Source organism: Micromonospora palomenae (assembly GCF_007829925.1).
In the GTDB taxonomy this organism is placed as follows: domain Bacteria; phylum Actinomycetota; class Actinomycetes; order Mycobacteriales; family Micromonosporaceae; genus Micromonospora; species Micromonospora purpureochromogenes.
The window spans coordinates 1,714,836-1,826,367 of record NZ_VIXA01000001.1 but is presented as its reverse complement, the minus strand read 5'-3'; the positions used below and the strand labels follow the sequence as shown (position 1 = coordinate 1,826,367).

The following is a 111,532-nucleotide window of genomic DNA, read 5'->3' as shown; positions in this document are numbered from 1 at the left end:
CGATGGTCTGCGTCGGCATCTTCTGGCTGGCCATGGCGATGACCACCGCACAGTCGATCTACGCGACCATCGTGCAGGTCAAGGTGCCGCAGCGCTTCCACGGCCGGGTGTTCAGCCTCAACCAGACCATCTCCTGGTCGACGCTGCCGATCGGTTTCGCGCTGCTCGCCCCGGCGGCGACCAGCCTCTTCGAGCCGATGCTCGCCCCGGGCGGGTCGCTGGCCGAATCGGTGGGCGCGGTGATCGGCACGGGGCCGGGCCGGGGGATCGGTTTCGCGTACGTCTGCTTCGGGCTGGTCCTGGTCCTGATCACGCTGGGCGGGTTCGCGATCCGGATGCTGCGCCGCTTCGACGTCGAGGTGCCGGACTCGCTGCCCGACGACCTGATCGGCGCGCAGGAGCGGCAGCGGCGGCTCGCGGAGCGGGCGGCGGCGCAGGAACGGGAGCCGGTCGCGGCGTGACCCGGCGTGGGGCCCTCCCCCGAGGAGGGCTCCACGCCGGGGCGTGCCCGTCCCGGCCGGATCAGAACTCCTCGGGCGGGTCCGCCAGGTCCGTCGCCGCCGGCTCCTCCGGCTCGGCCACCCAGGCGGAGAAGACCGGCACCCCGTGCCACGGCCCGCCATCGCGGTCGGTGGCCACCGCGACGACCGCGTACGGGTGGCCGAAGCGCAGCTCCGCGGTGCGGGCGACGCCCTCCGGGGCGAGGCTGGCCAGGGCGAAGGCGGCGGTCACGGCGGCCGCCTCGAAGCCGTACCGGCCGTAGCGGGCCATCGCCGCCTGCCGCGCCTCCAGCCGTGGGGCGGGCTCGCCGAGCAGCCCACCCAGCGTGCGGACCACCGCGGGGAAGCCCAGCGCCGGGGCGGTCAGGTCGTGCTCGTCCCGCGCCGACCAGCAGGGCAGCACCGCCGTGTGCCGCTCCTCCCGACCGTCCGGGGCGCGGGTGTGCACCCGCTTCTCCCGTACCGTCCACGCCGGACCGTCGCCAAGCGGCAGCGCGAACAGCGAGCGGCGGCCGGCCGGCGCCGCCTCGTCGACCGCCGTGGCGGCCACCTCGTACGCGGCGGCGAGCACGTCGGCCGCGGGGGTCGAGGGGTCGGCGGCGACCGAGACCACCAGCAGGCCCGCCCCGTCGCGCTCGACGGCGGGCGCGGCGTGCACGGCGACGTCGCCGGCCGGTCCGGTCGCGGCGATCCAGGCCCGGTGGCCGCGCGCGGGAGTGCGCAGCACCCGGTCGAGCCGCCCCGCCCAGGCGCTGGCCCGGCCGAGTTGCCCGGCCGGGGCGAGGTCGAACGGGTCGGCCCAGGAGATCCGGGTGGCCAGGGCGCTGGCCAGCGCCAGCAGCACGTCCGGCGACCGGGTCAGCGGGAACCGGTCGATCAGCCCCAGGGTGTGCTCGCGTGCCCAGGCGTCCAGCCCCGGCTGGTCGGGCAGTGGCCCGGTCGCGGTGGTGCGCGGCAGGGTGGCCCGCCACTCGGCCAGCCGCGCGGTGTCGTGGCCGGCCTGCTGCCAGACGGCGGTGGCGGACGGCACCAGCGGGTGTGGCCGGTCCACCAGGGCCCCGGCCAGCTCCGCTGCGGCGGGGGCGCTCACGCCCAGGACGTCCTCCAGCTCGTCCCGGTCGGCGCCGGTCGCGGCCGGCGCGGCCAGCGCCAGCAGCAGCCAGGCGCCGAGCGGTGAGGCGACGTGGTGCCGGTCGCCGGCGCCGGCGTGCAGCCGGGCGGCGTAGCGGGCCAGCGGGGTGTGCAGGGTCGTCGTCATGCCCCTACTGTGCCCATCCCCGGCCCGGTCGGCACCCCCGCTCAGGACCACAGCTCGAACGGCTCGTCGATCTCCTCGCCGGCGAGGAACCGGGGGAGCAGCGCGGGCAGCCGCCCCGGGTAGAAGCGTTCCGCGCTGCCGACCACCTCGTCGACCGTCCACCAGCGGAACCCGAAGTAGTCCTCCACCTCGTAGTCCAGCCGCTCGGCGCCGTCGACGTCCGGTCCGGCGGCGTCGAGCCGTACCGTCATCACCACCTCGTCCTGCAGGTGGCGGCGCTGCCGGTGGATGAAGCTGGCCCGCCGCCGCCAGGCCGGCGGGCCGAGCCGGGCGGCGGTGACCACGAAGCCGGTCTCCTCCCGCAGTTCGCGCACCGCGGTCTCGGCGTACGTCTCGCCGGGATCCATCCCGCCGCCGGGCAGCTCCCACCAGGTGCCGAGGCGGGGATGGTCCGGGTCGCGGGTGTGGAAGAGCAGGACCCGGTCCTGCGCGTCGCGCACCACCAGCCGGACGGCGGTGCGTTCGATGACCGGCAGGTCTCCCGGCAGTTCGATCATGTCTCTCCTTCGGGCGGTTCGACCCGTGACAGGACGGCGGTCGTGGCGGAGGTCTTCGGCGAGGTGGCGGGCGACGACGACGCGCGGTTGGGTTACCGGCCCGCGCTCGCCGAGGCCATCCTCGCCTACCACGGGCGGGTGCCGCCCCGGCTGGTCGAGGCAGGCGCGGGCACCGGCCTGGCCACCGGGCTGCTGGCCCGGCCGGGCGCGCCGGTGACCTGCGTCGAGCCGGACCGGCGGAGGGCCGCGGTGCTGGCGGTCGCGCCGTGGACGGTCACCGCCCGACCCGGCTGCTCAGCTCGGCGTCGCGCCGATCGTGGCGGCGAGTCCGGCCGGCAGGGGATAGGGGCGCTCGTCGGGCAGCAGCGCCGCCGCGGCCCGGTCGTCGCCGGCGTCGAGCAGCGCCCGGATCTCCCGTGCCGTCGCGGTGACGTCGGTCAGCCCGACCACCCACTCGTCGACGTACCGGTCGGCGGTGGCGCGGGCGAGCCCGAGCTGGAGCGACCGGTGCGACAGCGGGGCCAGCCGCAGCGACCGCTCCGGATCCCACTGCACCCGCACGTCGCTGCTCTTCAGCTCGCGCGCCCAGGCGACCCGGTCGGCGTGCCGGTCCGGGTCGGGAGAGCTGGGGCAGGCCCGGCCGAGCGCCCACTCGAAGCCGGCGCGGGTCAGCTCGACCGCCAGCACCCGTTCCTGGCCCGGCTTGGTGGCCCAGCCGCAGCGGTACATCATCCACCGGAACGAGGGCTTGATCCAGGTCATCCGGCCGCGCCGGAACGGCGGGCAGAACCGGCCGGCGGCCAGCGCCGCCGCCGCGATCTCCGGCGGGTACGCCTGGTAGACGGTCAGCGTCGTGTCGGTGAAGCGGGCCCGGATCTGCCGCTGGGGAACCTGCACGCTCCGATCCTCGCCACCCGGCCCGCCACCGGTCGAGCGGATTACCCCGCCGGCGGGCCGGGCGCCCGGGCGGCGGTGGGGTTAGGCTGCCGCCCGTGGCAGGTCTGTTGAGGAACGTCGTCACCCGGCTCAATCGGGTGACCGGAGGTGCGGCCGCGCCGGCCGGAACCGCCGGCCGGATTCCGGCCCAGGTGGCCCGTCGCCGCCAGGTCGGCGCTCTGCAGCGCCGGGAGCTGACGTACGCCCCGGAGCTGGACGGCCGGGCCGACCCCGGTGAGATCGTCTGGACCTGGGTGCCGTACGAGGACGACCCCCGGCAGGGCAAGGACCGCCCGGTGCTGGTGGTCGGCCGGCACAGCCGCACGCTGTTCGGGTTGATGCTCTCCAGCCAGGGCGAGCGCGACGGTCAGCGGCACTGGCTGGCGCTCGGCCCGGGGGAGTGGGACCGTGACCAGCGCCCGAGCTGGGTCCGCCTGGACCGGGTGCTGACCATGCGCGAGGACAGCATCCGGCGCGAGGGCGCGGTGCTGGACCGGGGTCGCTTCGACCGGATCGGCCGGGCCCTGCGCGCCGGCTACGGCTGGCGCTGAGGAGGGCGCTCGGCCGAGCCGATTTTGCGTGTTCGTCCTTGACAGGGCACCCCCGACGAGTACATTCAACTTATCGGTTTATAACCCAGGTGGTTGATTACAGTGACCTCACCAGATCAGGTCGGCGCCGTCTTCGCCGCCCTCGCGGATCCGACCCGCCGGGCCATCCTGGCCCGCCTGGCCGCCGGCGAGGCGACGGTCAACGAGGTGGCCGCGCCGTTCCCGATCTCGATGCAGGCGATCTCCAAGCACCTGAACGTGCTGGAGGCGGCGGGGCTGATCGTGCGCACCCGCGAGGCGCAGTGGCGGCGGTGCCGGATCGAGCCGGCGGCGTTGCGGCTCCTCGCCGAGTGGGTCGACCAGTACCGCCGGCTCTGGGACGACCGGTACGACACGTTGGACGGTTACCTGCGAGAGCTGAAGGAGAACGACCATGAACCCGACCGGTGACCTGACCGTCGCGCTGCCCACCGACCGCGAGGTGGTGCTCACCCGGGTCCTCGACGCGCCCCGCGACATGGTCTGGGCGGCGCACACCGACCCCGCGCACCTGGCCCGGTGGTGGGGTCGGGGCAACCCGCTCGACGTCGAGATCGACTTCCGGGTGGGCGGCCGGTACCGGTTCGTCGAGCACGCCCCGGACGGCAACGCCTACGCCTTCCGCGGCGAGTTCCTCGAGATCGCGGCGCCCGAGCGGATCGTGCAGACCTTCGAGTTCGAGGGCGCGCCCGGGCACGTGGCCGTGGAGACGCTCGTCTTCACCGAGCAGGACGGCCGCACGATGGTCACCGGCACCACCCGATTCGACACCGCCGCCGAGCGGGACGCGATGGTGGGCTCGGGCATGGAGGAGGGCGCGCGGCAGTCGTACCGGGCGCTGGAGGAGTACCTCGTAACGCTGGTCTGAGCGGCCCCGACGACGCCCGGCCGGGTGCTCAGCACTCGGCCAGGCGCGGGGCGTCCAGGAGCTGTCGGGGGGACCGGCGGGCCGTCACGCCCTTCGCCCGGTACATCGCGGCGTCGGCGGCGCAGAGCGCCTCGGCGAGCTGGGTCGGGCCGCTGACCGGCGCCAGGCCGACCGAGGCGGTGACCCGTACGCTGCGCCCGCCCACCGGGATCGGCGCGGCCATCGCCTCGCAGAGTCGGCGGGTGGCGTGGTCGATCCAGCGCCGGTCGACCGACGGGCTGCTCAGCAGGCCGGCGAACTCGTCACCGCCGAGCCGGGCGACCAGGTTGTCCCCGGCGAAGGCGGTGAGCCGCTGCGCCACGCTGACCAACACCTGGTCCCCGGCGGCGTGCCCGTAGCGGTCGTTGACCTGCTTGAAGTCGTTGAGGTCGAGCACCACGGCGATCAGCGGCCGCCCGCCGGCGTCGGTGAGCAGGGCGGCGGCGATTTGGTAGAAGGCGCGCCGGTTGGGCAGACCGGTCAGCGGGTCGTGGCTGGCGGCGTGCCGCTCGGCGGCCAGCTCGGCCTGCAGGTATTCGATCTCCGCCTCCGCCCGCAGCGCCCGGCGGCGCAGTTGCCACACCGAGACGAGCGCACCCGCCGCGGAGATGCCGGACGCGACGCTCAGCGGATCCGGCACGAGACCTCCCTCGCGGCGTCGGCGGACGGCCCGGGGCGCCGGCCGGCGTGCGGTGCCCAGCCGTCGTTCTCCCAGGAGGCTGCCCGGGTTGGGGGTAACCGTAAGTGAACGGTCGGGTACCGCACACGTGGGTTATCATGCTCGCTGTCCAATGCAGATGCAATAGCAGATGCACGTGCAGCACGGCATGATCCGGCGTCGCCGTCCTCCCCGCCGCGACACCCTCCACTTGCGACACCGGACGGCCCATCACCGCACAGAAAGACCCCTCATGCAGCAGCCCGAGAACGGCGTACCCGTCACCCAGCTCCCCGAGCTGCGGTGGCAGAAGAGTCGGCGGAGCAACCCCAGCGGCAACTGCGTCGAGCTGGCCGAACTCCCCGGCAGGACGGGCATCGCGGTCCGCAACTCCCGCCATCCCGAGGGTCCCGCGCTGATCTACACAGTGGACGAGATCGCGGCGTTCGTCCTCGGCGCCCGGGACGGGGACTTCGACAACCTGATCGATCGATAGTCGGTCCCGCCGGCGGGACCATCTCGGCCGCGCGGAGGAGTTCGGATCACCCACCGTCCATGGCATGCTTACACGTCGGTCGGGGGTGGGGCGCCCGGCCGGCGCACGGCGAGCAGGTGGAGGGCGACGTGGCGATGGCGACCGCGGAGGGGGGTCCGGCGACCGGGCCCACCGTGCTGCGCATGCTGCTCGGTGCCCAGCTACGCCGCCTGCGCGAGGCCAGCGGCGTCACCCGCGAGGGCGCCGGGTGGGAGATCCGGGCCTCCGAATCCAAGATCAGCCGGATGGAGCTGGGCCGGGTCGGCTTCAAGGAACGCGACGTCGCCGACCTGCTCACCCTCTACGGGGTCAGCGCCGCCGACGAGCGGGAGGCGCTGCTCAAGCTCGCCCGTGACGCCAACAGCCCGGGCTGGTGGCATCGGTACGGCGACGTGCTGCCCAGCTGGTTCCAGGCGTACCTCGGTCTGGAGGCCGCCGCCTCGCTGATCCGCACCTACGAGGTGCAGTTCGTCCCCGGCCTGTTGCAGACCGCCGCGTACGCCCGCGCCGTCGTCCTGCTCGGCCACCGGCAGGCCCCGGCCGAGGAGGTCGACCGGCGGGTGGAGCTGCGGCTGCGCCGACAGGAGCTGCTGCGCCGCGCCGCCCCGCCACAGGTGTGGGCGGTGGTCGACGAGGCCGCCCTGCGCCGCCCGATCGGCGGGCCGGCGGTGATGCGCGGCCAACTGGACGCCCTGATCGAGGCCACCCGGTCGCCGCACGTGCGGCTGCAGGTCATCCCGTTCGCCGCGGGCGGGCACGCCGCCGCCGGCGGGGCGTTCACCATCCTGCGGTTCGGCGACGACGACCTGCCCGACATCGTCTACATCGAGCAGCTCACCAGCGCCATCTACCTCGACAAGCGTGACGACCTCGACTACTACGCGGTGGCCATGGAGCGGCTCTGCGTCGAGGCGACGCCGCCCGAGCGGACGCCGGAGATCCTGGGCCGGCTCCGCGACGAGCTCTACCCGGCGTGACCGTCGCCCGGGGCGACGCGGCGTCCGGGGCTGCCTCTAGCATGGTCCGCGACCGGCGACAGTGGACGGACGCCATCGCGCGCGATGGCACAGAGTCATGGAGGCGACTGTGACCACCGAGGCCCCGGGCACCACCACCGGCTCCGCCCACCCGAGCGACCGGATCGACACCTCGGTGGCGCACCCCGCCCGGCGCTACAACTACTGGCTCGGCGGCAAGGACAACTTCCAGGCCGACCGGGAGTCCGGTGACGCCATCTCGGCCCGCTTCCCGACCATCCGCACCAGCGCCCTGGAGAACCGACGCTTCCTCCAGCGGGCGGTGCGCCACCTCACCCGCGAGGCCGGGATCCGGCAGTTCCTCGACATCGGCACCGGCATCCCGACCGCCGACAACACCCACGAGGTCGCCCAGCGGGTCGCGCCGGAGTCCCGGGTGGTCTACGTCGACAACGACCCGATCGTGCTGGCCCACGCCCGGGCGCTGCTGACCAGCTCGCCCGAGGGCGCCACCGCCTACATCGACGCCGACCTGCGCGACCCGGAGAAGATCCTGCGCCACCCGGACCTGCTGCGCACCATCGACCTGTCCCAGCCGGTGGGGTTGATGCTGGTGGCGATCCTGCACTTCGTCCCGGACGCCGACGACCCGTACGCGGTGGTGCGCCGCCTGCTGGAGGCGCTGCCGCCCGGCAGCTACCTCGCCGCGTCGCACGCCACCCACGAATACCTCCCCCCGGCGGTCGCCGCGGAGGCCAGGGCGGCGGCCCGGGGCGGCGGCCCGCACGGGCTGATCAACCTGCGCACCCTCGACGAGTTCACCGGCTTCTTCGAGGGGCTGGAGCTGGTCGAGCCCGGCCTCTGCTCGGTGGCCGAGTGGCGGGCCGAGGCCGAGCCGCAGCCGCGCCCCTCGGTGGCGGAGGTCAGCATGTACGGCGGGGTCGCCCGCAAGCCCTGAGCCCGGTTTCCTGAGCAACGGCGTCGGCTGCGGCCGGCGCCGTTCGTCGTTGGGTGTCCGTTTCTCCTTGACCGTCCGGAGCCGGTCCGGCTAGTCTCTGAATCGATCCAGACTGAATCGATCCAGAAGGGGGCCCCGGGTGCGACCGACACTCCAGGACGTGGCCACGGCGGTCGGTGTGTCACGCAGCACCGTCTCCAACGCGTACTGCCGCCCCGACCAGCTCTCGGCGGCGCTGCGCACCCGGATCCTCGACACCGCACGGCAGCTCGGCTACCCGGGCCCGAACCCGACGGCGCGCTCGCTGCGGCGAGGCTTCGCCGGCGCGATCGGCGTCCTGTTCACCTCGCAGCTGTCGTACGCCTTCACCGACCCGTTCGCCGTCCGGTTCCTGGCCGGTGTCGCCGCCGCGGCCGAACGGCACGGCACCAGCCTGCTGCTCGTGCCGCTGCCCACCGGGGCGACGCAGGCCAGGGCGGCCGTGGAGAACGCGGCGGTCGACGGGTTCTGCGTCTACTGCGCCGCCGACGAGGACTGGGCCCTGGACGTGATCCGCGGTCGCGGGCTGCCCTTCGTCACCACCGCGCCCCCCGCCGACCGGTACGTCGGCATCGACGAGCGGGCCGCAGCCCGGTCCGTCGCCGACCACCTCGTCGGCCTGGGGCACCGCCGGGTGGCGCTGCTCGCCGACACCGTGCTGCCCGAGGCGCCACCGGGGCCGCTGCGGCTCGCCGGTGCCGACGCCGCACGGCACCCGACCACCCGGGGTCGCCTGGCCGGTTTCGCCGACGCCCTGGCCGCGGTCGGCGTCGACTGGCCCGACATCACGCTGCTCAACGCCACCGGCAACAGCCGCGCCGCCGGGGCCGGGGCGGTGGCCGGCCTCTTCGCCGGCGACGATCCGCCGACGGCCGTGCTGGCCGCCTCCGACGTGCTCGCGCTCGGCGCCCTGGACGCCCTCGGGGAGCGGGCCGCCACGGTCTCGGTCACCGGCTTCGACGACGTCGCCGAAGCGGCCGCGGCCGGCCTCACCACCGTCCGGCAACCGGCCGAGGAAAAGGGCCGGATCGCCGCCGAACTGCTGCTCGACCCACCGGCCGACGACGCCGCCGGGCAGATCCTGCTCCCGACCGAGCTGGTCGTCCGCACCTCCACCCGTCCCGTACCGAGGAGTTGACCATGGAACAGCCGACCGGCTTCACCCTCGCCATCGACGCGGTCACCCGCCACGTCAACTCGGCCCGCCCGGACGCGCCGGTGCGCCCCGAGCGGGCCCGCCGCCACCGCCTGGCGCCCGTCCGGCTTGCCGCCGCGCACGCACTGCGCCGGCTCGCCGACCTCACGGAGCCGGCGCCCGCGCCCGCCCCGACCTGCCGTCCCTGACCGCCGGGGTGGCCGAGGCCACCCGGTAAGCACCCGGTAGGGTGCTTTTCCGGCCAGACGACGCCCAACCGGGCACCACGGTTGGTGTCCGGCCGGGCGGGCCGGGCAGACTGGAGCATCATGTCGTCGCTCACGCCCGCCACGCGCCTGCACGATCGGTACGTCCTGCGCGCGCCCATCGGCCTCGGCGGAATGTCCGAGGTATGGCGCGCCGACGACGAGGTGCTGCACCGCCCCGTCGCGGTCAAGGCCCTCGCCGCGCAGCTCGCCGCCGACCCGCAGCTGCGGGCCACCATCCAGCGGGAGGCGCGGGCCGCCGCCCGGCTCACCCACCCGCACGTCACCCAGGTCTACGACTACGGCGAGGCGACCCTGCCCGGTGGCGTGGTCGTGCCGTACCTGGTGATGGAGCTGGTCGAGGGGCGCAGCCTCGCCGACCGGCTCACCGCCGGCCCGCTGGCCTGGCCGGACGCGGTCCGCGTCGCCGGTCAGGTGGCGGCCGCGCTGGCCGCCGCGCACCGGATCGGCGTGGTGCACCGCGACGTCAAGCCGGCCAACGTCATGCTCACCGAGACCGGCGCCAAGGTCCTCGACTTCGGCATCGCCGCCCTCGCCGGCCCCCGCCACCCGCTCGCCGGCCAGACCGGCGAGCTGATGATGGGCACGCCCGCCTACTTCGCGCCGGAACGGCTGACACCCGGCCCGCCGGACCCGGCCAGCGACGTGTACGCCCTCGGCGCGCTGCTCTACCGCACCCTCAGCGGCCGGGCGCCGCTGCCGGTGCAGACCTGGGAGGACGCCCTGGAGGTGCACGCGCGGCACACTCCGGTGCCGCCGCTGCGGATCCCCGGGCTGCCCGCCGACATCGCCGAGCTCACCATGGCCTGCCTGTCCGTCGACCCGGCCCGCCGGCCCACCGCCGCGCAGCTCGCCGCCCGGCTGGCGGCCGGCCGACCGGCCGAGCCGCCCACCGCGCTGCTCCCGACTGTGCCGACGCCCCCGCAACCCACCCTCGTCGACCGGGCCGTCGCGGCGCCCCGGCCGCCCGCCACCCGTCCCGCGCCTCCGGTCGCCGCTGCGCCGCGCCGCCCGAACCGGGCGCTGGGCGTGCTGGTCGCGGCCGGGGTCGTGCTGCTGCTCGGCCTGGTCGGCGTGCTCGTCCTCGACGACGGGCCCGACCACCGCACCCCGGCCGCGCCGATCACCGCCGTTGAGGACGAGCCCACCGTCGAGCCGACCCCGTCGGCGGAGCCGTCCACCGCCCCGCCGTCGCGGGACGAACGGCCCGTGCCACGCACGGCGGGGCAGCTCGCCGACGAGTTCGCGGCCCTGCTCGACCGGGCGGAGGCGGCCGGCGACATCGACCCGAGGACCGCCGACGAGCTGCGCGACAAGCTCACGGAGCTGGAGGAGGGCAAGCCCAAGGACCGGCTCAAGCGGCTGCGGGAGCTGGCCGGCCGGCTCGCCGAGGCGGTCGAGAAGGACCGCATCGACGACGGCACCGCGTCCGAGCTGCGCGACCTGCTGGCCGGCTGGCCGCGCTCGCGGAGCAACGACTGACCCGGCTCAGACCACCACGACCGGGTCGCCGACCTCGACCCGACCCGCCCGCACCACCACCGCGTACGCGCCGACGCACGGCTGCGGCCCGAGCGCCGGCAGCGGCACCACCCGGTTGAGTCGGGCGGCCGCCCGCAACGCCTCCGGGTCGGGCGGCAGCGGTCCGTGCGCCAGGGTGGGTACCGCGCAGCGCGGGGTGGGCGCCACCACCCGCAGCAGCAGCTCGGCGCCGACGCGCAGCTCCCGACCCACCCAGCCGTTCTCCACGAAGGCCGGGCCGGCGTCGACGACCAGGTTCGGCCGGTACCGCACCGGGTCGACCGACCCGAGCGCGGCCAGGGTGGCCGTGGCGACCAGGTGCACCGGCGCGAAGTCGACCAGACTGCCCGGTGGGGCCGCCCCGCCCAGCCGGCTCTGCGTCGTCGGCGTCACCGCCGTCACCCCGGCCGACAGCACCGCGTCCGGGTCGGCCCGGTCCAGCACGGCGTCGTCCGGCACCGCCGCGGTCAGCCGTACCGCCCGGCTGAGCAGCCCGGAGAGGACGTCGTCCGCCCGGTCGTCCGCCGTGGTCAGCACCGTGCCGTCGGGGAGGGTGAGGCGTACCGGATCGGGGGCGTCGCCGGCCGCGCGGACGGTGAGCAGGCCCCGCCACAGTCGCGGCTGCTTGCCGCTGGCCACCCGCCCGGTGGTCCGGTCCACGAGGGCGAGCCGGCGGTCCCCGGCCACGCCCCGCTCGTCGACCGTCGCGGCGGTCAGCTGCTCACCGAGCATCGACTTCACCGGGTAGCGCCAGAGCTGCCCGAGGCGGCCGGTCACCCGTGGGCCGTCCGCACCCGGGCCGCGGCCTGCGCGACCCGCCGCGGGTCGAGCAGTCCCGTCCGCGTGCGCAGGCTGACCGCCGGGTCCAGCAGCCGCACCGGCCCGGTCTCCGCCAGGAACGCCGCCAGCAGTTCGTCGGCCAGCGCGGCGAACGGCGAGGTGGGGTCGGTGGCCACCTCCGCGACGATCAGCGCGGTCATCGCCAGATCCAGCTCCGGTGCGCCCTCGCGGGCGCTGCCCCAGTCGATGACCACCGGCCCGTCGGCGGTGACCATGACGTTCTCCGGATGCAGATCCAGGTGCAGGATTCGGGCGGCCGGGTCGGGAGAGCGCCGCGCGCGCAGGGCGTGCAGCCGGTGGTGCAGGGTGGCCAGGATCCGGGCGCCGGACCGGATGTCGGCGACGCCGGTGACGAGCGCCTCGGCCAGCGTCGGCCCGGCCAGCCGGGTCATCTCCAGGTCGGGGCCGTCGGCCCGGAACACCTCGGGCACCGGGTAGCCCTGCCCGCGCAGGTACGCCATCAGCTCCGCCTCGGCGCGGACGTCGCCACCGTCGCGATTGCGGCGGATCACCCGGTCCGCCCCGAGGGCGTACACGTCGGCGTCCCGGCCGGAGGCGAGCGGCGTGGCGGCGAGCACCGGCCCACGGTAACCCGCGGCCCCCGCCCGCGTGTGCCCCCGCCCGCGCGGCCCCGCCGGTCCGGCCGGCCGCGAGGCCGACAGCCGACCGTGGTCAGTGGAGGGTGGCGCGGGCGACCTCGCCGGGCGCGGCGCCCGCGCGGACCACCGGCGTGCCGTCGGGCCGCCACACCCCCGAGCCGCCGGCGCTCCGCGGGTAGTGGCTGCCGGACGGCCCGGCGAAGCTGGCGGTGGCCACCCACACGCCGTGGTCGGCGGCGACCCGCCGGGCCCGCGCGTCCGGCACCGCCGCGTCCGCGGGCGCCTCCAGCACCCCGGCCAGGTACGCGTCGACGCCGAGCGCCACGGTCCGCGCCGCGTGCTCGACCACCCCGGTGTCCTTGCAGACGGCCAGGCCCAGCCGCCAGCCGTCCACCTCGACCACCGCCGGTTCCCGGCCCGCGACGAACCGCGCGGCCTCCGCCCCACCCAGGAACATCTTCCGGTACGCCACCCGCACGCCGCCCCCGTCCACGGCCAGCACACCGATGTACGCCGCACCGGCGTCGTCGGCGACCGCTGCCCCGGCCAGCGCCAGCGCGCCCGTCGCCAGGCACGCCGCGACCAGCGGCGCCAGCCGGGGGTCGGCCGGGTCGAGCGGGGGAGCGTCCAACTCGTACCCGATCAGGGAGAGCTCGGGGAACAGCACCACACGGGCGTCGGCGGCGCGGACCAGCGCGGCGTGCGCCGCCACGTTGGCGGCGATGTCGTACGGGACGCAGTGGGGCTGGGCCACCGCGAGGGTGAGCGGCGTACGCACGGGTCGGCTCCCTTGCTGGATCGGCTCGGCGCAGGCACCGGACGTGGTCGATGCGCGCCCCGGCTCGTAACTTTGGTCCATGATCCCTGGCTCCCTGGCGCTCCACCCCCGCGCGGTCGTGTCCACCTCCGAACCGTCCGCGGAAGGTCCGGTCGGCTACGTCACCGGACTGGTGGAGCGGCTCGGTGGCCCGGGCGCCGGGCTGGCCGTGGCGCTGGAGAACCTCTTCCCGCCGATCCCGAGCGAGGTCATCCTTCCGCTGGCCGGCTTCGCCGCCGCGCAGGGAAAGATGAGCCTCGTCGGGGCGATCCTGTGGACCACGCTCGGCTCGGTGGTCGGCGCGTACGTGCTGTACCTGATCGGCGCCGCCCTGGGCCGTGACCGGATGCGCGCCATCGCGGCCCGGCTGCCGCTGGTCAAGCTCAGCGACGTCGACCGGACCGAGGCGTGGTTCCTCAAGCACGGCGTCAAGGCGGTGTTCTTCGGGCGGATGATCCCCATCTTCCGCAGCCTCATCTCCGTGCCGGCCGGGGTGGAACGGATGCCGGTCCGCACCTTCCTGCTGTACACGACGCTGGGCAGTCTGATCTGGAACACCACCTTCGTGATGGCCGGCTACCTGCTGGGCGAGAACTGGCACGTGGTCGAGTCGTACGTGGGTTCGTTCCAGAAGCTGGTCATCGCCGCCTGCGTGGCCGCGGCGGCCTGGTTCGTCGTCACCCGCGTACGCCGTGCCCGCCAAGCCCGCGCCTCCGCCGTTTCGTCTCCCGACCCGTTCGACCCGGCACCGCCGGCCGGCCCGGTGCAGGTCGGCCAGGTGAGCGGTCACCGAGGCACCGTCTACCGCGCCTCCTCCTGGCGCCCCGACGCCTGACCCCAGCCGACGCCCCTTGCCCTGGACGGCGTTCCCGCGGCTCGCCAAGGCCCGCCCATCGCGCCCGGTCTGGACTGGTGCCTGCGGGTTCGAATCCCGACGCGCGGTTTGCGGCGTGTCGGGGGAACCCGCGCCCACGTCACCGCGACACGCCGCAAACCGTGCAGCCGATGACAGCAGCCCTCATCGCGGCGCCCGGCGAAGGCCGGGAGGGACGACAGGCGTCTGCACCACTCCAGGGGTCCATGCGCGGATTGTCCGATTACGTGCGACCGCGCCCGACCTGGCTGGCCGGCCAGGTGCTCATGCGCGATGTCCGGTTCGGGGCCCGGCTGGGTGCCGTCCGATGTCCGGGTCTGGGCCGGCGAGTGGCGGATCGTCCCGTGATCGGGGGCACCCTGGCGGTGGAATGGTGGCCGGGCCGGTGTCGTTACATCACCTGGACGATCGCAGCAGCACCCCCGCTGGCCTGGCCCCCATCACGTGGGCCGCCCGGGGTGCCCACGGCCCGGAATGATGACGGGCCCCCGGGTCGTTACATCACCTGGACGATCGCACCCTGCTGGCCTGGCCCGATCACATGGGCCGCCCGGGGGATGGGCCCCCGGAATGATGGTGGGCCGCCGGTCGTTACACATGGACCCGGCGCCGCGAGCCCCCGCTCGTGAAGCCTGCCGGGACGAAGACTTTCCCCTTGATCTTTTGAGCGCCGTCGTGGTGCTTGCGCCCGCTCGACCCCCATCGAGGCTGGGTGCCAACCCCCGAATGGAGCCACTCTGATGAACACCACCATTCTGCGGAAGAGCGTGCTGGGTATTGCTGGTCTGGCTTTCGCCGGTGGCGTCTTCGCCGGCCCGGTGACCGAGGCTCACGCCGCCCCGGCTGAGGCGAAGTCGGTTGCGGTGGTGCAGGCGGACAAGCCGGGTGTGGACAAGGGCAAGCTGATCCCGCACGGTGTGCAGGGCAAGCAGTCGCGCATCACCCTGGACAGCGAGCAGACCGCGAACGTGAAGGCGATCATCGCGGCGACGAAGAAGTCGGGCATGGACGAGCGGGCCGCCGTGGTGGCGATCGCGACCGCTCTGCAGGAGTCGAAGCTGGAGAACCTGGGTCACCTGGGTGCCCGTAACGACCACGACTCGCAGGGCCTGTTCCAGCAGCGTCCGTCCTCGGGTTGGGGCACCGTTGAGCAGATCACCGACCCGGAGTACTCGACGATGGCGTTCCTGAAGGGTCTGAAGCAGGTCGACGGTTGGAAGGACATGCCGCTGACCAAGGCCGCGCAGACCGTGCAGGTCTCGGCCTACCCGGACCACTACGCCCAGTGGGAGAAGCAGGCCGCCGACCTGGTCGCCAAGCACTGGAGCTGACCCACCTGAACGATCACGCTGGCCGGCACCCCGAACCCGGGGTGCCGGCCAGCGGCATGTCCAGACCCACCCGTCGTCCCACAACCCCGTTGACCATGGAGTTGGCAGCGGAGTTGATCTCCTTCAGCACTGCCAACCTCATGATCAACGCATCGGTCGGGGAAGCGCGGGGCGGTAGGCGGCGGGTGGTCGAGGGGTGTGCGGGTTCGGGGGCGGCGAGGGCCGCGCGGAGGTTGCCCGCGGCGGGGGTGTGGCCCGCCGTGCCCGGCGCAGGGATCAAGCCTGACCGCCCGGAGCCGGGCACGGCGGGCCACACCCCCACCCACCACCCACCGCAACCCACGGGGCAGCGACCGACACCAGCAACCGTCGCCTCCAAAAGCCAACCCCCAACCCGACGTACCCCACCCGAAGAACGAACGCCAAGCACCCGGCCAGCAGAAAGAGCAAGCTCCCACCCCCGCAGCGGTGATCCGTTCCGACCCCGGTTACGTACTGCCCGGCGGGGACCGTGAAAGGGGAGCACCATGGCGGAGCCGGACCGGCACGACCAGACAGAGGTCACGGGGGAGGACCGGGAGCCGGTCGTCGAGGTGACCGGTGAGCCGCCGCCGGACGGTCCGTCCTGGCCGCGCGGCGCCCGCCTGCTGACCGCCGCCGCGATCGTGGTGCTGGCGCTCGGCGCGCTCGCGGTGACCGTCACCCTGGCCAACCCGGACCGGCTCGGCGTGGCCTTCTCCGGTGGACGGGGTGCGCCGACGTCCACCGGCGAGCCGGGCGGCGCGGGGGCGGCCGAGGCCGAACAGGCGGCGGAGGAGGCGCAGGCGGCCGCCGAGGAGAGCCTGACCGCGCCGGTGGCCGGCCGCCGCCGGGCGACGTTCGAGCTGGTCGACGGGGTGAGCGCGTTCCGGTTGCGTACCGGGGAACTGGGCGACGAGCTCTACCGGATCACCAGCCCCGGTGACTCCGGGGTGGTGCCACGGCCCGAGGTGCTCGGGGACCGGGTCCGGTTGCACCTGGACGGCAGCGGTCGGTCCGGGGCGGGCTCGGTCGACGTGGTGCTCAACTCGCGGCTGGTGTGGCGGCTCCGCCTGGTGGGCGGGGTCAGCGCCCACCAGCTCGACCTGAGGCAGGCCCGGCTGGCCGGGGTGGACATGGTCGGCGGGGCGTCGCGCATCGACCTGAGCCTGCCGCCCACCGCCGGCACCCTGACGGTGCGGATGACCGGCGGCGTCAGCCAGTTCACCATCCGGGCGCCGGGCACCCCGCCGGTACGGGTCCGCGCCGCCTCCGGCGCCGGCGGCGTCACCGTGTACGACGATCGGCACGACGGCCTCGCCGTCGGGGAGACGGTCAGCTCGCCGAACTGGGACCGCGCGGTCGACCGGATCTACGTCGACCTGGTGGGTGGCGCCAACCGGGTCACGATCGGCGCCGAGTAGGGGCGCGGCAGCGGTGGAGTGGACCACTGGAACCGGGCCACCCTCGGTGCGCGAGCCCACCGTCGGCATAGAGTCGGGCGGTGGACCGTACCGAATCGTTGCCAGCACAGACCCGACCGCCCGGCGTGGCCCCGGTCGATCCGGGCAGCGTGCTGCTGCCCGGCCACGACGTGCCGCTGGGGCGTTACACGACCGTGCGGCGGCTGCTGCCGCAGCGTCAGCGCCGGATGGTCGGCGCGTGGTGCTTCGTCGACCACTTCGGCCCGGACGACGTCGCCGAGCGGCCCGGGATGGAGGTGCCGCCGCACCCGCACACCGGCCTGCAGACGGTCACCTGGCTGCTGGAGGGCGAGATCGTGCACCGGGACAGCCTCGGCAGCGTCCAGCCGATCCGCCCCGGCCAGCTCAACGTGATGACCTCGGGGCACGGCATCGCCCACTCCGAGCGGTCGCCCGCCACGCACCCGCCGGTGATGCACGGCGTGCAGCTCTGGGTGGCGCTGCCGGACCCGGCGCGGGCCGGCGCCGCCGACTTCGCCCACCACGCCGAGCTGCCCCGCTGGCGCGACGGCGAGCTCGATCTCACCCTGCTCGTCGGCGAGCTGCGCGGCGAACGGTCGCCGGCCGTGGTGCACACGCCGCTGCTCGGCGTCGAGGTCGAGGCCCGCGCCGCGGCGACGGCGACGCTGCCGCTGCGACCCGATTTCGAGTACGGCCTGTTGGCGATGTCCGGCGCGGCGCAGGTCGACGGTCTGGACCTGGCCCCCGGCGCGCTGCTCTACCTCGGTGCCGGTCGGGACCGGCTGGACCTGCGGGCCGACGCGGGCAGCCGGCTGATGCTGCTCGGCGGTGAGCCGTTCGACGAGCCCCTGGTCATGTGGTGGAACTTCGTCGGCCGGTCGCACGAGGAGGTGGCCGCCGCCCGGGAGGACTGGATGGCCGGCCGGCGGTTCGGGGTCGTCGCCGACGACGCCGCCCCGCCGCTGCCCGCCCCGGAGATGCCGACCACCCGGCTCAAGGCGCGCGACCGGCGTGGCGACGTACGGGGCTGACCGGCAGGCGTGTCTGCTGTCGGGGCGGGTAGTCGCGGGGCATGACCCGCAGTGTGATGACCGAGGACAGGAAGCGGCTGGTACGTCGGCTCGCCGGCGAGGGCCGTGGCTTCGCCGAGCAGTACGGCTTCCGGGTGACCAACAACCCGTCGAGCCTGTTCCAGCTGCTCTGCCTGGCAGTGCTGCTGGCCCGCCGGGGTGACTTCCGGCGTGCCGTGGACAGCGCCCACGCCCTGCCCGACAACGGCTGGGACAGCGCCGCCCGGCTGGCCCGCTCGCTGCACGCCGACCGGACCCGCGTGCTGCGCGAGGCCGGCCAGCGCGGCGACGTCGACGAGCTGGCCAATCTCCTGGGCGACCTGGCCCGTACCGTCGTCGAGCGGTACCGGGGCGACCTGCGCCGGTTGCGCGCGTCGGCCGGGCACGACCCGGGCCGGGAGCGGGCGCTGCTCACCGAACTGCCCGGAGTGGACGACACGGTCGTCGACCTGTTCCTGCGCGAGACGCAGGCGCTGTGGCGGGAGGTCGCGCCGGTGGCGGACAAGCGGGCGTTGACGGCCGCCCGCCGGCTGGGGCTCGGGCGCTCCGCCGACGACCTCGCCGAGCTGGCCGGCAGCGGCGAGTCGGAGCGGTTGGCGTGGCTGGTCGGCGCGCTGGCCCGGGTCGACCTGGAGCAGCGGTACGCCGAGGTGACCCGCTGAGCCACGGGTGCCGTGGCCCACAGTCTTGGCAAAATCAGCCGTACGGGTGATGTCATATCGTATGATGATCGTGGCAGCGATGCCCGCCCGGTTCGGGCGAACATCCACCGCTTGGCGGTACGCGACCCGGTTCGGGCGTGGACCCGCCAGGGACAGGTACGCGTGGCGCCCCAGGTCGCGGTTCGTGACCCGGGGCGCCCGCCTGTTTCCCCCGCCGAGCCTCCCGCACGTCACCGGGCCAACGTGGCCAGCAGGTTCACCGTCGCGGCGATGATGATCGCCCCGAACAGGTACGACAGCAGCGCGTGCCCCAGCACCGTGCGGCGCATCTCTTGGCTGGTCAGGTTGGTGTCGGAAACCTGGAACGTGGCCCCGATGGTGAACGCCAGGTAGGCGAAGTCCAGATAGCAGGGCTTGCCGGGCTGGTGGAACTCCACCCCACCGTCCGGGCCGGTGTAGTAGATCCGCGCGTACCGGGCGGTGTAGACGGTGTGCACCACGCACCAGGACAGCAGCACGCTGACCATGGCCAGCGCGCCCGAGGCGTCCCGGTGCTCGCCCGGCTGCGCGGTCCGCGCGCTGGTCAGCACCAGCGCGACCGCCAGCAGACTGGCCAGGCAGGCGATCAGCAGCAGGACGTCCCGGACGGCCCGGTTGGGGTCCTCGTACACGGCCAGCGCCGCGGTGCGCCCGGCGTCCAGCGGCCAGAGTGTCCGCCAGACCAGCAGCAGCCAGCACAACGCCGCGGCGTCCCAGCCGACCAGCGGGGCCAGGCCGGGGGAGGCCAGCGCGGCGAACAGCCCGCCGGCGCACAACCCGACCGCGCCCATCACGGTGAGCTGGAGGGCGGCCGGAGTGTGCCCGTGCGGCGTCCGACGGGTCACGGGCGGGACCTCGGCGACCCGGTGGCTGCCCGCACCGCGCGCCGGCGGTTCAGATGCGGCGCAGGTGCTGCGAGACCCGCGTGTGCGGCTCCCGGGCCTGCGCGGCCCGCTGCGACGGGCTCAGCTCCGGGGCGGCGTCGATGGCGGCGGAACGGGCCACCTCGTTGCCGTTGGCGTAGTCCACCGGCGGCAGCGCGCGCAACGCCTTGAGCACCTCCGGCGGGGCGCCCTCCCGTTCCGCCTCGCGCACCACGTCGTCCTTCTCCGCCGGGTAGTCCAGGCTGGACAGGTACTGCAGGACGTCGGTGTAACTCGCCATGGCGTGAGCTCCCTCGCCGCCTCGATCCGGTCACGACCGGCGGCGGTTACCCGTCCGGCCCCGGGTCACGCGCCGACCGGCCAGGAAATCGGTGCCGTTTCCGACGCCCCGGGCCGGGTACGCGACCCGTCCGACGTCGAAGGGAGCGCGCCCCGATGAACTACGACACCTTCGTCGACCAGGTCGCCCGGCGGACCCGGACCGACTCCGAGCAGGCCGTGCGGCTGACCCACGCGACGCTGGAAACGCTCGCCGAGCGGCTGACCGGCGGGGAGGTCCTCGACCTCGCCAGCCAGTTGCCCGCGCCGTTGCAGCTGGTCCTCAAGCCCGGCCCGAGCATCGAGGCGGCCCAGCGGTTCGGCGCCGCCGAGTTCGTCGCCCGGGTCGCGCAACGGGCCGAGATCGACGAGACCGCCGCCCGGGAAGCCGTCCGGGCGGTCTTCACCACCCTGCGGGAGGCGCTCACCGGCGGCGAGTTCGACGACGTGGTGACCCAGCTGCCGCGCGACTACCGGCAGATGGTGGAGCCGGCGCTCACCCCCGGCGGGAGCGTGCTGCGCCGCGCCTGAGCCGGGGGACGGGACGGCTCAGGCCACCGCGCCGGCGGCCCGCAGGGCGGCGATCCGCTCGGCGTCGAAGCCGGCCTCGGCCAGCAGCTCGTCGGTGTGCTCGCCGGGTCGGGGCGGGGGCCGGCGCACGGAGGTCGGGGTCGCGGAGAACCGGGGCGCCGGCGCCGGCTGAGTGACCCCGGCGTGTTCCACGAACGTGCCCCGCGCCCGCAGGTGCGGGTGCTCCGGCGCCTCGCGCCAGTCCAGCACCGGCGCCGCGCAGGCGTCCGAGTCGGCCAGCAGCTCGGCCCACTCGTCGCGGGTACGGGTGCGGAACAGCCGCGCCCACGCCTCGCGCAGCGCCGGCCAGTTGGCCGGGTCGTGCCGGTCGAGGGCCTCGTCGCCGGCGAGCGGGAAGCCGGTGAGCCGGACCAGTTCGTCGTAGAAGCGCGGCTCCAGGGCCCCGACGGCGAGGTGCCGCCCGTCGGCGCACTCGTACGTGTCGTAGAACGGCGCGCCGCCGTCGAGCAGGTTGACCCCGCGCGGGTCCTGCCACATGCCGAGCCGGCGCAGCGCGTGGACCTGGGTGCTGAGCACCGACACGCCGTCCACGATGGCGGCGTCGACCACCTGGCCGGGGGCGCCGGCGCGGACGGCGTAGAGGGCGGCGACGATGCCGAGGGCCAGCATCATCCCGCCGCCGCCGAAGTCGCCGAGCAGGTTCATCGGCGGCACCGGGCGCTCCCCGGCCCGGCCGATGCCGTGCAGGGCCCCGGTCAGCGCCAGGTAGTCGATGTCGTGGCCGGCGGTGTGCGCGTACGGGCCGTCCTGGCCCCAGCCGGTCATCCGCCCGTACACCAGGCGGGGGTTGACCGCCAGGCACTCCCGCGGGCCCAGGCCCAGGCGTTCGGTCACCCCGGGCCGGTACCCCTCGATCAGGGCGTCCGCGTCGCGCACCAGGGCCAGCACCACCTCGCGCCCGGCGTCGGACTTCAGGTCCACCGCGACCGAGCGGCGGTTGCGGTTGAGCAGGTCCTCCGGGGGGCTGAGCAGGTCGGCCGGGGTGGTGCGGTCGACCCGGACCACGTCGGCGCCGAGGTCGGCGAGCATCATCGCGGTGAACGGGCCGGGGCCGATGCCGGCCAGCTCGACCACGCGTACGCCGGTGAGGGGGCCGACCGGGGCGGTGGGGGCGTCGTCGGTCATCGCGTCACCATAGGCCCACCGGGCTCCCCACGTCCCACCCCCGACCCCGCCATCGCCCGGCATCCAGCGGTTGACCAGGGCAACCAGGGCCGGCCGGACTTGGCGTACGCAGTGAGCCCGCCTAACCTTGACGCACGAGGGGAGTACTTCCCACGAACCATTCCGGTCAGTACGGCGGGCCCGGGCTCGCCTCGGGTGGTTGCCCGCGAAAGCGCGGGTGAAGGAGACCTCGAACATGGCACCGTGTTCGAGGAGGCCCCATGACCGGATCGTCGTACCTGTCTGCCGCCGAGTTGTCGTCGGTGGGCTCGCCCACCCTCTGGGCGGTCACCATCGTCGGCGTGCTGGTCCTGCTGGTGCTGGACTTCCTGGTCACCCGGCGCCCGCACGAGGTGTCCATGCGGGAGGCGCTGGGCTGGTCGGCGTTCTACATCGCGCTGCCGTTGGCCTTCGGCGCCTGGATCTGGTCGCGGTTCGGCTCCCAGCAGGGCGTGGAGTACCTCACCGGTTACCTGGTCGAGAAGTCCCTCTCGGTCGACAACCTGTTCGTCTTCATGCTGCTGCTGGCCGCGTTCGCGGTGCCCGCGGCGCTGGCCCAGCGGGTGCTGCTCTACGGCATCGCCGGCGCGCTGGTGCTGCGCGCGGTCTTCATCGCCCTCGGCGCCGCCGCCCTGCAGACCCTCGACTTCGCCTTCCTGCTCTTCGGCCTCATCCTGATCGTCACCGCGATCAAGCTGCTGCGCGACGCCCTCTCCGGGCACGAGCAGGAGGTCGACATCAACAAGATGCGGTCGGTCCGGCTGCTGCGCAAGGTGATGCCGGTGGTCGACGACTACCACGGCACCCGGATGACCATTCAGCAGCAGGGCCGCCGGGCGCTCACCCCGTTCGCCCTGGTCGTGGTCGCGGTGCTGGCCACCGACATCGTCTTCGCCGTCGACTCGGTGCCGGCCGTCTACGGCATCACCGAGGACCCGTACCTGGTCTTCGCCACCAACGCCTTCGCCCTGCTCGGCCTGCGCGCGCTCTACTTCGTCCTGCACGCCGCGCTGAGCCGGCTGGTGCACCTCAGCTACGGCCTGGCGATCATCCTCGCCTTCATCGGCGTGAAGCTCGGTCTGCACTGGGCGCACGGCATCTGGTCCGGCGTACCGGAGATCCCGACGCTGGCCTCCCTCGGCGTCATCATCGGCGTGCTGATCGTCGTCACCGTCACCAGCCTGCGTGCCACCCGCGACCAGGTCCCCGGCGAGCCGGAGGTCGTCTCCGAGCGGCACTGACGCCGCCGGGCCTGGGCGGGGGTACGGCCGAACGCCCCCGCCGGGGGTGCCGCCGGTGGTACGACTGACGGGTGGGAATCGTGTCACCGGGCTTCCAGGGCCGGCGCCGCTCGAGCGGGCCGGCCCTGCCGCCCGGGCAGTACCTGACGGAGGACTTCCCGGTGCTGTCGGCGGGTCCGACGCCGCGGGTGCCGTTGGACACCTGGGAGTTCGTGCTCACCACCGAGACCGGCACCGAGTTCCGCTGGACCTGGGACGAGATGGCCGGGCTGCCGCAGGAGAGCCCGACCGTCGACATCCACTGCGTCACCCACTGGACCAAGCTCGGCACCAGCTGGCAGGGCGTCTCGCTGGACACCCTGCTCGAGGGCGTCGACACCACCGCCCGGTTCGCGCTGGCCCACTCCTACGGCGGCTACACCACCAACCTGCCCCTGGACGACCTGCGCGGCGGGCGGGCCTGGGTGGTGCACACGTACGAGGGCGGGCCGCTGCCGGCCGAGCACGGCGGCCCGGCCCGGCTGCTCGTGCCGCACCTCTATTTCTGGAAGTCGGCGAAGTGGGTGCGCGGCATCCGCCTGCTGGTCGACGACCACCCCGGCTTCTGGGAGACCGCCGGGTACCACGACTACGGCGACCCGTGGCGCGAGCAGCGCTACGCCGGCGATTGAGCGCCCCGCTGACCTGGCGGGTGGCCCGGCTGGTGGAGCGCCGGGTCGAGACGCCGTCCGCGCACACCCTGGTCCTGGAGGCGCCGGGCTGGCCCGCGCACGTCGCCGGGCAGCACGTCGACATCCGGCTGACCGCCGAGGACGGCTACCAGGCGGCCCGGTCGTACTCGCTGGCGGCGCCGGCCGACGGCGACCGGATCGCGCTGACCGTGCAGCGGGTGGAGGACGGCGAGGTGTCGCCGTACCTGCTGGACACCTACGCCGAGGGCGACCCGATCGAGGTGCGCGGCCCGCTCGGCGGGTACTTCGTCTGGCGCCCCGACGAGACCGCGCCGGTGCTGCTGGTCGGCGGGGGCTCCGGGGTGGTGCCGCTGATGGCCATGATCCGGGCCCGGCGCGCCGCCGGCAGCCGGACGCCGTTCCGGCTGATCTACTCCGTCCGCACCCCGGCCGACGTCCTGTACGCCGACGAGCTGCGCACCCGGGCCCGCGACGACCAGGGCCTGGACGTGGCGTACGTGTACACCCGGGAGGCGCCCGACGGGTGGCGGGGCGCGCCGCACCGGATCGGCCTGGTCGACGTGAACACCCACGGCTGGCCGCCCGACCTCGAACCGCTCTGCTACGTCTGCGGCTCCACCGGCTTCGTGGAGACCGTGGCGGACCTGCTGGTGGGGCTGGGTCACCAGAGCCGCCGGGTACGCACCGAACGGTTCGGCCCCACCGCGTGAACGCCCGAGGAGGCCCGATGACCGACATGTCCTACGTGGACGGCAACATGCTCGACGGTCCGCTGCGCGAGTTGTTCGCCGTCGACCTGAGCCCCGCGACCTCACGCTGCCAGTCGTGCGGGTCGCTCGGCCCGCTGGCCGGGCTGCACGTCTTCTCCCACGCCCCCGGGCTGGTCGGCCGCTGCCCGGTCTGCTCCGAGGTGATCCTGCGGCTGGTCCGGGCGCCCGACCGGGCCTGGCTGGACCTGCGGGGCGCCACCTTCCTCGAGGTGCCGATGCCGGCCGAGCCCACCTATTACCGCCCAGGCTGAGGCCGACGGCGACGTCATTCCGGTTGGACAAGACCCGCCGCCGGGACCAGAGTCGTCGTGCGTGAGATACCTGCGCAGCGCCGGCCCGGTCGGCATCCGACGCCCGCGTCCCGCCGACGAGGCCGAGTTCGTCGCCGCGGCCCGCCGCAGCCGCGACCTGCACCACCCCTGGCTGACCGCCCCCGACACCGCCGAGAAGTTCGCCGCCTACCTGGCCAAGGCGCGCCGCCGCGACCAGCAGAGCTTCCTCATCTGCGACCGGCCCGGCGGCGCGATCGCCGGCTACGTCAACATCAGCGGCATCATCATGGGTCCGCTGCGCGGCGGCTTCATGGGCTACGCCGCGTTCCTGCCCTACAGCGGGACCGGGCACGCCTCGGCCGGCATCGGGCTGGTGCTGGCGCACGCCTTCGACACGTTGGGCCTGCACCGGGTCGAGGCGAACATCCAGCCGGGCAACGAGCCGTCCAGGCGAGTGGCGCGCAAGCTGGGCTTCCGGCTGGAGGGCTTCTCGCCGGACTACCTCTTCATCGACGGGGCGTGGCGCGACCACGAGCGCTGGGCGGTCACCGCCCCGGCCTGACCGGTGCCCGCCCTGGGCGGGCGGGCACCGGTGCCGCGCTCAGATCCGCGAGGTGAAGGCGACCAGCACATCGTGCGGGGTGGGCACCCCGGCGTTGTCGAAGCAGATCACGTCGACCGGCGCGTCCGGCGCGTACGACCAGGGCTGGGTCAGGTGGCAGTAGTGCGAGCCGAAGCCCTGCGCGGTCACCTGCGCGTGCGTCTCCTTCTGCCCGAGCTGCTTGAAGGTGACCAGGTAGCGGCCCGCCGGCGCGAGCGGGGCGATGGTGTTGGCGCCCACGCCGAGGAGGGAGTTGTCGTTGGTCGGGCCGCCGGCGGCGCTGGCCAGGTGCCCGAAATACTTCGGCGGGGCGAGCGACCCGATCACCGACCGGCCCCGGTGGTACGACAGCGCGAAGTCGGTGTCGACCGGCGCGCCCGCCTGGTCGAAGCAGGACACGTACACGACCACGTCGGTGCCGGCCGGTGCCCACCGGTAGACCTTGCACCGGCGTGGGCCGGCGTTCGGCTGGATCGCGGTGACCTGCACGTTGCCGGCGAGCACCCCGGCCAGCCCGACGCCCGGCAGCTTCACCGACCACTGCCCGACCCCGAACGGGGCCAGCGACACCCCCGCGCCGGTGGAGTTGTACGACTGGACCACGCCGCTCACCCCGCCCTGCAGGTACGCGTGCGCGGTGCCGGCCGGCAGCACCCCGGAGCTGGTCGTCCAGAGCACGGTGAACGGGCTGTCGTCACGCGTGCCGCCCGGCTTGTGGCACTGCACGTCGACGATCTCGTCGGTGCCGGACTGGTACCAGCGCACCACCTCGCAGTAGTGCCCGGTCCGGTTCACCGGCGTCACGTGCGGCACGCCCCGGGAGCCGGCGCCGACCTGCGGGAAACGCACCAGGAAGCGGCCGGGTGCGAGCTTGGCGCCCTGCGCCCACGAGGCGGGGAAGGCGCTCTTCCAGCTGCCCCACTGGCGGGTGGTGTCCAGGGTGGTCCAGGCGGGCACGGTCGGGTCCCCGACGTACGCGAAGCCCCACCGGTCCGCGGTGGCCGCGGCGGCGGGCGCGGGCGGTGCGAGCCCCACGGCCGCCGACAGGGCGGCCAGCGCGACGGCGACGGCACGGCGAAATCTCATCTGCTCCTCCGATCGATGGTGGTCGAACGAGGACCAGGGTGGGCGGCGTGGTCGCGGGGCGCAGTCGGATCGTGAACGCCGCGTCACCGGTGTCGGGAGGTTGCCACCGCGGCGACCGCGACGCGCGCGGGGCCGGCGCGCCGGACGCCGGCCCCGCGAAGCGCCACCGAACCGGTCAGCTTCCCGGCCGGGGGAACGCCACCGGGCTGTGGTGGCCGTCCCGGTCGACGGCCCGCACGCCGAAGAAGACGTTGTCCTTGGACAGGTCCACGGTCACCTCGGTGACGTCGCCGACCGGGATCACCCGCTGCCACTCGGCGGCGGTGGTCTCCCGCCACACCACCTCGTACCCGGCCAGGTCCGGCTCGTCGCCGCGCTGCCAGCGCAGGGTGGTGTCGTTGGTGAGGTTGGTCGTCACGATGGTGGCGCCCTTCGGGGTGCCGGGCGCCTGGGCGAGCGACCAGAGCACCGCGCCGTTGACCAGGGCGACCCGGGTGATGTAGTCGAAGTCGCAGAACTCCGGCAGGTCCCCGTACTGGACGCCGTCGACCAGCCGGACGTCCTGGTGCTGGTGGGCGAAGTCCTCGTTGGGCTCGGTGAACCGGCCGGCCGGCCAACCCTCGCGCAGGAACGAGATGTGGTCGCTGCCGCGCAGGTAGCGGTCCCGCCGGTAGATCACCCGCACCCGCATCCCGGTGGCGCCGTTCTCGGCGACGTCGCTGACGAACCGGGCGAGCTGGCGCGACGGGGAGTCGTTCTCCCCGCCGACCGACTGCCGGGTGCTCGCCTCCGCCGGGGTCTCCGCGGTCGGCACCCCTTCGGCGAAGAGCCGGACGGCGCGCGGGTCGCGGGTGCCGTCGTCGGCCGTGCTCGACCCGATGATGTCGTTGCTGAACATCCCCTGCACGTCGACGCCGGCGGCCTTGAGCTGCTTCGCCAGGTACGCCGAGCCGTACAGGCCCTGCTCCTCGCCGGCGACGGCGGCCAGGACGATGGTCGCCTCGCTGTGCCGGGTGGCCAGCACCCGGGCCAGCTCCATCAGCACCGCCACGCCGGAGGCGTCGTCGTCCGCGCCCGGGGCGTCGCTGACCGCGTCCATGACGTCGGTCGCCCGCGAGTCGTAGTGACCGGTGACGACATAGACCCGGTTGGGGCTGACGTCGCCGCGCAGGGTGGCGACCACGTTGGTGATCCGGGTGGCGACCGGGATGCGCGGGGCCGGCTCCTGCACGTAGGACTGGAGTTCCACGGTCATCCGGCCGCCGGAGGCGGCGGCGTACCCGGAGAGCTGCTCGAAGATCCAGTCCCGGGCGGCCCCGATGCCCCGGACCGGGTCGTCCTGGCGGGAGAGGGTGTGCCGGGTGCCGAAGGCGGCGAGCCGGCGGACGATGGCTTCGATCCGGTCGCGGTCCACCTCCCGCAGCAGGGCGCGCAGCTCGCGGTCCGGGGTCTGAGGTCGGGCCGGGTCGCCGGGCCCGGCGGGCCGGGCGGCCTGCGCCGCGGTCCCGGTGGTCAGCGGTACGGCGACGGTGGCGGCGGTCGCGACGGCGGAGGCGGACAGGAAGGTGCGGCGGGTGGACCTCGTGGGCCGGTCGCCGGTGCTCTCATGTGCTCCCATGACGGCATCCTCGTCACCGGATGGGGAATCTGTCCATATCTACCGTCGTGGATAGTTTGGATTCACCCGGTGCGGGTGATGCCGGCCCACCTCGGCGTTCTTACGGTGGGTGACATGCCTGCCGTGCGACCCACCCCGGCCGACCCCACCCCCGGTGTGCGCACCGCGGCCCGGGAGGCCGGCAACCAGCGGGCCATGCCGCCGGAGCTCGGCCCCGGCTCGCTCGCGGTGCTCAGCGGGCCTACCTTCATGTACTCCGACCAGAGCGGCGACGTGCCGCCGGGCAGCATCGGCGGCCTGGTGCACCTGGACACCCGACTGCTCAGCGGATGGGTGCTCACCATCAACGGCGCCCGGCTGCTGGTGCTGCGCGCCGAGACCATCGACCACTACTCGGCGCAGTACGTGCTGACCAACCCCGAGCTGCCCGGCCTGCCCCCGGACAGCCTGGGCATCCGGCGGCTGCGCTACGTCGGCGACGGCTTCCACGAGCGGGTGGAGATGTTCTCCTTCCGGCCGGAACCGGTCCGGATGCAGCTGCGGCTGGCGGTCGCCGCGGACTTCGCCGACCTGTTCGAGGTGAAATCCGTGGTGCGGGACCGCTCCGCGCGCATCACCCGCGACCACCAGCCCGGCGAGCTGTGCTTCTCCTACGTCGGAGACGGGTTCGGCGCGGAGACCCGCGTCCGGTGCTCGGTGCCCGCCGACCGGCTCGACGGCGACGAGCTGGTGTGGGACTTCACGCTGCAGTCGCGCGAGAGCTGGAAGGTCGACCTGCACGTGCCCCTGCCGCCTGGGCTCGGCGTGGTGGAGCCGGTCCGGGGCGACATCGCCGACGTCATCCACCGGCGGGCGGACGACCCGCTGCGCCGGTGGACGGTCGAGCGGGCGGTGCTGACCAGCGACAACCCGGCATTGGAACGGATCGCCCGGCGCTCCCGGGACGACATGTCGGCGCTCCGACTCGACCTCGAGGTCAAGGGACAGCGGATCATGCTGCCCGGCGCCGGGCTGCCCTGGTTCCTCACCGTCTTCGGCCGGGACACCCTGATCACCGCGTACCAGACTCTGGTCGCCGGCCCGGCCCTGGCCAAGGGCGCGCTGCTCGGGCTGGCCCGGCTGCAGGGGACCCGGTGCGACGACTTCACCGACGAGGAACCCGGCAAGATCCTGCACGAGGTGCGCAGCGGCGAGCTGACCCGCACCGGCGCGAAGCCGTACGGGCCCTACTACGGCACGGCCGATGCCACCCAGCTCTGGCTGATCCTGCTCTCGGAGTACTGGCGGTGGTCGCGCGACGACGAGACCGTCCGGCTGCTGCGCGACAACGCACTGGCCGCGCTGCGCTGGATCGACGAGTACGGTGACCGGGACGGCGACGGCTACGTCGAGTACGCCACCCGCTCGCCGGAGGGGCTCGGCAACCAGTGCTGGCGGGACTCGCCGGACGGGGTCTGCTTCGCCGACGGGCGCATCCCCGTGCTGCCGGTGGCCACCTGCGACCTGCAAGGCTACACGTACGACGCCAAGATGCGGCTCGCCGAGCTGGCCGACTGGCCGTTGGCCGACCGGGGCCTGGCCCGTCGGCTGCGTGCCGACGCGGCGGACCTGTACGAGCGGTTCAACCGCGACTTCTGGATCCCGGAGCGGGGCGGCTACTACGCGGTCGGCCTGGACGGCGACAAGAACCGGATCGACTCCAAGACCTCGAACATGGGGCATCTGCTGTGGAGCGGCATCGTCCCGCCCGATCGCGCGGAGGCGGTGGTCCGCCAGCTGATGTCCGACGACATGTTTTCCGGCTGGGGCATCCGCACCCTGTCCCGCGAGGAGCGGCTCTACAACGCGCTCGGGTACCACCTCGGCACCGTCTGGCCGCACGACAACTCTCTGGCCGCCCTCGGCCTGGTCCGCTACGGCTACCGCGAGGAGGCCAACCGGATCTGTGTGGCCCTGATCGAGGCCGCCGAGCAGTTCGACTACCGGCTGCCGGAGGCGATGAGCGGGTTCGACCGCGAGCGCCTGCTCTTCGCCGTGCCTTACCCGACCGCGTGCAGCCCGCAGGCGTGGGCGGCCGGCACCCCGCTGGCGCTGGTCCGGGCGATGCTGGACCTCCAGCCCGTGGACGGGCGGCTGTCGATCAACCCGGACATCCCCGCGGAGATCGGACGGATCGCCAGCGAGCGGGTCCGCGCCTTCGGCCACTGCTGGGAGATCGAGGCGGTGGGGCGCAGCGGGTACGTCCGCCTCAGCGACGCCTGACCGACCCGCGCTGCCGCCGCGCCGGTCGCCCCGGCCGCACTGCCGCCGCTCAGGTCGCGGCCCCCGGCGCGCTGCCGCCGTGCCCCCGCGCAGGTCGGGGCCCCGGCGGGCACGTTTGTCGGGCGGGTCGACGGGAACGGGAGCGGGCATGACGAAACCTCGTGTGGTGATCGTGGGGGCCGGGTTCGCCGGTTACCACGCGGCGAAGACGCTGAGCCGGGTCGCGCGCGACCGGGCCGAGATCGTGCTGCTCAACTCCACCGACTACTTCCTCTACCTGCCGCTGCTGCCCGAGGTGGCGGCCGGGGTCGTGGAGCCGAGGCGGATCTCGGTGCCGCTCACCGGCACCCTCCGCGGCGTACGGGTCGTCGTCGGCGAGGCCGACCGGGTCGACCTGCAGAATCGCTGGGTCGGCTTCACCCAGCCCGAGGGCGACCAGGGCAAGATCGCGTACGACCGGCTGGTGCTCGCCGTGGGCAGCGTCAACAAGCTGCTGCCGATCCCCGGGGTGACCGAGTACGCGCACGGGTTCCGCGGCCTGCCCGAGGCCGTCTACCTGCACGACCACGTGATCCGCCAGATCGAGCTGGCCGAGCAGGCCGAGGACCCGGCCGAACAGCGGGCCCGGTCGACGTTCGTGGTGGTCGGTGCCGGCTACACCGGCACGGAGGTCGCCGCCCACGGGCAGCTCTTCACCGACGCGCTGCGCCGCCAGCGGCCCCGGCTCAACGTCCGGCCCCGCTGGATGCTGCTCGACGTGGCCCCCCGGGTGCTGCCCGAGCTGGACAGGCGGATGTCCGACACCGCCGACCGGGTGCTGCGCCGGCGCGGCGTCGACGTACGGATGGGCACCTCGGTCGCCGAGGCCACCGCCGACGGGGTGAAGCTCACCGACGGCGAGTACGTGCCGACCTGCACGCTCGTCTGGTGCGTCGGGGTACGCCCCGACCCGTTCGTCGCCGAGCTGGGGCTGCGCACCGAGCGGGGCCGGCTCGTGGTCGACGAGTACCTCAGCGTCCCCGGGTTCCCCGAGGTGTACGCCTGCGGCGACGCCGCCGCCGTGCCGGACCTGACCCGGCCGGGGCAGATCTGCGCGATGACCGCGCAGCACGCGCAGCGGCAGGGCAAGCTCGCCGCGCTGAACATCGCCGCCTCGTACGGTCACGGCAGGCGCAAGCCGTACAAGCACTACGACCTCGGCTGGGTGGTCGACCTGGGTGGCAAGGACGCCGCGGCGAACCCGCTGAAGGTGTCCCTGTCCGGGCTGCCGGCCAAGGCGGTCACCCGCGGCTACCACCTGCTGGCGATGCCCGGCAACCGGACGCGGGTCGGGGCGGACTGGGTGCTCGACGCCGCGCTGCCCCGCTCGGCCACCCAGCTCGGGCTGGTGCCGGCGCACGCCGTACCGCTGGAGAGCTCGTCGCCCGAGGTGCCGGTCCGCCGCTGACCCGCCCCCGCCCGGCCGACCTCAGCGGTCGGCCGGGCCGGCCCGCGGATCGGTCGGAGCCGGCAGCTCGCGGTCGCCGGTGGGGACGAACTCCCGCAGCAGGATCTGCCCGATCCCGGCCGCCGGGATCGCCAGCAGCGCACCGACCAGCCCGGCCAGCTCGGCGGCGAGCAGCACGCTGACCAGCACGGTCAGCGGATTGAGGTGGACCGCCCGGGCGAGGATGACCGGTTGCAGCAGGTGGTTCTCCACCTGCTGGTAGACGACGAAGAAGACCAGCACCACCACGCCCGCGGTGGGGGAGTGCAGGAACGCGGCCCCCGCCGCGACGATCGCGCCGAGGGTCGCCCCGACCAGCGGGATCAGGTCGGCGACCGCGACCAGCAGCGCGATCACCGCGGCGAACGGCACCCCGGTGAGGAGCAGCACGAGGTACGTCAGGACGCCGCAGATCAGGCTGATCAGCAGGTTCCCGCTGAGGTAGCCGGTGATGGTGCGGGAGCTCTCCCGGCCGATCCGACGCAGCCGCAGCGCCGGGCCGTCCCCGACGAGGCCGAGCACACTGCGGCTGATCCGCGGCGCCTCCAGGACCATCAGGTACGCCAGCACGATGATCGTCAGCAGGCCGGCGACGGTCTCCGCCACGCCCCGGACTAGCCCGACCGCCGGCTGGCGCAGCTGCCCGCCGTACTGCTGGATCTGGTCGGAGTGCTGCCGGGCGTACCCGAGCAGCCCGACGCGTTCCAGGAACCGGCCGAGGGGGCCGCGTCCGGCGCGGGCCTCGCGCAGCAGCTCCGGGGCCCGGTCGACGAAGCGGCCCAGCTCGTCCAGCAGCGGCACCAGGATCAGCGCGGCCACCCCGGCCAGCAGGACGAAGGCGGCGAGGAAGACCAGCAGCGTGGCCAGCGCCCGGCGCCGCACCAGCCGGCGTTGCAGCAGGTCGACCAGCGGGGCCAGCGCCACCGCGAAGAACGCGGCGATCAGGATCCAGACGAGGATCCGCCGGGTGGTCCACAGCAGCGCCAGGCCGAGCGCCGTGGCCAGCACCAGGCCGATGACGATCAGTGAGCTGCGGGCGGTGGACCGGTCGTGGGCGGTGCTCATCCGGCGCGGCTACCCGGGCCTGGGGCCGGGAAACCCGGCGGCTACCCGCCTCTGGGGCCGGGAAACCCGAGGGTGGCGTCGGTCGCCGGGCGGGCTCCGCCGACGAACGCGTCGAGGTCCGGCCCGTGCAGCACCCCGCCGGGCACCGGGTCGGCGGCCACCCGGGTGGCGAGCCGGCGCACCGGGAGCCGGCCGGGACGGTGTGCTGCGGCCAGCACCACGTTGCCGTACCGGCGGCCGCGCAGCATCCGCCGGTCGGCGACCAGGCAGACGTCGGCGAAGACCGCACGCAGGGTGGCCACCTGCACCCGGGTGAAGACCAGTGGCGGCAGATCGGTGACGTTGACCAGGTAGACGCCGTCGGGACGTAGCGTCCGGGCGACCTCGGCGACGAACTCGACGCCGGCCACGTGCCCCGGCATCCGCGCCGCCCGGTAGATGTCGGCCAGCACCAGGTCGTACCCGTCGACCGCCGACGCGGTGACCGCGTTCCGCGCGTCGGCGACCTCGACCACCACCTCCGGGACCGGCGGCAGCTCCTCGGCGACCAGCCGTACCACCGCGGCGTCGCGTTCGACGACCCGTTGCGCGGAGCCGGGGCGGGTGGCCGCCACGTACCGGGGCAGGGTCAGCGCGCCGCCGCCCAGGTGCAGGACGGCACGGGGCAGCCCCGGCGGCGCGGCCAGGTCGACCAGGGTCGCCATCCGCCGGACGTACTCGAAGTGCAGGTGGCGAGGGTCGGCGACGTCCACGTACGACTGGGCGACGCCGCCGGCGAGCAGCGTGCGTCCGGTCCGGCGGGCCGGGTCGACGACCAGCTCCAGCCGGTCGTCCGCCTCGCTGTCCATGCCGGCACGCTAGCCGTGGTGGTGGGGTGGTCCATGATCGGGTGAGGTTTTCCGTCACTCGCGACGGCGTGTCGTGTCGGTTGTCGCTACCCGATCATGGGCGACGCGCGCCCCCATGGCGGGCCGGCGGGCGCACCGCCCACCGGCCCGGCCTTCGGTCGGCTCAGCCACTCGCCATGCCCGCGCCGACCTCCTCGATCGCGTCGTCGACCTGATGGGCCAGGTCCACGTCGGCGGCGGTCACCGCGTCGGCGCTACGGCTGCGGACGGTCAGCACCGCGTTGTCCGGATCGGGGCGACCGATCTGCGGTCCGCGGCCGGTGTCCACCCGGAGCTGGTCGAGCCGGTCGAGCACCCGGTCCAGGTTGCCCGGGGGCAGCTCGATGGTCCGCACCAGCGACTGGCGGTCACTGGACCAGTAGGGCAGGTCCGCCAGGGCGGCCCGCAGCTCCGCCTCGGTCAGCGGTGCGGCGGCGCGGCGCGCGCCGACCAGGCCGCCGCCGGGTTCCGGCGGCGTGAGCAGGTCACGCAGCCCGTCCGGCACGTCCAGCGACTCAATCAGGTCGCCGTCGTGGTCGGCCAGCGCGGCCAGGGTCGCCTCCGCCTGGTAGCGGGCCTGCTCCGGGGTGAGCCGGCTGATCCGACCCACCTCCGCCAGGAAGCCCGGCAGGTCCTGGTGCCGTTCAATGCCGTCGACCGGCACCACGTCGTGCAACTTCACCGGGACGGCCTGGAGCAGCCGTTGCCGCTCGGCCTCGTCCAGCGCCCAGGCCAGCGTCAGCACCGTGGCCTCCGCGGCCACCTTCGCGGTGGCGAAGTCGACCCCGGCCCGCCGGCCGACGTCGTCGACCAGCTCGCGGTAGCCCATCGGCTGCACGCGGCTGTCCTGCCCCGCGTCGGGCAGGGGCCGGGTCGCGGTGGCCACCGCCGGCGGCGGCGGCGCCGGCCCGCCCCGGGTGGTGTCCGGCTTGTGCCGGCCGGCCGGCGGGGGACCGGACCGTCGACCCCGGTCCAGGCTGGTGAGCTGCTTCGACGCGCTCAGGCTGGTGCCGGTCTCGCTCGGCTGTCGACCCTGCCGGCGCGCGTCGCGGGCCAGGGCCCGGCGGCGCTGGTTGTCGCCCTCCATCTGCTTGCGCATGGTGGCACCTCGCTCCTGTCGGGGTTCGCCTCGTCCGCCGTCGCGTTCCCACCGCCCGGCGGAAGGTAACGGGCCGAACCCGGTCGGCGGGTTCACTCGCCGGGGGTGAGGGACGCTCACCCGCCCGGGCCGCACGATCGGGGCGGACCGGAGGTCTTCCGAGGAACGCGGAAGGGAAGGTCGTCATGAAGAGGATCGTCGAGATCGTCCCCGCCCGACCCGGCTGGTACTCCCGGTGGCAGGTCGGCCCGGAGGCCACCCGGTGCTACCCGGTGAGTCTGTGGGCACTGGTCGAGGAGACCGACGGTTCCGGCCGCGAGGTGGTGGGCATGGACTGCGCCGGCCAGTGGCCCGGATCGGACGTCAACGAGGTCGGTGGGAACTTCGTCCGGTACCTGTTCCAGACGCCCGATTCCGGTCGCCCGGAGGACGCCGAACCACCGTCACCGACCGACCTGCGCGAGCACGGGCCGCGCCTGCAACCGGCCGTGGCCACCTAGACCATCCTCCCGGCCCCCGACCCCTGGTCCCAGGGTCGGGGGCCACCCCGACCATGGAGCGGCTCCCTCAGCCCGCCTCGCGCGCCTCGTCGCCGACGGCGGGCGGGTGCTCCACCGCCAGCAGTTCGGCGAGCCCGGTGCGGTCCAGCAGGTGCTGAAGCTGCGGGTTGACGCCGGTCAGCCGGACCGGCCCGGCCCCGCCGCGGCCGATCACCACGAAGGCGCTGAGCCCGGAGGAGTCGCAGAGGGCGACGCCGGCGACGTCGATCAGCAGCTCCCGGTGGCCGTCGGCGCGGGCCTGGGCGGCCACGGCGATCAGCTCCGGCGCGCTGTCGAAGTCGAGGTCACCGGTCAGCCGTAGCCGGGCGCCCCCGGCGTCGAGCCGGGTCACCTCGATGGACAACAGCTGACTGGGCATGCACCCATGTTCCCAGCTTCGCGCGACCGGGAAACGCCCGGGGCTCAGGCGGAGGCGGTCCGGCCGGGCAGATCGGCCGCGGCGGCCTCGGTCCGGACGGTGGGCAGCGGCCGGGCCAGCAGACCGGTGACGCCGGTCATGTCGAGGATGGTGTCCAGGAAACGCGGGGTGGAGCGCAGCCGGATGGCCGTGCCGACCTGCTGCCCCTCGCGCCACGCGTGGACGATCACGGACAGCCCGGTGCTGTCGATGAAGAGCAGGTCGGCGAAGTCCAGCACGAGGACCGGGGGACGCTCGGCGAGGGCCCGGTCCACCTCGGCGCGCAACGGCCCCGACGTGGTGAAGGCGAGATCGCCGCCGACGGAGATGACGGGAGCCGCCGGGTCTGAGTGGTCGACGGCCAGGCTCAGCGGGGTGGCCTCGGGTTTCCTCCCGTGGGGCACTCGATCACGCCTTTCCGCAGGGCTGCCGGTCGGGCAGGTGCTTCTGCCGGATCGTAACAACACCCGCCCGGCTCCGCCCGCAGGCGCGGATCGGGGTCGCGCCCCGGCCGTGGGGTGGCGGTACCGGCGCACCGGCGTAGGGTGGGGCGCAGAGATTGGAACATACCCGCCGTTTCCGCTGGACCGTGGGCGTCGACACGAGGAGTGGGGCTCAGCTGGTGACTGCTGCCGACGTCAGGGGCTCGGACCCGGGCGACGGACGGATCCCCACGCCGAGTGCTGCCCGGGCTCCGGCGCGGTCGTCCGACGTCGCCGGCCGACCCGGGTCGGCGCTGCCGCCGCTCTCGCCCGACCGTGGCCACGCCGAGCCGGACTGGTCGGAGGTGATCGAGCACTTCCGCGAGGGTCTGATCGTCTGCGACGCCGATGGCGTGGTGCGGCATCTCAGTCCCGTCGCCGAGCGCCTGCTGCCCGAGGTGGTCCCCGGCCGGGCGCTGGCCGCCGCCGGCGTGGCCGCGCTCACCACCGGTGACGCCGGCGAGTTCGGCCACCGCGGACGCCGGCTCCGGGTCCGCCAGGTGCCGCTCTCCGGGGCCCGCAGCTGTCACTACGTCGAGGACGTGACCGACAGCGTCAGCCGTGCCGACGCGCTGCTCGCCGAGCGGGCCCGCTCCGCGTTTTTGGCGGTCGTCGGCGAGAAGCTCGGCAATCCGTTGCATCCCGACCGGGCCGCAGCCGCCGTGGTGCGGCTGACCGTGCCCACCCTGGCCGAGGTCGCCGTCCTGGTGCTCGCGCCCCGGGCCGGCCGGGCCCGCTGGTGGCGGGCGACGCGGGGCGAGGACGAGTCGGCGGCCGTGGACAGCGGCATGTTGTCCGCCACCGCCCTGCCGACGGCGATCGCCGAGGGGCTCTGCGGCGCCGAGCCGCACGCGGTCGACTGGTTGGTCGAGCAGGCGGTGGAGGCCGGCTGGCTGCCGGGGCTGGAGGCCCGCGAGGTCGCCGCCCGGGTGGTCCCGCTGCCCGGCCGGGACGCGCCGGCCGGCGTGCTGCTGGTCGCCCGCCACGCCACCCGCTGGTACGACGAGGACGACCTCGAGCTGCTCCGCGCCTTCGCCGCCCGGGCCGGTGCCGCGCTGACCACGGCGGTGCTCTACCGCGACCAGGCCGAGGTGGCCGACACGCTCCAGGCCAGCCTGTTGCCGGTCGAGCCGGTGACCGTCGCCGGGGTGCAGTGGGGCACGGCGTACCGGCCGGCGCAGGCGAGCCTGCGCATCGGCGGTGACTTCTACGGCTCGCACCGGCTCCCCGACGGCGGCTCGGTGTTCTTCCTCGGCGACGTCTCCGGCAAGGGCGTGGAGGCGGCCGTCTTCACCGGCCAACTCCGCCAGTGCCTGCAGGCGCTGCACCGGGTCGAGTCGCACCCCGGCCGGTTGCTGAAGCTGCTCAACGACGCGCTGCTGGAGACCACCCAGGCGCACGGCCAGGGTCGGTTCGCCACCATGGTGCTCGGCGTCGTCCGCCCGCACCGCGACGGCGGCCTCACCCTGACGATGGCCGGTGGCGGCCACCTGCCGCCGCTGGTGCTGCGCGCCTGCGGCGAGGTCGAGACGGTGCCGCTGAGCGGCATGCTCATCGGCGTGGTGCCGGACCCGCGCATCGGCGAGGTGACCGTCCGGCTCGCCCCGGGCGAGACCTGCCTGCTCTACAGCGACGGGGTGACCGAGGCGCGCGGCGGCCGGCGCGGCGACGAACAGTTCGGCCAGGACCGGCTGGTCACCGCGGTGACCGGCTGCCACCGGGTGCCGGCGCCGGCGCTGGCCGAGCGGGTCGAGCAGGTGACCTGCGACTGGCTGGCCCAGGGCGACCACGACGACATCGCCGTGCTGGCGCTGCGCGCCACCGGCCCCGGTGGGCGCCCGCCGCGGCACCTGCACGCCGTACCCGAGGTGGGCGGCCCCGGCGAGGAGAGGGAGACCCGTTCGTGACCGCCCCCACCACCCAGGCCGATCCGGCCCAGGCGTACCCCGAGTTCCTGGACGCGCTGGAGGAGGCCGACGAGTACGGCGCCATCGACGTGGCCGTCCGGCTGCTCGACGCCGGGGTGCCGGCCGAGCGGGTGCTGCTCGACCTGGTCGCGCCCGCGCAGTCCGAGGTGGGGGAGCGGTGGGCGCGCAACGAGTGGAGCGTCGCCCAGGAGCACGCGGCGACCCACATCAGCGAGCGGGTGGTGGCCGCCGTGGCGGCGCACGCCAACCCGCGCCCGACCCGGGGGCGGGTGGTGGTGGCCTGCATGGACGGCGAGTGGCATGCCCTGCCGCCCCGGCTGGTGGCGGAGGTGCTGCGGCTGCGCGGCTGGCAGGTGACCTTCCTGGGGGCGAGCGTGCCCGCCGCGCACCTGGTGTCGTACCTGCACCGGCACGACGCGCACGCGGTCGCCCTGGCCTGCGCGCTGCCGATGCGGCTGCCGTACGCGCACCGGATGATCGAGGCCTGCCGCCGCTCGGACGTACCGGTGGTGGTGGGCGGGCGCGGCTTCGGCGACGACGGGCGCTGGGCCCGCACCCTCGGTGTCGCCTGGGCGCCGGACGCGCCGAGCGCGGCCGACCTGGTCGCCGACGAGCGGGCGCTGCGCCGGGTCCGCCCGGCCGAGCTGCCGCACCTCGCCGACGACGAGTACGCCAGCCTGGTGAAGCGGCGCGGCGAGCTGATCGACTCCGCGTTGGCCGATCTGCGCGAGCGGGTGCCGTCGGTCCACGACTACACCCCTGCCCAGCTCGACTCCACCATCAGCGACCTCGGGTACATCGTCGATTTCCTGGCCGCGGCGCTGTACGTCGACGACAGCTCGCTCTTCACCGACTTCGTCGGCTGGCTGGTGGAGATCCTGACCAGCCGTGGGGTGCCGGCCGCCGCGGTCGGGCTGACCCTCGGCCACTACCATCGGCAGCTGCGCGACTTCCCCCGGGCGGCGCGGTTCCTGGCGCTGGGGGAGACGGTCCTCCCCGCGCCCGGCGGCCCCGCCCGGCGCTGATCGCGGCGGTGTCGGGCACCCTGCGTATACTTGCTCCACTGCAAAGGGTTGGCCTGCGGTGCGAGCGAGAGGGACGACGTTGACGTTCACCGTCACGCACAGCCCGCGGGCTGGTGGTGGTGTGTGCCTGCGGCTCGTCGGCGAGCTGGACATGAGCACCGTCGGTCAGCTCAACGACACGATCGACCGGCTGGCCGCCGACGGCGCCCGCCAACTGCTGCTCGACCTCGCGGAGCTGACCTTCTGCGACTCCACCGGCATCGCCGCGTTCGTCCGGGGGGATAATCGGGCCGCCGCCGACGGCGGGTGGCTGCGGCTGACCGGGGCCACCGGCCGGGTGGACCGGGTGCTCCAGGTCACCGGGCTCGCGGATGTGTTGGCGTACCAACCGGACACGGCGGACCCGGCGTCGCAGGACGCCCCCTGATCGGCTAGATTTCCCCGCCAGCGGGTGACCGTGCGGTCCCCATCGCCCGAGATGAGACAGGTACACCATGGGCCAAGGCGCCGCGAACCCCGTCCGCATCCTCGTCGTGGACGACGACCCGGGTGACGTGCTGATGATCGAGGAGGCCCTGGAGGACTCCGAGATCGAGAAGGTCATCGACGTGGTCAGCGACGGCCAGGAGGCGATGGAGTTCCTCCGCCGCGAGGGTCGGCACACCGAGGCCCGCCGCCCGGACGTGATCCTGCTCGACCTGAACATGCCCCGGATGGACGGCCGGCAGGTGCTCGGCGAGGTCAAGCAGGACGAGGACCTGCGGACCATTCCGATCGTGGTGCTCACCACCTCGAACGCGGACACCGACATCGTCGGCAGCTACACGCTGCAGGCCAACGCGTACGTGACCAAGCCGATCGACCTGGACGACTTCAACGACGTGGTCCGCCGCATCGACGAGTTCTTCGGTCGGGTGGTCGTGCTCCCCAAGCGTTCCTGACCTGCCCGGTGCCCCCGGCCCCGGGCCGGCGCTCAGTTGCTGAACATTTTTCCCGAACATCCTCGGCGCCGACCGGCAGCCGCGAGGATCGAACCTGGGGAAAGACGTACCAGCTGCCTGGGGGGCGACAGTATGAGGTTCTCCGTCGTTGAGACCGGCTACGACCAGCGGCAGGTCGATTCCTGCCTCGACGAGCTGGGAGTCCGGTTGACCCGGCTCGCGGCGCGGGCGGAAGTCGCCGCCGGCGCCGGTCGGGAGTGGGACCAGATCCGGCAGGAGGCGACCCTGCTGCGCGGCCTGGTCGACCGCCAGGGTTCGCCGACGGACGACGCCGCGGCGGCGGCCCGCCGCGCCGCCTCGGCGGTCGAGCGGGAGGCCGCCGAGATCCTGGCGCAGGCCCGCGGCGAGCTCGACGCCGCGCGCGAGGAGGCCCGGCAGCTCCGCGAGCGGGTGTACGCCGAGGCGGTGCAGGCCCGCCGCGAGTTCGAGGCGGCGCTGCACGAGCGGCGGCGTCGGGAGGCCCGGGTGGACCAGCTCCTCGCCGGGGTGGCCGCCGACGCGGTGCCGGCCGACACGCCCACCGCCGCCGCGTCCACGGGTGGTGTGCCCGCGACCCGGGCGGCCGCCGGCGCGCCCGAGGTGACGGCGCAGCGGCCGGAACCGGGCACCCGGGTGGCCTGAGCGCGCCGACGGGGGCTCAGGTCAGCGCCGCCACCACCGTGGTCGCCCGCTGCTCGTGCTGGGCGTACGCGTCGGGGAACGCCGAGACCTGCACGGCCTGGGCCGCGGCGGTCACGCTCATCTCCCGCCAGCCGGGCACCTCGGCCAGCGCCGTGTAGAACGCCCGGGCCGCGTACGCGGGACGCATCAGCTGGGCCACCGTGCCCCACCCGCTGCTCGGGCGCTGCTGGAACAGCCCGACCGAGTCGTGGTCGGAGCCGCTGCCCTGGTGCGGATAGTCGTACGACTCGGGCAGCACGTCGCTGGCCAGGTTGTAGAGGTTGCTCTCCTGCATCGCGGTGGCGATGGCGACGACCAGGCCGCGCCGGGGCACCTGTAGCTGCACCCCGACGTCCACGATCACCTTGGCGTTGTCCATCTGCGCCTGGGTGAGGCCGGCGACCGGCCGGGGCCGCCGGGGCTTGGCCGGCCTCTTCGGCTTCGGCGTGGCCTGCCGGGTGGCCGACGGGCTGGGGCTGGCCGTGGGGATCGGCGTGACCGGGACGGCGATGGGTGAGGCGCCCCGGTCCAGCGAGCGGGAGGCGCGGTCGGCGGCCTCGGCCCGGTCCGCCAGCACCTCGCTGACCGGGGTCCCGCGCGGGGCGGGGTCGTGCGCGCCGGCGAACGCCACCAGCCCGAGGCAGCAGGTCACGCCCCCGGCCAGGGCCACCCGGGCCGGGGTGGAGGCCAGTGCGGCTCGCGCTCCGCGTCGGGGTGGCTCCGGAGCGCGGTGTCGGCCGATCCGCCGTTCGCCCGATGCGGCATCGACCGTACGGGTATGCGGTCGGGTTTCGGGCGGCTGCTGCTGGGGGGAGTCGTCGGCAAGCACCCGCCGAGGCTAGAGAGCCCACCGCCGCTTGCCATCGGGGTCATTGGTGGCATGCGCCACAATTTGCGGTAATCCGACCGGGCATTACCGGCGGTCGGTCAGGAACCGCGCCGACCTCGCCAGTCCTACTTATCCTTGATGTCGGAAACAACCGGAGGAATCCGGCGCGAGTCGCCCGTCCGGGCCCGGGCGACGGCCCTCCTCCGTTCGGGCGACGGCTGCCGACCGTACCGCCGACCCGCCGGCCCACCGCGCGGCGGACGCCCAGGTCACCGGCGGTCGAGGTGTTGTCGCCGCCGCTCCGGCGGCGACTCGGTACGATTCGGACGGTGACCGACAGCATGATCGACGAGCCCGTCCGCGGTGCCGCGCACCGCCCCGGTGACCGGCGCGGACTCGTCCTGGTGCTGCTCGCCGTCCTGCTGGCGGCGGTGCTGGCCGGCCACCGCGCGGTGCCGAACGTGCGCGGCCTGGGCAGCCTGCTCGACAGCGCGACGCCGCTGCTCGGCCTCGGCGTACCGGTGCTGGCCCTGGCCGCGCTGCTGCGCCGCTCCCGGCGGGCGCTGGTGGCCGTCGCGCTCCCGGCGGCCGTCTGGGCGCTGATGTACGCCGGCGTCTGGCTGCCCCCTGCCGCCGGCAGCGGTCCGGCCGGCATCCGGGTGGCCAGCCAGAACCTGCGCGCCGGCAATCCCGACCCCGCCGGCACGGTCGCCCCGCTCGCCGAGGCCGGGGTCGACCTCCTCGCGCTCCAGGAGGTCGACGACGCCGGCCGGCTCGCCGCCGACCTGCGGCAGCGCTACCCGCACCGCGCGGCGGTCTCCACCGTCGCGCTGTGGAGCCGCTACCCCATCCGGGACTCCGCCGGAGTGGACACCGGGCTGGGCTGGACCCGTGCGCTGCGGGCGGTCGTCGCCACCCCGCGGGGCGACCTCACGGTCTACGTGGTGCACCTCGGATCGGCCCGGGCCGGCGACACCGCCACCCGGGACGAGACCGTCCGCGCCCTGGCCGGGGCGGTGCGCGCCGACCGCGCCGACCGGCTGCTGGTGCTCGGGGACCTGAACACCGCCACCACCGACCGGGTTTTCACCCCGCTGACCCGGCTGCTGGGCGACGCCCAGGCCGACGCCGGCCGGGGCTTCGGCTTCACCTGGCCGTCGTCGGTGCCGGTCACCCGGCCCGACCACGTGCTCTACCGCGGCCTCACGCCCACCACGGCCGACGTGCTGCGCACGCCGGACTCCGACCACCGGGCGGTGACCGCCGGCTTCCGCTGGTGACTCAGCGCCGCCCGTCGGCGGGCGTCACGGTCAGCCGGTGCCGGCTGGCGTCGCCGCTGGAGAAGGGCCAGATCCGGTCGGCGTACTCGACCAGGTCGGCCAGCTGCTCGCGGGTCAGGCCCACCGACGAGATGGAGGCGTGCACGTCCGCCCGGTAGCGGCCGTCGTCGTCGCGGCCCAGCTTCGCCTCGGCCGTCACCTGCACGGTGTGCGCCTCGTCGGTGATCTCGCCGGCCGCCTCCACCGCCGCGTGGTGCAGGCAGGACGCGAACGCGGCGGCCAGCAGCTGCTCGGGCGTCAGGCCCGTGCAGTGCGGCGCGAGCGGGGACGCCAGCGCCGTGGACCAGCCGCCGTCCTCGGTGCGTACGTGGCCGCCCGAGGCGGTCGCGGTGGCCTCGTTCAGCCAGGAACTGGGATCCGGCATCGCGTTCCTCCCGTCAGTCACCGGCCCGGGTTCCCGGACTCGATCGGGTGAAACGCCGGTCAGGCCGACCCGGTGCGGGACCAGTCGTCGAGGGCCACCGCCTCGGTCGCCTCCGTCGCGGCGCGCTCGGTCCACTCGGAGACCGGGGCGGGACGGGGCCGGGGCACCGACGCCAGCATCGGCACGTACACCCGGGCGTCCACCACCTCGGCCAGCAGCAGCGCGGCCATCAGGCTGGTCGGCCGGCGGGACGGGTCGTCGGCAAGGCACTGGCGGCACAGCTCGGCCACCTCCGGCGGCAGCCCCTCGATCGGCGGCAGCGGCTCCGCCGCCACCCGTCGCCGGGCACCGACCAGCTGGGTGGCGGTCGTCCCCGCCGCGTACGGCAGGCGGCCGGTGAGGCAGTAGTAGAGGAGCACGCCGAGGGCGTACATGTCGGCCGCCGGGGTCGCCGGCTTCCGGTCGAACTGCTCCGGGGCCAGGTACGCCGGGGTGCCCACCACCATGCCGTCCGGGCTGTGGTCGGGCGCGCCGGCCGGGGTGGCGATGCCGAAGTCGAGGACCTTCACCCCGGACGGGGTGAGCATGACGTTGGCCGGCTTCACGTCCCGGTGCACGATGCCGTGCGCGTGCGCGGCGGCCAGCGCGGCCGCCACCTCCGCGCAGACCCGGACCGCGATCCGCCAGTCCAGCGGCCCGGCGCGCAGGTGCGCGGCGAGCGTCTCGCCCTCGGCCAGTTCCATCACGATGTACGGCGCCTCGCGGCCGGGCAGCGTGGTCGAGGTGCCGAAGTCGTGCACGCTCGCCACGTTGGGATGCACCAGCCGGGCGGCATTGCGCGCCTCGGCGCGGATCCGCTCGACCGAGGTCTCTTCGCCCTGCTGCTCAGGGGACATCAGCTTCACCGCGACCGGCCGGTCCAGCACCAGGTCGTGCGCGCGCCACACCTCGGACATCCCGCCCAGGCCGATGCGCTGTGCGAGCTGGTACCGCCCGGCCAGCGTCCTCATCGACCCGCTCCTGTCTGTTTCGTGCCGCCTGCCCGGTGTGGCTGCGCCCTTCCGGAGCCGGTACCCGCGCTCCCAGCAGGGCAAACCCGTGGGCGGGTCGGCCCGGAGCGGGCTCGGGGCGACCGCCGGTGCGGTAGCTTGCCAGCCAGGGGGTCCGGCGTCCGGCGTACCGGCCGCGACGCTTGCCCGGCACGGACGGAGGGGACGCGGATGGGCGGGGTGACCGTGCGCTTCGTCGGCGGGCCGGCCCACGACGTGGTCCGGGAGGTGCCCGCCGATCCGGGCGGCGAGCCACCGGAGCGCTGGATCATGCGGCACCCCGACGCCGACCCGCCGCCGGGTGGCGGCGGCCCGGACCACCTCTACGCGCGGGACCGGCCCGACGGCAGCGGGGTCTGGACGATGCGGTTCGTGCGCACCTATCCGGTGGGTGCGAGCGAGTGACCGGTCACCGGCGCGCCGGGCGGTCGCCGAGCGCCGGGTCCGGTGCGCGGGGCGTGGGCCAGGCCGCGACGCCCTGACCCGCCAGCCAGTCCGGCCCGGCGTCTCCCCGCACCAGTGCGGCGATCGCGAGCATCGCCGCCCGGGTCGCGTCCGGCGCGGCCACGGTCACCGCCCGCCACGGCGAGGCCGGCGGGCCGCCGGTCCGCGGGTCGAGCACCCCGCCGCCGTCGGGCCGCCAGCCGTCGGCGGTGACCAGCGCACCGCCCGTCAGCCGCAGCACCCGGCCCTCGGCCGCCACCGGCCAGCCACCGGCCGGGGCGGGGCCCGCCACCGCGGTCCGGGTGCCGAGTCCCACCAGCGCCCCGACACCGGTCCGGGCGGCGATCCGCTCCGCCGCGCGCTGCACCAGGTACGCGGTGGCGGTGCCGTCGAGGGCCAGCGGCAGCGTGGCCGGTACGGCCAGCAGGTCGCCGCGCAGCCGCACCGCTCGCCAGTTCCCCGTCGGCTCGACCGGGCCCACCGACGCCCCGCAGACCGGCCACCGGCCCCGGGCGTACGCGCGGCGCAGCCGGGCCGCCCCGACGGTGGGGTCCACGTCGCCCCCGGTGGCCTCGGCGGCGCCGAGCGCCACCGCGACCAGGTCCCGCAGCAGCGGGCCGACCGGCACCGGCCGCCCCGCCGCCCGGTGCGCCCGGGCCAGCTCGTCCTCGGCGCGGCGCAGCCCGGCCAGCAACCGGACCAGCGTCCGGCGCGCCTCGGGCAGCGCGTCCCGGTCGGTCACCGCGACCCGCGCCACCCGCCCCCGGTACGCCCGGCGGACCTCCTCGACAGCCATGGCCCGAGCCTGCGGTCGCAGCCTGGACCCGACGTGGGTCGGGCCTGTGCCCGCGCTGTGCGGGCCGACCGGCGGTCCGCTTCGCCCGGCGCGACGTCGGCCGGCCCGGTACGGTCGAGCCGACCCGTGCCGGCGCGCACAGCCCGCGCACAGGATGCGCACAGGACAGCGCCAGGCACGGCGCCCACGATGGGGGCATGGTGATGGACGGGCAGGCAGCGCAGCAGCGGATCGAACTCCGTCGGCCCGACGGCGAGCCGGTCCGCGTCCTGGTGGTCGACGACGAGCCGACCCTGACCGACCTGCTGTCGATGGCGCTGCGCTACGAGGGCTGGCAGGTGCGCAGCGCCGGCAACGGGATGGCCGCGCTGAGCACGGCCCGGCAGTTCCAGCCGGACGCCGTGGTCCTCGACGTGATGCTGCCCGACCTGGACGGCTTCCAGGTGCTGCGCCGGCTGCGCGAGCAGACCCCGACCGTGCCGGTGCTCTTCCTGACCGCCCGCGACGCCGTCGAGGAGCGGATCGCCGGGCTGACCGTCGGCGGCGACGACTACGTCACCAAGCCGTTCAGCCTGGAGGAGGTCATCGCCCGGCTGCGCGCGCTGCTGCGCCGCTCCGGCTTCGCCGTGGCCGCCCGCGAGGACGCCGTGCTCACCGTCGGCGATCTCAGCCTCGACGAGGACAGCCACGAGGTGCGCCGGGGCGGCGAGCTGATCACCCTCACCGCCACCGAGTTCGAGCTGCTGCGCTACCTGATGCGCAACCCGCGGCGGGTGCTGAGCAAGGCGCAGATCCTGGACCGGGTCTGGAACTACGACTTCGGTGGGCAGGCCAACGTCGTGGAGCTGTACATCTCGTACCTGCGGAAGAAGATCGACGCCGGCCGGGCGCCGATGATCCACACGCTGCGCGGCGCGGGGTATGTCCTCAAGCCCGCGGAGTGACGCCGGCGGCCGGCTGCGCTCCTGGCTGGCCGGGCGGTCCCTGCGGACCCGCCTGGTCGCCGCGGTGGTGGCGCTGCTCGCCCTGGTCAGCATCGCCATCGGCGGGCTGACCACGGTGGCGCTGCGGCACTTCCTGATCGGCCAGGTCGACAACCAGCTCACCGCCGACGAACGCCGGCAGCAGGAGCTCCCGCCCTGGTACCGGCAGTTCGCCGAGCGGCAGCGGGCGAACGACCAGCGGGCGCCTGAGCCGCCGCCCGGCTTCCCACCCGACTCGATCGCGGTCAAGGTCGTCGGCGGCGGTGTCGCGTCCGCGCGGATCCGCAGCAGCTCCGGGCCGACGGAGGCCCTCCCGGCCGGCGACGTGTCGGCGCTGACCCGGATCCCGACCGACGGGCGGCCGCGCAGCGTCGACCTGGGCGGGCGGGGCGACTACCGGGCGGTGGCCCGGCAGGCGCCCGACGGCGACGTGCTGGTCTTCGCCATCCCGCTGGCCGGGGTGCAGGAGACCGTCTGGTGGATGATCGCCGCCCAGGCGGGCGTCGCCGCCGTCGGCCTGCTGGTCGCGGGCGCCCTGGGCGCGCTGATCGTGCGGGCCACGCTGCGCCCGCTGAACCGGGTCGCCGCCACCGCCGCCCGGGTCACCGAGCTGCCGCTGGACCGCGGCGAGGTGGCCCTGTCGGTGCGGGTGCCCGAGGGTGACACCGACCCGCGTACTGAGGTCGGGCAGGTGGGGGCGGCGCTGAACCGGATGCTGGGGCACGTCGCCGCCGCGCTCGCCGCGCGGCAGGCCAGCGAGACCCGGGTACGCCAGTTCGTCGCCGACGCCAGCCACGAGCTGCGTACGCCGCTGGCCGCGATCCGCGGCTACGCCGAGGTGGCCCGGCGCGGACGGGACCGGGTGCCGCCGGACGTGGCGCACGCGCTGCGCCGGGTGGAGTCGGCCAGCACCCGGATGACCAGCCTCGTCGACGACCTGCTGCTGCTGGCCCGGCTGGACTCCGGCCGGCCGCTCGCGGCGGAGCCGGTCGACCTGACCGCGCTGATCGTCGACGCGGTCAGCGACGCGCACGTCGCCGGCCCGGAGCATCGCTGGCAGCTCGACCTGCCCGACGAGGTGCTCGACGTGCCGGGCGACGCCGTCCGGCTGCACCAGGTGGTGGCGAACCTGCTGGCCAACGCCCGGGTGCACACCCCGCCGGGCACCACGGTGACCACCCGGCTGGTCCGTACCCCCGGCGGCGTGCAGCTCAGCGTCGCCGACGACGGGCCCGGCATCCCGCCCGAGCTGCAGGGCGAGGTCTTCGAACGGTTCGCCCGCGGCGACAGCTCCCGGTCCCGGGAGCACGGCAGCACCGGCCTCGGCCTGGCGATCGTGGCGGCGGTGGTGGAGGCGCACCACGGGTCCGTCGAGGTCGAGAGCCGGCCGGGTCACACCGTCTTCCGGGTGCTGCTGCCGGCTTCCACAGCCGACGCATAGCCCGGTCACGGGGCCGGTCCAACCGGCCTCGCCAGGCTTGCCGGCATGGACAGAACCGAGACCCTGCCGACCGCGCCGGCGGTGACCGCACCGCCGGCACCACCCGCGCCGGAACCCGTACCCGTGACGGCGGAACCCCCGCAGCCGCGCCCGGATCCGAGCTGGACGCGACCGGCCCTGGCGGTGTTGCTGCTCGCCACCGGCGTGCTCTACCTGTGGAGCCTCGGCGCCTCCGGCTGGGCGAACTCGTTCTACTCGGCGGCGGCGCAGGCCGGCGCGGAGAGCTGGAAGGCGTTCTTCTACGGCTCCTCCGACGCGGCCAGCTCGATCACGGTGGACAAGACCCCGGCGTCGCTGTGGTTGATGGCGCTGTCGGTGCGGATCTTCGGCCTGAGCAGCTGGTCCATCCTGGTGCCGCAGGCGCTGCTCGGCGTCGCCACGGTCGGCGCGCTGTACGCGACCGTCCGCCGCTGGTACGGCCCGGTGGCCGGCCTGCTCGCCGGCACGGTCCTCGCGCTCACCCCGGTCGCCACCCTGATGTTCCGGTTCAACAACCCCGACGCCCTGCTCGTCCTGCTGCTGGTCCTCGCCGCGTACGCGACGGTGCGGGCGGTGGAGACGGCCGGCACCCGGTGGATCGTCCTGGCCGGCGCGCTGGTCGGCCTCGGCTTCCTCACCAAGATGCTCCAGGCGTTCCTGGTGGTCCCGGTCTTCGCCGGGGTCTACCTGCTGGCCGCGCCGACCGGCCTGGGGCGGCGGATCCGCCAGCTGCTGCTGGCCGGGCTGGGCCTGGTCGTCGCCGCCGGCTGGTGGGTGGCCGTCGTCGAGCTGGTGCCGGCGAGCGCCCGCCCCTACATCGGCGGCTCGCAGGGCAACAGCATCCTGGAGCTGACCCTCGGCTACAACGGCCTGGGCCGGATCACCGGCAACGAGGAGGGCAGCGTCGGCGGTGGCCGGGCCGGCGGCGGTGGCCCGTTCTCCGGCCAGACCGGCTGGCTGCGGATGTTCGACACCGAGGTCGGCGGCCAGATCTCCTGGCTGCTGCCGGCCGCGCTGATCCTGCTGGTCGCCGGCCTGGTGCTGGCCGGCCGGGCACCGCGCACCGACCGGCGCCGCGCCGGCCTGCTGCTCTGGGGCGGCTGGCTGCTGGTCACCGGGCTGATCTTCAGCTTCATGTCCGGCATCTTCCACGCGTACTACACCGTCGCCCTCGCCCCGGCGGTCGGCGCCGTGGTCGGCATCGGCGCCGTGCTGCTCCGGCGGGAGCGCGCCGCCGTGCCCGGAGCGGTCTCGGCGCCCGAGCCGGGCGTACCGACGGCGCCGGTTGCCGGCGCGGCGACGCCCGGGACGCGGGGCGGCCGGCGCGGCCTGCTCGCCACCGTGACGCTGGCGGCGGCCCTCGCCGTCACCGCCTGGTGGTCGTGGCGGCTGCTGGGCCGCAGCCCGGACTGGTATCCCTGGCTGCGCACGGTGGTGCTGGTCGGCGGCCTCGCCGCGGCGGTGCTGATCGTGCTGGCGGGCCGGTTGCCCCGGCGGGTCGTGCCGGTGGTGCTCGCGTTCGGCGCGGCCACCGCGCTCGCCGGGCCGGCCGCGTACGCCCTGCAGACGGCGGCCACCCCGCACACGGGCTCGATCCCGAGCGCCGGCCCGGCGCTGCAGGGCGGCTTCGGCCCCGGACGGGGCGGCTTCCCCGGCGGCCGGATGCCGGCCGGCGCCCAGTTCCCCGGCGCCCCGGGCGGACCGAACGGCCAGTTCCCGGGGGGCCAGCTCCCCGGCGCCCCGGGCGGCAACCAGACCGGCCAGCCCGGCGGCCTCCCCGGCGGGCTGCCGGGCCAGGCCGCCGGCGGTGCCGGCCGGGCGCCGGGCGGCGGGATGGGCGGGCTGCTCGACTCCCGCGCGCCGAGCGCCGAACTGAAGGCGCTGCTGGAGCGTGACGCCGCCGACTACACCTGGATGGCGGCCACCATCGGCTCGAACAACGCCTCCGGCTACCAGCTCGCCACCGGGCGGCCGGTGATGGCGATCGGCGGCTTCAACGGCAGCGACCCGTCCCCGACGCTGGGGCAGTTCCAGGCGTACGTGGCCGACGGCCGGATCCACTGGTTCGTCGGCGGCGGCGGGTTCCGGGCCAACGGGGGCAGCTCCGCCTCGCAGGAGATCGCCGCCTGGGTCGCCGAGACCTTCGAGTCGCAGACCGTCGACGGGGTCACCGTCTACGACCTGAGCAGCGGGCGGGAGGGATGAGGATGACGTACGCCACCGGCCCCCGGCCGGCCGTCGAGACCCGGGTCGCGGTGCCCGCCGCGGTGCTGGACGTGGTGGTCCCGGTCCACAACGAGGAGGCCGACCTGGCCCCCTGCGTACGACGGCTGCACGCGCACCTGAGCGCGCACTTCCCGTACCCGTTCCGAATCACCGTGGCGGACAACGCCAGCGTCGACGCGACCCTGGCCGTCGCCGAGGCGCTGGCCGCGGAGCTGCCCGAGGTGCGGGTGCGGCACCTGGCCGCCAAGGGGCGCGGCCGGGCGCTGCGGGCCACCTGGTCGGCCTCGGACGCCCCGGTGCTGGCCTACATGGACGTGGACCTCTCCACCGACCTGGCGGCGCTGCTGCCGCTGGTCGCGCCGCTCATCTCCGGCCACTCCGACCTGGCCATCGGCACCCGGCTGGCGCGCACCTCCCGGGTGGTGCGGGGCGCCAAGCGGGAGGTGATCTCCCGGGCGTACAACCTGCTGCTGCGGGGGACGCTCGCGGCGCGGTTCTCCGACGCGCAGTGCGGCTTCAAGGCGATCCGCGCCGACGTGGCCCGGGAGCTGCTGCCGCTGGTGCAGGACACCGGCTGGTTCTTCGACACCGAGCTGCTGGTGCTCGCCCAGCGGGCCGGGCTGCGCATCCACGAGGTGCCGGTGGACTGGGTGGACGACCCGGACAGCCGGGTGGACATCGTCGCCACCGCCCTGGCCGACCTGCGCGGCATCGGCCGGCTGGGCCGGGCGCTGCTGACCGGGGCGCTTCCGGTCGGGCGGCTGCGCGAGCAGCTCGGCCGGGCGCCGCTGACCGCCCCGCCGGCCCAGGTGCCGGTCGGGCTGCCCCGGCAGCTGGCCCGGTTCGCCGCCGTCGGGGTGGCCAGCACGCTGGCGTACCTGCTGCTCTTCGTGGCGTCCCGGGGGGTGCTGGGCGCGCAGTGGGCCAACCTGCTGGCGCTGCTGGTGACGGCGGTGGCCAACACCGCCGCGAACCGGCGGCTCACCTTCGGCATCACCGGGCGTCGGCACGCCGGCCGGCACCACCTGCAGGGGCTGCTCGCCTTCGGCCTCGGCCTGGCGCTGACCAGCGGGTCCCTCGCGGCCCTGCACGCGGCCACCGCGCCGTCGCGGCCGGTCGAGCTGGCGGTGCTGGTGGCGGCCAACCTGGCCGCCACCGCCCTGCGTTTCCTGCTGCTGCGCCTGGCCATGCACCACCGCCGGCCCGCGCCGCGGGTCAGGGAGTGAGGGCGGCGGCGAGGACCTCGACGAGGCGGCGCGCGTACCGCCCGTCGGGGTCCCCGTCGGCGTCGAGGTCGGCGACGCTCATCCCGAGCAGGCGTCCGGAGCGCACCAGCGGCGTGGTCAGCGCGAGCAGGTCGTCCCAGCCGAGGCCGTCGGGCTCGGGGTAGGTGACGGCGGGCAGGACCGCCGGGTCGAGCACGTCGAGGTCGAGGTGCAACCAGGTCGGCCCGGTGGCCTCGGCGGCCAGTTCGCGGCCGACCGCCGCAGCTCCCCGCTGCCGTAGCTCGCGTGCCGGGAGCTGCGGGATCCGCGGGTCGACCCGGTCGGCCTCCCGGCGGGCCTCCTCGTCGCGGGCCGGGCGGTGGCCGATCAGCCGGACCTGTGCCGGCTCCACCAGCGGCGTCGCCCGGTCGAAGAGGTCCGGGCCGTGGCCGGTGAGGACGGACAGCTCCAGGTCCGCGCCCTCCCCGGTCGCCGAGCCGAGCCCGTCCTGGAAGTCCGGGTGACCGTCGAGGAACCACAGCCCGCTGCCCGGCGGCAGGGCGAGGAAGACGCCGAGCAGGATGGTGCAGTCCCCGCCCAGCACCAGCGGGTGCCGCCCGGCGGCGCGGACCGCCGCCACCCCGGCGGCGATCGCCCGGCTGGCCCGGCGGACCTGCTCCGCCCCGATCAGCCCGGTCGCCGGGTCCCGCGTGGCGTCGTCGATCCGGGCGTCGACCGCTCCGCCGTCGTCGGCGCCCAGCGCGGCCAGCAGGCCGGCGGCCCGCAGCGCACCGGGGCCGCGTTCCTCACCCCGGCTCCGGCCGGAGGAGTCCAGCGCCGCGTCCAGCACCGTCCATCGCACAGGCGCAGGTTAGCCCCGACGTGGCAGGCTGGGTGCGATGTACCGGGAACGTCGGGCGGCCCTGCGGGGCGCCGTGCTGTGGGCCGCCGTCAGCGAGGGCGCGGCCACCCGGGTGCTGCCGGACGGCTGTCTCGACCTGCTCTGGTCCAGCCGGTCCGGCCTGCTGGTGGCCGGGCCGGACCGCACCGCCCACCTGAGCGTCGCGGCGCCGGGGGAGCGGTGGCTGGGGCTGCGGCTGCCGCCGGGCACCGGTCCCGCGGTCTTCGGCGTCCCCGCCGACGAGCTGCGGGACCGTCGGGTGCCGCTCGACGCGCTCTGGGGTCGCGCGGCGGCCGAGGCCGCCGAGCGGCTGGGGGACCGGCCGACCGGGGCCGCGCTGGAGGCGGTCGCCGCCGCCCGGCTGGCCGCCGCCGGCGGTCCCGACCCGCTCGGCGCCCGGGTCGCCGCCCTGCTCGCCGCCGGCGCCACCGTCACCACGGCCGCCGCCGAGGTCGGCCTCGGAGCGCGCGTTCTGCGCCGGCGCAGCCAGGCCCTCTTCGGGTACGGCCCGAAGACCCTCGCCCGCATCCTGCGGATGCGTCGCGCCCTCGCGCTGGCCCGCACCGGCGTCGGGCTGGCCGAGGTGGCCGCGCGCAGCGGGTACGCCGACCAGGCGCACCTCACCCGCGACGTGCGCGAGCTGGCCGGCGTCCCCCCGACGACTCTGCTGAGGAGCTGACCCGCGTGCGGTCGGTGCAGGGCTGACCCGGCTGCGGGACTGGTCCCCCAACGGTGACGGTCAGCCGGGCAGCGGGGCGTACAGGTCGACGCCGTTGCCGTCCGGGTCGTGCAGCACCGCGTACCGCTGGCCCCAGAAGGCGTCCCAGGGCGGCAGCTCGCCGTGGAAGCCGGCGCCGGTCAGCTCCGCCCAGTAGCGGTCCACCTCGGCCGGGTCGGCGCAGCGGAAGGCGAGGCCGACCCGGGGGCTGCCGGTCGGCGGCGTCCACCCCGGGTGGAAGGTGCGGACCATCGTCACCGCGTCCCAGGCCAGCCGCAGGCCCCCGGGGAGGGTGACCTCCACGTGGTCCTCCGCGTCGGCCTCGGGCGGGACGGCCAGTCCCAGCCGCCGGTAGAAGTCGAGACTGCGGGCCATGTCGGCGACCACCACGCCGACCACATCCAGGTGAAGTGCCATGGCGACACGCTAGGCCCGCAGCGGGGTCGGGGTCTTGAACGGAACGGACGGGTCGCAGTGGTCGGTGTGGGCCGCACGATCGCCTCCGGCGGCGTACCGTGACGAAGGAACAAGTCCGGCCTTATGGGTGGAAAAGCCGCATCTCGGCGTGCCCGCAGCGCCGGCCCACACGAGGGCGAGGGAAGGGAGCGGTCGGTGATTCACCTGGCCTACCTGGACGCGGGGTCCGGCAGCCTGATCGTGCAGGCGGTGGTCGGCGGGGTCGCGGGGGCGGCCGTCGCCGCCAAGCTCTACTGGCGCCGGCTGGTCGACCGGTTCCGCCGGCAGCCCACCGACCGCGGCTGAGCAGGGTCCACCCCCGATGGCGGTCCCCGACACCGGGATCCGGGTCGAGCCCGGCTCCTTCCGCGACCCGGCCAACCGGGTCTTCCACGCCGGCGACGAGGTGCTGCGCGGGCTCGGCCCCGACGGCGCCCGCGACTGGCGGGCGCTCTCCGGCAGCCCCTTCTTCACCGAGCTGCTCGCCGAGGGCAAGATCTGCGGCACCGAGCCGGTCGACGTGACCCGGTTGCCGGGCTGGACGGCGGTGCTGCGGCACGAGCGGATCCCGTTCGTCTCCCACCCGTACGAGTGGTCGTTCGCGATGCTGCGCGACGCGGCGCTGCTGCACCTGGAGATCCTGCGCCGGGCGCTGTCCGCCGGGTTCACCACCAAGGACGGGTCGGCCTACAACCTGCAGTGGCGCGGCGCCAGCCCGGTCTTCATCGACGTGGGCTCCTTCGCGCCGCTCGCCGACGGCGAGCCGTGGGCCGGCTACCGGCAGTTCTGCCAGACCCTGCTCTACCCGCTGCTGCTCCAGGCCCACCTCGGCCTGGACTTCCAGCCCTGGTTGCGGGCCCGCGTCGACGGCATCGAGCCGGACCAGATGCGTCGGCTGTTCCGGGGCGCCCGCCGGCTGCTGCCCGGCGTGCCGACCCACGTGCACCTGCACGGCGCCATGCAGGGCCGCAACGCCCGCGCCAGCACCACCGACGTCCGGGCCCAGCTGAAGGCCGCCGGCTACTCCCGCGACCTGGCCCTGGCCACCGTACGCGGCATCGACCGGCTGATCCGCCGCCTGGACCGGCGCGACGAGGGCAGCCACTGGGTCGACTACCAGCGCACCTGTGGCTACACCGTGCGGGACCGGGAGGAGAAGGAGGGCTTCGTCGAGGCGGCGGTGGCCGCCGCCCCGGCCGGGCTGGTGCTCGACCTCGGCGCCAACGACGGCCGGTACGCCCGGATCGCCGCCCGGCACGCCGCGCAGGTGGTCGCCGTCGAGCAGGACCCGGCCGTGGTGGACTCCCTCTACCGCGCCCTGCGCGCGGAGGGCGAACACCGGATCCTGCCGCTGGTGATGGACCTGGCCGACCCCTCGCCCGGGGGCGGCTGGCGGGGCGCGGAGCGGGCCAGCTTCGGCGACCGGGCCCGGGCCGACGTGGTGCTCGCCCTGGCCGTCGCGCACCACCTGGCCATCGGCCGCAACGTGCCGCTGCCCGAGGTGCTCGACCAGCTCGTCGCGTACGCCCGGCCCGGCGGCCGGCTGGTGGTCGAGTTCGTCCACCCCGAGGACCCGATGGCCCGCCGGTTGCTGGCCAACAAGCCGGACGGGATCTTCCCCGACTACCGGCGTGACGAGTTCGAACGGCTGCTGGCGGCGCGCTGCCGGGTCGAGCGGCAGCGGGAACTGCCCTGCGGCACCCGCACGCTCTACCAGGCGGTGGTGGGTGGCTGACCCGGTCCTCGCGCCGCCGGCCGACCGGCGTGACTCCGGTCCGCCACCCGCGTCCACCCCGGCGACCGCTGGCCGGTGGCGTGCCGAGCTGGGCCGGCTGCTGGAGGTGGCGGCCCTGCTCGGCCTGGTCATCACCCAGCCCCTGCTCGACGTGCTCGGGCGCAGCCCCGACTTCTTCCTGTTTTACCGCGCCGCCCCGCGCGACGTGCTGCTGCTGGTGGCGCTGATCGCGGTGCTGCCCACGCTCGCCGTCGCCCTGCTCGGGCTGGCCACCGGGCTGGCCGGCGGGCGGGTCCGGCGGGGCGCGCACCTCGCGATCGTCGGGCTGCTGCTGGCCGCGCTCGCGGTGCAGGTGGGCCGGCACGGCACTCCGCTGCGGGGCGTACCGCTGCTGCTCGCCGCCGTGCTGCTCGCCGCCGCCGCGGCGGCGGCGTACGCCCGGTGGGGCGGGGTGGGGCGGGTGCTGCGGGTCGCCGCGATCGGGCCCCCGGTCTTCGTCGCGCTCTTCCTCTTCGCCTCGCCCGCCTCGGCGGTCGTGCTGCCCCGGGCGCACGGCGGCGCGGCCGGGGTGGTCGGGCCGGGGGAGCACCCGCCGGTGGTCATGATCGTCCTCGACGAGCTGCCGCTGGTCTCCCTGCTCGGCCCGGACGGCCGGATCGACGCCGCGGCCTACCCGCACTTCGCCGAGCTGGCCGCCGGGTCGACCTGGTACCGCAACGCCACCGGGGTCAGTGGCTGGACGCCGTACGCGCTGCCGGCGATGCTGACCGGCCGCTACCCGGCGCAGCCGCTCGCCCCGCACTACTCGCAGTACCCGGACAACCTGTTCACCGCCCTCGGCGGCCTGTACGACGTCCGCGCCCAGGAGAGCATCACCCGGCTCTGCCCGCCCAGCCGCTGTGAGCAGCCGACCAATCCGGAGCAGGGGCTCGGCGTGCTGGTCCGGGAGAGCGGCAAGCTGCTGCGGCAGGTCGCCGCGCCGGTGGACAGCCGGATCGACCCGGAGGAGTCGTACCGGGAGCGGACCCGCGCCGAGGCCGGCCTGGACGCCGCCGAGCCGGTCCCGGCCGACCCGAGGTTCCGCTTCGACAGCCTGGACGACAACCAGCCGGCCCGGTTCACCAGCTTCCTGGCCGGCCTGCGCCCGTCGTCCCGGCCCACGCTGCACTTCCTGCACCTGCTGATGCCCCACGCGCCCTGGACGTTCCTGCCCTCCGGGGCGCGCTACGCCGCCCCCGAGGACCTGCCCAACGACGGCGCCGGCTGGGTCGAGCTGGCCCGGGCCCGGCACCTGGCCCAGCTGCGCTACACCGACCGGCTGGTCGGCGAGACCCTGCGCACGCTGCGCGCCTCCGGCCTCTGGGACAAGGCGCTGATCCTGCTCACCGCCGACCACGGGGTGAGCTTCACCCGGGACTGGCAGGGGCGGGGGCTGGACGCGATCGACCACGCGGCCGGCGAGGTGGCCTGGGTGCCGATGTTCGTCCGCACCCCCGGGCAGCGGGCCGGCCGGGTCGACGACCGCAACTGGGAGCACGTCGACCTGCTGCCCACCATCGCCGACGAAACGCACGTCCGGATCCCCTGGCGGGTCGACGGGCGCTCCGCCCGCCAGGCCCCGCGGCAGAGCGCCGAGAAGCACTTCTACGACCGGCCGGGCCAGCCGCTGACCCTGCGCGGCGGGGTGCCCACCCGGCCGCCGGACCCGGCGCCGCACCCGCTGCTCGGCACCCTCGTCGGCGACCGGCCGACCGGCGGGACGGCCACCGTGGCGAACCGGGCGGCGTTCGAGCGCGTCGACCCGGCCGCCGGCGAGCTGCCGGCGCTGGTCTGGGGGACCGTGCCCCGGGAGGTGCCCGACGGCACGCTGCTCGCGGTGGCGGTCAACGGCCGCGTCGGCGCGGTCGTGCCGGTGGTGCCCCGGGACAAGGGGGGCCGCCGCTTCGCCGCCCTGCTCCCCGACGACCACCTCTACCGCGCCGGGACCAACCGGCTCGACCTCTACCGGGTCGGCGCCGACGGCGACCTGCGCCGGCTCACCCTGTCGTAGCTTCGTCCCCGGCGTCCGTCATCGTCGGGGTCGCCCGCGCTCACCAGGGTTTCCCAGCCGTGAGGCCGGGAATCGGGTGACGCATACCTCACCACCGAACCACGGCGGGCGGTACCCCGGGGACCGTGATTACGGTAAAAGCGAAGGCAATTCAACGAAGATTCGCCGGCGAAGCGAGGAACCACATGACGGAAGTCAAGCTCGATCACCCCGGTGGGCAGCTTTCGATGCCGGTGCAGGCCGCGGTCGAAGGCCCCGCGGGCATCGGGGTGAGCAAGCTGCTGAAGGAAACCGGGATGACCACCTACGATCCCGGTTTCGTCAACACCGCGTCCTGTTCGTCCGCGATCACCTACATCGACGGCGACGCCGGCATCCTGCGCTACCGCGGGTACCCGATCGAGCAGCTGGCCGAGAAGTCCTCCTTCCTGGAGGTCTCCTACCTGCTGATCTACGGCGAGCTGCCCACCCAGCAGCAGCTCACCGAGTTCAGCGACCGGATCCGGCGGCACTCGCTGCTGCACGAGGAGATGCGCCGGTTCTTCGACGGCTTCCCGCGCGACGCGCACCCGATGGCCGTGCTCTCCTCGGCCGTCAGCGCGATCTCGACCTTCTACCAGGACAGCCTGGACCCGTTCGACTCCGAGCACGTGGAGATGTCGACGATCCGGCTGATGGCGAAGGTCCCCACCATCGCCTCGTACGCCTACAAGAAGTCCATCGGCCAGCCGCTGCTGTACCCGGACAACTCGCTGGGCTACGTGGAGAACTTCCTGCGGATGACCTTCGGCGTGCCGGCGGAGCCGTACGAGGTCGACCCGGTGGTGGCCCGCGTGCTCGACATGCTCTTCGTGCTGCACGCCGACCACGAGCAGAACTGCTCGACCTCCACGGTGCGGCTGGTCGGCTCCAGCAACGCCAACCTCTTCGCTTCGGTCTCGGCCGGCGTCAACGCCCTGTTCGGCCCGCTGCACGGCGGCGCCAACCAGGCCGTGCTGGAGATGCTGGAGAAGATCAAGGCCGACGGCGGTGACGTCCGCTCCTTCGTCCGCAAGGTCAAGGACAAGCAGGACGGCGTGAAGCTGATGGGCTTCGGCCACCGGGTCTACAAGAACTACGACCCGCGCGCCGCCATCGTGAAGAAGGCCGCTCAGGACGTGCTGGGCCGGATGGCCAAGCCGGACCCGATGCTGGACATCGCGATGCAGCTGGAGGAGATCGCGCTCGCCGACGACTTCTTCGTCTCCCGCAGGCTCTACCCGAACGTGGACTTCTACACCGGCCTGATCTACAAGGCCATGGGCTTCCCGGCGAAGATGTTCACGGTGCTCTTCGCGCTGGGCCGGCTGCCCGGCTGGATCGCCCAGTGGCGCGAGATGATCAACGACCCGGAGACCAAGATCGGCCGGCCGCGGCAGATCTACACCGGCTCCCCGGAGCGGGACTACACCGCGCTCGCCGAGCGCTGAGCCACCCGTACCACGAAGGCCGCCGACCCCCTACGGGTCGGCGGCCTTCGCCGTGCTCGGGTACGACTCAGCGCAGGCCGGCGGCGACCAGCAGGTTCCCCTCCGGGGTCGGCGCGGACACCCGACCCAGCGTCATCCGCAGCTGGGCACGCTCGGTGGTGAACGCCGCGTCGCCGGCGATCGCGGTGGCGTACGCGGTCGCGGTCCGGTGCGCGATGGCCGACCAGCCGTACTGCTCGTGGACCATGGCGCGGGCCCGGCGGGCGAGCAGCTGGGCCCGCTCGCGGTCGGAGAGCAGGGCGTCGACGGCCTCGGTGAGCCCGTCCGGGTCCTGCGGGGCGAAGGTCATCCCGGTGACGCCCGGCTCCACGATCTCGGCGAGCCCACCGGTACGGGCGACCGCGAGGGGCGCGCCGGCCGCGGCGCCCTCCAGGGCCACCATGCCGAACGGCTCGTAGATGCTCGGCACCGCGAAGCAGTCCGAGGCGGCCATCACGGCCGGCAGGTCGGTGCCGCCGAGGAAGCCCGGCATGCTCACCGCGTCGGCCAGCCCGAGCCGGTGCACCTCGGCCTCCAGCACGGCCCGGTACGGGCCGTCGCCGACGATCACCGCGCGCAGCCCGGGGTGCCGTTCCCGCAGCCGGGGCAGCCCGGCGAGCAGGTGCTGCACGCCCTTCTCGTAGACCAGCCGGCCGGCGAAGGTGACCAGCGGGCCGTCCCCGGCGAACCGGGCCCGGGCCGAGGCGACCGCGGCCACCGGCACCCGCCAGCGGTGCGGCTCGACGCCGTTGGGCACCACGTCCACCCGGCCGGCGGGCACCCCGAACAGCGCGCCCACCTCGTCGCGCATGTACCCCGAGCAGACGATGACCCGGCCGGACTCGTTGGCCAGCCAGTGCTCGACGCCGTGGATGGTGCGGTTCATCTCCTCCGGCAGCCAGCCCTGGTGCCGGCCGGCCTCGGTGGCGTGGATGGTGCTGACCAGCGGGACGTCCAGGTGCTCGCGCAGGGTCATCGCGGTGTGCGCGACGAGCCAGTCGTGGGCGTGGATCACGTCGTACGAGCCGGACTCGGTGGCGCGCAGCGCGGCCCGGGTCAGGGTGTGGTTGAAGGCCATCGTCCAGGCCAGCAGGGAGCCGGTGGCCAGCGGGAAGGTCACCGGGTCCTCGGCGGCGCGGACGATCCGCACGCCGTCGGCGTACTCCTCCAGGGGCGCGCCCTCGGCGTGCCGGGTGACGACGGTGACCTCGTGCCCGGCGGCGGCCAGGGCCACCGACAGCGCGTGCACGTGCCGGCCCAGGCCACCGACCAGCACCGGCGGGTACTCCCAGGAGAGCATCAGGATGCGGCGGGTGCGCGGGGCCACCCCGGCGCCGGTGCCCTGCGGCGGGATCTGCGGGCGGTAGGTGAGGGAGGGCCGGCAGGTCCGGTCCGGTGCGGTCACGGGCTGCTCGCCGACCCGCGGGGTGGTCACATCAATCTCCGTCCATGCACGAAGGGTCGCGCCGGCAACGGTGGCGGCGGAAAGAAGGTGGTGGGGTGGCCGAGGGCCGAGCGAAGGCGCCCGCGCGGACGCGTCCGCATCAAGCAAAGGGCATGACGCGGTCCCGCGCATCTCGAAAAGGCCTATCGTGACGGAGGACACCCAAAGGTCTGTCTCGGCATCAGGTGGGTGGATATCGGGTGCCCGCCGAACGGGTGGATTGGTCGGCTGCGGCGTTGGGCATTAGCGGCGTGCGCACCCGGTGGCCCGCCCGCCTGGTGCGCTCATGATCATGGGTCGAAGGAGCGACATGCAGGTCTGGCCGGGTGAGCGTTACCCCCTCGGGGCGACCTACGACGGGATGGGCACCAACTTCGCGATCTTCTCCGAGGTCGCCGAGAAGGTCGAGCTCTGCCTCTTCGACGAGTGGGGCATCGGCACGGAGCGCCGGGTCGAGCTGCGTGAGGTGGACGCGTACGTCTGGCACGCGTACATCCCGGGCGTCGAGCCGGGCCAGCGGTACGGCTACCGGGTGCACGGCCCGTACGACCCGGCCAACGGGGCGCGCTGCAACCCGCACAAGCTGCTGCTCGACCCGTACGCCAAGGCGGTCGACGGGGAGATCTCCTGGGACCCGGCGGTCTACGACTACGAACTGGGCGACCCGGACCGGATGTCGACCACCGACTCGGCGCCGTTCATGCCCAAGTCGGTGGTGGTGAACCCGTACTTCGACTGGGGCAACGACCGGCCGCCGCGCACCCCGTACCACCACTCGGTGATCTACGAGGCGCACGTGCGTGGGCTGACCATGCGCCACCCCGGCATCCCGGACGAGCTGCGCGGCACGTACGCGGCGATCGCCTCGCCTGTCATGATCGACTACTTCAAGCGGCTCGGCATCACCGCCGTCGAGCTGATGCCGGTGCACGAGTTCGTGCACGACCACCGCCTGGTCGACCTGGGGCTGCGCAACTACTGGGGCTACAACACCATCGGCTTCTTCGCCCCGCACCACGGATACTCGGCGCTCGGCCGGCTCGGCCAGCAGGTGCAGGAGTTCCGCGGCATGGTCAAGGCGCTGCACGCCGCCGGCATCGAGGTCATCCTCGACGTGGTCTACAACCACACCGCCGAGGGCAACCACCTCGGCCCGACGCTGAGCTTCAAGGGCGTCGACAACGCCAGCTACTACCGGCTCTCGGAGGAGGACCGCCGGTACTTCGTGGACTACACCGGCACCGGCAACAGCCTCAACGTGCGCAGCCCGCACTCGCTCCAGCTGATCATGGATTCGCTGCGCTACTGGGTGACCGAGATGCACGTCGACGGCTTCCGCTTCGACCTCGCCGCCACCCTGGCCCGCGAGTTCTACGAGGTCGACCGCCTCTCCACCTTCTTCGAGGTGGTCCAGCAGGACCCGGTGGTCAGCCAGGTCAAGCTGATCGCCGAGCCGTGGGACGTCGGCCCCGGCGGCTACCAGGTCGGCAACTTCCCGCCGCAGTGGACCGAGTGGAACGGCAAGTACCGGGACACCGTGCGGGACTTCTGGCGCGGCGAGCCGGCCACCCTCGCCGAGTTCGCCTCCCGCATCTCCGGCTCCGCCGACCTCTACCAGGACGACGGGCGGCGCCCCTTCCACAGCATCAACTTCGTCACCTGCCACGACGGGTTCACCCTCAACGACCTGGTCTCCTACAACGACAAGCACAACGAGGCCAACGGCGAGGAGAACCGCGACGGCGAGAGCCACAACCGGTCCTGGAACTGCGGCGTCGAAGGTGCGACCGACGACCCGGCGGTGCTGGCCCTGCGCGCCCGGCAGCGGCGCAACTTCCTCGCCACCCTGGTCCTCTCCCAGGGCGTGCCGATGATCGGCCACGGCGACGAGCTGGGCCGCACCCAACGCGGCAACAACAACGCCTACTGCCAGGACAGCGAACTCGCCTGGATCGACTGGGAGCACGCCGACGACGAGCTGCTGTCCTTCGTGCAGCGGCTCACCGACTTCCGGTCCCGGCACCAGGTGTTCCGCCGCCGGCGGTTCTTCACCGGCCTGCCGGTCGGCGGGCGCGCCGCCGGCTCGGGCCTGCCCGACCTGGCCTGGTACACCCCGGACGGCCGGGAGATGACCGGGGAGGACTGGGGCAACGACTTCGGCCGCTCGGTGGCGCTCTTCGTCAACGGCGACGGCATCCGCGAGCGCGGCCAGTACGGCCAGCGCCACCAGGACACCTCCTTCCTGCTCTGCTTCAACGCCCACGACGCCCCGCTGGACTTCACGCTGCCGGGGGAGGAGTTCGGGCAGCGGTGGGAACTGGTGATCAGCACCGCGGAACCGGAACCGGAGAAGACCACGATGGTCGAGGCGGGCGGCGCCATCTGCGTGCCGGACCGCTCCCTGGTGGTCCTGGAGAGGACGGTCTGACCATGCCCGACACCCCTCGACCCGACCCGACGGCGGCACCGACGACGCGGGTGGGGTCGACCTACCGCGTCCAGGTGCGGCCCGGCTTCGACCTCGACGCCACCGCCGGCCTGGCCGGCTACCTCGCCGACCTCGGCGTCACCCACCTCTACAGCGCACCCCTGCTGACCGCCACCCCCGGCTCCGCGCACGGCTACGACGTGGTCGACCACCGGGCGGTCAACCCGGAACTCGGCGGCGAGGCCGGTCGGCGGCGGCTGGTCCGGGCGCTGCGCGCGGCCGGGCTCGGCCTGGTCGTCGACATCGTGCCCAACCACGCCGGGGTGGCCCAGCCGGCCGCCAACCCGGCCTGGTGGGACGTGCTGCGCCGGGGCCGGTCCTCGGCCTACGCGGACTGGTTCGACATCGACTGGGACCGGGGCCGGCTGCTGCTGCCGGTGCTCGCCGACACCCCCGACGCCCTCGACGACCTCAAGGTCGTCGACGGGGAACTGCGCTACCACGAGCACCGCTTCCCGATCGCCGACGGCACCGCCGAGGGCAATCCGCGCGAGGTGCACGGCCGGCAGCACTATGAGCTCGTCTCCTGGCGGCGTGGGGACAGCGAGCTGACGTACCGTCGGTTCTTCGCCGTCTCCGACCTGGCCGGGCTGCGGGTGGAGGACCCGGCGGTCTTCGACGCCACCCACGCGGAGGTGCTGCGGTGGGCGGCGGCCGGGGAACTGGACGGCATCCGGGTCGACCACCCCGACGGCCTGCGCGACCCCGCCGGCTACCTGGCCCGGCTGCGCGCCGCCGCCGCAGACGCGTGGCTGGTGGTGGAGAAGATCCTGGAGTACGGCGAGGAGCTGCCCGACTGGCCCGTCGACGGGACCACCGGCTACGACGCCCTCGCGGCGGTGTGCGGGCTCTTCGTCGACCCGCGCGCCGAGGGTGACTTCACCGCCCTGGACGCCCGGCTGAACGGCCGGCACACCTCCTGGCAGGACCTGACCCACGACACCAAGCTGGCCGCCGCCACCCGACTGCTCGCCGCCGAGCTGACCCGGCTGGCCGCCCTCGCCCCGGAACTGGACCCGCAGGCCACCCGGGAGGCCCTCGCCGAGCTGGCCGCCTGCTTCCCGGTCTACCGCGGCTACCCGCCCGTTGGCGCCCGGCACCTGGCCGTGGCCCGCGCGGAGGCGGGGCGCCGCCGCCCCGACCTGACCGCCACCCTGGACGCGGTCACCGCCCGCCTGCGCGACCCGGAGCACGAGCTGGCGAAGCGGTTCCCGCAGCTGTCCGGCGCGGTGATGGCCAAGGGGGTGGAGGACACCGCCTACTACCGGTGGAGCCGGTTCGTCGCACTCAACGAGGTCGGCGGCTCACCGGCGCACTTCGGCGTGCCGCCGGCGGAGTTCCACCGCGCCGCCGCCGCCCGGCAGGTCCGCTGGCCGGCCGGTATGACCACGCTCTCCACCCACGACACCAAGCGCGGCGAGGACGTCCGGGCCCGGCTCGCCGTCCTGTCGGAACTGCCCGGGCGGTGGGCCGAGCGGGTGCAGGACTGGATGTCCCGCGCGCCGCTGGCCGACCCGGCCTTCGCCCACCTGCTCTGGCAGACCGCCGTCGGCGCCTGGCCCGTCGAGCGCGAGCGGCTGCACGCGTACGTGGAGAAGGCCGCCCGGGAGGCGTCGGTCTCCACCAGCTGGGCCGACCCCGACCTGGCCTTCGAGCGCGAGCTGCACGCCCTGGTCGACCGGATGTACGACGACCCGGAACTGCGCGCCGAGATCACCGCCTTCGCCGACGAGATCACCCCGGCCGGCTGGTCCAACTCCCTCGGGCAGAAGCTGGTGCAGCTCGCCATGCCCGGCGTGCCGGACACCTACCAGGGCACCGAGCTGTGGGAGAACAGCCTGGTCGACCCGGACAACCGCCGCCCGGTCGACTTCGCCGTCCGCCGGGACCTGCTGGCCCGGCTCGACGGCGGCCGGCGGCCGGCGGTCGCCGCCGACGGCGCGGCGAAAATGCTGGTGGTCTCCCGGACCCTGCGGCTGCGCCGCGACCGCCCGGAGCTGTTCACCACCTACCGGCCGGTCGCCGCAGCCGGGCCGGCGGGTGCGCACGCGGTCGCCTTCGACCGGGGCGGCGCGGTCGCGGTGGCCACCCGCCTCCCGCTGGGGCTGGTCCGCTCGGGCGGCTGGCGGGGGACCACCCTTTCGATTTCCGGCAACAGTGTTACGGACGTGTTCACCGGTCGGGTCTACAGTGGGTCTGAGCTGCTCCTGGATGATCTGCTGAGCACCTATCCCGTCGCCCTGCTGGCTCCCACCGACTCCGTGGAGGCTGCCGCATGACCGAGTTCACGGTGTGGGCTCCCGAGGCCGCACGGGTCCGGCTGCGCCTGCCCGGCGTGGCCGACCACGACATGCGCTCCGGCCCCGACGGCTGGTGGCGCTTCGAGGTCCCCGACGCCGGGCCGGGCACCGACTACGCGTTCCTGCTCGACGACGACGAGCGGGCCCTGCCCGACCCCCGCTCGGCCTGGCAGCCCGCCGGCGTGCACGGGCCCAGCCGGCTCTACGACCACAGCGCCTTCCGCTGGACCGACCAGGACTGGACCGGCCGGCAGCTACCGGGCAGCGTCCTGTACGAGCTGCACGTCGGCACCTTCACCCCCGAGGGCACCTTCGACGCGGCGATCGGCCGGCTGGACCACCTGGTCGACCTCGGCGTCGACATGATCGAGCTGCTGCCGGTCAACGCCTTCAACGGCGAGTACAACTGGGGCTACGACGGGGTCTGCTGGTATGCCCCGCACCAGCCCTACGGTGGCCCGGACGGGCTGAAACGGCTGGTCGACGCCGCCCACGCCAAGGGGCTGGGGGTGATCCTCGACGTCGTCTACAACCATTTCGGGCCCTCCGGGGCCTACGCGCCGATGTTCGCGCCGTACCTCACCGAGCAGAGCAACACCTGGGGCCGCACCGTCAACCTGGACGGCCCGCACTCCGACGGGGTACGCCGCTACATCGTCGACAGCGTGCTGATGTGGCTGCGTGACTACCACGTCGACGGGCTGCGGCTGGACGCCGTGCACGCCATGCCCGACTCCCGGGCCACCCACCTCCTGGAGCAGGTGGCCACCGAGGTGGAGGCACTCTCGACCCACCTGGGCCGGCCGCTGTCGCTGATCGCCGAGTCCGACCTCAACGACCCGAAGCTGATCACCCCGCGCGAGGGCGGCGGCTTCGGCCTGCACGCCCAGTGGAACGACGACGCCCACCACGCCCTGCACACCCTGCTCACCGGGGAGCGGCAGGGCTACTACGGCGACTTCGGCTCGCTGGAGTGCCTGACCGACGTGCTGAGCGGCGCGTTCTTCCACGCCGGCACCTGGTCCAGCTTCCGCAACCGCAGCCACGGGCGGCCGGTGGACCGGCAGCGGACCCCGGGGCACCGCTTCGTGGCGTACCTGCAGAACCACGACCAGATCGGCAACCGGGCCACCGGCGACCGGATCTCCGCCAGCCTCTCTCCGGCGCTGCTGCGGGTCGGCGCGGTGCTGCTGATGACCGCGCCGTTCACCCCGATGCTGTTCATGGGGGAGGAGTGGGCGGCCAGCACCCCCTGGCAGTTCTTCACCAGTCACCCCGAGCCGGAGCTGGCCACCGCCGTGGCCACCGGCCGCCGCCGCGAGTTCGCCGCGCACGGCTGGCCCCCGGGCGACGTGCCCGACCCGCAGGACCCGCAGACCTTCCTGCGCTCCCGGCTGGACTGGGCCGAGCTGGACAAGCCCGAGCACCGGGAGATGTACGAGTTCCACCGCCGGCTGATCGCGCTGCGCAAGAGCCGCCCCGACCTGTCCGACCCCCGGCTGGACCGGGTCGAGGTACGCCACGGCGACCGCTTCCTGCTGATGCGCCGGGGCGAGCACCTCGTGGTGGCGAACCTCGCCGGGAAGGCGCAGCGGATCAACCTGCCGGGGGTGGTGCGCACTGTGCTGCTGGCCACCGGGACCGGGGTCACGGTGATGCGGGACGGAATCGAGCTGCCGGCGGAGACGGCGGCGATCGTGGCGCTCTGAAGCCGGCGACGTCGGGCCGTAGGCGGACGTCGGTGCGTTAGGAGCCACATCGGACCGGCCGTACCGTCACCAACGAGGCCGAGCAGGTGGCCTGCCTGCCGTTGGCCGTACAGCGGCGAGGTGAAGCAACCGCGCCAGCCAAACCGGCCCGAGTCGCACCTCAGCAGGCCGTTTGACCTTGAATCAGCCGCGTCTGACCCGCTCGCCGACGTGTCGGGACGAAGAGGTCGTCGGTTCGAATCCGGCCACCCCGACCGAAGGTGAGTGCTGAGGTGGGTCGGCTCGGCCCTGCGTACCGCGTACCGCGCACCTGCGCGGATACGAGCGGCAGCCGCAGAGCTTGGCTGCCGCTCGTATCCCTGAATCTGCCGCCCACGCCAAGGGGTGCTGTCGTGGGTGAGGCGCGGAGCAGTCGCGCGCCTCACCCACGAAGCAGGTCGTGCACGCTCAGGCCGCAGCGGGCTCGGGAGCCCGACGGTCCGCGCCGCGGGACAGCCGGGGCGCGATGAGCCGGTCCAGGCTGAAACGTCCTGCGCCGACCGCGGCGAGCAGGAGAGCCGTTGCGCCGAGCGCGAGCACAAGCTCGTACCCGTTGGCACTCACGAAGACCCCGTTGCCGAGGTGGACGATGAGGAGGGCGCCGAGCATGTCGAGCGCGAGGAGCAGTGCCGACACGGGTACCGCGAGCCCGACCACCAGGGCGACACCACCAACGAGTTCGACAAGCGCCGCAAACCAGGCGCTCGCCATCGGCAGCGGGACACCCAGCTGGTCGAATGCCGCAGCCGTGCCGTCGAGGCCCCATTCGGTGAGCTTCTGCCATCCGTGGGCGATGAAGATGACACCGAGGGCGACACGCGTGAAGAGCACGGCGAGGTCACGCAGCAAGACGTTGTTCATGAAGAACCCCATTTCGACCGGAAGGATTTGCGGATCCGCCAGCACGCGGCGAGCGGCGGGCCAGATGTCGCTTCGGCGGGGCAACCTGCCCCGGACCTGCGGCGGCCAGCGTCTACCAGGCCCCGCTCACCGTAAGTTACCGACGAAGAGCTTGAAGCGTCAAGTATTGAGTATCTCAATTAATTCCGTAGTGCGCCTCCACCGAGCCGCAGGTCCGCAGGTGCGCGGCTCATCACCGCCCGGCCCTCCTGAGGGGCGGGCCGTATGATCCGGGTGGAATCCAAGGTCACGCCGTGTTCCGAGTGACCTGGGATGCACCGTCGGCGGCCGCCGCTGCGGCGCCGATGGTCATGGCGGCGACGACACGTCGCGCCGGCCGCTGGCTGCGGGCGACCAACCCATCGGCGCCGCGCCCTGTCCGTGTTTTCGGGCTCGTCACCGAGAGTGAGGATTGTGGTCACCGCCGCGCCGCTGTCGAGCAGGGCCCTGCGGTTCACCCGAGGGCCGGACCGGCCGTGGCGGCGGGACAGTTGACGAGATAGTTACCGAGGCGCTGCGGGTCGACCCGGTGGTGCTGCTGGGCGAGACCGACCTCGGGTGGTTGGCCGCCGACCGGGTGGTGACCGTGGCGGGTGGTGACCCGGCGTCGGCGGCCACGGCGACCGTGTCGATCGGGCTGGCGCTGCGCGCGCTGGGCAGGGAACGGCTGGCGATGCCGGCGACGATCGCAGCCGCCAACCCCTCCCGCCGGCATTCGAGGGGATCTGCCGGCGGAGACGGCGGCGATCGTGGCGCTCTGAGGCCGGCGGCCCGTGGCAGGATCTGCTGCGTGCAGATCGGGATGCTCGGATCGTTCGAGGTTCGCACGGACGACGGCGCCCTCGCCGACGTGCCGGGCGCGCGGCTGCGCGGGCTGTTGATCGCTCTCGCGCTCGAACCTGGTCGGGTGGTCCCGAAGGCGACGCTCGTCGACTGGATCTGGGGTGAACACCCGCCCGCCGACGCGACGAACGCCCTGCACCGTCTGGTTTCCCGGCTGCGTAAGGCGCTGCCGGCAGGATCGGTCGAGGGGCAGCCGGACGGCTACCGGTTGACGGTGGAACCCGACGCCGTCGACGCCGTGCGGTTCGAACGCCTCGTCACCGCGGGTCAGGTCCGCAATGACGACGCGCCACGGCGGGTACGGCTGCTGCGCGAGGCCCTCGCCCTGTGGCGCGGTGCGGCCCTGCAGGACGTCGGTCTGCAGGGCAGTGCGGCGTTCGACGCGGCGGTCACCCGGCTCGAGGGGCTGCGCCTGAGGGCCTTGGAGGATCGGTTCGATGCGGAGGTCGACCTCGGCCACGGCGCGGAGCTGGTCACCGAACTGACCGACCTGGTGGCCGCGCATCCGGTGCGAGAACGGCTTGTCGCCGCGCTGATGCGTGCCCTCGTGGCGGCCGGTCGGGGCAGTGAGGCGCTGCTCGTGTACCAGCGCACCAGAGAAACCCTGGCCGACACGCTGGGGGTCGACCCCGCACCGGAGCTGTCGGCGTTGCACGTCGCGCTGCTGCGGGGCGAGTTGGGACGGCGGGAGGAGAACCGGAAGACCAACCTGCGTGCCGAGCTGACCAGCTTCGTCGGCAAGGACGCCGATGTCGCCGCGGTCCGCGAACTTGTCGCCGAGCATCGGCTCACCACCCTGATCGGGCCGGGCGGCTCGGGGAAGACCAGGCTGGCCACGGAAACCGCGCGCACGCTGCTCGGCGACCTGCCGGACGGGGCCTGGCTGGTGGAGCTCGCACCCATCTGCGCCGACGGTGACGTGGCGCAGTCCACGCTCGCCGGGCTCGGCCTGCGGGATGCTCTGCTCGGCGAGGCACCGAACGCGGAGCCGACGGACCGGCTCATCGCCGCGATCCGCGAGCGCGAGGCGCTGCTGATCCTGGACAACTGTGAGCACGTGATCGAGTCGGCGGCGACGTTCGCCCATCGTGTGCTCGGGGAGTGCCAGCGGCTGCGGATCCTGGCGACGAGCAGGGAACCGCTCGGCATCACCGGTGAGGCGCTGTGGCTGGTCGAGCCTCTGGCCCTGCCGGAGGGGAACGCCAGCCCCGGCGAGATCGAGTCCGCGCCGGCCGTCCGGTTGCTGCGGGACCGGGCGGGCGCGGTGCGCAAGGATCTCGCGGTCGACGCCCGGACGGTGTCGACGATGGCGCGCGTCTGCCGGGCGCTGGACGGGATGCCGCTGGCGATCGAACTGGCCGCGGCCAGGTTGCGCACCATGTCCATCGACCAGCTCGCCCACCGGCTCGACGACCGGTTCCGCCTGCTGACCAGCGGTAGCCGTACCGCGTTGCCGCGGCACAGGACGCTGCGCGCGGTGGTCGACTGGAGCTGGGAGTTGCTCACCGACGCCGAACGGACGGTCCTGCGCAGGCTCTCGGTGTTCTCGGGCGGGGCGAGCCTGGAAGCGGCCGAGCGGGTCTGCGCCGGCGACGCGGTCGAGCAGGAGCAGGTGCTCGAGTTGCTCACGTCGCTGACCGAGAAGTCGCTGGTGGTCGCCGATCGCGACAGCGCACCGCGCTACCGGATGCTCGGCACGATCAAGGAGTACGCCGGGCACCGGCTCGCGGAGGCGGGGGAATCGGACCTGGCGCGCCGTGCGCATCTCGCCTACTTCACCGAACTCGCCGAGACCGCGGACCCGCATCTCCGCCGCGCCGAGCAGTTGGAATGGCTCGCCACGCTCGGTGTCGAGCACGACAACATCAGTTCGGCGATGCGTGGTGCGCTCGCGGCCGGCGAGGCGAACGCGGCGATGCGGCTCGCGGCCGGTGCCGGCTGGTACTGGTGGCTCAGCGGGCACAAGGCCGAAGGCATCGAGCTGATCATCGCGGCCACCGACACGCCCGGCGAGGTGGCCGATGAGATCCGGGCCAGCGTGTACGCGCTCGTTGTGCTGTTCGTGAGCGCCGGGCGGGGCGACGAACACCATGCGGAGGAGTGGATCCACAAGGCATACCGGTTCAGCCAGCGCAGTCAGTCCCGTAATCCGCTGCTGGGACTGGTCGTCCCGCTGGAACGCATGTTGCGGGCGCCGGACGCGTTCCTGTCCGCGTGGGAACCATTGCTGGACGACGAGGACCCCTGGGTACGCGCCCTGGCCCGGTTCCATCTCGGCAAGATGCGGATCATGGTCGGCCAGGGCGGGCGGGATGCGGATGCGTATCTCGAGACGGCGCTCGCCGAGTTCCGCGCGATCGGCGAACGGTTCGGGATCTCGATCGCCCTGGCCGAGCTGGCGGACCGAATCGCCGTGCGCGGCGAGTTCGCCCGTGCCTGCGCGCACTACGAACAGGCGATCGCGGTCGTCACCGAAGTCGGTGCCATCGAGGATGTCATCCGCATGCGGTCGCGACAGGCTCAGCTGTACTGGCTGCTGGGCGACAAGGACTCCAGCGCGGCTGCCATGGCCGAGGCGCAACGGTGCGCGGAACGGGTCACCTGGCCGGATGCCCTGGCCGAACTGGCCCTCTCGAAGGCGGAACTCGCCCGCTGGCGCGGCGACGCCGAGGAGGCGTACCAGCAACTCGGCGTCGCGACGACCATGCTGGGCAACGACGCGGAGCAGGCGAACATCCGCGCGGTGAAACACGACCTGCTCGGCCACCTTGCCGACGACCTCAGCGAGGCCCGCACGCACCACGCGGCGGCCTGCCAGGCGGCCTCCGAGGCGGGGCACGCACCCCTGATCGCGCAGATCCTCGTCGGGATCGCGGACCTGGCACTACGCAGCGAAGAGTACGAGCAGGCCGCGCGGCTGCTCGCGGCGAGCACCGGCGTGCGCGGACTACCGGACCGTGCCCACCCGGATGTGGCCCGGATCGAGCAGGCCGCGCGGAGCCGCCTCGGCGACACACGGTTCGCCGAGGCGGCTCGGGAAGGCACGCAGACGAGCTGGACTCAGTTGGTCACGGTCACGCTCGCCTCCTGAACGCGGCAAGCGCCCCTCAGCTTGCGGCGCGTTGGATGGTGATGTCGCCGTGCCGCGTGCGGGCGTGAACCGTGAGCTGGTTGTCGGACGTGTCAGGGTTTTCCTCAGGCGGTACGGAGTTGCGCACCGACCCTCGCTTGCTGTTGGCGTCAACCCGGGCAGCGGTGCCCTCGCCGATGCCGACCTCGATGTTTCCTGAGTGGTTCGCCAGCTCCGCCTGACCGCGGGTCAACCGGCCGATCCGAATGGCGCCGTTGCCTGTCTTGGCGGTGACGCTGCCGTCGGCGCGGTCGATGTCGAAACCGCCGCTGCCACTGCTGAGGTCGAGGTCGGCCGATGCGTGGCCGATCCAGATCAGCCCGCCGGCGCTCGAGAGCTTGACGGTGTCCTTGACCTCGCTGATCCGCAGTGCGAAGGTGCTGCCGTCGATGGTGGCGCGCTCGGCGATGTGGCCGATCGTGACCTCACCGGCCGCGATGTTCGCCTGCAGCGCGTTGATGCGATCGAGCTGGACCCGACCGGATGCCATGTGCAGCTCGCACTCTCCCAATGCGCCGTCAGCGTGCACGTCCGAGTGCGCCAGGTAGGAAACCAGGCTGGAGCCGGCGGGCAGGTCGATCGTGATGGCGACCGAGCCGTTCTTGTCCCCGGAGGCGGTCGTCTTGACCGACAACTGATCGCCGGCGAAGTCGACCTTGGTCTTGTCGGCCACCTTGACGTCCGACTGGCTCGCCTTGTTGATGGGTTCGACCAGCACCATGGTGTCGGTCCGGTCGCTCGCGGTGACCCGCACCCGAGCACCGGCGACGACAACGGTGGCGACGATGGGTCCTGGCGTGGCGAATGTAGGCATGACGCCTCTCCTCTTGTCTCATACGTGATCAGTTGGTGGGCGGCTCAGCCGCCCCAGCCGGTGAAGCATCGGTTCGCACGCCCACGGCGCGCGCTCGTCGGCGGCGAGCGCGCGCCGGGTCAGTTCGTCGCTGGCGGCTTCGGGGTCAGCCCGAGCACGGTCCTCCGAAGGCCATCGCCCGGAAGGTCACGCGCGCTTCGTGAAGGTGGAACGCGCCCACAGGTAGCCGACCAGAGCGATGCCGACGCACCAGGCGATGGCGGTGATCGCGTCAGTGGAGGACGGTGCGCCGTTGAGCAACCCGCGCATGGTTTCGATGATCGGCGTGAAGGGCTGGTACTCCGCGAACTGCCGCAGGCCCGGCCCCATCTTCTCCGCCGGCACGATCGCGCTGCTGAAGAACGGCAGCATGACCAGCGGCACGGAGGCCAGACCCGCCGTCTCCGGAGACTTCGCCGCCAGTCCCAGGGCGACCGTGAGCCAGCCGGCCGCGAGACCGAGCAGCACGACGATGCCGACCACGCCGAGCCAGTCCAGGGAACTCGCCGACGGGTCGAATCCCAGCAGGAAGGCCACCCCGATGAGCGCCCCGATGGCGACCAGATTGGTCAGCAGACTGGCGATGACGTGACCGGTCAACACCGCACCTCGGGAGACGTCCATGACCTTGAACCGGTTGATGATGCCCTTCGTCATGTCGGAGTTCACCGACGTCGCGGTGGCCCCCAGCCCGTAGCAGACGGCCAGCAGCATCAGTCCCGGCGTCGCGTAGTCGATGTAGTCGACACCGACGTTGAAGGCGGCTCCGAACATGTAGACGAACATCAACATGATCACGATCGGCATCAGGACCGCGTTGAACACCGAGGTCGGATTCCGGGCGATGTGCTTGAAGTTGCGACGCAGCATGACCATCGCATGGGACTTGGTGCTCATTTCGCGACCACCTCCGTGGTGTGGGTGTGGGTGTGGCCCGTCAGGGCGAGGAAGACGTCATCGAGGTCCGGTGTGTGGACGGAGAGCTCTTCGGCGCTGATCGAGTACTCGTCGAGCCGGTCCAGCAGGGCCCGCAGCGATCTCGTCCCACCGTCGCCGGGAACCCGCAGGGCCAGTGCCTCGTCGTCGCGCGTGGCGTCGGTGAGGACGCGCGCGGCGGCGTCGAGTTCGGCGACGTCGGTGAACCGAAGCCGGACATGACTGCCGGGGACCTGGCGCTTGAGGTCGTCGGCAGTGCCCTGCGCAACCAGGCGGCCCTGGTGGAGTACCGCGATCCGGTCGGCGAGCTGATCGGCTTCCTCGAGGTACTGCGTGGTGAGGAAGATGGTCACCCCATCGGCCACCAACTCGCGGACGATCTCCCACATGGTGCGGCGGCTGCGCGGATCCAGTCCGGTCGTCGGCTCGTCCAGGAAGATGATCCGCGGCTTGCCGACCAGCGTCATCGCCAGATCCAGCTTCCGGCGCATACCCCCGGAGTAGGTCGACACCGGCTTCTGCGCCGACTCCACCAGATCGAACCGCTCCAGCAACTCCGTGACAACCCGCCTGCCGTCGCCGGAGCCCATCCGCTTCAGATCTGCCATCAGCTGCAGGTTCTCCTGCCCCGTCAGCAGCTCATCGACTGCCGCGAACTGACCGGTGACCCCGATTGCCGCACGCACCGCCTTGGTCTCGGTCGCGACGTCATGCCCGGCAACCCGTACCGTGCCACCGTCGGCCTTCATCAACGTGGTCAGCACGTTCACCGTCGTCGTCTTGCCCGCCCCGTTCGGACCGAGCAGGGAGAAGACTGTGCCCGCACGAACATCCAGATCGATGCCGTCGAGGACGACCTTGTCCCCGAAAGCCTTTCGTAGCCCGGAAACCTCAATCGCTGAACTTGTCATGCGACCACCATCGGCGGCCGCCCTGTCACCTGCCTGACACGCCCCTGACACGACCACTGACAGAAGCAGCGCCCGAGCTGGACGCCGCGCGGGCGTACCTCCAGATCGGTGATGCGCCCGGGGTCGCACGCGTGCTGATGGACGCGGACCGGATCGCACCGGCTGAGGTCCGGTGTCGGCGGGCGACGCGTACGGTGATCGCCGAGATGGCCCGGGGCCACCCGGCGCCGGCCGGCGTAGCGCGTCTGGCGACGCTGGTCGGCCTGACCCGGTGACCTGGGAGGGTGCCGTCGGCGCGGCGCTGGAGTCCCGGAGCGGGCAGCCCGCCTGGGACCGAGCCGCTGCGCCACGTCCGGACGGCCGGCGGCGGGGCCGAGATCACCTCGGCCCCGCCGCCGTCAACCGGATGCGTCCGACAGGGTGGCGGCGCGGTCAGGCGCCGACGTAGGCGGCGAGGTGCTCGCCGGTGAGGGTGGAGCGGGCGGCGACGAGGTCGGCGGGGGTGCCCTCGAAGACGACCCGGCCGCCGTCGTGGCCGGCGCCCGGACCGAGGTCGATGATCCAGTCGGCGTGCGCCATGACGGCCTGGTGGTGCTCGATGACGATGACCGACTTGCCGGAGTCGACGAGCCGGTCGAGCAGGCCGAGCAGGTGCTCGACGTCGGCGAGGTGCAGGCCGCTGGTCGGCTCGTCCAGGACGTAGACGCCGCCCTTCTCGGCCATCCGGGTGGCCAGCTTGAGCCGCTGCCGCTCGCCGCCGGAGAGCGTGGTGAGCGGCTGGCCGAGGCTGAGGTAGCCGAGCCCGACGTCGGCGAGCCGCTGCAGGATCGCGTGGGCCGCGGGGATCCGCGCCTCGCCGGCGCCGAAGAACTCCTCGGCCTCGGTCACCGACATCGCGAGCACCTCGCTGATGTCGCGGCCGCCGAGGTGGTATTCGAGCACCGACGCCTGGAATCGCTTCCCCTCGCACTGCTCGCAGACGGTGGCGACCCCGGCCATCATCGCCAGGTCGGTGTAGATGACGCCGGCGCCGTTGCAGGTGGGGCAGGCGCCCTCGGAGTTGGGGCTGAACAGCGCCGGCTTCACGCCGTTGGCCTTCGCGAACGCCTTGCGGATCGGCTCGAGCAGTCCGGTGTACGTCGCCGGGTTGCTCCGCCGGGACCCGCGGATGGCGGTCTGGTCGACCGAGACCACACCGTCCCGGCCGGACACCGAGCCGTGGATCAGGGAGCTCTTGCCGGAGCCGGCGACGCCGGTCACCACGGTGAGCACCCCGAGCGGGATGTCGACGTCGACGTTCTGGAGGTTGTGGGTGGCGGCGCCGCGGATCTCCAGGGTGCCGGTGGGCGTGCGCACCGTCTCCTTGAGGGCGGCCCGGTCGTCGAAGTGGCGGCCGGTGATGGTGTCGCTGGTCCGCAGCCCCTCGACGGTGCCCTCGAAGCAGACCGTGCCGCCCGCCGTGCCGGCGCCGGGGCCGAGGTCGACGACGTGGTCGGCGATCGCGATGGTCTCCGGCTTGTGCTCCACGACCAGCACCGTGTTGCCCTTGTCACGCAGCCGCAGCAGCAGGTCGTTCATCTTCTGGATGTCGTGCGGGTGCAGCCCGACGGTGGGCTCGTCGAAGACGTAGGTGACGTCGGTGAGCGAGGAGCCGAGGTGGCGGATCATCTTGGTGCGCTGCGCCTCGCCGCCCGACAGCGTGCCCGAGGGCCGGTCGAGCGAGAGGTAGCCCAGCCCGATCTCCACGAACGAGTCGAGGAGGTGTTGCAGCCCGGCGAGCAGCGGGGCCACCGACGGCTCGTCGAGTCCGCGGACCCAGTCGGCCAGGTCGCTGATCTGCATCGCGCAGACGTCGGCGATGTTCTTCCCCTGGATCTTCGACGACCGGGCCTCTTTGCTGAGCCGGGTGCCGTCGCACTCGGGGCAGGTCGTGAAGGTCACCGCCCGCTCCACGAAGGCGCGGATGTGCGGCTGCAGCGCGTCGACGTCCTTGGACAGGAACGACTTCTGGATCTTCGGGATCAGCCCCTCGTACGTCAGGTTGATCCCTTCGATCTTGATCTTGGTCGGCTCCTTGTAGAGCAGGTCGTGCAGTTCCCGCTTGGTGTACCTGCGGATCGGCTTGTCGGGGTCGAAGAAGCCGCAGCCGCGGAAGATGCGACCGAACCAGCCGTCCATGCTGTAGCCGGGGATGGTGAGCGCGCCCTCGTTGAGCGACAGGCTGTCGTCGTACAGCGCGGACAGGTCGAAGTCGGTGACCGAACCCATGCCCTCGCAGCGCGGGCACATGCCGCCGGTGATGGCGAAGCTGCGCCGCTCCTTGACGGTCTTCCCGCCGCGCTCGAGGGTGACCGCCCCCGCACCGCTGATCGAGGCGACGTTGAAGGAGAACGCCTGGGGCGATCCGATGTGCGGCTGGCCGAGCCGGCTGAAGACGATCCGCAGCATCGCGTTGGCGTCGGTGGCGGTGCCGACCGTGGAACGGACGTTGGCGCCCATCCGCTCCTGGTCGACGATGATCGCGGTCGTCAGCCCGTCGAGCACGTCGACCTCGGGCCGCGCCAGCGTCGGCATGAAGCCCTGCAGGAAGGCGCTGTAGGTCTCGTTGATCATCCGCTGCGACTCCGCGGCGATCGTGCCGAACACCAGCGAGCTCTTGCCCGAGCCGGAGACGCCGGTGAACACCGTCAGCCGGCGCTTCGGGATCTCGATGCTGACGTCCTTGAGATTGTTCTCGCGCGCGCCCTGCACGCGGATCAGATCGTGGCTGTCGGCAACGTGCGGCGCGGGCGACCGCGGGTCCGTCCTCGTGGCCATGCTCATCGTGTCTCCATCTGTGTGGCGGGGCCGCTCCGCGGGCTCCGTCGGCGTCGCGCTCGGCGCAGGAACCACGGTATCCAGGCTGCTCCGGCCGGTGGTGCCCCGGTGGTCTCGGCCAACCGGCGCGTCCGGGCGAGGCGTCACACCGGTCGGGGGTCGTCGCGCATCAGCTCGCGGTCGGGCAGCTCGGTCGCCTCGCGCCGGCAGCCGGACGGCTCAGCGCAGCTCGTCGATCCGGATGAGGTTGCCCGTCAGGTCGCGGAAGGCCAGGGCGGCGTCCGCGTCGGTGTGCGGGAGGAACGCGTGGTGACTGCTGACGTTCATGGCGGTCACGCTAGTTGCGGCTACGTGACCCGTGCTTCTCGATTCCTGATCGGTCTGGTCACCTGTTTCGAGATGCACGGCGGCATCTCCGCCGTCGCGCGAGCCTGCTCGGCCCGATAGGTGCTCGGCGGCACACCGACCAGCTCGGTGAAGCGGGTGCTGAAGGTGCCCAGCGACGAGCAGCCGACCGCGAAGCAGACCTCGGTGACGCTGAGGTCGCCACGACGCAGCAGCGCCATGGCGCGCTCGATACGACGCGTCATCAGGTAGGAGTACGGCGATTCGCCGTAGGCCTGCCGGAACTGGCGGCTGAGGTGCCCGGCCGACATGTTCGCGCCGCGGGCGAGCGCCTCGACGTCCAGCGGCTGCGCGTACTCCCGGTCGATCCGGTCGCGGACCCGGCGCAGCCGCGCGAGGTCGCTCAGGCGCTGCGCCTCGGGAGATCTGCTGGTCACATACCAGATCGTGCCACATCCGGCGGTGTCTGGAGCGCCGCCGACCGCCGGGCGACTCGGAGATCCGTCCGGGTTTCGGGCTGATTCGGGTTCTTGGGGCGATTGGTGGGCATAGCGTCAGGCGTGGCGGCTTCCGGCCGCCGGGCCGCCCCGTGGGCGGTCACGGGCCGAGCGACGGTGGTGCGGACGTGGACAGGACCGAACCGACGGTGCTGGACGAGTTGGAAGGCAAGGGCCGGGGTACCGGGCTGCCCCGGCTGCTGGGCGTGGTCAGTCTCGCCCTCGGCGCGGGCGGCCTGCTCGCCCCTCGCGCGGTGGCCCGGCTGACCGGGGTGGACGACTCCCCGCACGCGGTGGGTGTCATTCCGGCGGTGGCCGCCCGGGAACTGGGCCACGCCGCCGGGCTGCTCACCGGGCGTCGCCCCGGCGGCTGGGCCTGGACCCGGGTGGCCGGGGACGCGGCCGACCTGACCCTGCTCGGCCGGGCGCTGGCCGACCGGTGCGGCGAGCGGCGTCGGCGGGTCGCCCTGACCACCGCCGTCGTCGCCGGCATCGCCGTCGTCGACCTGCTCGCCGCCGTCCGCGCCGGTCGGGCCCGCCGGGCCCGGGAACGGCTGATCCTCATGGAGGTCGGCGTCACCGTCAACCGGCCGGCGTCGGAGGCGTACCGGTTCTGGCGGGACCTGGAGAACCTGCCCCGCTTCATGGCCCACCTGGAGTCCGTCCGCGCCGAGGACCTGCGCCGCTCGCACTGGACCGCACGCGGCCCCGCCGGCCGGCTGGTCGGCTGGGACGCCGAGATCGTCGAGGACCGTCCCGACGAACTGATCGCCTGGCGATCGCTGCCCGGCGCCCAGGTGCCCAACGCCGGCCGGGTCCGCTTCGTGCCGGCCCCCGGCGACCGGGGCACCGAGGTCCGGGTGGAACTGGGGTACGCCCCGCCCGCCGGGCGGCTCGGCCGCGCGGTGGCGAAGCTCTTCGGCGAGGAGCCGGAGCAGCAGATCCGCGACGACCTGCGCCGGTTCAAGCAGGTGCTGGAGACCGGCGAGGTGGTCCGCTCCGACGCCAGCCCGCAGGGGATCACCCTGCACCAGCAGCTCAAACAACGGCCCGCCCAGCCGCTGCCCGCCCGCTGAACGCCACCGGGAAGGAAAGACGATGAGAGCCACCACCTGGACGGGCAAGGACAGCGTCAAGGTCGTCGACGTGCCCGACCCGCGCATCATGAACGCCCGGGACGCCATCGTGAAGATCAGCTCGACGGCGATCTGCGGCTCCGACCTGCACCTGTACCACGGCTACATCCCGGCCATGCGCAAGGGCGACATCCTCGGCCACGAGTTCATGGGCGAGGTGGTCGAGGTCGGCCCGGAGGTGGACAACCTCGCCGTCGGCGACCGGGTGGTGGTGCCGTTCCCCATCGCCTGCGGCAACTGCGCCTCCTGCCAGCAGGGCCGCTACTCGGTCTGCGAGAACTCCAACCCCAACGCCGGGATCGCCGAGAAGATCATGGGCCACTCGCCGGCCGGCATCTTCGGCTACAGCCACCTGCTCGGCGGGTACGCCGGCGGCCAGGCCGAGTACGCCCGGGTGCCGTTCGCCGACGTCGGTCCGATCAAGATCCCCGACGAGGTCCCCGACGACCAGGCGCTGCTGCTCGCCGACGTCTTCCCCACCGCCTACATGGGTGCGGAGATGTGCGACATCACGCCCGGCGACGTGGTCGCGGTCTGGGGCGCCGGGCCGGTCGGCCTCCTCGCCGCCGCCAGCGCCCGGCTGCTCGGCGCGGAGCGCGTCATCGTCATCGACCGGTACCCGTACCGGCTGCGGCTCGCCGCCGAGCGGGCCGGCGCGGAGACGATCAACTACGAGGAACTCGACGTGCTGGACGAGCTGAACCGGCTCACCGCCGGCCGGGGCCCGGACGCCTGCATCGACGCCGTCGGGCTGGAGGGGCATCACGGCAACGCCGCGATGTACGCCTACGACCGGGTGAAGCAGGCCGGCCGGCTGGAGACCGAGCGCCCCTTCGCGCTGCGCGAGGCGATCCTGGCCTGCCGCAGCGGGGGAGTGGTCTCGGTGGTCGGGGCGTACGGCGGGTTCGTGGACAAGTTCCCGATGGGCGCGTTCATGAACCGCTCGCTGATCATGCGGACCGGGCAGTGCCACGTGCAGCGCTACACCCGCCCACTGCTGGAGCGGATCGTGAAGGGCGAGATCGACCCGAGCTTCGTCATCAGCCACCGGATGCCGCTCAAGGACGCGGCCAAGGGCTACAAGATCTTCCAGAAGAAGCAGGACGACTGCACCAAGGTGGTGCTCAAGGTCTGACGGCGCGGCTCAGGGCAGTGGCCACTCGTGGACCGGGCGGTTGCTGTGCATCAGGTCCACGTAGTGGCGGACCACCTCGCGCAGCGCCTCCGGCCGGTCCAGGTGGTCGGCGGACTCCAGCCGGTGCAGGGTCTCCACCTGCCAGGTCGCCCCGTTGCGCCCGGTCAGGCAGCGCTGCTCGATGATGCTGAGCAGCCGGTCGCGCTCGGCCGGGTCCACCCCCCACCGGTCCAGCCCCTGGTACGCCAGCGGCAGCAGCCGCCGCAGCACCAGCTCGGTCACCGGCAGGTAGCCCAGGCCGGGCCAGTAGACCTGCGCGTCGATCCCGTGCCGGGCGCAGTTGGTGAAGTTCTCCTCCGCGGCGCTGAACGACATCTGCGACCACAGCGGACGGTCGGACTCCGCCAGGGCTCGGACCAGCCCGAAGTAGAAGGCGCCGTTGGCGACGGTGTCCAGCACCGTCGGCCCGGCCGGCAGCACCCGGTTCTCCACCCGCAGGTGCGGGCGGCCCTTGAGCACGTCGTAGACCGGCCGGTTCCACCGGTAGACGGTGCCGTTGTGCAGCCGCAGCTCGGCCAGCTTCGGCACCCCGCCGGCGGCGAGCGCCTCGGCCGGGTCCTCCGGGTCGCAGACCGGCAGCAGCGCGGGGAAGTAGCGGACGTTCTCCTCGAACAGGTCGAACACGCTGGTGATCCAGCGTTCGCCGAACCAGACGCGGGGGCGTACCCCCTGGGCCTTGATCTCCTCCGAGCGGGTGTCGGTGGCCTGCTGGAACAGCGGGATGCGGGTCTCCCGCCACAGCTCCCGGCCGAAGAACAGCGGCGAGTTCGCGCCGAGCGCCACCTGGATGCCGGCGACCGCCTGGGCGGCGTTCCAGTAGTCGGCGAACTGCGCCGGGCTGACCTGGAGGTGGAACTGGGTGCTGGTGCAGGCCGCCTCCGGGGTGATGGTGTCCGCGGTGGTCGCCAACCGCTCCACCCCGTTGATCGAGATCCGCAGGTCCTCGCCCCGGGCCGCGAAGATCTGCTCGTTGAGCAGCTCGTAGCGCGGGTTCTGCGACAGCGTCGCGGCGGTGAGGTGCTCCGGGCGCAGGGTGGGCAGGATGCCGATCATCACCATGTGCGCGCCGACCGTGCGGGCCTTCTGCTCCGCCGCGTTCAGGCTGGCCCGGACGTGCTCCTCGAACTCGGCGGTGCCGGTGCCGGCGAGCCGGCGGGGCGCCACGTTGATCTCGACGTTGAACTGCCCCAGCTCGGTCTGGAAGCTGGGATCGGCGACGGCGGCCAGCACGTCGGCGTTGCGCATCGCCGGCATCGACTCCTCGTCGACCAGGTTCAGCTCGATCTCCAGCCCGGTCATCGGCCGCTCCACGTCGAACCGCGACTCGCGCAGCATCTCGGCGAAGACGTCCAGGCAGCGGCGTACCTTCTCGCGGTAGCGGGCCCGGTCCTCTCGGCTGAAGGTCCGCGCACCGACGTCTTCGCCCATTGGTCACCACCCTGTCACCGTTGGTTCCCCCAAACCTCGCACGTTCCGGCGTGGGCGGGGAAGACCCGAAGGACTCTTACCTACCCATTCGCGGCCTCCGTGATCCCCGTCCCTCCGCTGCGGTTGCGCCCCGGGTCGAGCGACCCGGCTGGTTAGCATGGCGCGATGCGTGAGAAGACGACCCGGCTGTTCGTGGCGGCGGCGATCGCCGAGGCGTGCTCCTGGCTGGCCCTGCTGGTCGGCATGGCCGTCAAGTACGGCCCGCCGGCCAACGAGATCGGCGTCAAGATCTTCGGGCCGATCCACGGCGGACTCTTCGTCGCCTACGGGCTGCTGGTGCTGGTGATGGCCCGCACCCACCGGTGGAGCCTGCCCGTCACCGCCGTCGCCCTGATCAGCGCCGTGCCGCCGTTCGCCACGCTGTTCTTCGAGCGCTGGGCCCGGCGGCGGGGCATGCTCCGCACCGCCCCCGAGCCGGCCCGCCCGCTCACCCCGGTCGGCTAACCGCCCTCGGTCGCCAGGAACGCGCCCAGCACGGCGGCGAGCTGCTCCGGCGCCTCCTCCGCCATGTGGTGCCCGGAGTCGACGGAGGCCACCCGCAGGTCCGGAGCCCACTCGCGCCAGATCGCGGCCGGGTCGCCGTACAGCTCCTCCATGTCGTCGCGGGTGGAGTAACAGAACAGCACCGGGCAGCCGATCCGCCGCCCGGCGGCCCGGTCGGCCTCGTCGGCCGCCCGGTCCGGGCCGAGGCCGGCCCGGTAGTCCTCGCACATCGCGTGCACCGTCGCCGGGTCGTGGATGGCCCGGCGGTAGTCGGCGTACGCCTCCGCACCCATCTCGGCGGGGGAGCCGCCGTACCAGGCGTCGGGGTCGGCGTTGATCACCCGCTCGGCCGGCTTGGCCGACTGGGCCAGGAAGAACCAGTGCCACCAGCGGGCGGCGAAGCGGGCGTCGCACCGGGCCAGCGCCTCGCCGATCGGCACCCCGTCGAGGACGCCGAGCCGGCTCACCCGGCCCGGGTGGTCCAGCGCCGTGCGCATCGCCACGTAGCAGCCCCGGTCGTGGCCGACGACCGCCGCCCGGTCGTGGCCGAGGGCGTCGAGCAGGCCGACGACGTCGGCCGCCATCGCCCGCTTCGCGTACCCGGCGTGGTCGGGGCCGGCCGGCGGCTTCGACGAGCCACCGTAGCCGCGCAGGTCCGGGCAGATCACGGTGAACCGGTCGGCGAGCAGCGGCGCCACCCGGTGCCAGGTCGCGTGGGTACGCGGGTGCCCGTGCAGCAGCACCACCGGCGGGCCGGACCCGCCGTGCCGTACCCGCAGCCGGACGGGGCCGACATCGACCTGTTCCAGGGCGAATCCGGGAAACATGGCGTCCCCGGTGCCCGGTGCGGCGGGCCGGGAAACTCCTCAGCCGGTGACCACCGAGCAGGCCGCCACGCCGGCGAGCAGCAGCGCGCCGAGCAGCGCCTGGAGCAGCAGCGGCGGCCCCAGGTGCGACCAGACGGTCGCGGTGCGCGGGGTGAGCAGCTGCCCGGTGGTGACGTTGACGATCCGCTCCACCCGGGGCGGCAGGTCCGGGTCGGGCTGCCGGCGCAGGGTCAGCTGCACGTGGTCGGCCGGGTGCAGCGCGCTCTGCGGCAGGTGGCCGTGCAGCTCCACCTCGTAGAGCAGGCCGGCGGCGTCGCGCACCCGCAGCGGGGTTACCAGGAACTCCGGGCCCTTCTTCAGGTCCTTCCAGCCGCGCCGGGCACCGCCCCCGCCACCGGTGGAGAGCAGGCTGCGCACCAGCAGCATCAGCAGCCCCACCACGCTCGCCGCGGTCAGCACCGCCACCAGCACCGGCTGGCCGACACGCACCTCGCGGGGATATCCCTCCAGCAACCGGACGACCCGCCCGGTGAGGATCCGCTGCGTCGGATGCACGACGCGGAGCCGGAGATCGCTGTCCATGACCACCACCGAGAGTCCGGATACGTGCACCGATGGTAGCGGTCGCCCCGGTCGAACGACGTGAATGAACCCCGGTCACGCGGACGTGCCGGCGAGGTGACATCCCCGGTGGCGCGGGTAAGCGTGCGGCCGAGCTGGAAAGGGGTCTCGAGCATGCAGCTGTCCTTCCTGCGCCCGCTCTACGACCGTCCCGGGCCGTGGTGCTCGGTCTACCTGGACGCCTCCAGGGACACCCACGACGCCCACCCCCAGGTGGACCTCCGCTGGCGGGCCCTCAAGGGGCGCCTGCTGGAGCAGGGGGCCGACGCGGTGACCGTCGAGGCGATCGGGCAGGTGGTGCGCGGACACGACCCGATGCCCGGGGACTACGGCGTGGCGATCTTCGCCACCGGCGGCCGGGTGGTGCTCACCGAGTACCTCAGCGCACCACCGTTCAAGGACCTGGCCGTCTGGTCCGCCCTGCCGCACACCATGCCGCTGGTCGCCCAGCGGGGCGAGCAGATCGCCTGGGTCCGGGTGCTGGCCGACCGGTCCGGCGCCGAGGCGATCGCGATCAGCGCCGGCGGGGTGCCGCGCCGGGCGCAGACCACCGGCCGGGAGAGCTTCCAGCTGCGCCGGGTCCAGCCGGGCGGCTGGTCGCAGTCGCGCTACCAGCGCGCCGCCATGGAGGCGTGGCACCACAACGCCGGCGACGCCGTCGCCGCCACCGTCCAGCTGGCCGAGCAGGTCGGCGCCGAGGTGGTGGTGGTGGCCGGGGACGTCCGGGCCACCGGCATGATCGCCGCGCAGCTGCCGGACCGCTGGCAGGACGTGATGGTGCGTACCGACGCGGGCGCGCGCGCCGGCGGTGCCGACCCGCAGCTGATGGACGACATCACCGTGCAGGCCATCGCCGAGGTCGCCGAGCAGCACGTCAGCGCCGCCCTCGACCGCTTCGGCATGCAGGAGGACGTCGGCGCCGGACTGGAGGCCGTGGTGGCCGCCCTGCAGCGCAACCAGGTCGACACCATGCTCATCGTCGACGACCCGTCGGCGACCGGTCAGCTCTGGATCGGCCCGGAGCCGACCGACATCGCCACCGAGCCGGGGCAGCTCGCCGCGGTGCGCGACCCGCAGCAGGTCCGCGCCGACGCGGCGCTGGTCCGCGCCCTGGTCGGCACCGACGCCGAGCTGGCCGTCCTCGGCCGGGACGAGGCACCCGATCTGACCGACGGTATCGGCGCGGTGCTGCGCTACGTCGACGCGGGCACCCCCGGGCGCGGCAATGGCTGACCGGACGGTCGCGGACCTGGTGGTGGACCGGTTACGGGCCTGGCGGGTGCCCCGCGCCTTCGGCTACCCGGGCGAGGCCATCGCCCCGCTGGTCGAGGCGCTGGACGCCGCCGGGGGTGACCCGGAGTTCGTGCCGGCCCGCCACGAGGAGACCGCCTCGTTCATGGCCACCGGGCACGCCAAGTTCACCGGCGGGATCGGCGTCTGCCTGGCCACCCAGGGCCCCAGCGCGGTGCACCTGCTCAACGGCCTGTACGACGCCAAGCTGGACAGCAAGCCGGTGGTGGCGATCGTCGGGGAGGACGTCACCGGCCCGCTGGGCGGCGCGCACGAGGAGATCGGGCTGAGCCGGCTCTTCGGCGACGTGTGCAACCAGTTCGTCCGGTACGGCCGCGCCCCGGGGCAGGTGGTGGTCCTGCTGGACCAGGCGTTCCGGACCGCCGCGGCCACCCGCAGCCCCACCTGTGTGGTGCTGCCCCGGGAGTTGCAGGAGACCGCCGTACCCGATCTCCAGCCGCAGGCGGCCGGGGTGCTGACCGCGACGCCGGGGGAGCCGCTGGCCCGGGTGCTGCCGCACGACGCGGACCTGGACGCCGCCGCGTCGCTGCTCACCATCGGGCAGCGGGTGGCGATCCTGGTCGGCCAGGGCGCCCGGGGCGCGGAGGACGAGGTCGTGGCGCTGGCCGACCGGCTCGGCGCCGGGGTGGCCACCTCGCTGCTGGGCAAGCCGGTGCTCGACGAGCGGCTGCCGTTCCACACCGGGGTGCTCGGCGAGGCCGGCACCACGGCCGCCGCGCAGCTGATGGGCGGCGCCGACACGCTGCTGCTGGTCGGCACGAACGACCCGTGGACCGACTACTTCCCGATGGCCGGGCAGACCCGGACCGTCCAGATCGACATCGACGGGCGGCGGATCGGCACCCGCTACCCGGTGGACGTGCCGCTGGTCGGCGACGCTGCCGAGACGCTGCGCGCGCTGCTCACCCGGGTGCACGACCAGCCGAACCGGCAGTGGCGCGCCACCGTCGAGGGCTCGGTGGACCGCTGGCGGCAGGAATCGATCGCCCGCGCCGAGGCGCCCGCCCAGCCCGTCAACCCGCAGCTGGTGCTGCACGAACTCTCCCACCGGCTGCCGCGGCGCGGCGCGGTCGCCGTCGACGTCGGCTCGGTCATCTACTGGTACGCCCGCCACCTGGAGCTGCCGCCCGGGGTGAACGCGCAGCTCTGCGGCACCCTCGGCTCGATGGGCTGTGCGCTGCCGTACGCGCTCGCCGCCAAGCTCGCCCACCCCGACCAGCCGGTGCTCGCGCTGCTCGGCGACGGCGCGATGCAGCTCAACGGCCTCGCCGAGCTGATCACCGTGGCGCACCGCTGGCACGAGTGGGCGGATCCGCGGCTGGTGGTGCTGGTGCTCAACAACCGCGACCAGTCCGGCATGGGCGGCGGCCGGCAGGTCACCGACACCACCCGCCGCCGCCCGGACGTGCCGTACGCGGGCTGGGCCCGGCTGCTCGGGTTGCACGGGGTCCGGGTCGACCGTCCGGACCTGGTCGGGGCGGCCTGGGACGAGGCGCTCGCCGCGGACCGGCCGTGCGTGCTGGAGGCGGTGGTGGACCCGGAGGTGCCGCTGCGCCCGCCGGAACCGGCGCTGGCCGACCTGCGGGGGGTTTTCGCCGACGGCGACGCCGCCCGTCGGGTTCGGGAACGGATGCTCGCCACCCGGATGACCGTGGAGGCGGAAGACCTCGTTTAGCGCCACCGGGGCAGGGCATCAGGAGACCCCCAGCCGTTACCGGGAGGTTTCATGTCCGACTCCGTCGACCGCCGCTACGGCCCCGCGCCGCTGCCGCAGCCCCGGGGCCCGGTCTCCACCGCCGTGATCGAGTCGCTGCGCCGGTCGCCGCACGACCTGCCGGCCGGGCTGGGCGCGGAGTTGGACCCGGCGGACGCGGTGGTCGACGAGGACCTCCAGCTCACCCTCTTCCTCTGCTACGAGCTGCACTACCGGGGCTGGCAGGGGGTGGACGAGGACTGGGAGTGGCAGCCGTCCCTGCTGGCGCTGCGGTCGGCCGCCGAGCGGCCCTTCGAGGCGGCCCTGCGCCGGCTGGTCGGCCCGCTGCCGGCGGTGCTGCCCGGCGGGGTGCCGCGCGCGCTGGCCGACCTGGTGGCCGCCGACGACGGCCCGTCGCTGGCCGCCGCGCTGCAGCGCCGGGCGACGCTGGCCCAGTTCCGCGAGTTCGTCACCCACCGGTCGATCTACCACCTGCGGGAGGCCGATCCGCACAGCTGGGCCCTGCCCCGGCTGGGCGGTCCGGCCAAGGCCGCGCTCGTGGAGATCCAGATGGACGAGTACGGCAACGGCCGGCTGGACCGGATGCACGCCGAGCTGTTCCGCCGCACCCTGGACCGGCTCGACCTGGACACCGGGTACGCGGCGTACCTGGACCGGGTGCCGGCGGTCACCCTCGCCACCAACAACCTGATCTCGCTGTTCGGCCTGCACCGGCGGCTGCGCGGCGCGCTGCTCGGTCACCTCGCCGCCTTCGAGATGACGTCCTCGCTGCCCAACCGCCGGTACGGCAACGGCCTGCGCCGCCTCGGGCTGGACGAGACGGCCACCCGCTTCTACGACGAGCACGTCGAGGCCGACGCGGTGCACGAGCAGATCGCCGCGCACGACCTCTGCGGCGGACTGGTCCGCACCGAGCCCGGGCTCGCCGCCGACGTGCTGTTCGGCGCGGCGGCCGCCCTGGCGGTGGACCGGCTCTTCGCCGGCCACCTGCTGGACAGCTGGGCGACCGGCGGCTCGTCGCTGCGGGCCGTCGCCGAGCCGTCCCGGGTGGCCGTGGCCGCCTGAGCCGTCCCGGCTGGCGGTGGCCGCGGGCACACCCGCTGACCCGGCACAGCCGGCGCGGGCGTGGTTGCCGGACGGCTCAGCCGGGCGGTGGGTCAGCCTTCCCGGTCGGTGCCCGCGCGGAAATTGATCGCCTTGTGCGTGCCGTCGCAGAACGGCTTCAGCGCCGACTTGCCGCACCGGCACAGCGCCACCGTGCCCCGCCGGGCGTCGATGCTGCGTCCGTCCGGGGTGACCAGCGCGAAGTCTCCCCGGACCAGCAGCGGTCCGTCCTCGTAGGGGGTGATGGTGGCCGCCGCGTCGGCGGTGGGGTGCTCGGCGCTCATGGGACCGGATGTGCCCCTGCCGGCCCGGCCGAAACCCGCCGGGGCGGCCGGACGCCGGTGGGCGTCGACTCACCCGAGCGCCCCGGACCGGCGTACCGCCGCCCACCCGAGCATTGCCCCCAATGCCCGTTTAGACCCCATCCGGACGGGAAGCCGGGTCGCGTGGTGAGCGAACGAGGCAAGGTGGGGCCGGTGCCCAAGGTGCAGAAGGGGCTGACGGCAGACGGCGCCGGCATGGCCGGCGACCGCGTCGTCGCCGCGGGCAGCACGGCCCGGGTACTGGTGGCGGCCACCGCCCGGGCCCTGCGCGGCGCCGACTGCGGCGACCTCGGCCAGTCGACGCCGCTGTCCCGGTTCACCGCGGCGCCCGAACCGGTCCGCCGGGCCGCCGCCGCGCGGGCCGCCGGCCGGATCGCGCTCACCCCGGACCAGACGGCCGAGGTCGACGCCGAGCGGGTCGCCCGGTGGATCGTCGACCAGTACCCCCGCCGCCGGTACCCCGGGGTGGTGCTCGGCTCCCCGCACGCCTCGGCGGTGCACCTGGCGGTCGCCCTGGGCGTACCGTGGCTGCCCGCCGCCTTCGAGATGACCGCGCACTGGACCCGCGGCGCGGTGGACCGGCCGCGCGCGGCCCTGGACCACGGCGCGGCGCTCGCCGCCCGGGTGCTGGCCGGCAACCCCGAGCTGCACCTGCGGCAGGTGCACTGCCCGGCCAGCCGGGGCGCGCTGGCCGGGTCCACGGTGTCGCTGGTGGCCCGCTGGCAGGCCCTGCCCCGGGCGTACGCCCGTTTTCTGGCCGACCGCCTGGAGCCCGCCGCGTCGCTGCTGGTGGTCCGCGACGCGCGCACCTGGCCGGTCAGCGACGAGGGGCAGGGGCACAGCTTCCAGCTCGGCTGCCCGGGCAGCGGCCTGGAGCCGGTGGACTTCCACCCCGACTCGAACGCGCTGCGCCAGGTGCTCCGGTCGGCCGGCGGCGACGGCGGGCACTGGGAGCCGCCGGAGGTCTCCGCCGCCGGCGAGCACGCCGAGCACGGGGTGGAGCCCGGCTTCGTCGACGGGGCGCGGCACTGGGGGCGGCGGCACGGCCACGGGCTGCACGAGGTGCACGTCCCGCAGCCCACGGCGCTGAGCGCGGCCGTCGCCGACCTGTACCGGCGCTGGCTGCGGCGGGCCGGCAAGACCGGCGACCGGCTGGTGGTCGAGTGCGGCCGGCTGCTCGACCCGTGGCAGGTGGTGCGGGCGGGGCTGGTGCCGTACTGGTGCGAGAACGCCACCCGGCGCAGCGTCGACGGGGTGGAGATGTGGCTGGCCGGCAGCGAGCCGTTCAGCTCGGTGGACGTGCTGCCGGAGTCGCCGGGGATGCGCTCGCCCGCCCTCGCCGGGCTGCCCCAGTGGCTCGCCGTGGCCGCGTTCGGCCGCCGTCGCCGGGCGCTCGACCGCACCGCTGCCCGGGGCTACCCGGTCGCCTCGGTGCCCACCCGCCGGGCCACCGAGGTGCTCCGCAACCAGCCGTACGACCTGCCGGTGCCACCGCCGCTCGGGGTGGCCGAGGCGGTCGCCGCGCTGCGCGAGGACGGTGCTCCGATGGGCCTCGCCGTCTCCTGAATCCGGCGGGAAACCGGACGTCCGGCGGTTTCCCGCCGACCCGCCGGACCGAGCTGCCGAAACATCCTCGCGAACCCGGGGTCGCGTGATTGAGTACCTACGGAGCGGGAACACCGCTCGCTGCGACGGATCGAGCACGCCGCGTAGCGTGCTGTCGTCGCTCTCGCGCGTCCGGTGACACCGGCGCGGCACGTGACCCAAGCTTCCGGCCCGGTGCGTGGCCCGACCACGCGCACGACCGGCTCCCATTCCGGGCGGGGGACCTTCCTGAGGGAGGCGCGGATGTTCGGACAGACCACCACAACCACACCACCGCCGACCGAACGCGGCCTGGAGGACCTGGACGCGGCCGCGCTGGCGTACGCGGCCCGGATCGCGGGCCTGCCACCCGAGCGTCGGCAGGAGGCCCGGGACGACCTCGTCCGGTTCGCCCTGCCCTTCGCCGGCCGGCTGGCCCGCCGCTACCGGGGGCGCGGCGAGCCGCTGGAGGACCTGGAGCAGGTGGCCCGCCTCGGCCTGGTCAACGCCGTCGACCGGTACGACCCCGAGCGGGGTTCGTTCACCGCGTACGCGGCGATCACCATCGTCGGCGAGATCAAACGGCACTTCCGGGACCGCACCTGGGGGGTGCACGTGCCCCGCCGGCTGCGCGACCTGATCCTGGAGGTCGGGCAGGCCACCGCGGCGCTGACCAGCGAGCTGTCCCGGGCGCCGAGTGTGGCGGAGCTGGCCGCGCGGCTGGAGACCCCGGAGGAGGAGATCCTCGCCGCGCTGGAGTCGGCCGCCGGCTACAGCCCGGCCTCGCTGAACGCGCCGGTGGGCGGGGAGAGCTCGGCCGAGTTCGGTGACCTGGTCGGCGAGTCCGACAACGCGTTGGAGTCCGTCGACGACCGGGTGACGGTCAGCGGGCTGCTGCACCGGCTGCCCTGGCGGGAACGGCGCATCCTGGCCATGCGGTTCTACGGCAACCAGACCCAGGCCGAGATCGCCGCCCGGTTCGGCATCTCCCAGATGCACGTCTCCCGGCTGCTGTCCCGGGCGCTGACCTGGCTGCGCCAGGCGATGCTCGCCGACGCGCCGCCGCCCTGGCAGAACGGCGCCGCCGAGTGCGAGACCGGCCGGAACCGGATCGCGCTCAAGCGCACCGGCGACCGGGTGGTGGTCGAGGTCGGCGGCGAGATCGACCGGGACGGCGCCGACCAGCTGCGCCGGGTGATGCTGGAGGCGGTCACCGGCCAGCCCCGCGAGGTGGTGGTCGACCTGGACGGCGCCGGCGGGGTCGACGCCGGCGGGATCGCCGCCCTGATGGCCGGCCGCGACGCGGCGGCGCGCACCGGCGTCCCGCTGCGGCTGACCCGGGTCCAGCCCGCAGTACGCCGGTCGCTCACCGCCGCCGGCCTGCCCGCCACCGCCGACGCCTGATCATCGCCGCCCGACCCCGGCCCGGCCCGCCCGTGCCGGGGTCGGCGGCTGCCCGCTTCCCGTGACCAGTGCTCGCCGCCCCGGCTGCCCGGCTCGGGCACGACGGCGGCCGGCGGCCACTCGGCCGCGTCGCTGACCCGCCCGCCGCCGGCGCCAGGTGGGCGCGCACCCACTCCATCCGTAGATCTTGGACAGTTGCCGTCAGCGGCCCGAACGGCAACTGTCCAAGATCCACCGTCGTCGCCCGCTGCGTCGTGGGAGAGCAACGGGAGGCGACACGGTGCGGCCGCCACCACCGAGTCGCGGTGGTGGCGGCCACGTGTCCGTGGGCGCGGCGAGCGCCCGGTCAGTGCTCCTCGGGGTCGCCCTTGCTGTGCGGATGCCGCCAGCGCTCGTCCGACTCCGGGCGCGCCTGGGCGCCGAGCGGGTTGCCCTCCGGCTCGTCGGTCTGCTCGAAGCTGGGCCGGCGCACCACCTCCGGCTCCGGTACCTCGACCGGCCGGGCCCCGGACTGCGGGGCGGGCTGGTACTCCACCGCCTCCCGGGCGCCGTGCGCGCCCTCGGCCGCCGGCGACTCCGGGACGTGCCGCTCGTGTCGCAGCTCCTCGCGGAACTCCTGCGGCGGGCGGGTGGTCCGCTGCGGCAGGTCCCGGCCCAGGTCGGCGACGTGCGGGCCGTACTTGGCGTCGAACGCCGGGCGCTCGGAGCGGATCCGGGGCATCCGGTCGAAGTTGCGCAGCGGGGGCGGGCAGGTCGTCGCCCACTCCAGCGAGTTGCCGAAGCCCCACGGGTCGTCCACGTTCACCATCGCCCCGTACCGCCAGGTCTTCCAGACGTTGTAGATGAAGAACAGCGTCGACGCCCCCAGGATGAACGAGCCGATGCTGGAGATCATGTTCAGCGTGGTGAAGCCGTCCTGCGGCAGGTAGTCGGCGTACCGGCGGGGCATGCCCTCGGTGCCCAGCCAGTGCTGCACCAGGAAGGTGGCGTGGAAGCCGAGGAACATAGTCCAGAAGTGGATCTTGCCGAGCCGCTCGTCGAGCAGTCGGCCGGTCATCTTGGGGAACCAGAAGTAGACCCCAGCGAAGGCGGCGAAGACGATGGTGCCGAAGAGCACGTAGTGGAAGTGCGCCACCACGAAGTAGGTGTCGGTGGTGTGGAAGTCCGCCGGCGGGCTGGCCAGCAGCACCCCGGTGAGGCCGCCGAGCAGGAAGGTGACCAGGAAGCCGATGGCGAAGAGCATCGGCGTCTCGAAGGTGATCTGTCCCTTCCACATGGTGCCGATCCAGTTGAAGAACTTCACGCCGGTGGGCACCGCGATCAGATAGCTGAGGAAGCTGAAGAAGGGCAGCAGCACCTGGCCGGTGCCGAACATGTGGTGGGCCCAGACGGTCATCGACAGCACCGTGATGGCGATGGTGGCAAGCACCAGACCGGTGTAACCGAAGATCGGCTTGCGGGCGAAGACGGGAATGACCTCGGTGATGATGCCGAAGAACGGCAGCGCGACGATGTAGACCTCGGGATGGCCGAAGAACCAGAACAGGTGCTGCCAGAGCATCGGCCCGCCGGTGGCGGCGTCGAAGACGTGCGCGTTGAGCAACCGGTCCGCGGCGAGCGCGAAGAGGACGGCGGCCAGCAGCGGGAAGACCAGGATGACCAGGACGCTGGTCAGCAGCAGGTTCCAGGTGAAGATCGGCATCCGGAACATGGTCATTCCGGGCGCCCGCAGGGTGAGCGTGGTGGTGATCAGGTTGACCGCGCCGAGGATGGTGCCCAGGCCGGAGAGGGCCAGGCCCATCACCCACATGTTGGCGCCGACGCCCGGGGAGTTCTCCACGTCGCTGAGCGGGTTGTACGCCGTCCAGCCGAAGTCGGCCGCCCCGCTCGGGGTGGCGAACGCGGCGACCACCATGGTGCCGCCGAACAGGTAGAGCCAGTACGCGAGGGCGTTCAGCCGGGGAAAGGCGACGTCCGGCGCGCCGATCTGCAACGGCACGATGTAGTTGCCGAAGGCGAACACCAGGGGCGTCGCGAAGAGCAGCAGCATGATCGTGCCGTGCATGGTGAACATCTGGTTGTACTGCTCGGGCGAGAGGATCTGCAGGCTCGGCCGGGCCAGCTCGACCCGGACCAGCAGCGCCAGCACTCCGCCGATGATGAAGAAGATGAACGAGGTGACCAGGTACAGCAGGCCGATCTGCTTGGCGTCGGTCGTGCCGAGCAGCTTGATCAGTTTGGCTCCCGGCAGAGCCGGCCGGACCGGGCCGGGGTAGCCGCCGAACCGCGCCGGCGCGAGGATCGCCGGCCCCCGGTCTCGCGCCGGCTCCGTTGTCACCCGTCTGGGCATGTGGCTTCTCACCCCGTCGTCACGACAGAAAGGACGGGCGCGACTACCCGCCCCTCTGCCCATGTAACCAGGCGAGAGAGGGAATTTCGGTCAATTCGCCGGCACGACCGCCCAGACGACCTTCCCGTCGGCGAGCGGGACGCTGCCCCACCGCTGCGCCGTCTCCCGGACCAGCATCAGCCCGCGCCCACCCTCGGCACGCAGCCCCGGGTTGTTCGGCCGCGCCGCGCTGCGGCTGCCGTCGGTCACCGCCACGTGCAGGTACGGCCGGCGCAGTGTCAGCGTCACCTGCATCGGCGTGTGCGCGTGCCGCACGACGTTGCCGACCAGCTCGCTGAGCACCAGCGAGGCCGGGCCGACCAGCTCCGGCGCGTTCCACCGGCCGCAGGCCTCGCCGACCAGCTCCCGGGCGCGCCGGCAGGCGCCCGCCACCGGCTCAAGGCGGGCCCGCAGCCGGGGTGCGGCGACCTCGCCGGCCAGCCGGGTCGCCTCGGCGCAGTCCCGGTGCACCGGCACCACCCGGCAGGTGGTGGACTCGGCGAGCCAGGCGGCCGCGTCCGACGGGGGAGCGCAGACCAGCACCGGCACGGCGGGCCACCCGGCGGCCTGACGGGCCGTGGCGGCGAAGACGGACAGCGCGAGCCGGTCGGCGACGGTGACGTCCTCCAGGTCGACCACCAGCGCGTCCGGCTGGGCGGAGAGGCAGCGGTCCAGCACGGTGTGCACCGACCGCATCGTGCCGAGGTCGAGCTCGCCGTGCAGGTGGACGACGGTCACGGGTGACTCGTCATGCACCTCGCAGGTGATCCGGCTCGCCATCGGCCCCTCGATTCCGCTCGCATGCCCAGATCCAGCCAGGTACCCGCGGCTTCTCCGGGTGAAACCGGACCGACCGGATGCGGTGGCCCGGTCAGCGGCGATCCCCGTCACGTCGGGCGAGCACGCCGAGCGCGAGCATTCCGGCGCCGAGCGCGAGGTGCAGGAGGTCGTCGGCGGGGTTGACCGGGATGACGTTCGCCGCGCTGCCGTGGTCGACGGCCAGCCCGTAGAGCCACAGCACCAGGTAGACCGCCCCGCCGCCGATCAGGTAGGCGCGCGCCAGCCGGACGGTGCGCGACAGCGCCAGCCCGGCCACGCCGAAGGCCAGGTGCAGCAGGTTGTGCAGCACCGACACCTGGAACAACCCGAACAGCTGGGCGCCGGACTGGTGCCCGGCCAGTCGCAGGTCGGCGTAGTCGCTGGTGATCCCGGGCACGAACCCCAGGGCCCCGATCAGGAGGAACACCGTCCCGACCGTGGCGGCGGCCCGGCGTACCGGCGCGCGGCCGTCCGCCGGGTTGCGCCGGGCCCGGGAGTGGGCCATCGGACCGGCCATCGCGCGCTCCCTCCGTCGCGTCGCCGCGTTCCCGCCTCCCGGCCCGACAAACGGGCCCGGACCAGACCGGTCCGGGCCCGTGAGAGCAGGGGGTACGCCTCAGGCGACCTGCAACTGCCGGGCCCGGGCGCCCTGGCGGACCCGCTCGTACAGCTCGACGTAGCGCTGCGCCATCACCGCCGGGGTGAACCGGGCCGCGGCCTCCCGCCGGCACTCGTCCGCGTCGAGCAGGCTGGCCGCCAGCAGCAGGTCGCCGAGCTCGTCCTCGTCGGTGGTGAGCAGGCCGGTGCGTCCGTGCTCGATCAGCTCGGGCAGGCAGCCGCGGGCAGTCGCCACGACCGGGGTACCCAGCGCGAGGGACTCCACCACGGCGGTGCCGCCCGGTTCCTCCCAGCGCAGCGGGAACAGTGAGGCCTTCGCCCCGGCCAGCAGGTCGTCGCGCTCCTGACCGGCCACCGTGCCGACCCAGCGGACCAGCTCGCCGTCGACGTGCGGGGCCACCTCGTCGTAGAAGAACCGCACGTCGGGGTTCTGCCGGGCCTCGTCGCCGGCGGCGGCCAGGTCCTCCGGCCGGTGGTACGGCCCGACCGGGCCGGCGAGCACCAGCGGCACCCCGACCCGCTGGGCCAGCCGGGCGCCCACGTCCTGCCCCTTGCCCGGGTTGATCCGCCCCAGGATGATCGCGTAGTCGCCCTTTTCCGGGCGCGGCGCGCGGTCCGCGCCGACGGCCAGCGGAGTGGACAGGTGCACGTGCCCCACCGAGTGCTCCCGCAGCGCCCGGGGAGCGCGGGCGAGCTGGGAGGCGGAGACGCCGTTGACCCGGACCCGGTCGCCGGCGTCCAGGTTGCCGTAGAGCTCGGGGTGCTTGGCCAGGTCCCAGTGCAGGGTGTGCAGCACGGGCGGGCCGTCCGGCCCCATCGCGGCCAGGGTGGCCAGCCCGACCGCCTCCACGTGGTCGTGCACCAGGTCGATGTCGTCGCGGTGGTGCAGCTGCCGGATCACCCCGTTGAGGTGGGCCTGGGAGACGCCGCACACCTGGTTGTAGGGGCGTTGCAGGGCGTGGAACTGCCCGTCGGGGAAGACCGAGAACTTCTCGTCGACCGGCAGGGTGCTGCTCTCCACCGAGGCCAGCACGACCCGTACGCCCAGGCGCCGCAGCTCCGGCACCAGGGTGGCGATGATGTTCTCGATCCCGCCGTAGCCGGGGGGCGGCACGGACAACCAGGGGCCGGCGTTCATCAGGACGGTGAGGCTCATCGCGTTGTGGTCCTTCCCTCGGCGGAAGCCCGCTCGGCCGTCCGCTCTCCGCCCCCGGCCGGCTCGTGCCGGCCGTCGGGTACCCGTCGCGGCGATCCGCCGCTCACGCCGCCACCCGCCGGCGCGGCACCCGGTGCCGCAGCTGGGCCAGCGGCGGGCGCTCGTCCACGGAGACGTCGCTGACCACGATCTCCCGGTCCAGGTTGGGCAGCGCGTCCGAGCCGCCCCGGCGGAACTGGGTGAGCATGGTGGCCGGCATGGTGCCGGGGCTGGCCCAGCCGCGGCGCTGCAACCGCGACCAGGCGGTGTGCATGATCTGCGCGGACATCCGGCCCAGCGCCGCGGTGTCCTGGTGGCGGTGCTTGCGCTCGCCGAGGTCGACCTGGGCGAGGGCGTCGAGGCCGACCAGCTCCAGCAGGTCGATCAGCATCGCCGTCTCGACCCCGTAGCCGGAGACGAACGGCACCTGCTCCAGCACCTCCCGGCGTCCGGCGTACTCGCCGGCGAGGGGCTGCACGAAACCGGCCAGCTCCGGCCAGAAGAGGTTGAGCAGGGGGCGGGCCATCAGCTCCGTCACCCGCCCGCCACCGTCGGCCTCCACGCTGCTGGCGCCGACCAGCGGCCGGTGGTAGAAGCCCTTCACGAAGTCCACCGACGGATCGGTCAGCAACGGTCCGATCAGGCCGGTCACGAAGTGCGGACGGAACTCGCGCAGGTCGGCGTCGATGAAGGCGACCACGTCGCCCTCGGCGGCGGCCAGGCCGGCCCAGAGCGCGTCGCCCTTGCCGGTCAGTCGGGGCAGCCCCCGGGTCATCGCGTCCTGGCTGACCACCTCCGCGCCCGCGGCCCGGGCCACCTGCGCGGTCCGGTCGGTGGACCGGGAGTCCACCACGATCAGCTCGTCGACGAGGGCGACCCGGTCCATCAGGTGTTCGCGGATCGTCGACACGATCGCGCCGACGGTGACCTCCTCATTGCGCGCCGGCAACACCACGCTGACCCGGGTGTCACCCTTGGCCCGCATCAGCCGCCGCGTCGGCCAGTCGTCGGCCGAAGTCGTCCGGTAAGTCGCCCATGCCTCCACCACTGGTGAGACGATCGAATCTGTATCCCGCACTGGCACACCCCCAGATCGTGGCGGAAAACGCGGAGTTGGTTTTCCCATCTCCGCCCGCGCGCTAACCGGATCATGCCTAACAGCTTGATCACGGACCGTGCACGAGCCGGTTCCCGGCAGATGAACGGTTCGTTGCCGAATGCACGGGGTTTCGCGTTCGGGCGGTGGGGGGAGTGCTGTTCCCGCGAGTCGGAGAACAGCGTCGAGAGGGTCGGTGGAATGCGCACGTGCCGGGTGGGACTGGTAGGGGCCGGTGGGGTGGCGCAACGCCATGCCCGCGTGTTGAGCGGTTTCGAGGACGTGGAGCTGCTCGGGGTGCACGACGTGTCCCGGGACGCGGCGACGGAGCTGGCCGGCGCGTACGGCGGCCGGAGCTTCGTCGACGTGGAGGAGCTGCTCGCCGCGGGACCGGACGCGGTGTACGTCTGCGTGCCGCCGTTCGCGCACGGGCCGGTGGAGGAGGCGGTCATCGCCGCCGGCGTCCCGATGTTCGTGGAGAAGCCCGTCGCGGTCGACCTGGAGACCGCCGAGCGGATCGCCGCGCTGGTGCAGGAGAAGCGGCTGCTCACGGCAGTCGGCCACCACTGGCGCTACCTGCACGTGGTCGAGCGGGCCCGCGAGCTGCTGGCCGACCGGCCGGTGCGGATGGTCAACGGTTCCTGGCTGGACAAGGTCCCCCCGGTGGCCTGGTGGGCGGTGCGGGACCGCTCCGGCGGCCCGGTCGTCGAGCAGGCCGCGCACGTGCTGGACCTGGTGCGGTCGCTGGTCGGCGAGGCGGTCGAGGTGACCGCGTACGGCGACGGGAGCCCGCCGCCGGTCGAGGGCGCCGACATCGACTCGGTGACCGCGGCCACGCTGCGCTTCGCCAACGGGGCGGTGGGCACCCTCGCCGCGGCCTGCGTGCTGACCTGGAAGCACCGGGCGGGGCTGGAGATCATCGCCGACGGCCTGGTGCTGTCGCTGGCCGAGGACGGCCTGGTGATCCGCGACGCCGACGGGGAGCGCCGGATCGAATCCGATCCGGACGGTGCCCGGATCGCCGTCGACCGGGCCTTCATCGACGCGGTGACCGGCGTCGGCGACGACGTCCGGGTGCCGTACGCCGAGGCGATGCGGACCCAGCGGCTGGCCCTCGCGGTCGCCGAGTCGGCCCGAACCGGGCGTGCCGTGACCCTGCCGACCGGCCCGGCGTCCGTGCCGCTGGCCACCGCGGGGGTGAGTGTCGATGCGTGACAAGGTCGTGGTGGTCAGCGGTCCCGGCGCCGTCGAACTGGCCGAACAGGACGCCGCCGAGCTGCGCGAGGGCACCTTCCGGGTGGAGACCCTCTACAGCGGCGTCTCCGCCGGCACCGAACTGAGCTTCGTCAAGGGCACCAACCCGTACCTCAACGTCACCTGGAACCCCGATCTCGGCCTGTTCCAGCCCGGTGCGGCGAGCACCCCGTACCCGGTCACCCGGCTCGGCTACATGCAGGTCGGCCGGGTGGTGGAGAGCCGCACCCCGGCGGTCGCCGTCGGCACGGTGGGCGCCATGACCTACGGCCACCGCACCGGGTACGTGGCCGACCCGGTCGCCGAGCGGTTCGTCCCGCTCCCCGACGACCTCGATCCGCTGCTCGGCATCTACGTCGCGCACATGGGCCCGATCTGCGCCAACGGCCTGCTGCACGCCGCCGCCGACCTGTGCGGCACCGACGTGCGCTCGCTCGGCGACGGGGTGCGCGGCCGGCGGGTCGCGGTGGTCGGCAGCGGCGTCGTCGCCCTGCTCACCGCCCTGTTCGCCAAGCGGCACGGCGCCGCCTCCGTGGTGGTGCTGGACCCGACGCCGCAGCGCCGCCAGGTCGCCGAGGCGCTCGGCCTGGAGACGCTCGACCCGGAGGCCGACGACCCGGCCGTGGTGCTCAAGACCCGGTGGAACCACGCCGCCGGCGACCGGGGCGCCGACGTGGTGTTCCAGTGCCGCGGCCAGGCCTGGGCGCTGCACCTGGCGCTGCGCCTGCTGCGCCCGCAGGGCACCGTGATCGACCTGGCCTTCTACCAGGACGGCGCGGACGCCGTCCGGCTCGGCGAGGAGTTCCACCACAACGGGCTCTCGCTGCGCTGCGCCCAGATCGGGCGGGTGCCGCGCGGCCTGACGCCGACCTGGGACCGGGAACGGCTCTCCGCCGAGACCATCGAGCTGCTGCGGCAGTACGGCGACGTGATCCGCAAGCACCTCGTCTCGGCGGTGGTGCCGATGGAGGAGGCGCCCGCCCTGCTGACCGACCTGGCCGAGCGTCGCCGGCAGGAACTCCAGGTGGTGCTGACCGGCTGAGTCGGGCGCCCGGCACCCGGCTGGGCGCGGGCGGCTACGGTCGGCCCATGACCACCGCCGCCGCCCGCCGGCCCGCCGGCCTGGCCGCCCTGCTGCCGTACCTGCGCGCCCACCGCGGCACCCTCGCCGTGGTGGGCGCGTTGTCGTTGGCCGGCGCGGGCGCCGCGCTGGCGCAGCCGCTGCTCACCCGCCAGGTGCTCGACCAGATGGCGGCGGCCCGGCCGGTCACCGGCCTCGTCGTGGCGCTGGTGGCCCTGGTGGTGGCCGGCGCCGCCCTCGGCGGCCTGCGCGACTTCCTGCTGCAACGCACCGCCGAGGGCGTCGTGCTGGGCACCCGGCGCCGACTCGCCGGGCACCTGCTGCGGCTGCCCATCGTCGAGTACGACCGGCGCCGCACCGGCGACCTGCTCTCCCGGGTGGGCTCGGACACCACCCTGCTGCGGGCCGTGGTCACCTCCGGGCTGTTCGAGACGGTCACCGGCGCGGTGATGGTGGTCGGCGCGGCCGGCGCGATGGCCCTGCTCGATCCGGTGCTGTTCGGGGTGACCCTGCTCGGGGTGGCCGCCGGCGTCGGTTTCGCGCTCACCGTCGCCCGCCGGGTGCGCGGGCTGTCCCGCGCCGCCCAGGAGCGCGTCGGGGAGATGACCTCCGCCGTCGAGCGGGCCATCTCCGCCGCCCGGACCATCCGCGCCGCCCGGGCCGAGCACCGCGAGGCCGAGGCCGTCGGCGAGAGCGCCGCCCAGGCGTACGCGGCGGGGCTGCGGGTGGCCCGGGTGCAGGCGGTGGTCGGCCCGGTCAGCACGGTCACCATCCAGGGCGCGTTCCTGCTGGTCCTCGGCGTGGGCGGGGCCCGGGTGGCGGCCGGGGCGATCACCGTCGGCGACCTGGTGGCCTTCGTGATGTTCCTGTTCTTCCTGGTCCTGCCGCTGGGCCAGGCGGTGCACGCGTACACGCAGTTGCAGACCGGGCTGGGCGCGTTGCAGCGGATCGAGGAGGTGCTGGCCGTACCCGCGGAGGACGCCGGGGATGGCGCGGACCCGGCGGCGGCCCCGCCCGCCGGCCGCCCGGCGGCGATCGAGTTCGACCGGGTGGGGTTCGGCTACCCGGACGGCGCCCCGGTGCTGCACGAGGTGAGCTTCACCGTGCCGGCCGGCAGCCGCACCGCCCTGGTCGGCCCCTCCGGAGCCGGCAAGTCGACCCTGCTCGCCCTCGTGGAGCGCTTCTACGAGGTCGACTCCGGGTCGCTGCGGCTCGACGGCGTCGACGTGCGCCGGCTGCCCCGCGACGCCCTGCGGGCCCGGCTCGGCTACGTCGAGCAGGAGGCCCCGGTGCTGGCCGGCACGCTGCGGCAGAACCTGCTGATCGGCGCCCCGGACGCGACCGACGCCGCGCTGCTCGCCGTCCTCGACGAGGTCAACCTCGGCCACCTCGCCGAGCGCACCGACGCCGGGTTGGACGTGCAGGTGGGGGAGGGCGGGGTGCTGCTCTCCGGCGGCGAGCGGCAGCGCCTGGCGATCGCCCGGGCGCTGCTCGCCGGCCCGCCGGTGCTGCTGCTGGACGAGCCGACCAGCAACCTCGACGCGCGCAACGAGGCGGCGCTGCGCCGGGCCATCGACGCGGTGGCCGTGCGGCGCACCCTGCTGATCGTCGCGCACCGGCTCGCCACGGTCGTCGACGCCGACCAGATCGTGGTGCTCGACGGCGGCCGGGTGGTGGCGGTCGGCACCCACGACGAATTGACCGTCACCAGTCCGCTCTACCGCGAGCTGGCCGCTCACCAGCTGCTGGTGAGCTGACCCGACCCGCCGCCCCTGACCTGCCCGGACGTGCCGGGACGGGGACACCCGGGACGCCCCGGACGAGCCGGGCAGCGACAGCCCGGCCGGTTCGCGTACCGTTGCCGCTCATGGGTGTGTCGCAACGGTTGAAGAGCAGGTTCCGGCGGTTCCTCCAGCGCCCGGGGACGACGGTCGACCTGGCCCCGCTGGAGAAGTTGCTGCCGCAGATCGCCGCGCGCGAGGACGAGCTGTCCGCCCTCGACGACGCCGAGCTGACCGAGGCCGCCGGCGCCGCCACGGAGTACGCGGAGATCTGCGCCATCGGCCGCGAGGCCGCCCGCCGTGGGCTGGACCAGCGGCCGTACGACGTGCAGCTGCTCGGGGCGATGGCGCTGCTGTCCGGCAAGGTCGCCGAGATGGCCACCGGTGAGGGCAAGACGCTCACCGCCACCATCGCCGCGTACGGGCACGTGCGGCTGGGCAACGGTCCGGTGCACGTGCTCACCGTCAACGACTACCTGGCCCGCCGCGACGCCGAGTGGATGGCGCCGGTCTACCGGCTGCTCGGGCTGACCGTGGGCTGGGTCAACGAGGCCTCCACCCCCGAGGAGCGGCGCGCCGCGTACGCCTGCGACGTGACCTACGTCGCGGTCAGCGAGGCCGGCTTCGACTTCCTCCGCGACCAGCTCGTCACCGACCTCGCCGACCGGGTCCAGCCGCCGCTGAAGACCGCGATCGTGGACGAGGCCGACTCGATCCTGATCGACGAGGCCCGGGTGCCGATGGTGCTCGCCGGGGCGGTCGCCGGCGAGCAGGACCCGGTGCACGCCGCCGCGGCGCTGGTGCGCGGCCTGCGCAAGGGCAAGCACTACACCGTCGCCGAGGACGGCCGCAGCGTGGCGTTCACCGCGGTCGGCCTGGCCACCGTCGAGGCGAAGCTCGGCGGCATCGACCTGTACGACACCGAGCACGTCGGGCAGCTCTCGGCGGTCAACGTGGCGCTGCACGCGCACGCCCTGCTGCACCGTGACGTGGACTACATCGTCCGGGACGGCTCGGTCGAGCTGATCGACGAGATGCGCGGCCGGGTGGCCCAGCGCCGCCGCTGGCCGGACGGCCTGCAGGCGGCGGTCGAGGCCAAGGAGGGCCTGGACGCCACGGCGGAGGGCGAGGTGCTGGGCACCATCGCCGTGCAGGCGTACATCGCGCTCTACCCGACGGTCTGCGGGATGACCGCGACCGCGGTGCTCGTCGGCGACCAGCTGCGCGAGTTCTTCGGCCTCGAGGTGGCGGTGATCCCGCCGAACACCCCCTGCGTCCGGGAGGACGAGCCGGACCGCATCTACGCCACCCGGGCCGAGAAGGAGGAGGCGCTGATCGACGAGATCACGCGCTGCCACCAGGCCGGTCGGCCGGTGCTGGTCGGCACCCTGGACGTCAAGGAGTCCGAGGGGCTGGCCGCCGGCCTGCACGCCGCCGGGGTGCCCTGCGTCGTGCTGAACGCGAAGAACGACGACGAGGAGGCGGCGATCATCGCCGAGGCGGGCGCGTACGGCGCGGTCACCGTCTCCACCCAGATGGCCGGCCGGGGCGTGGACATCCGCCTCGGCGGCAGCGACCAGGCCGACCGGGACCGGGTGGCCGAGCTGGGCGGCCTGTACGTGATCGGCAGCGGCCGGCACGACAGCCGCCGGGTCGACGACCAGCTGCGCGGCCGGGCCGGCCGGCAGGGCGACCCGGGTGGCTCGGTCTTCTTCGTCAGCCTGGAGGACGACCTGGTGGTCCGGCACGCCGGCGACATCGTGCCGGCCTCGCCGCGGATGAACGCCGACGGCCTGGTCACCGACGAGCAGGTGGACTACGCCGTGGAGCACGCCCAGCGGGTGGCCGAGGGCGTCAACCACGAGATCCACCGCAACACCTGGCGGTACAGCGTGGTGATCGAGCAGCAGCGCAAGGCGCTCGCGGAGCGCCGCGAGCGGCTGCTCACCAGTGACGTGGCCGCGCTGATGCTGCTCGACCGGATGCCGGACAAGGCCGGCGAGATGGACGAGGACCTGCTCGCCCGGGTGGCCCGGTCGATCGCCCTCTACCACCTCGACCGGCTCTGGGCCGAGCACCTGGCCGAGCTCTCCGAGGTCCGCGAGGGCGTGCACCTGCGGGCGCTCGGCCGCCTCGACCCGCTGGACGAGTTCCACCGGGCGGCGGTGCCGGCGTTCAACAACCTCGTCCCCGAGATCGAGACCCGGACCATCGCCACCTTCACCGAGACCGAGTTCGACGCCGACTGGGAGCCGGACGCCGCCAAGCTGGTGCGGCCGACCGCCACCTGGACGTACCTGGTCCACGACAACCCGTTCGGCTCGGAGCTGGACCGGCTGATCGCCTCGGTCGGCCGGCGGCTCTCCGCCGCGCGCTGAGCGTCACCGGGGTCCCTTCCGGCGCGGGTCCGCGCCGGAAGGGACCCCTTTACGCGGTTTCGATCCTGGTTTGCGAGGGTAGAAGCCCGGGGCTCATGAGTCAGGGGAGATCACACGATGGGACAGGCAATGGGGCCGGTCGACGGGGTCGGTCGGCGCGCGGGGGCCGTGCGCCGGTGAACCTGGACATGCGGGAGCCGACGATCGACACCCTCGGCGTGCTGGAGACCGCCGGCCTGCTGCGCGAGCTGACCGCCGGCCTGATCGCGGCCGACGACTTCGACGAGGCGCTGGCCCGGCTGGTGCGGATCGCCCGGGACGCCGTACCGGACGTGACCTGGTGCGGCTTCACCGCGCTGCGCGCCGGGGAGCCCGCCGGGGTGGCCGCCTCCGACCCCGGCCTGGCGGAGCTGGACGACCTGCGGCACGGCCCGGAGTCGCCGGCGATGAGCGCCATCGGGCGCCGGGAGATGACCGTCGCCCAGGACCTCGCCGTCGAGGAGCGCTGGCCGGGCTGGACGGCCCGGGCGCGGGGCCTCGGGGTGCGCGGGGTGATCTCCGCGCCGGTCGACGTCGACGAGCAGGCGATCGGGGTGATCAACCTCTACACCGACTCCGCCGGCACCTTCACCACCCGGCACCAGCTCACCGCGATGCTGCTCGCCGAGCACGCCGGCCTGCTGCTGGCTGCCGTGCGCGACCGGGTCAAGCAGGCCGAGCGGGCCGGTGAGCTGGACGGGTCGCTGCTGGAGGAGGGCGTCGTCGGCCAGGCGGTCGGGGTGATCATGACCCAGCGCGGGTGCCCCGCGCCGGAGGCCCTCGACGTGCTGCGCAACGCCGCGTCCTCGCTGGACATCCCGCTGCGCGAGGTGGCCGAACGGCTGGTCGCCACGGTGTCGCGTCCCCGGGAAGGTTGAGCGCGTCGTTTCGCCGGGCTGGTGCCCGGGTAGCACCCTGGTTTCGTGAGCTGACACGAAATCTGGGGAGGAACCGATGGAGAGCCGGCTGCGGGTGCAGGGGCATCCGATCCAACCGATGCTGGTGACGTTCCCGTTCGGGCTCTTCGTCAGCGCGGTCCTCTTCGACCTCGCCGACGTGGCCGGCGGGCCGGCCTTCCTCGGCGAGGTCGGCTACTGGACGGCGGTCGCCGCCCTGGTCGCCGCCGCGCTCGCCGGGGTGGCCGGCATGGTGGACCTGTGGGACGTCCGGGCCGGCCGGACCCGCCGCACCATGGTCACCTTCAACCTGGTCAACGCCGGCATGGCCGCGCTGTTCCTGCTGGCCTGCCTGATCCGGGCCGACGCGCCGCAGCGCGGCGCCACCGCGGTCCTGGTGATCACCGAGCTGGCCGCCCTGGCCGTCGGCGCGGTCGGGGTCCGGCTGGGCGCCCGCCTGATGCGCCAGTTCGACGCCGGCCGCCGGGAGCCGAGCGGCTTCGAGGCCCTGGAGGGCGTGCCGGCCGCCGGCGCCACCGTGGAGATCATCCGCCCCCGCGCCTGACCCCGCCGCTCGCGCCGGACCGCCCGCCGGCCCACGTCGGCGACGAGGCGGTGTCTCCCCGGGCCGCCTTCTTCCCGATCCGGGGTCGGGTAGCCGTCCGACGGACCGGACCGCGGCGCGGGACGCGGCCGGCGGAATCCGGTTGTCGGGCACCCCTCGGGCCCGGCAGGGTGGCCGGATGGCAGAGCGCGCCTTCGCCGAACTGGTCGCCGAGGCGGCGGCCGCGCCCGTGCACGGCTGGGACTTCTCCTGGCTCGACGGCCGGGCCACCGAGGAACGCCCGCCGTGGGGCTACGCCCGGCTGGTGGCGGCCCGGTTGGCGGCGGTCTCCGCCGCGCTGGACGTCGACACCGGCGGGGGAGAGGTGCTGGCCGAGGCGCCGGCCCCGCCACCGCTGCTGGTCGCCACCGAGGCCTGGCCGCCCAACGTCGCGGTCGCCCGGCGTACGCTGCGCCGGGTCGGCGCCACCGTCGTCCAGGTCGGCCCCGCGTCCGGGCTGCCGTTCCGGGACGCCTCCTTCGACCTGGTCACCAGCCGGCACCCGGTCGCCACCGGGTGGGCCGAGATCGCCCGGGTGCTGCGCCCCGGCGGGGCGTACCTGTCCCAGCAGATCGGCCCGGGCACGATGCGGGAGCTGAGCGAGGCGATCCTCGGCCCGCTGCCGCCCCCGACCAGCCGGCAGCCGGAGCGGGCCGTGGCCGCCGCCCGGGCCGCGGGCCTGTCCGTGGTCCGCCTCGAACAGGCCACCCTGCGGGCGGTCTTCCACGACGTCGGCGCGGTGGTCTGGTTCCTGCGCAAGGTCGTCTGGACGGCGCCGGGTTTCGACGTGGACCGGCACCGGCCGCAGCTCGCCGCGCTCGACCGGCGGATCCGCGCGGAGGGCGCCTTCGTCGCCCACGCCCGCCGGTTCCTGATCGAGGCGGTCCGGCCGGCCTGAGCGGCGTCAGTGGGCGCGGGCGCGGTGGGCGGCGAGCACGTCGGCGCCGAAGTCGCCGGCCGGGCGGCGCAGCACCGTGTGCGCGTGGTTGCCGTCCTCGGTGGTGTTGTCGTACTCGATCAACAGGTCGTCGCCCTGCACCCGGTAGTAGTGCCGCCCACCCGGCCGGGTCGACCCGGCCCAGGCGAAGTGCAGCTCGCCGCCGGCGAGCCGGTCCGCCTCGCGGACCGCCAGCTCGGCGGGGAGCCGGTCCAGGTAGAGCGCCACCAGCTGGTCGAGCAGGGCGCGGCCGGTGACGCCGAGCCGGTCGCCGGGCACGCCCAGCGGGGTGAGTGGCCCGTCGACCGACGGCCGGGTGGCGCTCACGATGTCCGCCGGGGCCTCGTCGGCGATGATCGCGGCGGCCCGCCCGGCCGGCCCGATCGCCTCCAGCAGCTCCCGACCGAGGTCCTCCTCGATGCCGAGCGGGCGGGAGACGGGCCGCCCGGCGTGCCGGACGGTGGCCGGGTTGGCGCCGAGGAAGAGCGGAGCGGGGGAGACCTCGTCGTCGACCACCGTCATGCTCACCGAGAGGTGGTGCCCCTCGAACCGCCACGCCCAGCGGTCGTCGCGGGCCGGGTCGCCGTAGAGCGCCACCCAGTAGTCGCCGCTGTGCCGGCCGCGTCGCCACTCCTCGGCCCGGTCCAGCACCTCCTCCAGCGCCACCACCGTCATCGCCTGGGCGTACGCCGGTGGGCTCAGCGCGGTGGCCAGCAGCCGGTGCGCCGCCTTGCGCCCGGCGCGGTCCAGGTCGGCCAGGGACACCCCGGGGCGGGGCCGGGGCCGGTACTCCAGCCACCGCCGGCCCTCGTCGTCGAAGGCGTGCCCGGCGGCGGCGCGGGCCGGCTCGTCGAGCGTGGCCAGCAGCGCGCCGGCCGCCGTGCGCATCCGCTCCGGTACGGGATCGTCCATGGTGTCGCCTCAGCGGGAGGTGAGCAGGGTGAGCATCTGTGGCAGGTCGAAGAAGCGGGCGGTCTCCAGCGCCGACGGGTCGCCGTGTGCCGGGTCGGCGCCCGCGTCCAGCAGCGCCCGGACCGCCTCGGCGTTCTTGCGGAACACCGCCGCCGCCAGCGCGGTCTGCCCCCGGTCGTTGGCGCGCGAGTGGTCGGCGCCCCGGGCGAGCAGGGCCGACACCGTCGCCGGGTGGGCGTGGTAGGCGGCCAGGATGAGCAGGGTGTCGCCCTTGTCGTTGGTCATGTTCACCGGCAGGCCGGCGTCGACGTGGCCGCTGAGCTTCTCGGTCTCACCGGAGCGGGCCAGGTCGAACATCCGGTGGGCGAAGGCCAGCGTCTCGGCGTCGAGGTCGTCGGTCACCCGCCCAGGCTAGTCGGCCGCCGCGCCCGGCGGGCTGGTAGCTTGCCAGCCCACGACGGGAGGGTCATGGACGACGTGTACGTCGGCAACGCCGGTGTGGACGGTGCCACCAACGCCGGTTGGCTGCTCGGGCACTTCATGCCCGCCGGCGACCCCCGGCACAGCGCCGAGGTCGAGGTGAAGTGGGGCGTGCACCCGGCGGGGGAGGCCCGCTCGCGGTGGGCCACCCGGGAGCGGCGGATCGCGCTGCTGGTCCTGGTCAGCGGCCGCTTCCGGGTGGAGTTCCCGGACCGGACGGTGGTGCTGGGCACGCCGGGCGACTACGTGGTGTGGGGCCGCGGGGTGGACCACTGCTGGTACGCCGAGCAGGCGTCGGTGGTGCTGACCGTGCGCTGGCCCTCGGTGCCGGGCTACCGGGTGGACCCGCCGGTCTCGCGCTGATCCCCGGTGGTCCCGGTCGCCGTCCCAGCATCCGGTATTACCTACTAAACCTATAGGCTTTGACTCCTATAGTGATTGCCGGACGCATCACCACGGGAGACCGCCATGACCGACCCGCACACCGACCTGCTCGCCGTCGCCGCCTCGTACGCCGACCCGGCCCGCTGGCCGGTGCCGCTGCGCTTCGACCCGGTCGAGCGCTGGTACGCCCGGCTCGCCGGCACCGACACGCACGAGGTCTGGGCGCTGAGCTGGCTCCCCGGCCAGGGCACCGACCTGCACGACCACGGCGGCTCCTCGGGGGCGTTCCTGGTCGTCGCCGGTGAACTCACCGAGGAGACGGTGTCCGGGGCGCGGCTGCGCCCGCACCGCCTGGCCGCCGGGACCGGGCGACGGTTCGGCCCGCGGCACGTGCACGTGGTGACCAACCGCGCCCACCAGCCCGCGGTCAGCGTCCACGTCTACCGGCCCGCGCTGCGCCGGATGACCCGCTACCGGCTCGACGCCGGCCGGCTGCGGGTCGCCGACGTGGCCGAGGCCGGCGTCGCCTGGTGACCCCCACCGCCCCCACCCCCACCCGCCGGCTCGTTCCTGGAAGGACCGCGAGGATGCCGCAGCAGCACCACCCGAGTACCGACAGCCCGCCGGTGCCACCACCGGGATCCCGAGGCATCGACGAGATCCTCGCCATCGCCCGCGCCCGGCTGCGCCGGCTCGACCCCGAGGCGGCGCACCTGGCGTACCGGGCCGGGGCCCTGCTGGTCGACATCCGGCCGGCCGCCCAGCGGGCCGCGCACGGCACCGTGCCGGGCGCGCTGGCCATCGAGCGCAACGTGCTGGAGTGGCGGCTCGACCCGCGCTGCCCGGCCCGGCTGCCCCAGGCGGTCGGCTACGACCTGCCGGTCGTCGTGATCTGTCAGGAGGGCTACACGTCCTCGCTGGCCGCCGCCGCGTTGCAGGACCTCGGCCTGCACCGGGCCACCGACGTGGTCGGCGGCTTCGTCGCCTGGCGCATCGCCGGCCTGCCCGCGCTCGGCCCGACCCCGCCGGCCGGCTCCCCGGCCACCGCGCCCCCGGTGACCGCCGGCCGGGCGCCGCGCTGACCGCCACGCTCCACCGGGCGTGGCGGACGACCCGTCATCTCAGGAGGCACCGATGTCCGTCGTCGCCATCACCTCGCGCCCGCACCCGCCGGGCCGCTCCGACCGGCCCGGGCCGCCCCGGCCCCGGCCCGCCCCGACGCTGACCATCACCCTCGACCTGGCCGCCGCGCCGCTGACGCCCCGACTGGCCCGCCTGGTCGACCTGCTCGGCGAGCTGGCCGAGGCGGGGGAGGGCGTGGTCCGGCTGGCCGAACCGGTGCCGGTGCGGGCGGTCACGGCCGTGCCCGCGCCGGCGCCGGCCGACGAGCACCCCGACACGCTGCGGATCCTGGCCGGCTCCCGGGTGGTTCGGCAGGGCGACCGGGAGATCCCGCTCACCCGGATCGAGTTCGACCTGCTGCTCTTCCTCGCCGAGCACCCGCACCGGGTCTTCACCCGGCTCCAGCTGCTCGGCAGCGTCTGGGGCTACGAGCACGCCGTGGCCCGTACCGTGGACGTGCACGTGCGCCGGCTGCGCGCCAAGCTCGGCGCGGACACCCCGCTGGTGACCACCGTGTACGGCGTCGGCTACCGGCTGGCCGACGAGGCCCGGGTGCGGGTCGACCGGTTCCGCTGACCGGTCGCCGGCGCGGCGCGCCCGGGGGACCGTCCGCCCTGGTGCGTCGGGCCGGACCGGCCAATGTGAACCGGACCGGGTACCCCCCGTATCCGACCACCCCGGCGACTCTGCTGTAATCATCTGGCTCGTACGCAGAGCGAGGGTTCGGCTGCGATGTGTTCGTCAATTGTCACATTCATGCAACGTGGCCGCCCCTTGACCCTCGCTCAGGGGCCGGGAAGCATCGATGAAGCGGCGTCCCGGGCCGTGGGTTTACCCGGACCAGCCAAGGAGGACCATGTCGGTCAGCCCCGCCTCGTCGCGCGCCGGATGGCATACGTCCCAACCTGCGGTTCCCGGTCGTCCCCCCGGCGGCCAGCGCCGCCCGGCGAACACGGCCGCACCCGTGCTCACCGTGACCCTGTCCATCCCGTTGGCGTGTGAGGAGTCGTTGACCCCGCCGGCCCGCCGGCTGCTGGAGGCCGCCCGCGAGATGTTGGAACGCGGCGAGGGCACCATCACCACCAACGGCGTCCCCGCCGAGCGGCGGCCCGAGCCGCTGCCCGGCGGCCGGTCCCCGGCCCGGTCGCTCGCGCCGACCATCCCGGCGCTGCACATCCTGGCCTCCTCCCGGTCCGTGCTGCGCGACGGCGAGCCACTGCCGCTGACCCGGCTGGAGTTCGACCTGCTGCTGCACCTGGTGGCCCACCCGCGCCGGGTCTTCACCCGGTTGCAGCTGCTCAACGCGGTCTGGGGCTACGAGCACGCCGGGGTCCGCACCGTCGACGTGCACGTGCGCCGGCTGCGCGGCAAGGTCGGCGTGGACGTCCCCCTGGTGACCACCGTCTACGGGGTCGGCTACCGGCTCGCCGACGACGCCCGGGTCACCATCGACCGCACCGGCTGACCGGCCGGCGACCGCACCGGCTGACCGGCCGGGTAACCATCGACCGCACCGGCCGACCCGGCCGGGTGACCATCGACCGCACCGGCCGACCCGGCCGGGTGACCATCGACCGCACCGGCCGACCGGCCGGGGCACCATGGTCGGATGCGCGTCCGACCCATCTCGCCCGAGCGGCTCGTCGCCGAGCTGACCGAGCGGCTCCTCGCCGCCGCCCCCGAGCCGGCCCTCCCGGCCGTGACCGGGTCGGGCCCCGACGCTCCGGCCGACCGGCCCGGCCGACTGCGGGTGGCCGTCGACGGCCCGCCGGCCGCCGCGCCGCAGCGCCTCGCCGAGGCGCTGGTCGACCCGCTGCGCGCCCTCGGCCGCCCGGTGCTGCACGTGCGCGCCGAGGACTTCCTGCGGCCCGCCTCGATCCGCTTCGAGCAGGGCCGGACCAACCCGGACGCGTACTACGAGAGCTGGACCGACGAGGCCGGGCTGCGCCGCGAGGTGCTCGACCCCGCCGGCCCGGGCGGCTCCGGGCGGGTGCTGCCCTCCCTCTGGGACCCGGCGACCGACCGGGCCAGCCGGGCCGCGTACGTCCCGCTGCCGCCCGGCGGGGTGCTGCTGGTCAGCGGGGCGCTGCTGCTCGGCGGCGGGCTGCCCTTCGACGTCGCGGTGCACCTGGCGCTCTCGCCGGCCGCCCTGGCCCGGCGCACCGACCCGGAGCTGCGCTGGACCCTGCCCGCCTTCGCCCGCTACGCCGACGAGGTCGACCCGGCCTCCTTCGCCGACGTGGTGGTCCGGGCCGACGACCCGCGGCACCCGGCCCTCGTCGAGCCGGACGAACCGGTCGACTGAGGCCGGAAAAACTCGTCGGTTTGATCCACTGCGGAGGTGGGTATTCGCCCGGCTCACAGAGCACGGGTGATCTCGCCCGTGCGGACCGTATCCGGGCGACCGGCCCGGCCGGGC

106 protein-coding genes (1 of these 106 running past the window's edge) are annotated in these 111,532 nt (G+C 74.2%); 65 read left to right on the top strand and 41 right to left on the bottom strand.

What is annotated here, in order from left to right:
• On the top strand, nt 1–461 hold the 3' portion of the coding sequence (locus FHX75_RS08270) for a non-ribosomal peptide synthetase/MFS transporter (protein WP_154937769.1). It extends 5,092 nt beyond the left edge of the window; only the last 461 of its 5,553 coding nucleotides appear in the window; the start codon falls outside the window, past its left edge; the stop codon is at nt 459–461.
• Between the two features lie 61 nt (nt 462–522).
• Here the strand turns inward: FHX75_RS08270 and FHX75_RS08265 are convergent, their stop codons facing one another.
• The 3 genes from FHX75_RS08265 to FHX75_RS08255 form a co-directional block, all read right to left on the bottom strand.
• A complete protein-coding gene (locus FHX75_RS08265) occupies nt 523–1,758 on the bottom strand; it encodes a hypothetical protein (RefSeq protein ID WP_154937767.1) in 1,236 nt (411 codons plus the stop codon).
• A 41-nt stretch (nt 1,759–1,799) separates the two neighbouring features.
• Nucleotides 1,800–2,315 carry an NUDIX hydrolase gene (locus FHX75_RS08260; protein ID WP_211364365.1) on the bottom strand — a complete coding sequence of 172 codons (516 nt, stop codon included), beginning with the start codon at nt 2,313–2,315 and terminating at the stop codon, nt 1,800–1,802.
• Nucleotides 2,316–2,609: 294 nt separating this feature from the next.
• Nucleotides 2,610–3,212 carry a DUF4291 domain-containing protein gene (locus tag FHX75_RS08255; RefSeq protein WP_154937765.1) on the bottom strand — a complete coding sequence of 201 codons (603 nt, stop codon included), beginning with the start codon at nt 3,210–3,212 and terminating at the stop codon, nt 2,610–2,612.
• A gap of 95 nt (nt 3,213–3,307) precedes the next feature.
• Between FHX75_RS08255 and FHX75_RS08250 the strand changes: the two genes are divergently transcribed.
• From FHX75_RS08250 to FHX75_RS08240, 3 genes are all read left to right on the top strand, one after another.
• Nucleotides 3,308–3,802: a type II toxin-antitoxin system PemK/MazF family toxin gene (locus FHX75_RS08250; protein WP_154937763.1), complete on the top strand. Its 495-nt coding sequence runs from the start codon at nt 3,308–3,310 to the stop codon at nt 3,800–3,802.
• A 102-nt stretch (nt 3,803–3,904) separates the two neighbouring features.
• Nucleotides 3,905–4,252 (top strand): ArsR/SmtB family transcription factor, encoded by a 348-nt coding sequence (locus tag FHX75_RS08245; RefSeq protein ID WP_246157785.1) that lies wholly within the window; start codon nt 3,905–3,907, stop codon nt 4,250–4,252.
• On the top strand, nt 4,236–4,709 hold the full coding sequence (locus FHX75_RS08240; RefSeq protein ID WP_154937760.1) for an SRPBCC family protein: 474 nt from the start codon (nt 4,236–4,238) through the stop codon (nt 4,707–4,709). The genes FHX75_RS08245 and FHX75_RS08240 overlap by 17 nt, the downstream gene beginning before the upstream one ends.
• Before the next feature lie 28 nt (nt 4,710–4,737).
• Here the strand turns inward: FHX75_RS08240 and FHX75_RS08235 are convergent, their stop codons facing one another.
• Nucleotides 4,738–5,388 carry a GGDEF domain-containing protein gene (locus tag FHX75_RS08235; protein ID WP_154937758.1) on the bottom strand — a complete coding sequence of 217 codons (651 nt, stop codon included), beginning with the start codon at nt 5,386–5,388 and terminating at the stop codon, nt 4,738–4,740.
• Nucleotides 5,389–5,659: 271 nt separating this feature from the next.
• Here FHX75_RS08235 and FHX75_RS08230 point away from each other — a divergent pair, with 271 nt between their 5' ends.
• The 6 genes from FHX75_RS08230 (at nt 5,660) to FHX75_RS08205 (ending at nt 10,819) form a co-directional block, all read left to right on the top strand.
• A complete protein-coding gene (locus FHX75_RS08230) occupies nt 5,660–5,902 on the top strand; it encodes a DUF397 domain-containing protein (RefSeq protein ID WP_088962472.1) in 243 nt (80 codons plus the stop codon).
• Between the two features lie 128 nt (nt 5,903–6,030).
• On the top strand, nt 6,031–6,918 hold the full coding sequence (locus FHX75_RS08225; RefSeq protein WP_211364436.1) for a helix-turn-helix domain-containing protein: 888 nt from the start codon (nt 6,031–6,033) through the stop codon (nt 6,916–6,918).
• Between the two features lie 97 nt (nt 6,919–7,015).
• Nucleotides 7,016–7,876 carry an SAM-dependent methyltransferase gene (locus tag FHX75_RS08220; RefSeq protein WP_211364364.1) on the top strand — a complete coding sequence of 287 codons (861 nt, stop codon included), beginning with the start codon at nt 7,016–7,018 and terminating at the stop codon, nt 7,874–7,876.
• A 139-nt stretch (nt 7,877–8,015) separates the two neighbouring features.
• On the top strand, nt 8,016–9,053 hold the full coding sequence (locus tag FHX75_RS08215; protein WP_154937754.1) for a LacI family DNA-binding transcriptional regulator: 1,038 nt from the start codon (nt 8,016–8,018) through the stop codon (nt 9,051–9,053).
• Between the two features lie 2 nt (nt 9,054–9,055).
• Nucleotides 9,056–9,259, top strand: coding sequence for a hypothetical protein (locus FHX75_RS08210; protein WP_154937752.1), 204 nt, complete (start codon nt 9,056–9,058; stop codon nt 9,257–9,259).
• A gap of 120 nt (nt 9,260–9,379) precedes the next feature.
• On the top strand, nt 9,380–10,819 hold the full coding sequence (locus tag FHX75_RS08205; RefSeq protein WP_154937750.1) for a serine/threonine-protein kinase: 1,440 nt from the start codon (nt 9,380–9,382) through the stop codon (nt 10,817–10,819).
• Between the two features lie 6 nt (nt 10,820–10,825).
• Here the strand turns inward: FHX75_RS08205 and FHX75_RS08200 are convergent, their stop codons facing one another.
• From FHX75_RS08200 to FHX75_RS08190, 3 genes are all read right to left on the bottom strand, one after another.
• On the bottom strand, nt 10,826–11,635 hold the full coding sequence (locus FHX75_RS08200) for an MOSC domain-containing protein (protein ID WP_154937748.1): 810 nt from the start codon (nt 11,633–11,635) through the stop codon (nt 10,826–10,828).
• A complete protein-coding gene (locus tag FHX75_RS30640) occupies nt 11,632–12,276 on the bottom strand; it encodes a phosphotransferase (protein WP_170285313.1) in 645 nt (214 codons plus the stop codon). Before FHX75_RS30640 ends, FHX75_RS08200 begins: the two co-directional genes overlap by 4 nt.
• A gap of 94 nt (nt 12,277–12,370) precedes the next feature.
• Nucleotides 12,371–13,075 (bottom strand): carbon-nitrogen hydrolase family protein, encoded by a 705-nt coding sequence (locus FHX75_RS08190; protein ID WP_154937744.1) that lies wholly within the window; start codon nt 13,073–13,075, stop codon nt 12,371–12,373.
• Nucleotides 13,076–13,154: 79 nt separating this feature from the next.
• Between FHX75_RS08190 and FHX75_RS08185 the strand changes: the two genes are divergently transcribed.
• From FHX75_RS08185 to FHX75_RS08165, 5 genes are all read left to right on the top strand, one after another.
• Complete coding sequence (locus tag FHX75_RS08185) at nt 13,155–13,949, top strand: DedA family protein (RefSeq protein ID WP_154937742.1); 795 nt, start codon at nt 13,155–13,157, stop codon at nt 13,947–13,949.
• 779 nt (nt 13,950–14,728) lie between these two features.
• Nucleotides 14,729–15,319 (top strand): hypothetical protein, encoded by a 591-nt coding sequence (locus tag FHX75_RS08180; protein WP_154937740.1) that lies wholly within the window; start codon nt 14,729–14,731, stop codon nt 15,317–15,319.
• A gap of 527 nt (nt 15,320–15,846) precedes the next feature.
• Complete coding sequence (locus tag FHX75_RS08175; RefSeq protein ID WP_246157784.1) at nt 15,847–16,761, top strand: GumC domain-containing protein; 915 nt, start codon at nt 15,847–15,849, stop codon at nt 16,759–16,761.
• Nucleotides 16,762–16,841: 80 nt separating this feature from the next.
• A complete protein-coding gene (locus FHX75_RS08170; RefSeq protein ID WP_154937738.1) occupies nt 16,842–17,813 on the top strand; it encodes a pirin family protein in 972 nt (323 codons plus the stop codon).
• 41 nt (nt 17,814–17,854) lie between these two features.
• Complete coding sequence (locus FHX75_RS08165; protein ID WP_246157783.1) at nt 17,855–18,514, top strand: hypothetical protein; 660 nt, start codon at nt 17,855–17,857, stop codon at nt 18,512–18,514.
• A gap of 230 nt (nt 18,515–18,744) precedes the next feature.
• Here the strand turns inward: FHX75_RS08165 and FHX75_RS08160 are convergent, their stop codons facing one another.
• Together FHX75_RS08160 and FHX75_RS08155 are read right to left on the bottom strand one after the other, a co-directional pair.
• Entirely contained in the window at nt 18,745–19,398 is a 654-nt protein-coding gene (locus FHX75_RS08160; protein ID WP_211364363.1) for a DUF1345 domain-containing protein, read from the bottom strand.
• 49 nt (nt 19,399–19,447) lie between these two features.
• A complete protein-coding gene (locus FHX75_RS08155; RefSeq protein ID WP_088962457.1) occupies nt 19,448–19,717 on the bottom strand; it encodes a DUF2795 domain-containing protein in 270 nt (89 codons plus the stop codon).
• Nucleotides 19,718–19,872: 155 nt separating this feature from the next.
• Between FHX75_RS08155 and FHX75_RS08150 the strand changes: the two genes are divergently transcribed.
• Nucleotides 19,873–20,286 (top strand): DUF2267 domain-containing protein, encoded by a 414-nt coding sequence (locus FHX75_RS08150; RefSeq protein WP_154937736.1) that lies wholly within the window; start codon nt 19,873–19,875, stop codon nt 20,284–20,286.
• An 18-nt stretch (nt 20,287–20,304) separates the two neighbouring features.
• Here FHX75_RS08150 and FHX75_RS08145 read toward each other — a convergent pair whose 3' ends face one another.
• Entirely contained in the window at nt 20,305–21,471 is a 1,167-nt protein-coding gene (locus FHX75_RS08145) for a CaiB/BaiF CoA transferase family protein (RefSeq protein WP_154937734.1), read from the bottom strand.
• Between the two features lie 260 nt (nt 21,472–21,731).
• Between FHX75_RS08145 and FHX75_RS08140 the strand changes: the two genes are divergently transcribed.
• From FHX75_RS08140 to FHX75_RS08120, 5 genes are all read left to right on the top strand, one after another.
• Nucleotides 21,732–22,751 (top strand): TerC/Alx family metal homeostasis membrane protein, encoded by a 1,020-nt coding sequence (locus tag FHX75_RS08140; RefSeq protein WP_154937732.1) that lies wholly within the window; start codon nt 21,732–21,734, stop codon nt 22,749–22,751.
• Nucleotides 22,752–22,831: 80 nt separating this feature from the next.
• Nucleotides 22,832–23,422 (top strand): sulfite oxidase-like oxidoreductase, encoded by a 591-nt coding sequence (locus FHX75_RS08135; protein ID WP_211364434.1) that lies wholly within the window; start codon nt 22,832–22,834, stop codon nt 23,420–23,422.
• Nucleotides 23,419–24,153, top strand: a complete 735-nt coding sequence (locus FHX75_RS08130; protein ID WP_211364362.1) for a ferredoxin reductase — start codon at nt 23,419–23,421, stop codon at nt 24,151–24,153. The genes FHX75_RS08135 and FHX75_RS08130 overlap by 4 nt, the downstream gene beginning before the upstream one ends.
• Nucleotides 24,154–24,170: 17 nt before the next feature.
• Nucleotides 24,171–24,464: a DUF6510 family protein gene (locus FHX75_RS08125; protein ID WP_154937726.1), complete on the top strand. Its 294-nt coding sequence runs from the start codon at nt 24,171–24,173 to the stop codon at nt 24,462–24,464.
• 61 nt (nt 24,465–24,525) lie between these two features.
• On the top strand, nt 24,526–25,047 hold the full coding sequence (locus FHX75_RS08120) for a GNAT family N-acetyltransferase (RefSeq protein ID WP_154937724.1): 522 nt from the start codon (nt 24,526–24,528) through the stop codon (nt 25,045–25,047).
• A 39-nt stretch (nt 25,048–25,086) separates the two neighbouring features.
• On the opposite strand, the gene FHX75_RS08115 is transcribed toward FHX75_RS08120, so the two are convergent.
• Together FHX75_RS08115 and FHX75_RS08110 are read right to left on the bottom strand one after the other, a co-directional pair.
• Complete coding sequence (locus FHX75_RS08115) at nt 25,087–26,172, bottom strand: hypothetical protein (RefSeq protein WP_154937722.1); 1,086 nt, start codon at nt 26,170–26,172, stop codon at nt 25,087–25,089.
• Nucleotides 26,173–26,347: 175 nt separating this feature from the next.
• Nucleotides 26,348–27,790 carry a M20/M25/M40 family metallo-hydrolase gene (locus tag FHX75_RS08110; protein ID WP_154937720.1) on the bottom strand — a complete coding sequence of 481 codons (1,443 nt, stop codon included), beginning with the start codon at nt 27,788–27,790 and terminating at the stop codon, nt 26,348–26,350.
• Nucleotides 27,791–27,904: 114 nt separating this feature from the next.
• Here FHX75_RS08110 and FHX75_RS08105 point away from each other — a divergent pair, with 114 nt between their 5' ends.
• Together FHX75_RS08105 and FHX75_RS08100 are read left to right on the top strand one after the other, a co-directional pair.
• A complete protein-coding gene (locus FHX75_RS08105; RefSeq protein ID WP_154937718.1) occupies nt 27,905–30,052 on the top strand; it encodes an amylo-alpha-1,6-glucosidase in 2,148 nt (715 codons plus the stop codon).
• Between the two features lie 148 nt (nt 30,053–30,200).
• Nucleotides 30,201–31,499 (top strand): NAD(P)/FAD-dependent oxidoreductase, encoded by a 1,299-nt coding sequence (locus FHX75_RS08100; RefSeq protein ID WP_154937716.1) that lies wholly within the window; start codon nt 30,201–30,203, stop codon nt 31,497–31,499.
• 21 nt (nt 31,500–31,520) lie between these two features.
• Here FHX75_RS08100 and FHX75_RS08095 read toward each other — a convergent pair whose 3' ends face one another.
• From FHX75_RS08095 to FHX75_RS08085, 3 genes are all read right to left on the bottom strand, one after another.
• Nucleotides 31,521–32,603, bottom strand: a complete 1,083-nt coding sequence (locus tag FHX75_RS08095; protein WP_154937714.1) for an AI-2E family transporter — start codon at nt 32,601–32,603, stop codon at nt 31,521–31,523.
• Between the two features lie 41 nt (nt 32,604–32,644).
• Nucleotides 32,645–33,451, bottom strand: a complete 807-nt coding sequence (locus tag FHX75_RS08090) for a spermidine synthase (protein ID WP_154937712.1) — start codon at nt 33,449–33,451, stop codon at nt 32,645–32,647.
• Between the two features lie 163 nt (nt 33,452–33,614).
• A complete protein-coding gene (locus FHX75_RS08085) occupies nt 33,615–34,589 on the bottom strand; it encodes a DUF2267 domain-containing protein (RefSeq protein WP_154937709.1) in 975 nt (324 codons plus the stop codon).
• A gap of 185 nt (nt 34,590–34,774) precedes the next feature.
• On the opposite strand from FHX75_RS08085, the gene FHX75_RS08080 reads away from it, so the two are divergent.
• On the top strand, nt 34,775–35,089 hold the full coding sequence (locus FHX75_RS08080) for a hypothetical protein (RefSeq protein WP_154937707.1): 315 nt from the start codon (nt 34,775–34,777) through the stop codon (nt 35,087–35,089).
• Nucleotides 35,090–35,156: 67 nt separating this feature from the next.
• Here the strand turns inward: FHX75_RS08080 and FHX75_RS08075 are convergent, their stop codons facing one another.
• Both FHX75_RS08075 and FHX75_RS08070 read right to left on the bottom strand, forming a co-directional pair.
• A complete protein-coding gene (locus FHX75_RS08075) occupies nt 35,157–35,507 on the bottom strand; it encodes an STAS domain-containing protein (RefSeq protein ID WP_154937705.1) in 351 nt (116 codons plus the stop codon).
• A 44-nt stretch (nt 35,508–35,551) separates the two neighbouring features.
• A complete protein-coding gene (locus tag FHX75_RS08070; RefSeq protein WP_246157782.1) occupies nt 35,552–35,950 on the bottom strand; it encodes an STAS domain-containing protein in 399 nt (132 codons plus the stop codon).
• A gap of 218 nt (nt 35,951–36,168) precedes the next feature.
• Here FHX75_RS08070 and FHX75_RS08065 point away from each other — a divergent pair, with 218 nt between their 5' ends.
• From FHX75_RS08065 to FHX75_RS08045, 5 genes are all read left to right on the top strand, one after another.
• Entirely contained in the window at nt 36,169–37,935 is a 1,767-nt protein-coding gene (locus FHX75_RS08065) for a PP2C family protein-serine/threonine phosphatase (protein WP_154937703.1), read from the top strand.
• Nucleotides 37,932–38,981, top strand: a complete 1,050-nt coding sequence (locus FHX75_RS08060; protein ID WP_154937701.1) for a cobalamin B12-binding domain-containing protein — start codon at nt 37,932–37,934, stop codon at nt 38,979–38,981. Before FHX75_RS08065 ends, FHX75_RS08060 begins: the two co-directional genes overlap by 4 nt.
• A 121-nt stretch (nt 38,982–39,102) precedes the next feature.
• Nucleotides 39,103–39,408, top strand: coding sequence for an STAS domain-containing protein (locus FHX75_RS08055; protein ID WP_246157781.1), 306 nt, complete (start codon nt 39,103–39,105; stop codon nt 39,406–39,408).
• Between the two features lie 67 nt (nt 39,409–39,475).
• Nucleotides 39,476–39,922, top strand: coding sequence for a response regulator (locus FHX75_RS08050; RefSeq protein WP_154937697.1), 447 nt, complete (start codon nt 39,476–39,478; stop codon nt 39,920–39,922).
• Nucleotides 39,923–40,054: 132 nt separating this feature from the next.
• Nucleotides 40,055–40,603, top strand: a complete 549-nt coding sequence (locus FHX75_RS08045; RefSeq protein WP_154937695.1) for an ATPase — start codon at nt 40,055–40,057, stop codon at nt 40,601–40,603.
• Between the two features lie 16 nt (nt 40,604–40,619).
• On the opposite strand, the gene FHX75_RS08040 is transcribed toward FHX75_RS08045, so the two are convergent.
• Nucleotides 40,620–41,471 carry a hypothetical protein gene (locus FHX75_RS08040; protein WP_170285312.1) on the bottom strand — a complete coding sequence of 284 codons (852 nt, stop codon included), beginning with the start codon at nt 41,469–41,471 and terminating at the stop codon, nt 40,620–40,622.
• Nucleotides 41,472–41,800: 329 nt separating this feature from the next.
• Between FHX75_RS08040 and FHX75_RS08035 the strand changes: the two genes are divergently transcribed.
• Nucleotides 41,801–42,751 carry an endonuclease/exonuclease/phosphatase family protein gene (locus FHX75_RS08035; protein ID WP_246157779.1) on the top strand — a complete coding sequence of 317 codons (951 nt, stop codon included), beginning with the start codon at nt 41,801–41,803 and terminating at the stop codon, nt 42,749–42,751.
• 1 nt (nt 42,752) lies between these two features.
• Here the strand turns inward: FHX75_RS08035 and FHX75_RS08030 are convergent, their stop codons facing one another.
• Together FHX75_RS08030 and FHX75_RS08025 are read right to left on the bottom strand one after the other, a co-directional pair.
• Nucleotides 42,753–43,175 carry an OsmC family protein gene (locus FHX75_RS08030; protein WP_154937693.1) on the bottom strand — a complete coding sequence of 141 codons (423 nt, stop codon included), beginning with the start codon at nt 43,173–43,175 and terminating at the stop codon, nt 42,753–42,755.
• Nucleotides 43,176–43,234: 59 nt separating this feature from the next.
• Nucleotides 43,235–44,185 carry a serine/threonine-protein kinase gene (locus tag FHX75_RS08025; protein WP_154937691.1) on the bottom strand — a complete coding sequence of 317 codons (951 nt, stop codon included), beginning with the start codon at nt 44,183–44,185 and terminating at the stop codon, nt 43,235–43,237.
• A 210-nt stretch (nt 44,186–44,395) separates the two neighbouring features.
• On the opposite strand from FHX75_RS08025, the gene FHX75_RS08020 reads away from it, so the two are divergent.
• Nucleotides 44,396–44,629 carry a hypothetical protein gene (locus tag FHX75_RS08020; RefSeq protein ID WP_154937689.1) on the top strand — a complete coding sequence of 78 codons (234 nt, stop codon included), beginning with the start codon at nt 44,396–44,398 and terminating at the stop codon, nt 44,627–44,629.
• A gap of 4 nt (nt 44,630–44,633) precedes the next feature.
• On the opposite strand, the gene FHX75_RS08015 is transcribed toward FHX75_RS08020, so the two are convergent.
• Nucleotides 44,634–45,464, bottom strand: a complete 831-nt coding sequence (locus FHX75_RS08015; protein ID WP_154937687.1) for an FAD:protein FMN transferase — start codon at nt 45,462–45,464, stop codon at nt 44,634–44,636.
• Nucleotides 45,465–45,667: 203 nt separating this feature from the next.
• Between FHX75_RS08015 and FHX75_RS08010 the strand changes: the two genes are divergently transcribed.
• From FHX75_RS08010 to FHX75_RS07995, 4 genes are read left to right on the top strand one after another with little or no spacing between them, the layout of a single operon-like run.
• A complete protein-coding gene (locus tag FHX75_RS08010; RefSeq protein ID WP_088964681.1) occupies nt 45,668–46,408 on the top strand; it encodes a response regulator transcription factor in 741 nt (246 codons plus the stop codon).
• A complete protein-coding gene (locus tag FHX75_RS08005; protein ID WP_154937685.1) occupies nt 46,386–47,888 on the top strand; it encodes a sensor histidine kinase in 1,503 nt (500 codons plus the stop codon). The genes FHX75_RS08010 and FHX75_RS08005 overlap by 23 nt, the downstream gene beginning before the upstream one ends.
• Before the next feature lie 45 nt (nt 47,889–47,933).
• Nucleotides 47,934–50,132, top strand: coding sequence for an ArnT family glycosyltransferase (locus FHX75_RS08000; RefSeq protein WP_154937683.1), 2,199 nt, complete (start codon nt 47,934–47,936; stop codon nt 50,130–50,132).
• A 2-nt stretch (nt 50,133–50,134) separates the two neighbouring features.
• The gene (locus FHX75_RS07995; RefSeq protein WP_154937681.1) at nt 50,135–51,379 is read left to right on the top strand and encodes a bifunctional glycosyltransferase family 2/GtrA family protein; all 1,245 of its coding nucleotides are present in this window, start codon (nt 50,135–50,137) and stop codon (nt 51,377–51,379) included.
• Here the strand turns inward: FHX75_RS07995 and FHX75_RS07990 are convergent.
• Nucleotides 51,369–52,220, bottom strand: a complete 852-nt coding sequence (locus FHX75_RS07990) for an arginase family protein (RefSeq protein WP_154937679.1) — start codon at nt 52,218–52,220, stop codon at nt 51,369–51,371. The genes FHX75_RS07995 and FHX75_RS07990 overlap by 11 nt on opposite strands.
• 37 nt (nt 52,221–52,257) lie before the next feature.
• Here FHX75_RS07990 and FHX75_RS07985 point away from each other — a divergent pair, with 37 nt between their 5' ends.
• Nucleotides 52,258–52,938, top strand: coding sequence for a helix-turn-helix domain-containing protein (locus FHX75_RS07985; RefSeq protein ID WP_154937677.1), 681 nt, complete (start codon nt 52,258–52,260; stop codon nt 52,936–52,938).
• A 60-nt stretch (nt 52,939–52,998) separates the two neighbouring features.
• On the opposite strand, the gene FHX75_RS07980 is transcribed toward FHX75_RS07985, so the two are convergent.
• Nucleotides 52,999–53,394 (bottom strand): VOC family protein, encoded by a 396-nt coding sequence (locus FHX75_RS07980; protein ID WP_154937675.1) that lies wholly within the window; start codon nt 53,392–53,394, stop codon nt 52,999–53,001.
• Between the two features lie 195 nt (nt 53,395–53,589).
• Between FHX75_RS07980 and FHX75_RS30635 the strand changes: the two genes are divergently transcribed.
• The 4 genes from FHX75_RS30635 (at nt 53,590) to FHX75_RS07965 (ending at nt 58,687) form a co-directional block, all read left to right on the top strand.
• Nucleotides 53,590–53,739 carry a hypothetical protein gene (locus FHX75_RS30635; RefSeq protein WP_170285311.1) on the top strand — a complete coding sequence of 50 codons (150 nt, stop codon included), beginning with the start codon at nt 53,590–53,592 and terminating at the stop codon, nt 53,737–53,739.
• 16 nt (nt 53,740–53,755) lie between these two features.
• The gene (locus FHX75_RS07975) at nt 53,756–55,168 is read left to right on the top strand and encodes a class I SAM-dependent methyltransferase (protein ID WP_154937672.1); all 1,413 of its coding nucleotides are present in this window, start codon (nt 53,756–53,758) and stop codon (nt 55,166–55,168) included.
• A complete protein-coding gene (locus tag FHX75_RS07970) occupies nt 55,161–57,218 on the top strand; it encodes a sulfatase-like hydrolase/transferase (RefSeq protein WP_154937669.1) in 2,058 nt (685 codons plus the stop codon). Before FHX75_RS07975 ends, FHX75_RS07970 begins: the two co-directional genes overlap by 8 nt.
• A 185-nt stretch (nt 57,219–57,403) precedes the next feature.
• The gene (locus tag FHX75_RS07965; RefSeq protein ID WP_154937666.1) at nt 57,404–58,687 is read left to right on the top strand and encodes a citrate synthase; all 1,284 of its coding nucleotides are present in this window, start codon (nt 57,404–57,406) and stop codon (nt 58,685–58,687) included.
• A gap of 67 nt (nt 58,688–58,754) precedes the next feature.
• On the opposite strand, the gene FHX75_RS07960 is transcribed toward FHX75_RS07965, so the two are convergent.
• Nucleotides 58,755–60,161 carry a glycosyltransferase family 4 protein gene (locus FHX75_RS07960; protein WP_154937663.1) on the bottom strand — a complete coding sequence of 469 codons (1,407 nt, stop codon included), beginning with the start codon at nt 60,159–60,161 and terminating at the stop codon, nt 58,755–58,757.
• Nucleotides 60,162–60,480: 319 nt separating this feature from the next.
• Here FHX75_RS07960 and glgX point away from each other — a divergent pair, with 319 nt between their 5' ends.
• Genes glgX through treZ form a run of 3 tightly spaced genes read left to right on the top strand, consistent with a single transcriptional unit; the run spans nt 60,481 to nt 66,667 of the window.
• Nucleotides 60,481–62,598 carry a glycogen debranching protein GlgX gene (glgX, locus tag FHX75_RS07955; protein WP_154937660.1) on the top strand — a complete coding sequence of 706 codons (2,118 nt, stop codon included), beginning with the start codon at nt 60,481–60,483 and terminating at the stop codon, nt 62,596–62,598.
• A gap of 2 nt (nt 62,599–62,600) precedes the next feature.
• Entirely contained in the window at nt 62,601–64,937 is a 2,337-nt protein-coding gene (gene treY, locus FHX75_RS07950) for a malto-oligosyltrehalose synthase (protein WP_154937656.1), read from the top strand.
• The gene (gene treZ, locus FHX75_RS07945; RefSeq protein ID WP_154937653.1) at nt 64,934–66,667 is read left to right on the top strand and encodes a malto-oligosyltrehalose trehalohydrolase; all 1,734 of its coding nucleotides are present in this window, start codon (nt 64,934–64,936) and stop codon (nt 66,665–66,667) included. The genes treY and treZ overlap by 4 nt, the downstream gene beginning before the upstream one ends.
• A gap of 447 nt (nt 66,668–67,114) precedes the next feature.
• Here treZ and FHX75_RS07940 read toward each other — a convergent pair whose 3' ends face one another.
• Nucleotides 67,115–67,612 (bottom strand): DoxX family protein, encoded by a 498-nt coding sequence (locus tag FHX75_RS07940; protein ID WP_211364361.1) that lies wholly within the window; start codon nt 67,610–67,612, stop codon nt 67,115–67,117.
• Nucleotides 67,613–68,396: 784 nt separating this feature from the next.
• On the opposite strand from FHX75_RS07940, the gene FHX75_RS07935 reads away from it, so the two are divergent.
• The gene (locus FHX75_RS07935; RefSeq protein ID WP_154938920.1) at nt 68,397–71,540 is read left to right on the top strand and encodes an ATP-binding protein; all 3,144 of its coding nucleotides are present in this window, start codon (nt 68,397–68,399) and stop codon (nt 71,538–71,540) included.
• Nucleotides 71,541–71,556: 16 nt separating this feature from the next.
• On the opposite strand, the gene FHX75_RS07930 is transcribed toward FHX75_RS07935, so the two are convergent.
• The 5 genes from FHX75_RS07930 to FHX75_RS07900 all read right to left on the bottom strand — a co-directional run bounded on the left by FHX75_RS07930 (nt 71,557) and on the right by FHX75_RS07900 (nt 77,878).
• Nucleotides 71,557–72,393 carry a DUF4097 family beta strand repeat-containing protein gene (locus FHX75_RS07930; RefSeq protein ID WP_154937650.1) on the bottom strand — a complete coding sequence of 279 codons (837 nt, stop codon included), beginning with the start codon at nt 72,391–72,393 and terminating at the stop codon, nt 71,557–71,559.
• A gap of 186 nt (nt 72,394–72,579) precedes the next feature.
• A complete protein-coding gene (locus tag FHX75_RS07925; RefSeq protein WP_154937648.1) occupies nt 72,580–73,329 on the bottom strand; it encodes an ABC transporter permease in 750 nt (249 codons plus the stop codon).
• On the bottom strand, nt 73,326–74,279 hold the full coding sequence (locus FHX75_RS07920; protein ID WP_154937645.1) for an ATP-binding cassette domain-containing protein: 954 nt from the start codon (nt 74,277–74,279) through the stop codon (nt 73,326–73,328). Before FHX75_RS07920 ends, FHX75_RS07925 begins: the two co-directional genes overlap by 4 nt.
• A 432-nt stretch (nt 74,280–74,711) precedes the next feature.
• Nucleotides 74,712–77,102: an ATP-binding cassette domain-containing protein gene (locus FHX75_RS07910; protein ID WP_154937640.1), complete on the bottom strand. Its 2,391-nt coding sequence runs from the start codon at nt 77,100–77,102 to the stop codon at nt 74,712–74,714.
• 341 nt (nt 77,103–77,443) lie between these two features.
• Nucleotides 77,444–77,878: a helix-turn-helix transcriptional regulator gene (locus FHX75_RS07900; RefSeq protein ID WP_154937637.1), complete on the bottom strand. Its 435-nt coding sequence runs from the start codon at nt 77,876–77,878 to the stop codon at nt 77,444–77,446.
• Between the two features lie 188 nt (nt 77,879–78,066).
• Between FHX75_RS07900 and FHX75_RS07895 the strand changes: the two genes are divergently transcribed.
• On the top strand, nt 78,067–79,014 hold the full coding sequence (locus FHX75_RS07895) for an SRPBCC family protein (RefSeq protein ID WP_154937634.1): 948 nt from the start codon (nt 78,067–78,069) through the stop codon (nt 79,012–79,014).
• Nucleotides 79,015–79,036: 22 nt separating this feature from the next.
• Nucleotides 79,037–80,209: a zinc-dependent alcohol dehydrogenase gene (locus FHX75_RS07890; protein WP_154937631.1), complete on the top strand. Its 1,173-nt coding sequence runs from the start codon at nt 79,037–79,039 to the stop codon at nt 80,207–80,209.
• A gap of 9 nt (nt 80,210–80,218) precedes the next feature.
• Here the strand turns inward: FHX75_RS07890 and FHX75_RS07885 are convergent, their stop codons facing one another.
• The gene (locus FHX75_RS07885; protein WP_154937628.1) at nt 80,219–81,697 is read right to left on the bottom strand and encodes a glutamate-cysteine ligase family protein; all 1,479 of its coding nucleotides are present in this window, start codon (nt 81,695–81,697) and stop codon (nt 80,219–80,221) included.
• Nucleotides 81,698–81,862: 165 nt separating this feature from the next.
• Between FHX75_RS07885 and FHX75_RS07880 the strand changes: the two genes are divergently transcribed.
• On the top strand, nt 81,863–82,201 hold the full coding sequence (locus tag FHX75_RS07880) for a DUF3817 domain-containing protein (RefSeq protein WP_154937625.1): 339 nt from the start codon (nt 81,863–81,865) through the stop codon (nt 82,199–82,201).
• Here the strand turns inward: FHX75_RS07880 and FHX75_RS07875 are convergent.
• Nucleotides 82,198–83,067 carry an alpha/beta fold hydrolase gene (locus FHX75_RS07875; protein ID WP_154937621.1) on the bottom strand — a complete coding sequence of 290 codons (870 nt, stop codon included), beginning with the start codon at nt 83,065–83,067 and terminating at the stop codon, nt 82,198–82,200. The two genes, FHX75_RS07880 and FHX75_RS07875, sit on opposite strands and share 4 nt — an antisense overlap.
• Before the next feature lie 39 nt (nt 83,068–83,106).
• Nucleotides 83,107–83,658, bottom strand: coding sequence for a hypothetical protein (locus FHX75_RS07870; protein WP_211364431.1), 552 nt, complete (start codon nt 83,656–83,658; stop codon nt 83,107–83,109).
• 144 nt (nt 83,659–83,802) lie between these two features.
• Between FHX75_RS07870 and FHX75_RS07865 the strand changes: the two genes are divergently transcribed.
• The 3 genes from FHX75_RS07865 to FHX75_RS07855 are packed head-to-tail and all read left to right on the top strand — an operon-like array spanning nt 83,803 to nt 87,778.
• A complete protein-coding gene (locus FHX75_RS07865) occupies nt 83,803–84,921 on the top strand; it encodes a baeRF2 domain-containing protein (RefSeq protein ID WP_154937615.1) in 1,119 nt (372 codons plus the stop codon).
• Complete coding sequence (locus FHX75_RS07860; RefSeq protein WP_154937612.1) at nt 84,914–86,674, top strand: thiamine pyrophosphate-binding protein; 1,761 nt, start codon at nt 84,914–84,916, stop codon at nt 86,672–86,674. The genes FHX75_RS07865 and FHX75_RS07860 overlap by 8 nt, the downstream gene beginning before the upstream one ends.
• A 51-nt stretch (nt 86,675–86,725) precedes the next feature.
• Complete coding sequence (locus FHX75_RS07855; protein ID WP_154937609.1) at nt 86,726–87,778, top strand: iron-containing redox enzyme family protein; 1,053 nt, start codon at nt 86,726–86,728, stop codon at nt 87,776–87,778.
• Nucleotides 87,779–87,870: 92 nt separating this feature from the next.
• Here the strand turns inward: FHX75_RS07855 and FHX75_RS07850 are convergent, their stop codons facing one another.
• Nucleotides 87,871–88,101, bottom strand: a complete 231-nt coding sequence (locus tag FHX75_RS07850; protein ID WP_154937606.1) for a CDGSH iron-sulfur domain-containing protein — start codon at nt 88,099–88,101, stop codon at nt 87,871–87,873.
• 234 nt (nt 88,102–88,335) lie between these two features.
• On the opposite strand from FHX75_RS07850, the gene FHX75_RS07845 reads away from it, so the two are divergent.
• Together FHX75_RS07845 and FHX75_RS07840 are read left to right on the top strand one after the other, a co-directional pair.
• Nucleotides 88,336–89,706 carry a hypothetical protein gene (locus tag FHX75_RS07845; protein ID WP_154938918.1) on the top strand — a complete coding sequence of 457 codons (1,371 nt, stop codon included), beginning with the start codon at nt 88,336–88,338 and terminating at the stop codon, nt 89,704–89,706.
• Nucleotides 89,707–89,988: 282 nt separating this feature from the next.
• Nucleotides 89,989–91,128, top strand: a complete 1,140-nt coding sequence (locus FHX75_RS07840; RefSeq protein ID WP_154937603.1) for a SigB/SigF/SigG family RNA polymerase sigma factor — start codon at nt 89,989–89,991, stop codon at nt 91,126–91,128.
• A 346-nt stretch (nt 91,129–91,474) separates the two neighbouring features.
• Here FHX75_RS07840 and ctaD read toward each other — a convergent pair whose 3' ends face one another.
• The 5 genes from ctaD to FHX75_RS07815 all read right to left on the bottom strand — a co-directional run bounded on the left by ctaD (nt 91,475) and on the right by FHX75_RS07815 (nt 97,227).
• Complete coding sequence (ctaD, locus tag FHX75_RS07835; RefSeq protein ID WP_154937600.1) at nt 91,475–93,478, bottom strand: aa3-type cytochrome oxidase subunit I; 2,004 nt, start codon at nt 93,476–93,478, stop codon at nt 91,475–91,477.
• 90 nt (nt 93,479–93,568) lie between these two features.
• Nucleotides 93,569–94,255 (bottom strand): ATP-binding protein, encoded by a 687-nt coding sequence (locus FHX75_RS07830; RefSeq protein WP_246157778.1) that lies wholly within the window; start codon nt 94,253–94,255, stop codon nt 93,569–93,571.
• Nucleotides 94,256–94,388: 133 nt separating this feature from the next.
• Entirely contained in the window at nt 94,389–94,853 is a 465-nt protein-coding gene (locus tag FHX75_RS07825; protein ID WP_154937594.1) for a DUF4383 domain-containing protein, read from the bottom strand.
• A 99-nt stretch (nt 94,854–94,952) separates the two neighbouring features.
• Nucleotides 94,953–96,110 (bottom strand): glycosyltransferase, encoded by a 1,158-nt coding sequence (locus FHX75_RS07820; RefSeq protein ID WP_154937591.1) that lies wholly within the window; start codon nt 96,108–96,110, stop codon nt 94,953–94,955.
• Nucleotides 96,111–96,213: 103 nt separating this feature from the next.
• A complete protein-coding gene (locus FHX75_RS07815; protein ID WP_154937588.1) occupies nt 96,214–97,227 on the bottom strand; it encodes a glucosyl-3-phosphoglycerate synthase in 1,014 nt (337 codons plus the stop codon).
• Between the two features lie 219 nt (nt 97,228–97,446).
• On the opposite strand from FHX75_RS07815, the gene FHX75_RS07810 reads away from it, so the two are divergent.
• The 7 genes from FHX75_RS07810 (at nt 97,447) to FHX75_RS07780 (ending at nt 106,176) form a co-directional block, all read left to right on the top strand.
• Nucleotides 97,447–98,460, top strand: coding sequence for a Gfo/Idh/MocA family protein (locus FHX75_RS07810; RefSeq protein ID WP_154937585.1), 1,014 nt, complete (start codon nt 97,447–97,449; stop codon nt 98,458–98,460).
• Nucleotides 98,453–99,541, top strand: coding sequence for a zinc-binding dehydrogenase (locus FHX75_RS07805; protein ID WP_154937582.1), 1,089 nt, complete (start codon nt 98,453–98,455; stop codon nt 99,539–99,541). The genes FHX75_RS07810 and FHX75_RS07805 overlap by 8 nt, the downstream gene beginning before the upstream one ends.
• A gap of 47 nt (nt 99,542–99,588) precedes the next feature.
• A complete protein-coding gene (locus FHX75_RS07800) occupies nt 99,589–101,337 on the top strand; it encodes an ABC transporter ATP-binding protein (protein ID WP_154937578.1) in 1,749 nt (582 codons plus the stop codon).
• A gap of 110 nt (nt 101,338–101,447) precedes the next feature.
• On the top strand, nt 101,448–103,739 hold the full coding sequence (gene secA2, locus FHX75_RS07795) for an accessory Sec system translocase SecA2 (protein WP_154937575.1): 2,292 nt from the start codon (nt 101,448–101,450) through the stop codon (nt 103,737–103,739).
• Between the two features lie 176 nt (nt 103,740–103,915).
• Entirely contained in the window at nt 103,916–104,656 is a 741-nt protein-coding gene (locus tag FHX75_RS07790) for an ANTAR domain-containing protein (protein ID WP_154937571.1), read from the top strand.
• 76 nt (nt 104,657–104,732) lie between these two features.
• Nucleotides 104,733–105,239 carry a DUF2231 domain-containing protein gene (locus tag FHX75_RS07785; RefSeq protein ID WP_154937568.1) on the top strand — a complete coding sequence of 169 codons (507 nt, stop codon included), beginning with the start codon at nt 104,733–104,735 and terminating at the stop codon, nt 105,237–105,239.
• A gap of 178 nt (nt 105,240–105,417) precedes the next feature.
• Nucleotides 105,418–106,176: a class I SAM-dependent methyltransferase gene (locus tag FHX75_RS07780; protein WP_154937566.1), complete on the top strand. Its 759-nt coding sequence runs from the start codon at nt 105,418–105,420 to the stop codon at nt 106,174–106,176.
• A gap of 6 nt (nt 106,177–106,182) precedes the next feature.
• Here the strand turns inward: FHX75_RS07780 and FHX75_RS07775 are convergent, their stop codons facing one another.
• Both FHX75_RS07775 and FHX75_RS07770 read right to left on the bottom strand, forming a co-directional pair.
• Complete coding sequence (locus FHX75_RS07775; protein WP_154937563.1) at nt 106,183–107,127, bottom strand: DUF3500 domain-containing protein; 945 nt, start codon at nt 107,125–107,127, stop codon at nt 106,183–106,185.
• Nucleotides 107,128–107,136: 9 nt separating this feature from the next.
• Complete coding sequence (locus FHX75_RS07770) at nt 107,137–107,484, bottom strand: ankyrin repeat domain-containing protein (RefSeq protein WP_425463486.1); 348 nt, start codon at nt 107,482–107,484, stop codon at nt 107,137–107,139.
• A gap of 111 nt (nt 107,485–107,595) precedes the next feature.
• On the opposite strand from FHX75_RS07770, the gene FHX75_RS07765 reads away from it, so the two are divergent.
• The 6 genes from FHX75_RS07765 to FHX75_RS07740 all read left to right on the top strand — a co-directional run bounded on the left by FHX75_RS07765 (nt 107,596) and on the right by FHX75_RS07740 (nt 111,418).
• Nucleotides 107,596–107,970 carry a cupin domain-containing protein gene (locus FHX75_RS07765; protein ID WP_154937558.1) on the top strand — a complete coding sequence of 125 codons (375 nt, stop codon included), beginning with the start codon at nt 107,596–107,598 and terminating at the stop codon, nt 107,968–107,970.
• A 105-nt stretch (nt 107,971–108,075) separates the two neighbouring features.
• A complete protein-coding gene (locus tag FHX75_RS07760) occupies nt 108,076–108,525 on the top strand; it encodes a cysteine dioxygenase (protein WP_154937556.1) in 450 nt (149 codons plus the stop codon).
• Between the two features lie 53 nt (nt 108,526–108,578).
• Nucleotides 108,579–109,073: a rhodanese-like domain-containing protein gene (locus tag FHX75_RS07755; RefSeq protein WP_154937553.1), complete on the top strand. Its 495-nt coding sequence runs from the start codon at nt 108,579–108,581 to the stop codon at nt 109,071–109,073.
• Between the two features lie 19 nt (nt 109,074–109,092).
• Nucleotides 109,093–109,689 carry a winged helix-turn-helix domain-containing protein gene (locus FHX75_RS07750; RefSeq protein WP_425463472.1) on the top strand — a complete coding sequence of 199 codons (597 nt, stop codon included), beginning with the start codon at nt 109,093–109,095 and terminating at the stop codon, nt 109,687–109,689.
• Between the two features lie 280 nt (nt 109,690–109,969).
• Nucleotides 109,970–110,578: a winged helix-turn-helix domain-containing protein gene (locus FHX75_RS07745; protein WP_154937547.1), complete on the top strand. Its 609-nt coding sequence runs from the start codon at nt 109,970–109,972 to the stop codon at nt 110,576–110,578.
• 144 nt (nt 110,579–110,722) lie between these two features.
• Nucleotides 110,723–111,418 carry a nucleoside/nucleotide kinase family protein gene (locus FHX75_RS07740; RefSeq protein WP_154937544.1) on the top strand — a complete coding sequence of 232 codons (696 nt, stop codon included), beginning with the start codon at nt 110,723–110,725 and terminating at the stop codon, nt 111,416–111,418.
• Nucleotides 111,419–111,532 lie beyond the last annotated feature (114 nt).

What these genes read in the sequence shown, in the direction of transcription:
- FHX75_RS08015 (WP_154937687.1), bottom strand. Translation starts at nt 45,464, where the DNA reads ATGGCTGTCGAGGAGGTCCGCCGGGCGTACCGGGGGCGGGTGGCGCGG.
- FHX75_RS07785 (WP_154937568.1), top strand. Translation starts at nt 104,733, where the DNA reads ATGGAGAGCCGGCTGCGGGTGCAGGGGCATCCGATCCAACCGATGCTG.
- FHX75_RS07925 (WP_154937648.1), bottom strand. Translation starts at nt 73,329, where the DNA reads ATGAGCACCAAGTCCCATGCGATGGTCATGCTGCGTCGCAACTTCAAG.
- FHX75_RS07910 (WP_154937640.1), bottom strand. Translation starts at nt 77,102, where the DNA reads ATGAGCATGGCCACGAGGACGGACCCGCGGTCGCCCGCGCCGCACGTT.
- FHX75_RS07995 (WP_154937681.1), top strand. Translation starts at nt 50,135, where the DNA reads ATGACGTACGCCACCGGCCCCCGGCCGGCCGTCGAGACCCGGGTCGCG.
- FHX75_RS08095 (WP_154937714.1), bottom strand. Translation starts at nt 32,603, where the DNA reads ATGAGCACCGCCCACGACCGGTCCACCGCCCGCAGCTCACTGATCGTC.
- FHX75_RS07855 (WP_154937609.1), top strand. Translation starts at nt 86,726, where the DNA reads ATGTCCGACTCCGTCGACCGCCGCTACGGCCCCGCGCCGCTGCCGCAG.
- FHX75_RS07920 (WP_154937645.1), bottom strand. Translation starts at nt 74,279, where the DNA reads ATGACAAGTTCAGCGATTGAGGTTTCCGGGCTACGAAAGGCTTTCGGG.
- treY (WP_154937656.1), top strand. Translation starts at nt 62,601, where the DNA reads ATGCCCGACACCCCTCGACCCGACCCGACGGCGGCACCGACGACGCGG.
- FHX75_RS07810 (WP_154937585.1), top strand. Translation starts at nt 97,447, where the DNA reads ATGCGCACGTGCCGGGTGGGACTGGTAGGGGCCGGTGGGGTGGCGCAA.
- secA2 (WP_154937575.1), top strand. Translation starts at nt 101,448, where the DNA reads ATGGGTGTGTCGCAACGGTTGAAGAGCAGGTTCCGGCGGTTCCTCCAG.
- FHX75_RS08030 (WP_154937693.1), bottom strand. Translation starts at nt 43,175, where the DNA reads ATGCCGGATCCCAGTTCCTGGCTGAACGAGGCCACCGCGACCGCCTCG.
- FHX75_RS08020 (WP_154937689.1), top strand. Translation starts at nt 44,396, where the DNA reads ATGGGCGGGGTGACCGTGCGCTTCGTCGGCGGGCCGGCCCACGACGTG.
- FHX75_RS07880 (WP_154937625.1), top strand. Translation starts at nt 81,863, where the DNA reads ATGCGTGAGAAGACGACCCGGCTGTTCGTGGCGGCGGCGATCGCCGAG.
- FHX75_RS08155 (WP_088962457.1), bottom strand. Translation starts at nt 19,717, where the DNA reads ATGGCGAGTTACACCGACGTCCTGCAGTACCTGTCCAGCCTGGACTAC.
- FHX75_RS08210 (WP_154937752.1), top strand. Translation starts at nt 9,056, where the DNA reads ATGGAACAGCCGACCGGCTTCACCCTCGCCATCGACGCGGTCACCCGC.
- FHX75_RS08265 (WP_154937767.1), bottom strand. Translation starts at nt 1,758, where the DNA reads ATGACGACGACCCTGCACACCCCGCTGGCCCGCTACGCCGCCCGGCTG.
- FHX75_RS08075 (WP_154937705.1), bottom strand. Translation starts at nt 35,507, where the DNA reads ATGCCCAGTCAGCTGTTGTCCATCGAGGTGACCCGGCTCGACGCCGGG.
- FHX75_RS08145 (WP_154937734.1), bottom strand. Translation starts at nt 21,471, where the DNA reads ATGACCGACGACGCCCCCACCGCCCCGGTCGGCCCCCTCACCGGCGTA.
- FHX75_RS08085 (WP_154937709.1), bottom strand. Translation starts at nt 34,589, where the DNA reads ATGCGCAAGCAGATGGAGGGCGACAACCAGCGCCGCCGGGCCCTGGCC.
- FHX75_RS07780 (WP_154937566.1), top strand. Translation starts at nt 105,418, where the DNA reads ATGGCAGAGCGCGCCTTCGCCGAACTGGTCGCCGAGGCGGCGGCCGCG.
- FHX75_RS08115 (WP_154937722.1), bottom strand. Translation starts at nt 26,172, where the DNA reads ATGAGATTTCGCCGTGCCGTCGCCGTCGCGCTGGCCGCCCTGTCGGCG.
- FHX75_RS08125 (WP_154937726.1), top strand. Translation starts at nt 24,171, where the DNA reads ATGACCGACATGTCCTACGTGGACGGCAACATGCTCGACGGTCCGCTG.
- FHX75_RS07860 (WP_154937612.1), top strand. Translation starts at nt 84,914, where the DNA reads ATGGCTGACCGGACGGTCGCGGACCTGGTGGTGGACCGGTTACGGGCC.
- FHX75_RS07850 (WP_154937606.1), bottom strand. Translation starts at nt 88,101, where the DNA reads ATGAGCGCCGAGCACCCCACCGCCGACGCGGCGGCCACCATCACCCCC.
- FHX75_RS08110 (WP_154937720.1), bottom strand. Translation starts at nt 27,790, where the DNA reads ATGGGAGCACATGAGAGCACCGGCGACCGGCCCACGAGGTCCACCCGC.
- FHX75_RS07775 (WP_154937563.1), bottom strand. Translation starts at nt 107,127, where the DNA reads ATGGACGATCCCGTACCGGAGCGGATGCGCACGGCGGCCGGCGCGCTG.
- FHX75_RS07765 (WP_154937558.1), top strand. Translation starts at nt 107,596, where the DNA reads ATGGACGACGTGTACGTCGGCAACGCCGGTGTGGACGGTGCCACCAAC.
- FHX75_RS07745 (WP_154937547.1), top strand. Translation starts at nt 109,970, where the DNA reads ATGTCGGTCAGCCCCGCCTCGTCGCGCGCCGGATGGCATACGTCCCAA.
- FHX75_RS07965 (WP_154937666.1), top strand. Translation starts at nt 57,404, where the DNA reads ATGACGGAAGTCAAGCTCGATCACCCCGGTGGGCAGCTTTCGATGCCG.
- FHX75_RS08185 (WP_154937742.1), top strand. Translation starts at nt 13,155, where the DNA reads ATGATCCCTGGCTCCCTGGCGCTCCACCCCCGCGCGGTCGTGTCCACC.
- FHX75_RS07885 (WP_154937628.1), bottom strand. Translation starts at nt 81,697, where the DNA reads ATGGGCGAAGACGTCGGTGCGCGGACCTTCAGCCGAGAGGACCGGGCC.
- FHX75_RS07865 (WP_154937615.1), top strand. Translation starts at nt 83,803, where the DNA reads ATGCAGCTGTCCTTCCTGCGCCCGCTCTACGACCGTCCCGGGCCGTGG.
- FHX75_RS08050 (WP_154937697.1), top strand. Translation starts at nt 39,476, where the DNA reads ATGGGCCAAGGCGCCGCGAACCCCGTCCGCATCCTCGTCGTGGACGAC.
- FHX75_RS08140 (WP_154937732.1), top strand. Translation starts at nt 21,732, where the DNA reads ATGACCGGATCGTCGTACCTGTCTGCCGCCGAGTTGTCGTCGGTGGGC.
- FHX75_RS07805 (WP_154937582.1), top strand. Translation starts at nt 98,453, where the DNA reads ATGCGTGACAAGGTCGTGGTGGTCAGCGGTCCCGGCGCCGTCGAACTG.
- FHX75_RS08105 (WP_154937718.1), top strand. Translation starts at nt 27,905, where the DNA reads ATGCCTGCCGTGCGACCCACCCCGGCCGACCCCACCCCCGGTGTGCGC.
- FHX75_RS08005 (WP_154937685.1), top strand. Translation starts at nt 46,386, where the DNA reads ATGTCCTCAAGCCCGCGGAGTGACGCCGGCGGCCGGCTGCGCTCCTGG.
- FHX75_RS08025 (WP_154937691.1), bottom strand. Translation starts at nt 44,185, where the DNA reads ATGAGGACGCTGGCCGGGCGGTACCAGCTCGCACAGCGCATCGGCCTG.
- FHX75_RS08165 (WP_246157783.1), top strand. Translation starts at nt 17,855, where the DNA reads ATGACCCGCAGTGTGATGACCGAGGACAGGAAGCGGCTGGTACGTCGG.
- FHX75_RS08240 (WP_154937760.1), top strand. Translation starts at nt 4,236, where the DNA reads ATGAACCCGACCGGTGACCTGACCGTCGCGCTGCCCACCGACCGCGAG.
- FHX75_RS07740 (WP_154937544.1), top strand. Translation starts at nt 110,723, where the DNA reads ATGCGCGTCCGACCCATCTCGCCCGAGCGGCTCGTCGCCGAGCTGACC.
- FHX75_RS08100 (WP_154937716.1), top strand. Translation starts at nt 30,201, where the DNA reads ATGACGAAACCTCGTGTGGTGATCGTGGGGGCCGGGTTCGCCGGTTAC.
- glgX (WP_154937660.1), top strand. Translation starts at nt 60,481, where the DNA reads ATGCAGGTCTGGCCGGGTGAGCGTTACCCCCTCGGGGCGACCTACGAC.
- FHX75_RS07770 (WP_425463486.1), bottom strand. Translation starts at nt 107,484, where the DNA reads ATGTTCGACCTGGCCCGCTCCGGTGAGACCGAGAAGCTCAGCGGCCAC.
- FHX75_RS07845 (WP_154938918.1), top strand. Translation starts at nt 88,336, where the DNA reads ATGGCCGGCGACCGCGTCGTCGCCGCGGGCAGCACGGCCCGGGTACTG.
- FHX75_RS07755 (WP_154937553.1), top strand. Translation starts at nt 108,579, where the DNA reads ATGCCGCAGCAGCACCACCCGAGTACCGACAGCCCGCCGGTGCCACCA.
- FHX75_RS08175 (WP_246157784.1), top strand. Translation starts at nt 15,847, where the DNA reads ATGGCGGAGCCGGACCGGCACGACCAGACAGAGGTCACGGGGGAGGAC.
- FHX75_RS07875 (WP_154937621.1), bottom strand. Translation starts at nt 83,067, where the DNA reads ATGTTTCCCGGATTCGCCCTGGAACAGGTCGATGTCGGCCCCGTCCGG.
- FHX75_RS08180 (WP_154937740.1), top strand. Translation starts at nt 14,729, where the DNA reads ATGAACACCACCATTCTGCGGAAGAGCGTGCTGGGTATTGCTGGTCTG.
- FHX75_RS08000 (WP_154937683.1), top strand. Translation starts at nt 47,934, where the DNA reads ATGGACAGAACCGAGACCCTGCCGACCGCGCCGGCGGTGACCGCACCG.
- FHX75_RS07975 (WP_154937672.1), top strand. Translation starts at nt 53,756, where the DNA reads ATGGCGGTCCCCGACACCGGGATCCGGGTCGAGCCCGGCTCCTTCCGC.
- FHX75_RS07980 (WP_154937675.1), bottom strand. Translation starts at nt 53,394, where the DNA reads ATGGCACTTCACCTGGATGTGGTCGGCGTGGTGGTCGCCGACATGGCC.
- FHX75_RS07840 (WP_154937603.1), top strand. Translation starts at nt 89,989, where the DNA reads ATGTTCGGACAGACCACCACAACCACACCACCGCCGACCGAACGCGGC.
- FHX75_RS07890 (WP_154937631.1), top strand. Translation starts at nt 79,037, where the DNA reads ATGAGAGCCACCACCTGGACGGGCAAGGACAGCGTCAAGGTCGTCGAC.
- FHX75_RS07825 (WP_154937594.1), bottom strand. Translation starts at nt 94,853, where the DNA reads ATGGCCGGTCCGATGGCCCACTCCCGGGCCCGGCGCAACCCGGCGGAC.
- FHX75_RS08230 (WP_088962472.1), top strand. Translation starts at nt 5,660, where the DNA reads ATGCAGCAGCCCGAGAACGGCGTACCCGTCACCCAGCTCCCCGAGCTG.
- FHX75_RS07985 (WP_154937677.1), top strand. Translation starts at nt 52,258, where the DNA reads ATGTACCGGGAACGTCGGGCGGCCCTGCGGGGCGCCGTGCTGTGGGCC.
- ctaD (WP_154937600.1), bottom strand. Translation starts at nt 93,478, where the DNA reads ATGCCCAGACGGGTGACAACGGAGCCGGCGCGAGACCGGGGGCCGGCG.
- FHX75_RS07800 (WP_154937578.1), top strand. Translation starts at nt 99,589, where the DNA reads ATGACCACCGCCGCCGCCCGCCGGCCCGCCGGCCTGGCCGCCCTGCTG.
- FHX75_RS07820 (WP_154937591.1), bottom strand. Translation starts at nt 96,110, where the DNA reads ATGAGCCTCACCGTCCTGATGAACGCCGGCCCCTGGTTGTCCGTGCCG.
- FHX75_RS08220 (WP_211364364.1), top strand. Translation starts at nt 7,016, where the DNA reads ATGGAGGCGACTGTGACCACCGAGGCCCCGGGCACCACCACCGGCTCC.
- FHX75_RS07930 (WP_154937650.1), bottom strand. Translation starts at nt 72,393, where the DNA reads ATGCCTACATTCGCCACGCCAGGACCCATCGTCGCCACCGTTGTCGTC.
- FHX75_RS07760 (WP_154937556.1), top strand. Translation starts at nt 108,076, where the DNA reads ATGACCGACCCGCACACCGACCTGCTCGCCGTCGCCGCCTCGTACGCC.
- FHX75_RS08150 (WP_154937736.1), top strand. Translation starts at nt 19,873, where the DNA reads ATGAACTACGACACCTTCGTCGACCAGGTCGCCCGGCGGACCCGGACC.
- FHX75_RS08090 (WP_154937712.1), bottom strand. Translation starts at nt 33,451, where the DNA reads ATGGACAGCGAGGCGGACGACCGGCTGGAGCTGGTCGTCGACCCGGCC.
- FHX75_RS08260 (WP_211364365.1), bottom strand. Translation starts at nt 2,315, where the DNA reads ATGATCGAACTGCCGGGAGACCTGCCGGTCATCGAACGCACCGCCGTC.
- FHX75_RS08205 (WP_154937750.1), top strand. Translation starts at nt 9,380, where the DNA reads ATGTCGTCGCTCACGCCCGCCACGCGCCTGCACGATCGGTACGTCCTG.
- FHX75_RS08010 (WP_088964681.1), top strand. Translation starts at nt 45,668, where the DNA reads ATGGACGGGCAGGCAGCGCAGCAGCGGATCGAACTCCGTCGGCCCGAC.
- FHX75_RS08045 (WP_154937695.1), top strand. Translation starts at nt 40,055, where the DNA reads ATGAGGTTCTCCGTCGTTGAGACCGGCTACGACCAGCGGCAGGTCGAT.
- FHX75_RS08080 (WP_154937707.1), top strand. Translation starts at nt 34,775, where the DNA reads ATGAAGAGGATCGTCGAGATCGTCCCCGCCCGACCCGGCTGGTACTCC.
- treZ (WP_154937653.1), top strand. Translation starts at nt 64,934, where the DNA reads ATGACCGAGTTCACGGTGTGGGCTCCCGAGGCCGCACGGGTCCGGCTG.